A 113545-nucleotide genomic window follows, 5' to 3' on the forward strand; every position below is an offset into this window, starting at 1 on the left:
GCCGACCCCGCCCAGGCCTCCTACTGGATCACCACCGAGGCCCTCGCCGACTGGATCGCCACCCGCGGCTACGCCGCCTGATCCCACCACCACCAACGACAAGGGCCGGCCCCGAACGAGCCGGCCCTCTCGTCATGCCCGCAGCGGGCAGTCCCGGGGGCTGTCAGTCGTCAGCAGGCGCGGGACGCGTCCTCGGAGCCGCGTGGGCAGGCGAGCTGGAGGTGATGGATCATGGTGGTACCTCCTCGTCCCGAACGATGGCACGAGGTTGCGCAGTTAGCAAGACGGACGTACGGTTTTGTTGACGACGAGAATCGGCGGTAAGTGTCCCCTAACCACGGCGACACCCCGGCCGGTGCGACAGACTGCTCAGGACTACTCACGGTCGCTGGTGTGAAGGAGTACGACGTGGCGAGCCTCGACACCTTCGGTGCGAAGACCCAGCTACGCGTCGGAGACGCGAGCTACGAGATTTTCAAGATCAGCAAGGTGGAGGGCCACGATCGGCTCCCCTACAGCCTGAAGATCCTGCTGGAGAACCTGCTCCGGACCGAGGACGGCGCGAACATCACCGCCGACCACATCCGGCAGCTCGGCGGCTGGGACCCCACCGCCGACCCGAGCGTGGAGATCCAGTTCACCCCGGCGCGGGTGCTCATGCAGGACTTCACCGGCGTGCCCTGCGTGGTCGACCTGGCCACCATGCGCGAGGCCGTCCGCGACCTCGGCGGCGACGCCACCAAGGTCAACCCGCTCGCCCCGGCCGAGCTGGTCATCGACCACTCGGTCATCGCCGACCTGTTCGGCCGCGAGGACGCCTTCCAGCGCAACGTCGAGCTCGAGTACGAGCGCAACAAGGAGCGCTACCAGTTCCTGCGCTGGGGCCAGACCGCGTTCAACGAGTTCAAGGTCGTCCCGCCGGGCACCGGCATCGTGCACCAGGTCAACATCGAGTACCTGGCCCGTACGATCATGGAGCGCAACGGCCAGGCGTACCCGGACACCGTGGTCGGCACCGACTCGCACACCACGATGGTCAACGGCCTGGGCGTGCTCGGCTGGGGCGTCGGCGGCATCGAGGCCGAGGCCGCCATGCTCGGCCAGCCGGTCAGCATGCTGATCCCGCGCGTGGTGGGCTTCAAGCTCTCCGGCGAGATGCCGGCCGGCACCACCGCCACCGACCTGGTGCTCACCATCACCGAGATGCTGCGCAAGCACGGCGTGGTCGGCAAGTTCGTCGAGTTCTACGGCCCGGGCGTGAGCGCCGTGCCGCTGGCCAACCGGGCCACCATCGGCAACATGTCCCCGGAGTACGGCTCCACCGTGGCGATCTTCCCGATCGACGGCGAGACCGTCCGCTACCTGGAGCTGACCGGCCGCGACCCGCAGCAGGTCGCGCTGGTCGAGGCGTACGCCAAGGAGCAGGGCCTCTGGCACGACCCGGACGCCGAGCCGGAGTACTCGGAGCGCCTGGAGCTCGACCTGAGCACCATCGAACCGTCCCTGGCCGGTCCGAAGCGCCCGCAGGACCGGGTGCCGCTGGGCAGCGCCAAGACGCTGTTCCGCTCGGCGCTGACCGACTACGTGGCCGCCGACGAGACCGGTGGCGACCGGGGCCGCGCCGCTGGCGTGCCGCAGCAGGAGAAGCCGTTCGGGGTCGTGGGCCACGCCGACGAGGCCAGCGCCGAGTCCTTCCCGGCCAGCGACTCCCCCGCCAACGGCGTCAGCGACCCGGCCGACGCCCCGCGCGACCTGGAGACCGCGGCGGTCGGCGCCGGCGGGCGGGCCAGCAACCCGATCCGGGTCACCGGCGACGACGGCACCGAGTTCGAGCTGGACCACGGCGCCGTGGTGATCGCCGCGATCACCTCCTGCACCAACACCTCCAACCCGCAGGTCATGATCGGGGCGGCGCTGCTGGCCCGCAACGCGGTGGAGAAGGGCCTGACCCGCAAGCCGTGGGTAAAGACCACCCTGGCGCCCGGCTCCAAGGTCGTCATGGACTACTACGAGCGGGCCGGCCTCACGCCCTACCTGGAGAAGCTCGGCTTCCACCTGGTCGGCTACGGCTGCACCACCTGCATCGGCAACTCCGGCCCGCTGCCGGAGGAGATCTCCGCCGCCGTCAACGACGCCGACCTGGCCGTCGTCTCGGTGCTGTCGGGCAACCGGAACTTCGAGGGCCGGATCAACCCGGACGTCAAGATGAACTACCTGGCGTCCCCGCCGCTGGTGGTCGCGTACGCGCTGGCCGGCACGATGGACATCGACCTGGCCAACGAGCCGATCGGCGAGGACAGCCAGGGCAACCCGGTGTTCCTGCGCGACATCTGGCCGAACACCGCCGAGATCCAGGACGTCATCGCCTCGGCGATCGGCGCCACCGGCTTCAGCGCGGCGTACGCGGACGTCTTCGCCGGCGACGAGCGCTGGCAGTCGCTGCCCACCCCGACCGGCGACACCTTCGCCTGGGCCGGCGACTCGACCTACGTCCGCAAGCCCCCGTACTTCGAGGGCATGGGGCGCCTGCCGGCGCCTGTCTCCGACATCGGTCCGGCTCGCGTGCTGGCCAAGCTGGGCGACTCGGTGACGACCGACCACATCTCCCCGGCCGGTTCCATCAAGGCCGACTCCCCCGCCGGGAAGTACCTCGCCGAGCACGGCGTGCCGCGGCACGAGTTCAACTCGTACGGCTCCCGCCGGGGCAACCACGAGGTCATGATCCGGGGCACCTTCGCCAACATCCGGCTGCGCAACCAGCTGGTCCCGGGTGTCGAGGGCGGCTTCACGGTCAACCACCTGACCGGCGAGCAGACCTCGATCTACGACGCCTCGGTGGCCTACCAGGAGGCGGGCGTCCCGCTGGTCGTCCTGGCCGGCAAGGAGTACGGCTCCGGCTCGTCGCGGGACTGGGCGGCCAAGGGCACCATGCTGCTCGGCGTCAAGGCGGTCATCGCCGAGTCGTACGAGCGGATCCACCGCTCCAACCTGATCGGCATGGGCGTGCTCCCGCTGCAGTTCCCGGCCGGCGAGACCGCCGAGTCGCTGGGCCTCACCGGCACGGAGACGTTCACCATCACCGGGGTGACCGCGCTGAACGACGGGGAGACCCCGCGCACGGTCAAGGTCAGCACCGACACCGGCGTCGAGTTCGACGCGGTCGTCCGGATCGACACGCCGGGTGAGGCGGACTACTACCGGCACGGCGGCATCCTGCAGTACGTGCTGCGCCGCATGATCGCCAGCTGACGCACCATCGAACAGGGCCCCTCCCGCGCTCGCGGGAGGGGCCCTGTCGCGTACCGGCTCGGCGCTCTCCGGGCGAGGCGGCGTCGCGGCTCACCTGCCCGCGCGCCAGCCCCGCGGTGGGGTCACCCGGACCGGCGGCGAGCGTCCCGGGTCTTCATGGCGTGCTCCAGCAGCGTGATGAGCACCTCCTTGCTCGACTCCCGCTGCCGGGCGTCGCAGAGCAGCACCGGCACCCCGGGGTCGAGGTTCAGCGCCGACTGCACCTCGTCGAGCTGGTACTGCCGGGCGCCCTCGAAGCAGTTCACCGCCACCACGAACGGCGTGCCGCGCCCCTCGAAGTAGTCGATGGAGGGGAAGCAGTCCGCCAGCCGTCGGGTGTCCGCCAGCACCACCGCGCCGATCGCGCCGAGCGCCAGCTCGTCCCAGACGAACCAGAAGCGGTCCTGCCCGGGGGTGCCGAAGAGGTACAGCACCAGGTCGTCGCTGATGGTGATGCGACCGAAGTCCATCGCCACCGTGGTGGTCTTCTTGCTCTCCACCCCGGAGAGGTCGTCGATGCCGACCCCGCTCTCGGTCAGCACCTCCTCGGTGCGCAGGGGGCGTGTCTCGCTGACCGCGCCGACCATGGTGGTCTTGCCCACGCCGAAGCCACCCGCGACGAGGATCTTGATCGCGGTGGGCAGTGGCGGCGCTCCCGCCGGCCGCTCAGAGTGCCCGTAGTCCATTGATTACCGCCTCGAAAACGCTGTTGTCGGGAAGGCCGGCCGTGGTGCGCGGCTCGCGTACCTGCACCAGGCTGCGGGCCACCAGGTCGCCGAGCAGGACCCGGATGGTGCCCACCGGCAGGTCCATGTGGGCGGCGATCTCGGCGACGGACTGGATCCGCTGGCAGAGCCCGACGATCGCCAGGTGCTCCGGACCCAGTCCGACCTCCGGAGTCACGTCCGCGCGGGTCGCCGTCACCAGCGAGATCAGGTCGAACGTGCCGGTGACCGGCCGGGCCCGGCCACGGGTCACCGCGTAGGGGCGCACCACCGGGCCGGCGTGGTCGTCGACCCACTGGTGCTCGGCGGACTCCCCCTGCACCGTCATCGCGGTTACTTCTCGTCGGCCGGCTGCTCGGTCCGCGACGGCGACGCGACGTACTTGCCGACGCGGGTGACCAGCATCGCCATCTCGTAGGCGATCAGGCCGACGTCGGCGTCCTCGCTGGCGAGGACAGCCAGGCAGGCGTTGCGCCCGGCCGCCGTGACGAACAGGAACGACGACTGCATCTCGATGATGGTCTGCTGCACCTGCCCGCCACCGAAGCGCTTGCCCGCGCCCCGGGCCAGGCTCTGGATGCCGGCCGCCATCGCGGCCAGGTGCTCTCCGTCGTCCCGGCTGAGCCCTCGCGAGGCGGCCATCAACAGGCCGTCCGTCGAGAGCGCGACCGCGTGGTCGGCCTGCTTCACCCGGCCGACCAGATCATCCAGCAACCACGTCAGGTCGGCACTCGAAGCCGTCTTCTGCGCCACTCGTCGTCCTCTTCTCCCCCGGCTGTTGTCGCCGTACTCGTCTGGGCTGACCGCCACGCCGCGGGGTCACCCCGCAGTGCGGGCGGTGCCGGTCAGGTCGCCTGCTGATCGCCGACGTCGGGTCCCTCGCCGGCCCCGGCTCCCTCGCCTGTCTCGGGCCGGCCGCCGCCGGCCCCGCCGAGCAGCCGGGCGGCGTCCGTACGGCCACGCCGGGTGCCGCTCTGGTAGGAGCTCATCATCCGGCGCACCTGCTCCGGCGGGCGTACCGTGTCCTCGTCGTCGTTCCCGGCGGCGGGCTCGTCGCGCAGTTCCGGCGCGAGGCTGGCCTGCCGGACCCGGACCGGGAGCCCGGACCCGGTGCGCACCTGCTCGGGGCAGGGCACCCGTGCGGGGCCGGCGGCCGCCGTGCTCCCGACGCCCGACTCCGCCGTTCCGGCCGCCGGGACGGTCTCGTCAGGGGTGGCGGCCTGCGCCGGCGCGGACGGCTGCGGGGCGGCCACGGCCGGCCGGGCGGCGGTCACCGGCAGGCCGGTCGGGAAGGTCGGGCCGTCCAGGGCCGGCTGCATCGACGCGCCGCGCGCCCGGGTGGGGAGCCGCTCCTCCGTCGGGGTGGTCGACAGGCTCCGACCGCGCGACCGGGTGGGCAGGGCACCCCCGTCGGAGTCCCCGGCAGGGGCCTCGGACTCCAGGGCCGACCGCGGCCTCGGCGCGGCCGGCGGCTCGGCCAGCGCCACCGTGGTGGGCTGCTCGGTGGCGGGAGTGGACACGCCCGGCACCGGCGTGGTGGCCGGCACCCCGGCCGGGAAGCCGCCGGAGGTGCTCGGGTCCGCGTCGTCGGCGGTGACCAGCTCGGCCGGGATCAGCACGACTGCGGTGGTGCCGCCGTACGCCGACTCCTTGAGCTGCACCCGCACGCCGTGCCGCTCGGTCAGCCGGCTCACCACGTAGAGCCCCAGGCGGGAGGCGTTGGCCAGGTTCAGCTCGGACTGGTCGACGATCCGGTGGTTCGCGGCGGCCAGGTCCTCCTCGCTCATGCCCAGGCCGCGGTCCTCGATCTCGATGGCGAAGCCGTTGGCCACCATCTGCCCACGCACCTCGACGGTGGTGTGCGGCGGAGAGAACGACAGCCCGTTCTCGATCAGCTCGGCGAGCAGGTGGATGACGTCACCGACCGCCCGCCCGGTCAGCGAGACCGGGCCCAGGGGCAGCACGTTGACCCGGGTGTAGTCCTCGACCTCGGCGACCGCGCCCCGGACCACGTCGACCATCGGCACGTTGCGCCGCCACGCCCGGCCCGGGGTGGAGCCGGAGAGCACGATCAGGTTCTCGGCGTTGCGCCGCATCCGGGTGGCCAGGTGGTCGACCCGGAACAGGTCCTCCAGCTCCTCGGCGTCGTGCTCGCGGCGTTCCATCGCGTCGAGCAGGGTGAGCTGGCGGTGCACCAGCGCCTGGGTGCGCCGGGCCAGGCTGAGGAAGACGTCCCGGACGTTGCGCCGCAGCTCGGCCTGCTCGACGGCGGTGCGGATGGCGGTCTCCTGCACGGCGTTGAACGCCTTGCCCACCTGGCCGATCTCGTCGTCGCCGAACTCCAGCGGGGGCGCCTCCTTGGCGACGTCGACCTCCTCGCCGTGGCCGAGTCGCTCGACCACGCCGGGCAGCCGCTCGTTGGCGAGCCCGAACGCCGCGTCGCGCAGCCGCTCCAACTGCCGCACCAGGGCCCGGGCGGTGGTGACCGACATGGCAATGGAGGCGATGACGGCGAGCAGGCCCAGACCGGCGGCCAGCACCAGCCGGATGATGACGCCGGCGGCGATCGGCGTGGACCGGTCCACGAGCGCGTCACCGGCCTCGATGATGAACCGCTGCTGCTCCTCGGCCACGACGTCCGCCGCCGCGCGCCACTGGGCGGCCGTGACGGTCGGCGGGCCGGACGTCCGTCCCGCGAGGACCATCCGGTCCTCCAGGGCGCGGAACGACGTGTACGTCTCGCCGCCGAGCAGCGCCTCGTACCGTGCCCGGTCGGCGTCGGCCAGGTCGTCGCGGGTCTGGCTGTCGAGGAAGCGCTGTGCACCGACGGTGCGGGCGAAGGCGGCGGACTCCTCCGGAGTCATCCGGCCCGCGGCGAGCGCCCCGGTGACCAGCGCGTCCTCCTGGGACATGAGTTCCCGGACCCGGACGAGCTGGATCAGTGCCACGGTTTCCCGCGCGAACTGCTCGTCGTCCAGGTTGCCCAGCGACCCGTACACCTGCAGCGTCGAGTCGATGAGCCCGGTGTACGCCTCGACGGCGGCGGCCCGGTCCACCTGGCGGGTGCGAATCGACTCGCGCACGCTGCCCAGCCGGTCCAGCCCGGCGACGACCGTGTCGATCTGTTGCTTGGTGTCGTCGCTCGCCGCCAGGTCGACCCGCCAGCCGCGGACGGACTCCCGGAAGTCGTCGGCGACGGCCTGGGTCCGCTGCCACTGCGCCTCGAGCTGGGCCCGCTCGGGCTCGCCCGCCCCGCCCAGGTACGCCGCGGAGGCCCGGCGCTCCGCCTGCAGCTCCAGCACGAGCGGCTCACTCGGCTGGGCGACCCGGCTGTCGAGCGCCTGCACCCAGATGAGGTTGACGCCCTCCCGCAGCGTCACCCACGCGGCGAAAGCCCACAGCGCAACGAGCGAGGCCAACATAGCCACGACTTTCCGGCGCAGATTCGAGCTGCGGGAACCCATGCGAAACCATCCCTGGCGGGGAGCCTGATTCATCCGATCGGCGGAAGCGCGTGTCGCTTCGACCGACCCGGCGCACGGTAGCAGTGTCACGACGATCGCTCAAGCGGTGCTGATCATGACGCTGCGCAGCGGGCCGCGGCCCGCTGCGGCGGTCAGTGTCCCATGTGGCCGTTCAGCCGCGCCAGGTGCCGCGCCGCCAGCACGGCGGCCCGCACGATCAGCATCGGATGGTAGAGATCCTTGTCGTGCCACAGTGGAGCGGCGTGCCCGGTGACGTCGTCGTGGTCGTCGAGGAAGGCCAGCGCACGCCGCACGGCGGCGCCGACACCCGGCCGCGGCGGCCGTCCGTTGCCGAGCAGCACCTGCACGGCGTAGGCGGTCTCTTCCGGGGTGCCGTCCCACAGCCCCCACGAGCCGTCGGCCCGCTGGGTGTCCCGCACCCAGTCGACCGCCCGGTCGAGCGCCGCAGCGGCGGCCTCGGGCGCGTACTCGGACAGGGCGGCGGCGACCGCCGAGGTGGCGTAGTACGGCGAGGCGTGCCAGCGGTCCGTCCACCGGCCGTCGGGGAGCTGGCCGTCGATCAGCCAGCCGGCCACCCGGCGCGCCACGTCGGCGTGCGGTCGCCCCGGTTCGTGGCGGGCGTGCCAGCCCAGCGCCTCCAGCACGTGCGCGTTCGTGGTGACCGACGCGCCGTCCTCGCCCCGCCAGGTGCAGAAGTGCGCTCCGGTGTCGTACGCCAGCAGGCTGTCGGGGGCGACCGGACGGCCGAGGCGGGCCAGCGCGAAGAGGGTGGCGGCGGTGGTGTCGGCGTCCGTCGGGAGCCCCGGCGAGGTCGCCGCGCCGTCCGGGCCGACCACGGCGGCCAGGTCGGCGATCATCCGGCGGGGGACGTCCGGGGCCGCGCCGACCCGGGCGAGGCTGCTGAGCACCCACGCCCGCTCGAACACGGCGATGGGCGTCGTGCACGGGACGGGGCCGCCCCCCGGCCCGACGGCGTTCGTCAGGTAGCCCAGCGCCGCCCGGTCCACCCCTGGGCGGGAGGGGTCGCCCAGCCAGGCGGCGGTGGCGGCGGGCGAGGCGCCCACGGCGCCCAGGAGCGGCCGGACGGGCAGGTTCACCCGCGTCCGCTCGTCCAGCACCTCGAAGGCGTGCAAGAGCTTCTCCGGCACGGGCCGGCCGGCGGCGAGCAGCCGGCCGACCGCCTCGGACCGGTGCCGCGTCATGCCGTGCGGCATCGGCAGCGGTCTTGCGTGCGCCCACCGCGACGGCTCGGTGCCGCCGGCCGGGCGCAGCAGCGCGTCGATCCGGTCGAGCAGGGCGGGCACGATCAGGTCCACGCCCGGCATGTCCGGCACCGGCTCGTCGGCGGCCAGCAGCCGCCGCAGCGCCCCGACGCCGCGGTCCACCACGGACGCAGGCAGGTGCGTCGGCTCGCCCCGCCCGGCGCCGGACACGCACCTCAGCAGTGCCTCCACCGCGCTGAGGGTCGGCACCAGCCCGTACGCGCCGGGCGCCCCCCACGCGCCGTCGGGCCGCTGCGCGGTCACCAGGTAGCGCAGGCGCCCGGCGTGCCCGGGCAACCAGGGCGCGTCGCTGACCAGCCGCGCCGTCTCGTACACCGAGGGCGAAACCGTGCCGGCGGGGGTGGCGGCCATCGCCGCCACGAGCGCCCGCCCGGCGGTGGCGAGCCCCGGCCCGCCGACCTCCGCCACGGCGACCGGGGCCGCCGTCACGACATCCCCCAGAAGTCGGCCAGCTGGTAGAAGCCGCTGCTGAAGCCGATCTGCCGGGCCAGGTAGTCCGCCTCCCGCGGGCAGTCCGACCGGAGCGGGACGAGCATCCGTCGGCAGTCGTCCACCAGGGCGGCGAGCCGCTGCTCCACCTCGGCGCGGTCGTCGACCAGCAGGAGGGCGTTCAGGTCGCCCCAGCGCAGGTCCCGCTCGTACGTGCCGAGGTCGTTGGCGAGGCGCAGGGCGCGCTGCACCTCGTCGCTGACCGCGACCAGGTCGTCGAGCCGGGCGAGCGTGGCCTCGTCCCCGGTGTGGATCCAGTGCGCGACGTTGACGATCGTGCAGGCGAGGTTGTCGGCGTTGGCGAGGTACGCGTCGAGGCTCGGCAGGGCCGCCCGGTCGCCGGAGCGCCAGGCCGCCCTCCATGCCCACTCCCGGGCCATCGCCCCCACCGTCGCGCCCAGGCTGTTCCGCCACAGTGAACGGTGTGCGGCGAAGGCCGGGGTCGTCGCGAGTTCGTTCTGGAGCGCGGCCAGGTAGGCACCGAGGTGGTCGTCGGCGGCGGGCGGCTCGCCGGCGGCCACCGAGACGCAGCGGCCGACGAGCCGGTCGACCTCCTCCTGGGACTGTGCCCGGTGGTCGATCAGCCAGTCGAGGGCGAAGCCCCACAGCACGGTCCGGTTGGCGACCCGCAGCTGCTGCGGCGTGCACCACGGGGCACCGAACGCGATGGCCAGCGAGATGTTGGCGAACAGCATGGCGTCGAACGGCTCGGCGGGGAACAGCTCGGGGTACGCGGCGGCCGTCGCCCGGAGGTCGCGTTGCCCGCGGACGGCCACGCCGCAGATCCGCCCCTGTTCCCGCGCGTCGCGCAGCTCGTCCCGCCCGCCGCCTGCCGGCTCCGGTCCGGTGCCGGTGCCGTCCTGCGCGGTCGTCAGCGCCGGGATCATGCCGGCCTCTGCTCGCGAACCGGGGTCAGCGCCATGACCACCGGCCTGCCCGGGCGCAGGGCCGCCGCCAGCTGCTTGGGCGGCATCCCGGGCTCGCGCAGCCGGAAGCGGTAGCGGCTGAGGATCGTGGCCACCACGAGCGGAGCCTCCAGGTTGAACAGGTGATTGCCGAGGCACTGGTGCGGGCCACCGCCGAACGGGAAGTACGCGTACCGGTGGCTGCGGCGCGGCTGGTCGGCGCGGAACCGGTCGGGGTCGAAGGTGTCCGGGCGGTCCCAGTACCGGGCCAGCCGCTGGGTGATGTAGGAGCTGACGACGACGATGCTGCCGGCGGGGATGCGGGTGCCGCCGATGACGTCGTCCGCCAACGCCGCGCGCGGCAGCAGCCAGCCCGCGGGATACATCCGCAGCAGCTCGTCCACGACCGACCGGGTGTACGTGAGGGCGACCAACTGCTCCCGGCTGATCACCCGGTCGGTGCCCACCACCTCGTCCAGCTCCGCGTAGAGCCGTTCGGCGATCGCGGGGTGGGCGTCCAGGATCGGCCACAGCCAGGTCAGCACGGCGTAGGTGGTCTCGGTCGCGGTGGCGAACGAGGCCACCACGTCGTCGCGGACCCGCCGTTCGTCGAGCGGGCGGCCGTCGGCGTCCCGTGCGCGGGTCAGGGCGGCGAGCAGGTCGTCGCTGTCCCGCGGGTGGGCGAGCTCGGCCCGCACCAGCGGCAGCATGATGTCGTCGACGACACCGGTAGCGCGGCGCAGGGCGCGGTCTCCCGGCACCGGCACGGCGTCGGGCACGAAGGGCAGGAGCAGCCGCAGCCGCAGCGCGGTCACGATGGTGTCCTGGGCGGCGACGATCCGCAGCTGGTCGGCGAGGCTGACCCGGTCGGCGAAGAAGACACTGCTGATCGCCCGGCAGATGACCCGCCCCAGCTCCGCGCCGATGTCCAGCCACCGGCCGGTGCGGGCCGGCTCCTCAAACCCGTCCACCGCCTCGCTGACCGCGCGGCTCATGGTGTCCACGAGGGAGTCGATGCGCTTGGCCGTGAAGTGCGGCTGCATCCGCGCGCGACTGGCCTGCCACTCGGGGCCTTCGGACATGATGCCCTCCCCGGTGAACCGCCGCACCGGCCGCCAGAGCATGCTCCGCCCGCCGCGGGTGTAGTTGGCCGCGTTGTCCCGCAGGATGTGCTGCACGTGGGCCGGCTCGGTCACCAGGTACGGGCGGATGGTCCCGACGTTGAGCCGGATGACCTCGCCCTCCGCGGCGTCCGCCAGCGCGACGAGTTCGCGCAACGGGTCACGCAGGAGGCCCGGCAGCATCCTCCACAGTGGCACGCTCCGCGCCGCCCGCCCGTGCGGCCCGTCGGAACTCCGGTCAGCCATGGCACCCCTCACAGTCACGCTTCGTGGTGACAGACCGTCCTCCGGACGGCTGCCTTACGTCACGATTCGGAGAGCATGCCATCACCCGTTCGGACCCGCCAGAGCCGTACGAGAATTTTGCTCATGGGAATGCTGATCCATGAAGGAATTCGTGTCGGGTGTCACTCCTGGAGCGAGCGCAGGTAACGCCACTCGGCGGCCACCGGGCGGTAGCCGAACCACTCGTTCACCGCGCGCATGGCGTCGTTGCCGGCGTCGTTGACGGTGTACGCCCGTCGGTAGCCGGCCGACCGGGCCGACCGCAGCGACACATGCTTGACCAGCCGGGCCAGGCCCCGGCCCCGCCACTCGGCGCGGGTGCCCGTCATCCCCGACAGATAGCGGGCGCCGCCGTCGGTCAGCGCGACGCTGAACGCCACCACCACCCCGTCCGCCACGGCCACCGTGGTCAGACCCCGGTCGAGGTCCGGCCGGTCCCAGTACGCGGCCCGCCAGTCGGCATAGCTGATCGCGTCCATCCCCACGTCGCCCGGCTCGTCGGCGGCGGCGGCCAGGTCCGCCTCGTAGAGCGGGCGCGGATCGGGCAGCTCGGCGGCCGTGGTCAGCCGCACCCCGGGCGGCGGCGCGGGCGGCGCCGGCAACGTCGCCGCCAGGTCCAGGCGCAGGATCAGGTTGCGTCGGCCGGGCCGGTAGCCGCGTCCCTCGGCGAAGGAGAGAGCCGCGGGCCCGTCGGCCACCCGCGCGTACGCCCGACGCACGCCGAGCCCGGCGAGCCGCTCCTCGGCGGCGGCGAGCAGCGCCGACCCGACGCCCCGCCCCCGCCGCTCGGGGCGCACGACCAGGTTGACGAAGCCGAGCCCGGGCTCGGCGCTCTCGTGCAGCAGTCCCGTCCGGGCGACGCCGGCGATCCCGTCGCCCGTCTCGGCGACCAGCATCCCGAAGCGCTCCGCCGGCTTGCCGGTCGCCTGCCAGGCGAGCAACGCAGGCGTGACGACCAGGTGGGGCTCGGCGGCGCGGAGCAGGCCGGCCACCGGCGTCGCGTCGCGCGGCCCGGCGGCCCGGACGGTAGGGAGCATGGCTGGGGAACCTACCGCAGCGGGCGGCGCGGCGGGGGGCGGCCGGCGGTGGAATCCGGGCGCGCCCGCACGGCCTGTGCCAGGCTCAGGGCATGGACGACAAGACCATCCTGAACCGGATCTCCGAGCTGGTCGACGAGGAGCACCGGCTGCGCGCCGACGCGCAGGCCAACGAGTCGGGCACCGACGACGACGCCCGCAACCGGCTGCGCGAGCTGGAGGAGTCCCTCGACCAGTGCTGGGACCTGCTGCGCCGGCGGCGGGCCGCCCGGCAGACCCACGGCGACCCGGACGCCCAGGGGATGCGCCCCAAGCCCGAGGTCGAGCGCTACCTGCAGTGACCCGGGCCCCGGGGCGGCCGGGCGTCGGCCGCCCCGGGGCACCCGGTCAGCGGATCCCCGTCTCCCGCAGCAGCAGCGCGGTCAGCGCCGCCGGGTCGGCCTCCCCCGCCGGCAGCCCCCGGGCCGCGAACCAGGTCGCCACCACCCGGACGTCGCGGGCCAGGAACTCCGGCCCCTGCGGGTTGGCCACCACGTCGACCACCTGCGGCAGGTCGATCAGCACCAGGCGCCCCGCGTGCACCAGCAGGTTGTACGGCGACAGGTCGCCGTGCGCGAGGCCGGCGCGGGCGAGCACCACCAGGGCGTCCACCATCTGGTCCCACAGGTCGCGCAGCTCACCGGCCTCCGGCCGCAGCTGGGCCAGCCGGGGCGCGGCCAGCCCCTCGGCCGGGTCCCCGAGGAACTCCAGCATCAGCTCCGTGCCGCGCAGCTGCACCGGGTAGGGGACGGAGATCGTGCCGTACCGGGCGCCGATCTCCCAGAGCCGGGCCAGCGCGGCGAACTCGGCCGCCGCCCACTGGCCGGCGATCATCTGCCGGCCGAACGCGGTCCGCCCGGCCATCGCCCGATTCTCCCGGGACCGGCGGACCCGGCGCCCCTCCAGATAGCCGGCGTCGCGGTGGAAGAGCCGGTGTTGGGCGTCCCGGTAGCGCTTGACGGCCAGCAGGCAGGAACGGTCGGTGCCGGGCACGGCCCGGCGCACCAGGTGGACGTCCGCCTCCTTGCCGGTCTTCAGGACACCGAGCTCGGTGTCCTTCGCGGCCAGCTCGGTGACCAGCCAGTCCGGGTGGGGCTGCGGGCCGTGCACGGCGTCGTCCCAGGAGGACCAGCGCTCCCCCGTGTCGGGGTCCGGCTCGGCGTCGGGGTCGGCGGGGACGGGCTCGGCCGCCCGGCCGCGCTTCAGGAAGAGCGGTTCGTCGTCGTCGAAGCGGCGCTTGCCGCGGGTACGGCGCTCGCGCGCCGGAAGGTCGTGATCGCGCACTGCGGTGGTGATCCCTTGCTCGAGGCTGATGGAGGCAGGTGGATGTGACCTGCGAAGACGGCCATGACCGACCCCCTCTCCTCGACCGGGCGCACGCCCGGGTGCACGATGCGCCGACCATGCTCTCGGCCCGGTGGCGCCCGGTCAACCGAATTACCCGAGCCGCCCGACCCGCGCCCGGGACCGCCCAGACGGCACGGCCGGCCGGCCCGGCGGCACGGCCGGCCGGCCCGCCGCCGCGGTGCCGCAGCCCCGCCGCTCAGCCGCCGGGATGTCTCCGCCGGCCGCTCAGCCGCCGAGCACCACCGCGACGGCGGCGATCAGGCCGTCCACGGTGCGGGTCGGCGCGAAGCGGCGGTCGGCCCAGGTGCGCCTCCGGTGCAGCCAGACGCTGGGCAGGCCGACGGCGGCGGCGCCGCCGATGTCCGCCTCCGGCCCGTCGCCGACCACCCAGGCGCCGCGCAGCGGGCAGGAGCAGCGACAGCCGGGCACCCTACGGGACTCCGGTACTCGCCGACAGGCCCGAGCGGCGGCCTCCGTCAGGCCGGCAGCGACGAACGGGCGCGTCCCTGGTCGGGAAGGCGGTCCAGCAGCATGGAGTGGGCCGCCCGGGTGGCCGCGAGGGCCTCTGGCGCCAGCGCGACGACCAGCACGGCCTCGCCGGTGTCCGCGCCCCGCGCCAGCGGCCGGCCCTCCGGGTCGTAGACCGCGGCGCCACCGTTGAACCGCCACGGGTCCGCGCCGTCGACGGAGTTGGCGAACACCACGTACATCGTGTTGTCCAGCGCGCGGGCGGCGTAGTAGAGGTCGCGGCGGTGCTCGGAGCCGGCCAGGTAGCCGCTCGGGCACAGGTAGCCGTGCGCCCCGTCGGCCGCGGCGGCGCGGCCGTGCTCCGGGAAGCAGCCGTCGTAGCAGATGCCGAGCCCGAGCCGCCAGTCGTCGACGAGCAGGGTGGCGCCCCGGTCGCCGGGGCTGAACAGCTCGCGTTCGCCGCTCCAGAGCTGCTGCTTGTCGTACCCGACGCGGACCACGCCGGCCCGGTCGACCACCAGGGACGAGATGGTCCGCCGCCCGTCCGGGTGCCGGACCGCCGCGCCGACCACCACGGCGGCGCCGCCGTCGCGGGCGGCCTCGCGCAGCGGGTCCAGCCGAGGGTCGGCGACGGTCGCCGTGGCGTCGGCCGCGACGTCGGTGCCGGCCGGGTCGGCCGCGAGCGTCGGCGGGTGGTACGCGGGCAGGAAGAGCTCGGGCAGCACGGTCACCCGCGCACCCCGCTCCGTCGCCCGGCGGACCAGCCGGGCGGCGCTCGCCGCGTTGCCAGCCACGTCTCCGGGGACAGGCTCGGCCTGCACGGCGGCGACGGTCAGCGGGGCGGCGGGGACCGCGACGGCGGCGGGGAGTGGCGTCACGGGCCCGATCCTAGCGGGCGGGCGGAGGCATGATGATCATTCGTGCGCCGCAACCAAGCCGTACGTACGGTTTGCGTGACGGGGGGTGACCTGACACGATCGACCCGTGCCCAGAGTAAGTCAGGACCAGCTCGACGCCCGTCGGCAGGAGATCCTCGCCGCCGCGCGGGCGTGTTTCGCGCGGCACGGCTACGAGGGCGCCACCGTGCGTCGGCTCGAAGAGGCCACCCGGCTGTCCCGGGGCGCGATCTTCCACCACTTCCGCGACAAGGACTCGCTCTTCCTCGCGGTCGCCGAGGACGACGCCGCCGCCATGGTGGAGACGGTCGCCCGCAACGGCCTGGTCCAGGTGATGCGCGACCTGCTGGCCGGCGCGGTCTCCCCCGACACCACCGGCTGGCTCGGCAGCCAGCTGGAGGTCTCCCGGCGGCTGCGGACCGACCCGGCGTTCGCCAAGCGGTGGGCGGAACGATCGGCGGCGGTCGCCGAGGCGACCCGCGAACGGCTGGCCCGCCAGCGGGAGGCGGGCGTGCTCCGCGAGGACGTGCCGATCGACGTGCTGGCCCAGTTCCTCGAACTGGCCTACGACGGCCTGGTGCTGCACCTCGCGATGGGACGCCCCGCCGGCGACCTCGGCCCGGTGCTCGACCTGGTCGAGGAAGCGGTCCGCCGCCGCTGACCGGCCACCCCGGTCGCGGCGCCGCCCCGGGTGTGCGGAGCCGCCACCCGTTCCGTATCGGTCCGGTAACTCGCCCCTCGCGGTCGGTCCGCCCTGGCGGGACTGCTCCACAATGAGGCCGCGATCCCCTCGCACGACAGGAGCAGCAGATGTCTGTCCTCGCCGCACCGGGTGACACCTGGGGCATTCCCGGGCCCGTCTTCCTCCGGGTCTACCTCCTCGCCGCCGCCGTGGTCGTCGTCGGCGCCATCGTCCACCGTGTCCGCGTCCTCGCCGGCCCGCCGGCCGGCGACGTCGGCCAGCTCGGCCCGCAACAGGTCGCCTACCTCAACGGTGGGGAGCAGCTGGCGATCTGGGCCTCGCTCGGCGGGCTGCGGAGCAGCGGGGCGATCGGCGTACGGCCGGACCGGCGGCTGACCACCGGCGGCCCGCTGCCGGCCGGGACCACGCCGCTGGACCAGGCGATCCACCTCGCGGCCGGCCGGAACGCGACCACCCGCGCGCTGCACCGCGACGAGTGGGTACGCCGGGCGCTCGACCAGCTCCGGACCAGCCTGGAGCAGCGCGGGCTCGCGCTCACGCAGGCGCGCCGGGCGGCGCTGCGCCAGTGGGCGTTCCTGCTCACCCTCCTGCTGGCGGTCGGCGTGTTCCGGATCTTCGCGGGCCTGTCGAACGACCGCCCGGTGGGTTGGCTCGTGCTGAGCCAGATCCCGCTGATCGTGGTGGCCGTCCTGCTGCACCGGGTGCCCCGGCGGACCCGCGCCGCCACCCGCGAGCTGCGCGGCCTGCGACAGCAGCACACCTACCTCGCGCCCGCGTCCACCCCCGCCTACGCCACCTACGGCGCGGCGGGCGCCGCGATGGGGGTGGCGTTGTTCGGCACCGCGTCACTGTGGGCGATGGACCCCGGCTTCGCCGAGCAGGCCGAGATCCAGCGGCAGGCGGCGAGCGGTGGTGGCGGCTCCTCCGGCTGTGGTGGCGGCAGCTCGTGCGGCGGCGGCGGGGGCGGCGGGGGCGGCTGCGGGGGCGGTTGCGGAGGCGGGTGCGGCGGATGACCGGCCCGCGCGGGGTGGGCATCGGCTGGCGACCGGAGATCGCCGGTTTCGTCGCCGACCTGCCCGGGCTGCGCTTCGTGGAGGTGGTCGCGGAGGGCGTCACCGCGACCGGGCCGCTGCCCGCCGGGCTCGCCGAGCTGCGCGAACGCGGCGTGACCGTCGTGCCGCACGGCGTGCGGCTCTCCCTCGGCGGCGCGGAGCCGGTCGACCCGGCCCGGGTCGCCCACCTGGCCGCGGTGGCGGAACTGGTCGAGGCGCCACTGGTCAGCGAGCACATCGCGTTCGTCCGGGCCGGCGGCGTCGAGGCCGGCCACCTGCTGCCGCTGCCGCGCAGCCGGGAGGCGGTCGACGCGGTCTGCGCCAACGTCGCCCGCGCGCAGGCCGAGCTGCCGGCGCCGATCGCGCTGGAGCCGATCGCCGCCCTGTTCGACTGGCCCGACGACGAGCTCGACGAGGCCGACTTCCTGACCGAGATCCTGGACCGCACCGGCGCGTTCCTGCTGCTCGACGTCGCCAACGTGTACGCCAACGCCCGCAACCGGGGCGGCGACCCGGTCGCGCTGCTCGACCGGCTGCCGTTGGACCGGATCGCCTACCTGCACTTGGCGGGCGGCGCCGACCACGGCGGCTTCTACCACGACACCCACACCGACCCGGTTCCAGCCGCGGTGCTCGACCTGCTGCGCGAGCTGTGCGCCCGGCACCGGCCGCCGGCGCTGCTGCTGGAACGCGACGGGCACTACCCGCCCGCGGCCACGCTGCGCGCCGAGCTGGACGCCCTCGCCGCCGCCTCCGGCTTCCCGGCGGTGACGTGAACGGCGACCTGGCCGCCCGGCAGGCGGAACTGGTGGCGGCGCTGGTGGCCGGCGGCCCGCCCCCATCCGGCTTCGACCCGGCCGCGCTCGCCGCCGCCCGGGCCGCGCTGCTGCGCAAGCGGGCCGGGGACGTGGCCCGGCACTGGCCGCTGCTCGCCGCCGGCCTCGGCACGGACTGGCCGGCGACCTTCGCCCGGTGGGCGGCGGGGCGGCCGACCGCCGGCTCCCTGCGCGACGGCTGGGACCTTGCCCGCGACCTGCGCGACCGGGGCTCGCTGCCGCCGCTGGGCGCGGAGGAGCTGGCCGCCCGGGAGGCCACCGACCGCTACGACGGGCACGGGCCGCCGCGGCCCCGCCGCCTGCCGGGGTGGGGGCGCGCCGGCGGCGCCGTCGCGGTCCAGCTCGCCGGTCGGGTACGCCTGCTGCGCCGCGCGCGCCGCTGACTCGACCCACCGCCCCCGGCTGGCGCATCCGCCCGGGTACGGCAGGATCGACGGTATGGATCTCGGACTGACCGATCGGGTGTACGTACTGACCGGTGCCTCCCGCGGCCTGGGCTACGCGACCGCGGAGTGCCTCGTCGCCGACGGCGCCCGCGTGGTGCTCTCCGCCCGGGACGCCGACGCGGTGGCCGCCGCCGCGCAGCGCCTCGGCGGGCCGGACCGGGCCGTCGGGCTGACCGCCGACCTGACCGACCCGGAGACACCGGAGCGGCTGGTGGGGGCGGCCCGCGAGCACTTCGGGCGCCTCGACGGGGCGCTGGTCTCGGTGGGCGGGCCGCCGCCGGGCAGCGCCGCGTCGGTCACCGACGAGCAGTGGCGCCGGTCCTTCGAGACGGTCTTCCTGGGCACCGTCCGCACGGTGCGTACGGTCGCCGCTGCCCTGGGCGAGGGCGACGGCGGCGCGATCGGGCTGGTCCTGTCGACCTCGGCACGTTCGCCGGTGCCCGGCCTGGGCATCTCCAACGGCCTGCGGCCCGGCCTGGTCGGGATGGCCAAGGACGTCGCCGACGAGTACGGGCCCCGGGGCGTACGGATGGTCGGCCTGCTGCCCGGGCGGATCATGACCGACCGCAACGTCGAGCTGTTCGCCGCCACGGGCGACCCCGAGCGGGCCCGCGCGGAGGCCGAGGCGGGCATCCCGCTGCGCCGCATCGGCGCGCCGGCGGAGTTCGGCCGGGTGGCCGCGTTCGTGCTCTCCCCCGCCGCGAGCTACCTCACCGGGGTCACCGTGCCGGTCGACGGTGGCGCGCTGCGGAGCCTGTAGTGGTCCCGTCGCCCGGCGGACCGGTCGGGGCCCGGGGGCACCGGACGGGGTGGCCGCCCCGAACCGACACCCGGCCCCGGGGACGCCGCGCACCGGTATCCGCGACCCACGCGGGAGGAGCTCGCCGCGGCGGTGGACCGCACGATCCCCGATCTCGTCGCACCCGGGCTGGACGTGCTCTTCGTCGGGATCAACCCGGGCCTGTGGTCGGCCGCGACCGGGTGGCACTTCGCGCGGCCCGGCAACCGGTTCTGGCCGGCGCTGCACCGGGGCGGCTTCACGCCCCGGCTGCTGCACCCCGCCGAGCAGGACGAGTTGCCCGGCCTCGGGCTGGGCATCACCAACATGGTCGCGCGGGCCAGCGCCCGGGCCGACGAGCTGACCGCCGCCGAGCTGGTCGAGGGGGCGGAGATCCTCACCGGCAAGGTCGAGCGGTACCGCCCCCGGTGGGTCGCCGTGGTCGGGGTGACCGCTTACCGGATCGGGTTCGCCCGGCCGAAGGCCGCGTTCGGCCCGCAGCCGGAGCCGCTCGCCGGCGCCCGGCTCTGGGTGCTGCCCAACCCCAGCGGCCTGAACGCGCACTTCACTCCCGAGACCCTCGGCGCGGCGTTCGGCGAGCTGCGGGCGGCGGTCGTCGCCACCGGCTGAGGCGTCAGTTGGCCGCGGCCGGCGGCATCGCCTCGTCGGCGACGTAGGACCGCAGCGGCAGACTCACCGGCTCGGGGCCGGTCGCGTCCACGTACGGGGTGGGCGAGTCGGCGACCGCGAACTGGGTGCGGTAGAGCTCGGCATAGAGGCCGCCCACGGCGACCAACTCCTCGTGCCGGCCCCGCTCGACGATCCGACCGTCGTCGAGGACCAGGATCTGGTCGGCGTCGCGGACGGTGGAGAGCCGGTGCGCGATCACGAGCGCCGTACGCCCGGTCAGCGCCACCGACAGCGCCCGCTGCACCGCCGCCTCACTCTCCGAGTCGAGGTGCGCGGTCGCCTCGTCGAGGATCACGATCGACGGGGCCTTGAGCAGCAGCCGGGCGATGGCGATGCGCTGCTTCTCGCCGCCCGAGAAGCGGTAGCCGCGCTCGCCGACGGTGGTGTCCAGCCCGTCCGGCAGGGACCGCACCAGGTCGGCGACCTGCGCGCCGGCCAGCGCCGCCCAGATCTCGTCGTCGGTGGCGTCCGGCTTGGCGTAGCGCAGGTTGTCGGCGATGGTCTCGTGGAACAGGTGCGAATCCTGGGTGACCACGCCGATCTCGTCGCGCAGCGAGTCGAAGGTGGCGTCGCGGACGTCGACCCCGCCGACCAGCACCTGCCCATCGGTGACGTCGTAGACCCGGGAGATCAGCATGGACAGCGTCGACTTGCCGGCGCCGGAGGGCCCGACCAGCGCCACCATCTGCCCCGGCTCGACGGCGAACGAGACGCCCTTGAGCACCGGCTCGTTGACCGTACGGTCCAGCGCGGCGACCTCCTCCAGCGAGGCCAGCGAGATCTCCGCGGCGCTGGGGTAGCGGAACCGCACGTCGCGGAACTCGACCCGGCCGCTGCCCCGGGGCACCGCGACGGCGTCGGGCTTCTCCTCGATGGCCGGCTTCAGGTCGAGCACCTCGAAGACCCGGTCGAAGGAGACCAGCGCGCTCATCACGTCCACCCGGACGTTGGACAGCGCGGTCAGCGGGCCGTAGAGGCGGGTGAGCAGCAACGCGAGGGTGACCACGGTGCCGGCGCTGACGTTGCCGGTGACCGCGAGCCAGCCGCCGAGGCCGTAGGTGAGCGCCTGGGCCAGCGAGGCGACCAGCAGCATCGCGACGAAGAACGTCCGCGAGTACATCGCGGACTGGATGCCGATGTCGCGGACCCGCTCGGCCCGCCCGGCGAACCGGCGCGCCTCCACCTCGGGCCGCCCGAAGAGCTTCACCAGCAGCGCCCCCGAGACGCCGAAGCGCTCGGTCATCGTCGCGTTCATCTTCGCGTCGAGGTTGTAGGACTCCCGGGTGATCTCGGCGAGCCGCTTGCCGACCCGGCGGGCCGGGATGATGAAGACCGGCAGCAGCACCAGCGACAGCGCCGTGATCTGCCAGGAGAGGGTGAACATCACGGCGGCGGTGAGCACCAGCTGGATGACGTTGCTGACCACGCCGGACAGCGTCGACGTGAACGCCCGCTGGGCGCCGAGCACGTCGTTGTTGAGCCGGCTGACCAGAGCGCCGGTCTGGGTGCGGGTGAAGAACTGCAGCGGCATCCGCTGGACGTGGTCGTAGACCCGGGTGCGCAGGTCGAGGATGATGCCCTCGCCGATGCGGGCCGAATACCACCGCTGGGCCAGGGAGAGCAGCGCGTCGGCCACGGCGAGCGCGGCGATGACCAGGGCCAGCCGCACCACCAGGTTGCCGGCCCCCGAGCCGCCCCGGCTGATCGCGTCGATCACGTCGCCGGCGAGCACCGGGGTGGCGACCCCGATGATCGCGGCCAGCACCACGGTCACCAGGAAGACGACGATGTCGCGGCGGTAGGGCCGCGCGAAGGCCACGATCCGGCGGGCCACGCCGCGCTTGAGCCGGTGCGTGGAGATCTCGTCGCGGCTGCGCATCGACCGGAGCATGCTCCAACCGGCCATGCCGCCACCGGACATCGGGTTGGACACGTTCACCTCCGGGTCGTCGGGTCGACCGCACCGTCAGGTCGATTCTCCCGACGCCTCTGACAACCTCGGTCGTAACCCGGATCTTCCCGAACGGTCCTTACTATTCTCCCCGCCCGGCGAGATCGCGCAGCCGACGCGTCTGCGCCTCGCGCTCGGCCCGCTGCTGCTCGCCGGCGGACCGGCCGGCAGCCCCGGCCAGCAGCGCCTTGATCTCCACCACCGCGTCCCGGTTGTTGGCCAGCAGACCCGCCGTCAGATCGCGCACCGCGGCGTCGAGGGCGGCGTTCGGCACGACCAGGGTGGCCAGACCGATCCGGTCCGCCTCGGCGGCGTCCATCCGCCGGCCGGTGGCGCAGATCTCCAGCGCGCGGGAGTAGCCGACGAGGTCGACCAGGCGCTTGGTGCCGGCGAGATCCGGCACCAGGCCGAGCGTCACCTCGGCCATGGAGAACTTCGCGTCCTCGGCGAGCACCCGCAGGTCACAGGCGAGCGCCAGCTGGAAGCCGGCGCCGATCGCGTGGCCCTGCACGGCGGCGACGGAGACGATGTCGGGCCGGTGCAACCAGGTGAAGCCGCCCTGCAACTCCGCGATGCGGTCCGCACACTCCTGCTCGGGCAGGGTGGCGAGCTCGGCGAACGAGCCCGGCCCGGAGGCGCCGGCCACCGTCAGGTCGAGGCCGGCGGAGAACGCCCGCCCCTCGCCACGCACGACCACGACGCGGACGTCGCCGGGCAGGTCGCGCGCGAAGTCGCTCATCGCGCGCCACATCGCCGGGGTCTGGGCGTTGAGCACGTCGGGCCGACACAACGTGACCGTCGCGACCGGCCCTTCGCATTCCAGCCGAACCCCGGTCGCCTCGGCGGTCACCGGACGATCCGGGGCGCGGTGCTGGTGGACGACGTTGGGGGGCGGGTCACGCCTTCTTGCGGCGCCGGGCGCCGCCGCGCTGCCGCAGCTGCACCCCGGACTCGGTGAGCACCCGGTGGATGAACCCGTAGGAACGGCCGGTCGAGGCCGCGAGCGCGCGGATGCTCTCACCCGAGGTGTACCGCTTTACCAGGTCCTTGGCGAGCGTCTGACGCTCGGCTCCGACGATCCGGCGACCCTTCTCAGTGCTGGTGGCTGTGCCAGTGGCTGCCATGCTGTGTCCTCACGTCCCAGACTGTGCGGTTCGGATACGGTCCCACCTATTAGACCGCCTCGAACGATCATGCGCCAGATATCAACTCTTCGCCAACCGACACGCTATGCGTTGTCATCTTCCCGATAGAGTGATACTCCCGACGGGGCCGGGGTCGACGCCCCGCGCCCGCGCGGCGGCGACGGGCGCTCCGTACCCTGCCTGACGTGACGGACCTCCTCGACACGGCCGCTGGCGCGGCGGTGGTCTTCGCCGCCACCGACATCGACGACATCGTCGTCCTGACGCTGTTCTTCGTCGCCGCCCGCAGCACCGGCCGCCCCCGCACCTGGCAGATCGTGGCCGGGCAGTACCTGGGCATCGGCGCGCTGGCGCTGGCCAGCGCGGTGGTCGCGGCCGGGCTGCTGGTGGTGCCCGATCCGTGGACCGGGCTGCTCGGGCTGCTGCCGATCGCCCTCGGCGTGCGCGCGCTGCTCGACCGGGAAGCCGACGAGGCCCCGGCGGTGGTGGGCTCCACGCTCGGGGTGGCCGGGGTGACGATCGCCAACGGCGCGGACAACATCGCCGTCTACGTGCCGGTGTTCCGCGCCCTCGGGCCGGCCGACAGCGCGGTATTCCTGCTGGTCTTCGTGGTGCTCGTCGCGCTGTGGTGCGCGGCGGGCGCCTGGCTGGGCGGCCACCCGCGGGTGACCGGTGTGGTCGAACGAGCCGGCCACTGGCTCGTCCCGGCCGTGTTCATCGCCATCGGCGTGGTCATCCTGGCCACCTCGAACGTCCTCCCCCACCTCCTAACCCTCCTGCGCTGACCCCCCCCTCGCCGCGAGCCGCGAGCCGCGAGCCGCGAGCCGCGAGCCGCGAGCCGCGAGCCGCGTTGATCATGAAGTTGTTGCGCTAGGCCCGGCGTGTCGCGACAACAACTTCATGATCGACGCCGTGGGCCGGCGTCGGGCGGTGGGTCAGGCCAGCTCGACGAGTTCGAGCAGGTCGTCGCTCCAGGCGTCCTCGTCGCCGTCGGGGAGCAGGATGGCGCGGTCCGGCTTGAGCGCCATGACCGCGCCAGGGTCGTGGGTGACCAGCACGATCGCGCCCGGGTAGCGGGCGATGGCGTCGAGCACCTGCTCCCGGCTGACCGGGTCGAGGTTGTTCGTCGGCTCGTCGAGCAGCAGCACGTTCGCCCCGGAGCAGACCAGGGTGGCCAGCGCCAGCCGGGTCTTCTCGCCGCCGGAGAGCACCCCGGCCGGCTTGTCCACGTCGTCGCCGGAGAACAGGAACGCGCCGAGGATCTTCCGCAGGTCGGTGTCGGTCTGCTCGATGGCGGCGCTGCGCATGTGCTCCAGGACCGTGCGGTCCACGTCGAGCGTCTCGTGCTCCTGCGCGTAGTAGCCGAGCCGCAGGCCGTGGCCGGCGTGCACCTCGCCGGTGTCCGGCTCCAGCAGGCCGCCGAGCATCCGCAGCAGGGTGGTCTTGCCGGCGCCGTTGAGGCCGAGGATGGCCACCCGGGAGCCCCGGTCCACCGCCACGTTCACGTCGGTGAAGATCTCCAGCGAGCCGTACGACTTCGACAGGCCGGTCGCGGTGAGCGGGGTCTTGCCGCACGGGGCCGGGCTCGGGAAGCGGACCTTCGCCACCTTGTCGGCGACGCGTACCTCCTCCAGGCCGGCGATCAGCTTCTCGGCCCGCCGGGCCATGTTCTGCGCGGCGACGGTCTTGGTGGCCTTGGCCCGCATCTTGTCGGCCTGCGCCATCAGCGCGCCGGCCTTCTTCTCGGCGTTGGCCCGCTCCCGGCGGCGGCGCCGCTCGTCGGTCTCGCGGGCCTCCAGGTACGCCTTCCAGCCGAGGTTGTAGACGTCGACCACCGAGCGGGTGGCGTCGAGGAACCAGACCTTGTTGACCACCGACTCCAGCAGCGAGCCGTCGTGGGAGATCACGATCAGGCCGCCCTTGTGGTTGGCGAGGAAGTTGCGCAGCCAGGTGATCGAGTCGGCGTCGAGGTGGTTGGTCGGCTCGTCGAGCAGCAGGATGCCGCCGCCGTTCTCGCCGGCGTCCCGGAACAGGATCCGGGCCAACTCGATGCGGCGGCGCTGGCCGCCGGAGAGGGTGCCGATGGTCTGGGCGAGCGCCCGGTCCGGCAGCCCGAGGTTGGCGCAGATCCGGGCGGCCTCGGCCTCGGCGGCGTACCCGCCGAGGGAGGCGAACTGGTCCTCCAGCGCGCCGTAGCGGCGGACCAGCCGGTCGTCGGCGCCGTCGGCGAGCTTGGCCTCGATCTCCTTCATCTGGGCCATCAGCACGTCCAGGCCTCGGGCGGAGAGCACCCGGTCGCGGCCGGTGACCTCCAGGTCGCCGGTCCGCGGGTCCTGCGGGAGGTAGCCGATGGCGCTGCGCCGCTCGATCTGGCCGGCGTAGGGCTGCCCCTCGCCGGCGAGCACCTTGAGCGTGGTGGTCTTGCCGGCGCCGTTGCGGCCGACCAGGCCGATCCGGTCACCCGGCTGCACCCGCAGCGTGGTGTCGGACAGCAGGATCCGGGCGCCGGCACGAAGCTCCAGGCCGGTGGCAGTGATCATGTCGGAGGACTCGCTCTCGGGGTCTGGAAGGGCTGACTCAGGGCACGCGAAAGCGCCGGCGGGCACGAGGCCCGTCGGCGCGGGGCGGTTCAGCCTTCGCAGAGCAGCACGTGGCAAGTGTACCGGGCGTCGCCCGACCGCCCCGCCGGATTACCGACCAAGATCATCGGGTACCGAAACGCCGTCCGGACCCGGTCCGGTACCGCAACCACCAAAACGGATCAAAACGGTGATCGGGGTAGACATGGAGCTGAACGAGAACGCGCGGATCGACACCAGCCAGGTGGACGACCGGCGAGGATCCGGCGGGGGCGGCGGGCTGGGCGGCATCCCGATCCCGATCGGCGGCGGCCGGGGCGGCATCGTCGGCCTCGTCATCGCCGTGCTGGTCGCCCTCGTCGGTGGCGGCTTCGGCCTGAACGCCGCCACCAACGGCGGCGGGGACCCGCAGGGCGACAACACGTCGCTGGAGCAGAAGTGCTCGGCCGACGACGCGCTCCAGCAGCTCGACTGCCGCAACGCGCTCTACGTCAACTCCATCCAGGCGTACTGGCAGAAGGCCCTGCCCGAGGCGTTCGGCGAGCAGTACCGGCCGTCCCGGACGGTCTTCTTCAGCCAGGGCGTCAACACCGCCTGCGGGCAGGCCGACTCCGGCGTCGGCCCGTTCTACTGCCCCGCCGACGACCTGGTCTACATCGACCTCACCTTCTACCGGGTGCTCGCCCAGCAGCTCGGGGCCTCCGGCGAATTCGCCCAGCCGTACGTGCTCGCCCACGAGTACGGCCACCACGTGCAGGACCTGCTCGGCACCGAGGCCCAGATGCGTCGCCAGCAGCAGCGCGACCCGGACAGCGCCAACGCGCTCTCGGTCAAGCTGGAACTCCAGGCCGACTGCTACGCCGGCGCCTGGGCGAAGAACGCCACCGGCACCGCCGACTCCAGCGGCCAGAAGATCTTCACCAGCATCAGCGAGCAGGACATCCAGCAGGCCGTCGACAGCGCCGAGAAGATCGGCGACGACGCCATCTCCGAGCGGGCGAACCGGCCGGTGAACCCCGACGAGTTCACCCACGGCTCCTCCGAGCAGCGCAGGCAGTGGTTCACCCGCGGTTACTCCACCGGTGACCCGAAGTCGTGCGACACCTTCAGCGGGGCGCTGTGAGCCCGTCACCCGCCCCGCAACGGGGTCCCGCGTCGCCACGGCGGCAAGCGGGGCCCCGGTTCAGTTGACGGGATCGCGGACCAGGATCCGGACCGCGCGGGCCGCCACGATCGCGCCGACCAGCACGGCGTGCCGGGGCTCGGGCACGTCCAGCAGCCGCTCCGCGCGCAGCGCGGCCAGCGGGGCGAGCCGCCGGTCCGCCAGCACGGTGTCCACCGCCCGCCGGTCGCCGCCGCAGACCAGCGCGCTCAGGGACGACGCCTCCGGCAACAGCAGCCGTACGGCCAACTCGGTCGCGTCGCCCAGCGCCGCCTTCGCCTGGTTGTCGCGCCGCCGGGCGAAGCGCTGCTGGGACCACCCCCCGGCGGCGGTGCGGCCCTGCACGTACCGGGTGTCCACCTTCGACACCGTCAGCTCCTCGCCCGCCGCGACGCCCACCGCCACCGCGCCCTTGCGGGCCAGCAGCAGGCCGATCCGGCGGGGCGTGGCCGCGGCGGCCACGAAACCGGGCACGTCCGGGGCGGCCGGCGCGCCGGGCGGGGTGTGCAGCTCGGCGGTCGCGCCGTCCGGGGCGGCGAGCAGCAGCCCGTACGCCTGAATGGTGGTGGTGGGCACGCCGTGCCGGTCGGCGAAGCCCTCGACCCAGCGGGCGACCCGGCCGGGGCCGACCTCGACCCAACGGCCACCCCCGGCTGCGGGTCGGCTGCTCATGCGCCCGAACCTACGGCACCGGGCCGCCGGCGGCTCAGTCGGGCAGCAGCATCGCGACGGCCAGCGCGGCGATGATCGCGCTGGAGAGCAGCGCGGTCACCAGCCGCCCGCGCGTCCCGGCGAGTGCCCGGCCGACCAGGGTGCCACCGCCGGCGATGAGCAGTTGCCAGCTCGCCGAGGCGACGAACGCGCCGAGCACGAAGAGCGCGGCGGCCCGTGGATCCGGGTCGGCGGCGTCGGCCCGGCCCAGCACGAGCGCCGCGAAGTACACCACCGTCGCGGGGTTCAGCAGGGTCAGCGCGAGCACGCCGGCGAACGCCCGGGGCGGGGTGTCCAGGCCTCGACGGGCACCGGTCGTCCCGGTCGCGGTGCGGGGGCGTAGGGCACGCCAGGCGCCGTGGCCGGCGAGGGCGAGCAGCACGACGGCGGCGGCCAGCCGCAGCGGCCCGGCGACCGGGGCGACCAGGCCGGCGACCGCGGCCCCGCCGAGGGCCGCCACGGCGGCGTAGAGCCCGTCCGCGGCGGCCACTCCGAGCGCGGCGGCGGCGCCGACCCGGAACGACGTGCGGGCGCTGAGCCCGAGGATGAGGATCGCGATCGCACCGACCGGAACGGCGACGCCGTAGCCGGCGACCAGACCGGCCAGGAACGCGCCGGTCACGACGGCCGGCGGCGGGTCGAGGCGCGGCCGGGCACCGTCCGCTGTCGCCGCACGGCGGTGGCCGCGGCAACGGGAGGGCTCAGCACCGGGTACGTCTCGATCACGCCCCGATCCTGCTTCCCTACCCCACCCGCCGCCACCCATTTCCCGGCACCTCGCCGGCTGCGACGAACGCCGGCCGTGGGCGACACGCCAGCCGCTAACTGGCGGTCAAGCTCCTGATCAGGCCAAACGTCTCCCGCCGGGCCGGCGCCGGCAGCAGCAGACGGACAAGTCGCCTCAAAGGCACACAAGCCAGTCAGGGCATGGGTCACGTCCACTGCTGCCAGCCATCAACCCATCACGTACGGGCCGACCCGTCCAGCCTCACAGTCAGGCCAGCCGGTGCGCCGCGACGGTGTTCGAGCAGTCGGCGATGGTGGTTGGCTCCGAGACACTGAGGGCGTCCAACCGGGACCACCCGTTGACTCCGGTGGTGGTGTTACGGAGGTAGATCCAGAGCGCGTTGGTGTAGGTGGCGCAGTGGACGTCGATCCCCTGACTCGGGTAGCCGAGCCCGCGACTGCCGCAGTCGATGTGCGGATAGGCCCGGATGTTGGTCCCGTTCCCGAACGAGATGGCACCCCCGCTGTACAGATCCGGGTGGGTGCCGTGCCCGCTGCAGTGGGCACTGGCCGGGCTGGCGGGCAGCAACGCCAGCGCCGAGCCACTCGTGACGAGCGCCAGCGCGGACGCGATGGAGAGCAACCGAGATCGCATGTGCCGTCTCCTCCAGATAGATGGTGACAACTATCGATAGAGGATGTCACGCGGATCGCACCCTGGCGTCGCTCCGCCGGAACGCGGCAGGGTGGAAGAGAAGGCCGTCCCCGCACGCGCCGGGCCATCCGCGGCTGTGGGACACCCGCGCCGTCGTCGGCGAGCTGGCCGCCGTCGTCCGTCGACAGGAACGCGTCGAGCGCGCCTCCCGGGAGGGGCGGCGCGCTCGACGGGGACCGACGCTGGGCCGGGTCAGACGTTGAAGCCGAGGGAGCGGAGCTGGTCGCGCCCCTCGTCGGTGATCTTGTCCGGGCCCCACGGCGGGAGCCACACCCAGTTGATCCGAATGTCGTCGACCAAGCCGCCGCCGGGGCCGGTGGTCAGCGCCTGGCGGGCCTGGTCCTCGATCACGTCGGTCAGCGGGCAGGCCGCCGACGTCAGCGTCATGTCCAGCGTGGCGACGTTGTCGTCGCCGACGTGCACGCCGTACACCAGGCCGAGGTCGACCACGTTGATGCCCAGCTCGGGGTCGACGACGTCCTTCATCGCCTCCTCGATGTCGGCGACGGCGGCCCGGGCACCCGCGGCCTTGCCGCCGTCACCCGCAGCCGGCGCGGCGGCGTCCGTGGCCGGCGTCGCCGTGCCCTCGGTCGCCGGCGTCGCCGCGGTGGCGGTGTCCTCGCTACTCATGCCTTAACCTCCGAAGGGCTCACGCCCACGCCGGCGCGTGCCGCGGCGTCCTTGAACGCCATCCACGGCAACAGCGCGCACTTCACCCGGGCGGGGTAGCGGGCGACGCCCGCGAACGCGACCCCGTCACCGAGCACGTCCTCGTCCGGCGTGACCTGACCACGGCCGGACATCAACTCCACGAACGCCTCGTGCACCCGGAACGCCTCACCCGCGCCCCGCCCGACCAGCAGCTCGTGCAACACGCTCGCCGACGCCTGGCTGATCGAGCAGCCCATGCCGTCGTACGAGACGTCGTGCAGCACGTCGCCGTCGGTCGCCACCCGGACCGTGACCTCGTCGCCGCAGGTCGGGTTCACGTGGTGCGCCTCGGCGACCCGGTCGCCCGGGTCGTCCGCGTCACGCAGGCCACGGCCGTGCGGGTGCTTGTAGTGGTCCAGGATGATCTCCTGGTAGAGCTGGTCGAGCTGCATCAGTCGAACACCTTCCGCGCCTGCTCCAGGCCCGCCACCAGGGCGTCGATCTCCTCTGTGGTGGTGTAGAGGTAGAACGAGGCCCGCGTCATGGCCGGCACGCCGAACCGGGTGCACACCGGCCGGGCACAGTGGTGGCCCACCCGCACCTGCACGCCGAGCGAGTCGAGGACCTGCCCCACGTCGTGCGGGTGGATGTCGCCGAGGGCGAACGAGATGGTGCCGCCCCGGCCCACCGGCACGGTCGGCCCGAAGATCCGCAGGCCGCGCACCGTGGCGAGGGCATCCAGCGCGTACGCCGTCAGCTCCTTCTCGTGCCACTGGATGGCCCGCATCCCGATGCCGGTGAGGTAGTCGACGGCGGCGCCGAGCGCGACCGCCTCGGCGATCGGCGGGGTGCCCGCCTCGAACCGGGCCGGCGGCGCGGCGAACGTTGAGCGCGCCATCGACACCGTCTCGATCATCGACCCGCCGCCGAGCACCGGCGGCATCGCCGCCAGCAGCTCGGCCCGGCCCCAGAGCACCCCGATGCCGGTCGGGCCGCACATCTTGTGCCCGGTGAACACGACGAAGTCGGCGTCGTAGTCGACCACGTCCATCGGCATGTGCGGCACCGACTGGGAGCAGTCGAGCAGCAGCAGCGCCCCCACCTCGCGGACCCGCTCGGTGATCCGCGCGGTGGCGTTGACGGTGCCGAGGATGTTGGACATGTGCACCAGCGAGACGATCTTCGTCCGCTCGGTGACCAGGTCCGCCAGCCCCGACTCGTCCAGGCGCCCGTGGTCGGTGACCGGGAACCAGCGCAGCGTCGCGCCGGTCCGCTCGCAGAGCAGCTGCCACGGGACGATGTTCGAGTGGTGCTCCATCTCGGAGATCACCACCTCGTCACCGGGGCCGAGCCGGAACCGCGGGTCGGCGTCGGGCCGCAGCGAGGCGTTGGAGAAGGCGTACGCGACGATGTTGATCGCCTCGGTGGAGTTCTTGGTGAACACCACCTCGTCCGGGCTCGGCGCGTTGACGAACGCGGCGACCTTCGCCCGGGCGCCCTCGTACGCCTCGGTGGCCTCCGTGCCCAGCGTGTGCACCGAGCGGGAGACGTTGGCGTTGTGCCTCGCGTAGTGCTCGGCGAGCACGTCGAGCACCTGCCGCGGCTTGTGCGAGGTGTTGGCGCTGTCGAGATAGACCAGCCGGTGCCCGTTGACCTCCCGGTCCAGGATCGGGAAGTCGGCGCGCACCTTCGCCACGTCGAAACGCGGCACGTCGTCGTACTGCGGCATCCCCGGCGGGATCGCGATGGTAGTCATGTCGACCGGCCCACCCATTCTCCGAGAGGAATCAGGCCCGCGCCGAACCGGCCCCGGCGACGTACCGCTCGTAGCCCTCTTCCTCGAGCTTGTCGGCCAGCTCCGGGCCGCCCTGCTCGACGATCCGGCCGGCCACGAACACGTGCACGAAGTCCGGCTTGATGTAGCGCAGGATCCGGGTGTAGTGGGTGATCAGCAGCAGGCCGGTGTCGCCGGTGTCGCGGACCCGGTTCACGCCCTCGCTGACCACGCGCAGCGCGTCCACGTCGAGGCCGGAGTCGGTCTCGTCGAGGATGGCCATCTTCGGCTTGAGCAGCTCCAGCTGCACGATCTCGTGCCGCTTCTTCTCACCGCCGGAGAAGCCCTCGTTCACGTTGCGCTGGGCGAACGCCGGATCCATCTGGAGGCGCTCCATGGCCCCGCGCAGCTCGCCGCCCCAGGTGCGCAGCTTCGGCGCCTCGCCGTCGATGGCGGTCTTGGCGGTACGCAGGAAGTTCGCCACCGAGACGCCGGGCACCTCGACCGGGTACTGCATGGCCAGGAAGAGGCCGGCGCGGGCCCGCTCGTCGACGGACATGGCCAGCACGTCCTCGCCGTCGAGGGTCACCGAGCCGCCGGTGATCTCGTACTTGGGGTGGCCGGCGATCGAGTAGGCCAGGGTGGACTTGCCCGAGCCGTTCGGCCCCATGATCGCGTGGGTCTCGCCCGAGCGGACGGTCAGGTCGACACCGGCCAGGATCGGCTTGAGCTCACCCTCGGGCAGCTTGACCGACACCTTCAGGTCGCGGATCTCCAGGGTGCTCATTATCGGGTCACTCCATTGCTCGGCGTGAGGCTGACGTAGATGTCGCCGTCGCGGACTTCGACGGGATAGACGGGAACGGGTTCGGTGGCGGGCAGCCCGGTCGGCTCGCCGGTCCTCAGGTCGAAACGGGAACCGTGCAGCCAACATTCCAGCGTGCAGCCGGAGACCTCCCCCTCGGAGAGGGCGACCGCGGCGTGCGAGCACTCGTCGTAGACGGCGTAGAAGGCGTCGTCCTCGCCGTGCACGATCGCGATCTGCGTGCCGTCGACGTCCGCGGCGATCGCGGTGCCCTTCGGCACGTCCTCGGTCGAGCAGATCTTGATCATCAGGCGCCGGCCTTACTCAGCCGGGCCTCGATCGCGTCGCCGAGCCGCTCGCGCAGCTCCTCGACCGGGATCTTGTTGATCAGCTCGGCGAAGAAGCCGCGGACCACCAGGCGCCGCGCCTCGGCCTCCGGGATGCCCCGCGCCATCAGGTAGAACAGCTGCTCGTCGTCGAAGCGGCCGGTCGCGCTCGCGTGGCCGGCGCCGGCGATCTCGCCGGTCTCGATCTCCAGGTTGGGTACGGAGTCCGCCCGCGCGCCGTCGGTCAGCAGCAGGTTCCGGTTGATCTCGTACGTTTCGGTGCCGGTCGCCTCGGCGCGGATCAGCACGTCGCCCACCCAGACGGTACGCGCGCTCTCGCCCTGCAGGGCGCCCCGGTAGCCGACGTAGCTGCGGCAGTCCGGCACGCTGTGGTCGACCAGCTGGCGGTGCTCCAGGTGCTGCCCCGAGTCGGCGAAGTAGAGGCCGTACAGCTCGGCCTCGCCGCCCCGGTCGGTGTACTCCACCGAGGTGTACTGCCGGACCAGGTCGCCACCGAGGGAGACCTGGACGTGGACCACCCTGGCGTCCCGACCCAGCTTCACCTTCAGGTGCTGGGCCTGCACGGCGTCGTCGGCCCAGTCGGCGACGGTGACCAGGGTCAGCTTCGCCCCGTCGGCCACCGCCACCTCGACGTTGTCGGCCAGCGTCGCCGAACCGACGTGCTCCAGCACCAGGGTCACCTCGGCGAACCGGCCGACCTCGACGAAGGTGTGCCCGAAGGCGACCCCCTCGGCGCCGTCGCCGACCACCCGCAGGGCCACCGGGTCGGCGACCACGGCGTCGCGGGCGACCTGGACCAGCAGCGCCTGCCCGGCCCCGCCGTAGGCCAGCGCGCTGACCCGGTCGACGGGGGTGAGCACGCTGCCCACCCGGGGGTCGTCGGAGCCGATCCGCTCGACGGTCACGCCCTCGGGCAGGTCGCCGTACTCGTGGCGGACCGTGCCGGTGGCGGCCTGCGCCTCCGACGGCTCCAGCTCGGCGCGTCTGGAGCCGTCGCCCCCGACCAGCCCGCGCAGCCGCTTGAGCGGGGTGAAGCGCCACTCCTCCTCCAGGCCCGTAAGGGCCGGGAAGTCGGCGACGTCGTACGAGCGGAGCGCCTGCGACTTGGTGCTGGGCGGCGCGGAAGCCTGGGTAGTCATCTCTTCCTTGGTCTGTTTCGCGACGACGGTCTCTGGTGCGGGGGCGGCGGGCCGGCGGACCGGCCCGCCCGGGTCGGCGTCAGCCGACCGCGCCCTCCATCTGCAGCTCGATCAGGCGGTTGAGCTCCAGGGCGTACTCCATCGGGAGCTCCTTGGCGATCGGCTCGATGAAGCCGCGCACGATCATCGCCATCGCCTCGTCCTCGCTCAGGCCCCGGCTCATCAGGTAGAAGAGCTGGTCCTCGCTGACCTTGGAGACGGTGGCCTCGTGCCCCATCGACACGTCGTCCTCACGGATGTCGACGTACGGGTAGGTGTCGGAACGGGAGATGGTGTCGACGAGCAGCGCGTCGCACTTGACCGTGCTGCGGCTGTTGGTCGAGCCCTCCAGCACCTGCACCAGGCCGCGGTACGAGGTGCGGCCGCCGCCCCGGGCGATCGACTTGGAGACGATGGTGGAGGAGGTGTGCGGCGCGGCGTGCACCATCTTGGCGCCGGCGTCCTGGTGCTGGCCCTCGCCGGCCATGGCCACCGAGAGCACCTCGCCCTTGGCATGCTCGCCGGTCATGTAGACCGCCGGGTACTTCATGGTGACCTTGGAGCCGATGTTGCCGTCGATCCACTCCATGGTCGCGCCCTCGTGGCACACGGCACGCTTGGTGACCAGGTTGTAGACGTTGTTCGACCAGTTCTGGATGGTCGTGTAGCGGCACCGGGCGTTCTTCTTGACGATGATCTCCACCACGGCGCTGTGCAGCGAGTCCGAGGAGTAGATCGGCGCGGTGCAGCCCTCGACGTAGTGCACGTACGCACCCTCGTCGACGATGATCAGCGTCCGCTCGAACTGGCCCATGTTCTCCGTGTTGATCCGGAAGTAGGCCTGCAACGGGATCTCCACGTGCACGCCCTTCGGCACGTAGATGAACGAGCCGCCGGACCAGACGGAGGTGTTCAGCGCGGCGAACTTGTTGTCGCCGACCGGGATGACGGTGCCGAAGTACTCCTTGAACAGGTCCTCGTGCTCCTTGAGGGCGGTGTCGGTGTCGAGGAAGACGACGCCCTGCTCCTCCAGGTCCTCACGGATCTTGTGGTAGACGACCTCGGACTCGTACTGCGCCGCGACGCCCGCGATCAGCCGCTGCTTCTCCGCCTCGGGGATGCCCAGCTTGTCGTAGGTGTTCTTGATGTCCTCGGGCAGGTCCTCCCAGCTGGTGGCCTGCTTCTCGGTGGACCGGACGAAGTACTTGATGTTGTCGAAGTCGATCCCGGTGAGGTCGGCGCCCCAGGCCGGCATGGGCTTGCGGCCGAACAGCCGCAGGCCCTTCAGCCGCAGGTCGAGCATCCAGGCCGGCTCGTTCTTCTTGGCCGAGATGTCCCGCACCACCGCCTCGTTGAGGCCGCGCTGGGCCACCGCCCCGGCGACGTCGGGGTCGGCCCAGCCGTACTCGTAGCGGCCCAGGGCGGCGAGCTGCTCTTCCTGGGTCAGGGGCTGGACGATCTGCTCGGTCATCTATCTGTCCTCACAGTGGTGACGGTCTTACCGGACTGGGCGCGCCCCGGCTGGGCGGGAATGTGCGTCGTGCACACCCCGTCGCCGTGCGCGATGGTGGCCAGGCGCTGCACGTGGGTGCCGACCAGGCGGGAGATCACCGCGGTCTCGGCCTCGCACAGCTGGGGGAACTCGGCGGCCACGTGCGCCACCGGGCAGTGGTGCTGACAGAGCTGGCCGCCGGAGGCGATCGTGGACGCGTTGGCAGCGTAGCCCTCGGCGGTCAGCGCCCCGGCGAGCGCCTCGGCCCGCGCGAGGGGGTCGTCGCCGGCGTCCTCCATGGCGGCCCGGCAGCGGGCCTCCAGGGCGGCGACCTGGTCGGCGGCGAACGCCTCGACCGCCTCGGCGCCGCCGTTGCGCGAGATCCAGCGCAGCGCGGCGGTGGCCATGTTGTCGTAGTGGTGGGTGCCGCAGCGGACCCGGGCCGCGTCGGTCAGCAGGAACACCTTCGCCGGGCGGCCCCGGCCCCGGTGACCGCGGACCGTCTGGTCGCGGGCGACCACGTCACCGTCGGCGAGCATCGCGTCGAGGTGCCGCCGGATCGCGGCCGGGCTGAGCCCGAGCGCCGAGCCGAGCTGCGCGGCGGTGGTCGCCCCCCGCTCCAGCAGCAGGTGGGTGACCCGGTCCCGGGTGGAAAGGTCGCCGGCGGACACGGACTGACCGGCGGCCGGGGCGGCCGCCGGCTGGTGCCCGGAGAGCGCCGCCGCGTTTTTCACAACGCCCACGTTACGTAATTCGTCGGGGGGCCGCAAACCCGGGCCCCGGTGATCCGAACCACCGTGCCGGCGGAGTCGCACGAACCTCGATCACTACGGTGCGTAGGATTTGCGCCGTGACTCCATCCGTCCGGTTCCCGGTCTCCACCGCCCTGCTGCGCCGTCTCGCGCTCGCCTCGATCATCGCGAACGTGGGCATCGTCGTCACCGGCGGGGCGGTCCGGCTCACCCAGTCCGGCCTCGGCTGCCCCACCTGGCCCCGGTGCACGGACGAGTCGTACGTGGCAACCGCCGAGATGGGCATCAACGGGGCGATCGAGTTCGGCAACCGCCTGCTCACCTTCGCGGTCGGCGTCATCGCGCTGGCGGTGCTGGTGGCCGTGCTGCTGCAACGCCCCCGACGTCGGGAGCTGCTCCCCCTCGCGGTCGCCGTGCTCTTCGGCATCCCGGCCCAGGCGGTCGTCGGCGGCATCACCGTGCTCACCGACCTCAACCCGTGGGTGGTGGGCCTGCACTTCCTCGCCTCGATGCTCGTGATCGCGGCCGCGTACGCGCTGTGGCGGCGGATCGGGGACCCGGTCGGCCCGGCGGTGGCCGTGGTGCCGGCGCCGCTGCGGACCCTGGCGGTGATCACCACCGTGGTCAGCGCGGCGGTCTTGGTGATCGGCACCTGGGTGACCGGCAGCGGCCCGCACGCGGGCGACCACGGCGCGGCCCGCAACGGCCTCGACCCGGAGTCGATCGCCCAGGTGCACGCCGACAGCGTCTTCCTGCTGATCGGCCTCTCGGTGGCGCTGGTCTTCGCGTTCCGCGCGGTCGGCGCGGCACGCGCCGCACGGGCCGCCCTGGTGCTGGTCGCGGTGGAGCTGGGTCAGGGCCTGATCGGCTTCGTGCAGTACTTCACCAACCTGCCCGCGCTGCTGGTGGGCGCGCACATGCTCGGCTCCTGCCTGGTGCTGCTGGCCACCCTCTCGGTCCAGTGGGCCACCCGCGAGCGCCGTTCCGTCGCGCCGGCGCCGGACCCCTCCCCCGCCGAGGACGCCGTCCCCGTCGCCGCCTGACGGGCGCCAGGCGGCGGCGACGTCCGCCGGCCCGGGCGCCGGGCGGTCCGCACCGTGGCGACCGCCCGGCGTCGGGTCAGCGTGGTGGGCGGCCCAGGTGGGTCAGGATCGCGCCGGCCAGGCGGTCGGCGGCGCCCTCGGCGTACCCGAGGAAGAGCGACGGCTCGGTGAGCTCCAGCTCGACCAGGATCGAGGCGCCGTCCGGGCCGGGGATCAGGTCGACCCGGGCGTAGAGCAGCCGCTCCGGCCCGCCGGGCACCGCCGCGAGGGCCCGCTCCGCCACCGCCAACTGCTCCGGCGTGGCCGTCCGCGGCGTGATCTCCTCGGGCTTGTAGAGGCCCTCCACACCCAGGTCCGGCCCGGTGAGCATGGGGCCCTTGCGGATCGCGTGACTGTACGCCAAGCCGTCCGGGCCGGCCAGGAAGAGCAGCGCCGTCTCACCGGCGGTGTCGACGGCGGCCAGGTACGGCTGGACCATGGTCACGCGGCCGGCCGCCGCGAGCCGCCGCACGTGCGCGACGGCCAGTTCCCGGTGCCCCGGATCGGCCAGGTCGTACCGGCCGGTGTCCTGGCTGCCCGCGCTGATCGACGGTTTGAGCACGTACTCGCCGGATTCGGCGGGCGGCTGCCAGCTCTCCCCCGGCTCCACCCAGGTCGTGGGGACGGTCGGCACGCCCGCGGCGGAGAGCTCGGCGAGGTACCGCTTGTCGGTGTTCCAGCGGACCACGTCGGCCGGGTTGGCCAGGGCCGGGACGGCGGCCGCCCAGGCGACGAACTCGTCGCGGCGGGGCATGTAGTCCCACGGTGAGCGGAGCACGGCCAGGTCGTAGCCGGCCCAGTCGGCGGTGGGGTCGTCCCAGACCACCGGTTCGGCGGTCACGCCGCGGCGCGCGAGCGGGTCGAGCACCAGCCGGTCGTCGGCTTCGAGGGCGGGCAGTTCGGCACAGGTGACGAGAGCGACCCGAGGTTCCCCCCGGGTCGACTGGTGGTGGTTGGTCAATTTATGTCAACGGGCCATCGAGCGCCGGGCCATCGACCGCCAGAGGTCGTTGCTGGGACGCATCTGGTCCATGAGTTCACGCTCCCAGGCGTTCTCGACGGTGACGCCCGCCTTCGCGCAGGCCTCCCGCGCGACGACGGTGTCGTCCGCGAACTGGTCGCCCCACACCCCGTCCTCGCCCACGAGGACGATGCGTGCGCCGCGCTTGCCGACGTACTCGATGACCGCCTTCGCCCCGCCGTGTCCGGCGGCGAACGACTTGATGCCCGCGACCAGGCCCTGGGGGGCCTGTTCGGCGGTCTGCTCGGCCGTCAGCGTCGTATCGGAACCATCTGCCATGACGCGAAGCGTAAGCAGACTTCCATCCGGGCGGGCGAGAACCATGAAGCTTTTGTGATGCCAATTACCCGAAGGTTTAAGGAAGACCACAGGCGAATCGCCCGATTTTATCCGGACTTACCACCACAAAGCTCCGCCGCGAACCGGGGCGGTCTGGGGCATGACGAACCGTTCGGACCGATGCCCGCGTTGTCACGGATGTAACAAGAAACCCGGACAAGGCATACACGATGCTGATTTCCCGCACGATACGCCCCGCACCCCGGCCGCCGCCAGCGAGGGCACTCGCCGGCTCGGGTGCGCGGTGACCGCCCGGGGTCAGATCAGCGCGTCGAGCGCGACGGCGGCGAAGAGGATCGTCAGGTAGGTCGTTGACCAGTGGAACAGCCGCATCGGCTTGACGGCCTGGCCCCGCGAGACCCGCCGGGCCAGCCGGTGCGCCTCCACCAGGAAGATGCCGCCGACCACCAGGGTGGGCACGCCGTAGATCGCGCTCATCCCCAGCGGCCACACCGCCAGCGAGGAGGCCACGGTGAGCCACGCGAAAATGATGATCTCGGCGTTGACCCGGCGGGCGGAGGCCACCACCGGCAGCATCGGGATGCCGGCCCGGGCGTAGTCGTCCTTGTACTTCATCGCCAGCGGGTAGAAGTGCGGCATCTGCCAGAAGAAGACCACCGCGAACAGCGCCCACGCGGCGGGCCCCAGCGACCCGGTCACCGCCGCCCAGCCGATCAGCACCGGCGCCGCCCCGCAGGCGCCGCCCCAGAACGTGTTGGCCGTCGTGGTGCGCTTGAGCCAGAGGGTGTAGACGAGGTCGTAGTAGGCGATCGCGGCCAGGGTGAGACCGGCGGCCAGCAGGTTGGTGAACGCCGCCATCAGCGCGACCGACACCACCGCCAGCACCAGCCCGAAGATCAGCGCGTTGCGCGGCGACACGGTGTGCGCCGGCAGCGGGCGGCGCTTGGTGCGCCGCATCAGCTCGTCGATGTCCCGGTCGATGTAGCAGTTGATGACGCTGGCCGCGCCCGCGGCGAGCGAGCCGCCGACCAGCACCACGGCCATCAGCCAGAGCGACGGCATGCCGCCGTCCGCGAGCATCATCGCCGGCACGGTGGTGACCAGGAGCAGCTCCACGATCCGCGGCTTGGTCAGCGTCACGTACGCCGAGACCACCGCGCGGACGTCCCGGCGACCGACCCCCGGGGCCTCCGCCCCCGCGCGCACCGGCGGCTGCCCGGCAGAGTTGCTGACGGGGCGCTCGGTGATCATGCTCACGGATTGCCACCTTCCGGCGTCGGCAGGGGAGGTCGGATCGGCCGGACCCGACTCGGGCCACACACCGCACCACAGACTACGCGCTGTCGTTTTGGCTGCCCGGGCGACCCGACAACGGTGCGGGCCGTCACACCTCCGATCGAACCACCGATCCTCCCGGACGCGCCCAGACCTGCATGCAGAGATCCCCGGGCGGACGTTTAGGACCGCTCGATAGGGTCATCGGTGAGGGTTCCGCCCATCTGCCGAGGAGCACAACCATCGTGGCTGCCAACCGACCCGAGCACCCCGCACTGAACTGGTCCGACCTCGACCGCCGGGCCGTCGACACCGTCCGCGTGCTGGCCATGGACGCCGTGGAGAAATCCGGCAACGGCCACCCGGGCACCGCGATGAGCCTCGCGCCCGCTGCCTACCTGCTCTTCAACCGGGTCATGCGGCACAACCCGGCCGACCCGAACTGGCCCGGCCGGGACCGGTTCGTGCTCTCGGCGGGCCACTCCAGCCTCACCCTCTACATCCAGCTCTTCCTCGCCGGCTACCCGCTCAGCCTCGACGACCTCAAGTCGCTGCGGCAGTGGGGCTCGCTCACCCCGGGCCACCCCGAGCACGGCCACACCCCGGGCGTCGAGACCACCACCGGCCCGCTCGGCCAGGGCCTCGGCAACGCGGTCGGCATGGCGATGGCCGCCCGCCGCGAGCGTGGCCTGTTCGACCCGGAGGGCGAGCCGGGCGCGTCGGTCTTCGACCACGACATCTGGTGCATCGCCTCCGACGGCGACATCGAGGAGGGCATCAGCCACGAGGCCAGCGCGCTCGCCGGGCACCAGCAGCTCGGCAACCTCACGGTGATCTACGACGACAACGAGATCTCCATCGAGGACGACACCCGGATCGCCATGAGCGAGGACGTCGCGGCCCGCTACGAGGCGTACGGCTGGCACGTGCAGACGGTCGACTGGCGCACCGGCGACGCCGACCAGGGCGACTACCACGAGGACGTGGAGGCCCTGCACCGGGCGCTGCTGGCGGCGAAGGCCGAGACCGGCCGTCCCTCCTTCATCGCGCTGCGCACCATTATCGGCTGGCCCGCGCCCAACAAGAAGAACACCGGCAAGATCCACGGCTCCGCGCTCGGCGGCGACGAGGTGGCCGCCACCAAGCAGATCCTCGGCTTCGACCCGGCGCAGTCCTTCGAGGTCGACGAGGAGGTGCTCGCGCACGCCCGCCTGGTGATGGAGCGGGGCGCCCGCGCCCAGCAGGAGTGGACCGCGGCGTTCGACGGCTGGTCGAAGGCCAACCCGGAGCGCCGGGCGCTCTACGACCGGATGGCCGGCCGGGCGCTGCCGGACGGCTGGGCCGAGGCCCTGCCCGAGTTCCCGGCCGACGCCAAGGGCATCGCCACCCGGGCCGCCTCCGGCAAGGTCCTGGAGGCGCTCGCCCCGGTGCTGCCCGAGCTGTGGGGCGGCTCGGCCGACCTGGCCGAGAGCAACAACACCACCATGAAAGGCGAGCCGTCCTTCATCCCGGCCGCCTGGGCCACCAAGGAGTTCCCGGGCCACGAGTACGGCCGCACGCTGCACTTCGGCATCCGCGAGCACGCCATGGGCGCGATCCTCAACGGCATCGCCCTGCACGGCGGCACCCGCCCGTACGGCGGCACCTTCCTGGTGTTCAGCGACTACATGCGCCCCTCTGTCCGGCTCGCCGCGCTGATGAAGCTGCCGGTGGTCTACGTCTGGACGCACGACTCGATCGGCCTCGGCGAGGACGGCCCCACGCACCAGCCGGTGGAGCACCTGACCGCGCTGCGCGCCATTCCCGGCCTGGACGTGGTCCGCCCGGCCGACGCCAACGAGACCGCCTGGGCCTGGCGGTGCGCGCTGGAGCACACCGACCGGCCGACCGCGCTGGCGCTCAGCCGCCAGGCGCTGCCGACCTTCGACCGGTCGACGCTGGCCGGCGCCGAGGGCGTGGCGAAGGGCGGCTACGTACTCGCCGAGGCGTCCACCGGCAAGCCGCAGGTGATCCTCGTCGGCACCGGTTCCGAGGTGCAGCTCTGCCTGACCGCGCGGGAGCGGCTGGAGGCCGACGGCACCCCCACCCGGGTCGTCTCGATGCCCTGCCAGGAGTGGTTCGCCGAGCAGGACGAGGCGTACCGGGAGTCGGTGCTGCCACGCGGGGTAAAGGCACGGGTGAGCGTGGAGGCGGGCATCGCCATGTCCTGGCGGCACCTCGTCGGCGACTGCGGCGAGAGCGTCAGCCTGGAGCACTACGGCGCCAGCGCCCCGCACTCCATGCTCTTCGAGCAGTTCGGGTTCACCCCCGACCGGATCGTGGCCGCCGCGCACGCGGCGCTCACCCGGGTGGGCGAGATCACCGGTTTCACGACCGGCAACTGAGGGGAGCGTGGACGACATGACGAAGGACAGGCTGGACGAGCTCAGCACCGCGGGTGTGGCGATCTGGCTCGACGATCTTTCCCGGACGCGGCTCAGCTCCGGCGGGCTGGACCAGTTGCGCCGCGAGAAGCACCTGGTCGGGGTGACCTCCAACCCGACCATCTTCGCGAAGGCGCTGAGCGACGCGGACGAGTACGACTGGCAACTGAAGGACCTCGCCATCCGTGGGGTGGACGTCGAGGAGGCCGTCCGCCTGCTCACCACGTACGACGTGCGGTGGGCCTGTGACGTGATGCGGCCGGCGCACGACGCGACCGCAGGGGTGGACGGCCGGGTCTCCATCGAGGTGGACCCGCGGCTGGCCCACGAGACCGAGAAGACCGTCGCCGAGGCCGGGGCGCTGTGGTGGCTGATCGACCGCCCCAACCTCTTCATCAAGATCCCGGCCACCGAGGCGGGCCTGCCGGCGATCACCGCCACCCTGGCCCAGGGGATCAGCGTCAACGTCACGCTGATCTTCGGGCTGGACCGCTACTCCCAGGTGATGGACGCGTTCCTGGCCGGCCTGGAGCAGGCGAAGGCGAACGGCCACGACCTGTCCAAGATCGGGTCCGTGGCGTCGTTCTTCGTCTCCCGCGTCGACACCGAGGTCGACAAGCGGCTGGAGAAGATCGGCTCCGCCGAGGCCAAGGCGCTGCGCGGCAAGGCCGCCATCGCCAACGCCAAGCTGGCCTACGAGCGCTACGGCGCGGTCTTCTCCTCCGACCGCTGGCAGGCCCTCGCCGACGCGGGCGCACACCCGCAGCGGCCGCTGTGGGCGTCCACCTCCACCAAGAACCCGGACTACCGGGACGTCATCTACGTGGAGGAGCTGGTCGCGCCCGGCACCGTCAACACCATGCCGGAGCCGGTCATCCACGCGTACGCCGACCACGGCGAGACCCGCGGTGACACCATCACCGGCTCGTACGACGAGGCCCGCAAGGTCTTCGCGGACCTGGAGTCGGTCGGGGTCGACATGGCCGACGTGATCGCCACCCTGGAGCGCGAGGGCGTGGAGAAGTTCGAGGCCAGCTGGCTGGAGCTGCTCGACGGCGTGCGCAAGTCGCTGGCCGCCGCGGGCAAGGGCACCGGCCACCCGGGCGACGCCGCGAAGGGCAACGCGCGGGCCGCGCAGCAGGCGGGAGGCAACGCGTGAGCGAGCGAACCATCAGGTACAGCGGCGTGGCGCCTCGCGCCGCCGCCGCCGAGCGGAGCGAGGTGGCGGCGTGAGCGACCTGCTCGCCGGGCCTGTCGAGGCGGCCGCCGGGCTCGCCGTGCACGGGGCCGACACCGTCGACAAGTCGGCCCCCGCCTCCACCCGCGACGCGCTGGTCCGCGCCGGCGTGCCGGGCAGGCTGGCGGAGAAGGACCCGGCCCTGTGGGGCCCGGACGCCGAGGCCGAGGCGAAGATCCGCCTCGGCTGGGTGGACACCCACCGGCGCAGCCGCGAGCTGCTCCCCCAGCTCGCCGAGCTGAAGGCGGAGCTGGCCGACCTGGACCACGTGGTGCTCGCCGGCATGGGCGGCTCGTCGCTGGCCCCGGAGGTCATCGCGCGCACCCTCGGCAAGCAGCTGACCGTGCTCGACACCACCGACCCGGGGCAGGTCCGGGCGGCGCTGGCCGACCGGCTGGAGCGCACCGTGGTCGTGGTGGCCAGCAAGTCGGGCTCGACGGTGGAGACCGACAGCCACCGCCGGGCCTACTGGCAGGCGTTCCTGGACGCCGGGATGACCGAGGCGGAGGCCGGCCGGCACTTCGTCATCGTCACCGACCCCGGTTCGCCGCTGGAGGCCACCGCCGCCGAGATGGGCGCCTTCACCGTGCTGGCCGACCCGAACGTGGGCGGCCGCTACTCGGCGCTGACCGCGTTCGGGCTGGTCCCGTCGGCGCTGGCCGGCGTCGAGGTGGCCGAACTTCTCGACGAGGCGGACGCGCTGTCCCGGTCGCTGGGCGGCGACCGGGACAACCCGGGCCTGGCCCTGGGCGCCGCCCTCGGGGCGGCGGCCACCATGGGCCGGGACAAGATCGCCCTGATCTCCGACGGCACCGGCATCGACGGCCTCGGCGACTGGGCGGAGCAGCTGATCGCCGAGTCCACCGGCAAGTCCGGCGTCGGCATCCTCCCGGTCGTCGTGGAGTCCCCGGAGAGCCCCGGTGCCGGCGGCGCCGACGTGCTCACCGTGACCTACGGCGGCGCGCTGGCCACCGGCGCCGTCCCGGGCGGCGGCACCGGCCCGGACGTGGCGGTCAACGGCCCGCTCGGCGCGCAGTTCCTGGCCTGGGAGTACGCCACCGCGATCGCCGGCGTGGTGCTCGGCATCGACCCGTTCAACCAGCCCAACGTCACCGAGTCCAAGGAGAACACCAACAAGATCCTCGCCTCGGGTCCGCCGGCGGAGACGCCGTCGTTCACCTCGGGCGCGATCGAGGTGTACGCGCCGCAGGGCGCCCCGGGCGACCTGGCCGGCGTGCTCCGCTGGCTGGTCGACGGGCTGGGCGGCGACGGTTACCTCGCGGTGATGGCGTACCTCGACCGGTTCGCCGACGCCGACGCGGCCCGGCTGCGGCCGCTGCTGGCCGGGGCCTCCGGGCGGCCGGTCACCTTCGGCTGGGGGCCGCGGTTCCTGCACTCCACCGGCCAGTACCACAAGGGCGGCCCGCAGGTCGGCAGCTACCTCCAGCTCACCGGCGCGGTCGCCGACGACCTGCCGGTGCCCGGCAAGCCGTACACCTTCGGGGAGTTGCAGGCGGCACAGGCCGCCGGCGACCGGCAGGCCCTGGCCGGGCGGGAGCGCCCCCTGGTGCGGCTGCACCTGACCGACCGGTCCGCGGGCGTGACCCAGCTGCTCGATGCGGTCGGGGCGCTGCGGGCGTGACGATGAGGACCATGGACGATGCGGAGCGAGGAGGCGGCGTGAACCCGCTACGCGACCCGCAGGACCGCCGGCTGCCGAGGATCCCGGAGCCGTGCGCCCTGGTGATCTTCGGCGTCACCGGCGACCTCGCCCGCAAGAAGCTCCTTCCGGCGGTGTACGACCTGGCGAACCGGGGGCTGCTGCCCCCGGGCTTCGTCGTCCTGGGTTTCGCCCGTCGGGACTGGGGCGACGGCGACTTCGAGTCGCTGGCCCACGAGGCCGCCAAGAAGCACGCCCGCACCCCCTGGCGGGAGGAGGTGTGGGCGCGGCTGGTCGGCAACATCAAGTTCGTGGGCGGCGCGTTCGACGACGACGCGGCGTTCGACCACCTCGCCGCCACCCTCGACGAGCTGCGCCAGACGCACGGCATCCCGGGCAACGCCGCCTTCTACTTCTCCATCCCCCCGGCGGCGTTCCCGGTGGTGCTCAAGCAGCTGGCCCGCACGGGAATGGCCGACAACGCCAAGTCCGGCGGCTGGCGCCGGGTGGTGGTGGAGAAGCCGTTCGGGCACGACCTGCCCTCGGCGAAGGCGCTCAACGACCTGGTCGACGACGTCTTCACCCGCAAGGACGTCTTCCGCATCGACCACTACCTGGGCAAGGAGACCGTCCAGAACATCCTCGCCCTGCGGTTCGCCAACAACCTGTTCGAGCCGCTGTGGAACTCCAAGTACGTCGACTCGGTGCAGATCACCATGGCCGAGGACGTCGGCATCGGCACCCGCGCCGGCTTCTACGATTCGGCCGGCGCGGCCCGGGACGTGCTCCAGAACCACCTGCTCCAGCTGCTGGCGCTGGTGGCGATGGAGGAGCCGACGAGCTTCGACGCGGACGAGATCCGCACCGAGAAGCTCAAGGTGCTGCGGGCGATCACCCTGCCGAAGGACATCGCGGAGGGCACCGTCCGCGGCCAGTACCTGCCCGGCTGGGTGGGCGGCCAGCGCGCGGTCGGCTACCTGGACGAGGAGGGCGTCCCGGAGGACTCGACCACCGAGACGTACGTGGCGGTCCGGCTCGGCATCCAGAACCGCCGTTGGGCGGAGGTGCCGTTCTACATCCGGGCCGGCAAGCGGCTGCCGCGCCGCGTCACCGAGGTCGCCATCATGTTCAAGAAGGCGCCGCACCTGCCGTTCAACGCCGCCGACATGGAGTCGCTGGGCAACAACCAGCTCGTCATCCGGGTGCAGCCCGACGAGGGCGTGGTGCTCAAGTTCGGCTCCAAGGTGCCCGGCACCACGATGGAGGTCCGCGACATCGCGATGGACTTCCAGTACGGCGAGGCGTTCACCGAGTCCAGCCCCGAGGCGTACGAACGGCTGGTGCTGGACGTGCTCATCGGTGACCGCACCCTCTTCCCGGACGCCGCCGAGGTCGAGCAGAGCTGGCAGGTGGTGGACCCGCTGGAGCACGCGTGGGCGGGCACGAAGCCGGAGCCGTACCGGGCCGGTGAGTGGGGGCCCCGCGCCGCCGACGAGATGCTGGCCCGCGAGGGTCGGGCCTGGCGCAGAGCGTGAGCAAGCCCAGCGAGTCAACCAGGAGGCTCCAGTGATCGGCCTGTGGGACACCACCGGCAACGAGGTGGTCAAGGCGCTCGCCGCCGAACGGCGCAGCGCCGGCGGGGTGGCCAGCGGCATGGCGCTCACCCTGATCGTGGTGGTGGACGAGAAGCGGGTGCGCGAGGCGGAGGCGGCGGCCACGATAGCGGCCGCCGCCCACCCCTGCCGGCTGGTGGTGGTGGTCCGCTCCGACGTCGAGCGGGAGCGCAACCGCCTCGACGCGGAGATCGTCGTCGGCGGCCGGCTCGGCCCCTGCGAGGCGGTGGTCACCCGGATGTACGGGCGGCTCGCCCTGCACGCCGAGTCGGTGGTGATGCCGCTGCTGGTGCCGGACGTTCCGGTGGTGACGTGGTGGCACGGCGAGCCGCCGGCCGAGATCGCCACCGACTTCCTCGGCGTCGTGGCCGACCGGCGGATCACCGACGCCGCGCAGGCCGCCGACCCGGTCGAGGCGCTGCGCCAGCGGGCCCGGGACTACGCGCCGGGCGACACGGACCTGGCGTGGACCCGGATCACCCCGTGGCGCACGCTGGTGGCCGGGGCGTTCGACACCACCCAGGCGCGGGTGACCGAGGCGACCGTGGTCGCCCCGGCCTCCGACCCCACCGCCGCGCTGATGCGGGGCTGGCTGGCCGCCCGGCTCGGCATCGACCCGGTGTGGCAGCGCACCGACGAATTCCCGCGCATGCGGGAGGTGCAGCTGCGCTGCGCCAACGGCGACGAGCTGACGCTGACCCGGGAGGACAGCGTGGCGACGTTCCGGCGTACCGGCCAGGAGGACCGGCACCTGCCGCTCGTCCGCCGGCCGCTCGGCGACGAGCTGGCCGAGGAGCTGCGCCGGCTCGACGCCGACCAGGTGTACGCGGAGGCGCTGGGCACCACGGCCGGCCTGACCGGCCTGGACCAGCGCCCGGCGCAGCGGGTGCACGTCTGGAAGGACCCGGCCACCGCGCAGCGGGCCGAGGCGGGGGTGACCGCGCACGCGGGAACGAGCGCCCAGCACTGAGCGCCCGACTGCCGGGCGCACGAGGAACACCGACCGCGCGGCGGCCGGAGAAACGAAGGCACATCAGATGAGTGAGGCGAGTGTCGCCGTCCACGCCGACGCCGACCTGCTGGCCCAGGCGGTGGCCGCCCGGTTGGTGGTCAAGCTGCTCGACGCGCAGGCCGAGCGGGGCCAGGCGTCGGTGGTGCTGACCGGCGGGCGGATAGCCGCGGCGGTGCACCGGGCGGTGGCGGCGCTGCCGGCCCGCGACGCCGTGGACTGGTCCCGGGTGGACGTCTGGTGGGGCGACGAGCGGTTCCTGCCCGCCGGCGACCCGGAGCGCAACGAGACGCAGGCCCGGGCGACCCTGCTGGACGTGGTGCCGCTGGACCCGGCCCGGGTCCACCCGATGCCCGCCTCCGACGGGCCGGCCGGGCCGGATCCGGAGGAGGCGGCCGCCCGCTACGCCGAGGAGCTGGCCCGGGCGGCGCGTCCCGGCCACGCCGCGCTCCCCCACTTCGACGTGCTGATGCTGGGCGTCGGCGAGGACGGGCACGTGGCGTCGGTGTTCCCGGAGCACCCGGTGCACCACGACACCCGGCCGGTCAGCGCCGTCCGGGGCAGCCCGAAGCCCCCGCCGGTGCGGACCACCCTGACCCTCCCGGCGATCAACACCGCCGAGGAGGTCTGGTTGGTGGCCAGCGGCGCCGACAAGTCCCGGGCGGTCGGCATGGCGCTGGCCGGGGCGGGGCCGGTGCAACTGCCGGCGGCCGGCGTGCAGGGTACGGGTCGTACGCTCTGGCTGCTGGACCGGGCGGCGGCGGCCGACGTGCCGACCCGCCTGCGCAGCCTGCGCTGAGCGTGTAAGGAAGGGCCCCTTGTAACGCATAGCGTTAACAAGGGGCCCTTCCTTACAGCGCGGCGGGGCGGCCTCGGCGGCGACGCAGGTCGGCGAGGGCCTCGGCCAGGATGGCCTCCCCCTCCTCGGCGCTGCGCCGCTCCTTCACGTACGCCAGGTGGGTCTTGTAGGGCTCCGGCCGGGCCCGGCCCGGCGGGTTCTGCGCGTCCTGCCCGGCGGGGAGGCCGCACCGCGGGCAGTCCCACACCTCCGGGGCCTCGGCGTCGGCGGCGATGCGGATCTCGGTGTGGTGGTCGTTGCGGCACCAGTAGGTGACCGCCCGGCACGGGACCGGCTGGTAGCGCTCGGCGCGGCGTTCGGGGGCGGACCCGATGCGGGTGCCCCGGATGACGTTGCCACTCGGCACGGCTGCTCGCTCCTGTCGTCGGGAGGGGTACCGCCGCGGAGGGGGCGGCGGGCGACGCGGTGCAGCGGGTGAAACGGACTGCGCGCGGCCCGTCAGTGACGGACCGCGCGCAGATTGTACGACCAGACGGCGCTCAGACGACGCCGCTGGTCGTCTGGAGGCGCAGCCAGAGCCCGAGCCCGACGATGCAGGCGAACCAGACGATGCCCACCAGGACGGTGTAGCGGTCGAGGTTCTTCTCCGCCACCGACGACCCGGCGAGGCTGGAGCTGACGCCGCCACCGAACATGCTCGACAACCCGCCGCCCTTACCGCGGTGCAGCAGGATCAGCATGGTCAGCAGGATGCTCGTGATGACCAGCAACACGATCAACGTGTATGCGAACCAGATCGGCATGGCTGGGGTCAGTCCTCTCGTTACGATCCTCGCCCGGGCAGATCGGGCACGGTGGCACCGACCGACGGACGGGCGGAGTCAAGGATAGCGAGCGATCAGCGGGCGATGTGCTCCGGGAACCGGCAGATCTTCGCGAACTCCTCGGCGTCCAGGCTCGCGCCGCCCACCAGCGCCCCGTCGACGTCCGGCTTGGCCATGATCGCCGCGACGTTGGAGGACTTGACGGAGCCGCCGTAGAGGACCCGGACCTGGTCGGCGGTGTCCTGGCCGAAGGACTCGGCCAGCCGCTGGCGGACCGCCTCGCACACCTCCTGCGCGTCCTCCGGGGTGGCCGTCTTGCCCGTGCCGATCGCCCAGACCGGCTCGTACGCCACCACGACCTTCGCCACCTGCTCGGCGGTCAGCCCCTTCAGGGCCCCGTCGAGCTGGTCGCTGCAGTGCGCCACGTGGGTGCCCCGGTCCCGGACGTCGAGCCCCTCCCCCACGCAGAGGATCGGGGTGAGCCCGTGGGTCAGCGCCGCCTGCACCTTGGCGTTGACGATCGCGTCGTCCTCGTGGTGGTAGGCGCGCCGCTCCGAGTGCCCGACCACCACGTACGTGCAGCCCAGCTTGGCCAGCATCGGGCCGGAGATGTCGCCGGTGTAGGCCCCCGACGCGTGCGGCGACAGGTCCTGCGCGCCGTAGCCGAGCAGCAGCTTGTCGCCGTCGACGGCGGTCTGCACCGTACGCAGGTCGGTGAACGGCGGCAGCACCACCGTCTCCACGTCGGTGAGCTGCTTCTCGGTCAGGCTGGCCGCCAGCTTCTGCACCAGCAGGTTGGCCTCGAGGTGGTTGAGGTTCATCTTCCAGTTGCCGGCCATCAGGGGCCGGCGGGTGGCGCTCGCCATCAGTTCTCCAGAGCCGCGATGCCGGGGAGGGTCTTGCCCTCCAGGTATTCCAAAGAGGCGCCACCGCCGGTGGAGATGTGCCCGAAAGCGGACTCGTCCAGCCCCAGCGCGCGGACCGCCGCCGCCGAGTCACCGCCACCGACCACGGTGAACGCGTCGGCCTTCGCGATCGCCTCGGCGACCCCGCGCGTGCCGTGGGCGAACGCCGGCATCTCGAACACGCCCATCGGGCCGTTCCAGAAGATCGTCCGCGCGCCCTTGAGGGCGGCGGCGAACCCGGCGACCGTCTCCGGCCCGATGTCGAGACCCACCCGCTTGCTGGGAATGCCGTCGGCCGGCACGGTGTCGTGCGCGGCGTCCGGGGCGAACGCGTCCGCGGCCACCACGTCGACCGGGAGCAGGATCTTGTTCCCGGAGCGCTCCAGCAGGTTGCGGCAGGTCTCCACCATCTCCTCCTCCAGCAGCGAGGAGCCCACCTCGTGGCCCTGCGCCTTCAGGAAGGTGAAGCACATCCCGCCGCCGATGAGCAGCCGGTCGACCGTCGGCAGCAGCGCCTCGATCACGGCGAGCTTGTCGGAGACCTTGGAGCCGCCGAGCACCACCACGTACGGCCGCTCCGGCTCGCCGGTGAGCTTCGAGAGGACCTCCACCTCGCGCAGCACCAGCCGGCCGGCGACGTGTGGCAGCCGCGCCGGCACGTCGTGGACGCTGGCGTGCTTGCGGTGCACGGCGCCGAACGCGTCGTCGACGTACGCGTCGCCGAGGGCGGCGAGCTGGTCGGCGAACGCGCCCCGCTCGGCGTCGTCCTTGCTGGTCTCGCCCTTGTTGAAGCGCAGGTTCTCCAGCAGCGCCACCTCGCCGCCGGCCAGCGCCTCCACGGCGGCGCGGGCGGACTCGCCGACGGTGTCGGTGGCGAAGTGCACCCGCGACCCGAGCAGCTCGCCGAGCCGCCCGGCGACCGGACGGAGGCTGAACTGCGGGTCGGGAGCGCCCTTCGGGCGGCCCAGGTGCGAGCAGACGACCACCTTCGCGCCGGCCTCGACAAGCGCGCCCAGCGTCGGCAGGACGGCCCGGATGCGGCCGTCGTCCGTGATGTCACCGGTCTGCTTGTCGAGCGGGACGTTCAGGTCGGCGCGCACCAGCACGCGCCGACCCGACACCCCCTCGGCGAGCAGGTCGTCGAGGGTACGGATGCTCACAGCGACTGACCCACCAGCTTGACCAGGTCGACCAGGCGGTTGGAGTAGCCCCACTCGTTGTCGTACCAGCCGACGACCTTGACCTGGTTGCCGACGACCTTGGTCAGCGGCGCGTCGAAGATGCACGACGCCGGGTCGGTGACGATGTCGGCGGAGACGATCGGGTCCTCGTTGTAGACCAGGATGCCCTTGAGCGGGCCCTCGGCGGCGGCCTTCAGCGCGGCGTTGACCTCGTCCACCGTGGTCTCCCGGTTGACGTTGACCGTGAGGTCGGTGGTCGAACCGGTCGGGATCGGCACCCGCAGCGCGTAGCCGTCCAGCTTGCCCTTCAGCTCCGGCAGCACCAGGCCGATCGCCTTCGCCGCGCCGGTCGAGGTCGGCACGATGTTCAGCGCGGCGGCGCGGGCCCGGCGCAGGTCCTTGTGCGGCGCGTCCTGGAGGTTCTGGTCCTGCGTGTACGCGTGGATCGTCGTCATCAGGCCGTGCTGGATGCCGAACGTGTCGTGCAGGACCTTCGCCATGGGGGCGAGGCAGTTGGTGGTGCACGAGGCGTTGGAGATGATGGTGTGCTTGGCCGGGTCGTACTGGTCGTGGTTCACGCCCATGACGACCGTGACGTCCTCGTTCTTCGCCGGGGCGGAGATGATGACCTTCTTGGCGCCGCCGTCGACGTGTGCCTTGGCCTTGGTGGCGTCGGTGAAGAAGCCGGTGGACTCGATGACCACGTCCGCGCCGACCTCGCCCCACGGCAGCTTCGCCGGGTCCTTCTCGGCGTACGCCTTGATGGTCTTGCCGCCCACGGTGATCTCGTCGGCGGTGGCCTTCACCTCGTGCGGGAGACGGCCGAGGATGCTGTCGTACTTGAGCAGGTGGGCGAGCGTCGCGTTGTCGGTCAGGTCGTTGACCGCCACGACCTCGACGTCAGCGCCGGACGCCAGCACTGCCCGGAAGAAGTTGCGGCCGATCCGGCCGAAGCCGTTGATGCCAACCCGGATGGTCACAGGTCCCATCTCCTTGCGTTCTGGTCCGCCGGCGTCAGACCCGGGCCGGCGGAGGTGTGTGCGCCGACCGTTGGAGCCGGCCGTTGACGGTTCATCTCGGCCACCCCGCCGCGGTCTCGAAGGACCTGACCGCCCGAGGCGGTGTGCACGGCGAGGAGTGCCTGTGCCGGCCCCCTTGCCGTACGCAGCGACCCTATCCGAGCGTGCGGCGCCGTGCAGCGCCGGGTGGTGATCCCACTGGCGCCGCCGACCCTCACCGTCCTATCAGACCACGAGCATGTCGGGCGTGACGGCCGCTTCCGTATCCGGGATGCCCAGGTCCCGGGCCCGCTTGTCAGCCAGCGCCAGCAGCCGGCGGATCCGGCCGGCGATGGCGTCCTTGGTCAGCGGGGGGTCGGCCAGTGCGCCCAACTCCTCCAGCGACGCCTGCCGGTGCTCCAGGCGCAGCTGACCGGCCGAGGTCAGGTGGTTCGGGGCGTCGTCGGCGAGGATCTCCAGCGCCCGGGTGACCCGGGCGGCGGCGGCCACCGCGGCGCGCGCCGAGCGGCGCAGGTTGGCGTCGTCGAAGTTGGCCAGCCGGTTCGCCGTGGCCCGGACCTCGCGGCGGACCCGGCGCTCCTCCCAGGCCAGCACGCTGGAGTGCGCGCCGATGCGGGTGAGCAGCGCGGCGATCGCGTCGCCGTCCTTGACCACCACCCGGTCCACCCCGCGCACCTCGCGGTTCTTGGCGGTGATGCCGATCCGGCGGGCCGCGCCGACCAGGGCCAGCGCCGACTCGGGGCCGGGGCAGGTGATCTCCAGCGCGCTGGAGCGGCCGGGCTCGGTCAGCGAGCCGTGCGCCATGAACGCGCCCCGCCAGGCCGACACCGCGCAGCAGACGTTCGCGGCGACGACGTGCGGTGGCAGGCCCCGCACCGGGCGGCCCCGGACGTCGAGCAGCCCCGTCTGCCGCGCGAGGGCCTCGCCGTCCTTGACCACCCGCACGATGAAGTGGCTGCCCTTGCGCAGGCCGCCGGAGGCCAGCACGTGGATCTCGCTGGGGTAGCCGTAGACCTCGGCGATCTCCCGCCGCAGCCGGCGGGCCACCGCCCCGGTGTCGAGTTCGGCCTCCACCACCACCCGACCGGAGACGATGTGCAGCCCGCCGGCGAAGCGCAGCAGCGCCGCCATCTCCGCCCGCCGACAGCAGGGCTTGGGCACGTCGACCCGACTCAGCTCGTCCTTGACCGCAGCCGTCATCGCCATTGTGCGTCCCCTCACGGACCTGTTCCGGCGTGTCGCCGGAGATTACGTACGTGTCTAACGATCGGCGCCCAGGACAGGCACCAGTGCGGCGCCCAGGGCGGCCGGATCATGACGGGGAGTGCCGTCGGTGACCGCGACGGGAGCGAGGACCAGGCGGGCACCCAGCGATTCTGCCGCACGTTCGACCGGTTCGGGGTCACCCGCCGCCTTGGAATCGGCGACCACATGGTCGACCTTCAGCTCCGGCAGGTACCAGCGCAACGCGGCCAGGTGGTCGGCCAGGGAGAGCCCGAGCGTCTCCTTCTCCGACGCGAGGTTCAGCGTCACCAACCGCCGCGCGGGGCTGGCGACGACGGCGGCGGCCAACTCCGGCACCAGCAGGTGCGGCAGCACGCTCGTGTACCAGCTGCCGGGCCCGAAGATCAGCCAGTCCGCCGCGCCGATCGCGGCGACCGCCTGCGGGCAGGCCCGCGGGGCGCCCGGGGTCAGCCGCAGCGACTCCACCCGGCCGGTGGTCACCGCGACCTGGTGCTGGCCGGTGACCGTACGCACCTCGTCCGGCCGGGTCGGGTCGGCGCCGCGCACCCGCGCCTCGATGTCCACCGGCTCGCAGGACATCGGCAGCACCCGGCCCACCGCGCCGAGCATCGCGCCGGCGTGTTCCAGGGCGGCCACCGGGTCGCCGAGCAGCTCCATCAGCCCGCAGAGCACGAGGTTTCCCACCGCGTGCCCGGCCAGCCCGTCGCCCCGCCCAGGGGCCGGGTCCTCGGAGCCCGGCGGCGGCACCTCGGCGAAGCGGTGCTGGAACAGGCCGGCGCTGCGCCGGGTGGCGGGGTGGTCCCCGGCGAGCGCCACCAGCGCCTGCCGCAGGTCGCCCGGGGGCAGGCCGCCCCGCTCGGCGCGCAGCCGGCCGCTGGAGCCGCCGTCGTCGCCGACGGTGACCACCGCCGTGATGTCCAGGTCCAGCTCGGGGGCGCAACGGCGCAACGCGCGCAGCGAGGCGGACAGGCCGTGCCCGCCGCCGAAGGCGACCACCCGCGTCGCCGTCACTCGCGCCCCAGGTCGCGGTGCTGGGCGTTGGCGGCCAGGCCGGACTGACGCAGCCGGGCCGCCAACTCCTCGGCGATGGCCACGCTGCGGTGCTTGCCGCCGGTGCAGCCGACCGCGACGGTCAGGTAGCGCTTGCCCTCCCGCTCGAAGCCGGCGGTGGTGGCGTTGACCAGGTCGGCGTACGAGGCGACGAAGGCGTCCGCGCCCTCCTGCCCCAGCACGTACGAGCTGACCGCCTCCTCCCGGCCGGTGTGCTCGCGCAGCTCGGGCACCCAGTACGGGTTGGGTAGGAAACGGGCGTCGAGCACGAAGTCGGCGTCCGGCGGCAGGCCGTACTTGAAGCCGAAGGAGAGCACGGTGACCCGCAACCGGCGGGTGTCCTCGCCGCCGAACAACTCCTCGATGCGGCGGCGGAGCTGGTTGACGTTCAGGTGGCTGGTGTCGATGATCACGTCGGCCTGGTCGCGGGCCTCCTCCAGCAGGCCGCGCTCGACCGCGATGCCGTCGGCGAGCCGCCCGTCGCCCTGCAACGGGTGCGACCGGCGGACGCTCTCGAACCGCCGGATCAGCACCTCGTCGTCCGCGTCGACGAACACCACCCGGGGCGAGAAGCCGCGCTCCTTCAGCTCCCGGATCGCCCCCGCCAGGTCCGTGGAGAAGGCGCGGGAGCGCACGTCCAGCACCATTGCCGTGCGCCGGGCCGCCCCGCCGGCCTTGAACGCCAGCTCCGCCATGTCGAGCATGAGCGCCTGGGGCAGGTTGTCCACCACGTAGAAGCCGACGTTCTCCAGCGCCCGGGCGACCGTGCTGCGACCACCACCGGAGAGGCCGGTGACCACCACCAGGGTGGTGTCCGACTCCGTCGGTGTCGGGTCCTCGGCGACCCGAGCCTCGGGTGTCCGCGCCTCGTTCACTGCCTGCTCCCCACGGGTGGCGCGGTCGGGTGTGACCGCGACTGGTCGATCTGCGACTCTATCCCTCGTCAGCGCGCCCGTGCCGACAGCGGTCAGGCGCGTACGCGCGAAGGCACGGCCGGGCAGCCGTGCCACCACGGGCCCGGGCCCCGCCGACGGCACGGCGATCTTGCAGGTGCCGCCCCGGCATATCGGGCCTATCACGCAATCCGATGGCATAAAGTGCAAGATCGCGGCGCCGTCGGCCGGATGGCACCGCTACCCCGTGACGCCGTCGTGGCGCGGCGCGTGCGCTCGGGTGCGCCGGGTGTCGGGGGCGGTTCGTAGAATCCCCGGATGGCTTCCCCCACCGACCTGCGCACCTCCGACGCCCTGGAGACGCTGCGCCGGGTGTTCGGCTACGACGCCTTCCGCGGCTTCCAGCAGGAGGTGATCGACCACGTCGTCGCCGGTGGTGACGCGCTGGTGCTGATGCCGACCGGTGGCGGCAAGTCGCTGTGCTACCAGATCCCGGCGCTGGTGCGTGACGGCGTGGCGGTGGTGGTCTCGCCGCTGATCGCGCTGATGCAGGATCAGGTCGACGCGCTGACCGCGGTCGGCGTGCGGGCCGGCTTCCTCAACTCGACGCAGGACCTCGACGCCCGCCGCGCGGTGGAGCGGGCGTTCGTCGGCGGCGAGCTGGACCTGCTCTACCTCGCCCCGGAGGCGCTGGGCACCCGCCCGGTGCAGCAGCTGCTCGACCGGGGCCGGATCGGCCTGTTCGCCATCGACGAGGCGCACTGCGTGTCGCAGTGGGGGCACGACTTCCGCCCCGACTACCTCGCCCTGTCGATGCTGCACGAACGCTGGCCGGACGTGCCCCGGATCGCGCTCACGGCCACCGCGACCAGCGCGACCCGCGCCGAGATCGCCACCCGGCTGAAGCTCACCGACGCCCGGCACTTCGTGGCCAGCTTCGACCGGCCCAACATCCAGTACCGGATCGTGCCCAAGCGCGAGCCCCGCAAGCAGTTGCTGGGCCTGCTGCGCGACGAACACCCCGGCGACGCCGGCATCGTCTACTGCCTGTCCCGCGCCTCCGTGGACAAGACGGCGGAGTTCCTCACCGCCAACGGCATCGCCGCGCTGCCCTACCACGCCGGCCTGGACGCGGCGACCCGCGCGCGAAACCAACAGCGCTTCCTGCGCGAGGACGGCCTGGTGATGGTGGCCACCATCGCCTTCGGCATGGGCATCGACAAGCCCGACGTCCGCTTCGTCGCCCACCTCGACCTGCCCAAGTCCGTCGAGGGCTACTACCAGGAGACCGGCCGCGCCGGGCGGGACGGGCTGCCGTCGACCGCCTGGCTGGCGTACGGGCTGCAGGACGTGGTGCAGCAGCGCAAGATGATCGAGACCTCGGAGGGCGACCTCGCCCACCGGCGCAACCTCGCCGCCCACCTCGACGCGATGCTGGCGCTCTGCGAGACGGTCCGCTGCCGCCGCGCCCAACTGCTCGACTACTTCGGCGAGCAGGCCACGGCCGCCTGCGGCAACTGCGATACCTGCCTCGACCCGCCGGAGTCGTGGGACGGCACCGTCGCGGCGCAGAAGCTGCTCTCCACGGTGTTCCGGCTCGACCGGGAACGCAACCAGCGCTTCGGCGCGGGGCACTGCGTCGACATCCTGCTCGGCCGCACGACCGACAAGGTCACCCAGTACGGCCACGACTCGCTGACCGTGTTCGGCATCGGCGGCGAGCTGCGCGAGGCCGAGTGGCGCGGCGTGGTGCGCCAGCTCCTGGCCGAGGGGCTGCTGGCGGTCGAGGGCGACTACGGCACGCTGGCCCTGACCGAGGCCAGCGCGGAGGTGCTGGGCCGCCGCCGCACGGTGATGATGCGGCGCGAGCCGGAGCGGGTCGCCTCGCCCCGGGCGGCCAAGCCACGCGGGGCGGCCACCGTCGTGGCCGACCTGTCCCCGGCGGCCGCCGGGGTCTTCGAGCGGCTGCGCGCCTGGCGCGCCGCCACCGCCAAGGAGCAGGGCGTGCCGGCGTACGTGATCTTCCACGACGCCACGCTGCGACAGATCGCCACCGACGCGCCGGCGTCCCTGGCGGAGCTGTCCCAGGTCAGCGGCGTCGGCGAGAACAAGCTCGCCAAGTACGGCGAGCAGATCCTGGCCGTCCTGGCCGAGTGACCGGCGGCCGGTCGAGCCACCGGCTACTCGACCGTGGCTGCCGGCGACGGGTTCGCCGGGCGCGACGATCGGGTCGGGAAGCAGAACCTCCCGACCCGATCGCGGTTGGTCGCCGGAGCGGCCCGGCGGTCCAGATCAGCCGGCGGAGTCTGCCTCAGGGCTGAGGCGGAACACCTCGTCGGAACGGGTGTAGTACAACGTGTGCCCGTCACGGGCGAAGGTGTAGTTGGTGATCCCGTTGGCCAACCTCCGTGGCTCCAGTGTCGTCGGATCGATCTGGAAGAGGTTGCCCCGGCTCAACGCGTACAGGGTGCCGTCCTCGGCGAACTCGAGGTCCGCGCTGACCCAGACGGCGGCCCCCTGCCACAGGTACGGGGTGAGCTGGGTCTTGCGCAGCACCTGGCCGGTGGCCGGGTCCAGCTCGTACAACCGACCCATGTCGATCGCCCAGAGGTTGCCGTTCGGGGCGACCGTCAGGGCGGTCACGGCCTCGACCTCCGGGCTGAGCGTGATCTCCCACAGCTTGGCGTCGCGGGTGGTGTCCCAGGCGAAGATCTTCGCGGTCCGGTCCGTCGGCGTGGAGCCCAGCCCACCGTGGACGGAGGTGCCGGCAAAGAGCACCTGGCCCGCCGCGGCCAGCGACACGATACTGTGGCCCGGAACGACATCCCGGTGCGTGACAAGCTCCCCGGTCTGCGGGTCGTACAGGCCGAGCACCCCGCCGAGCTTGCCGTAGGAGGGGACGGTGCCGAAGGCCACCCGGTCACCCACGGACGCCCAGGCGAACGGCCGGTCCTGCTCGAGGTGCTCCAGGGCGCCGATGTGCTCGGGGTTGGTGGTGCCGTCCCACTGCCGGGTCGGGTCGTACCGGTACAGGTTGGCCCGGGTGTACGTCCCGAGGTAGAGGTCGCCGTCGTGGGCCAGCATCCCCTCGACCTGCCCGACGTGCCCGCGCGGCAGCTGCTCGGTGGTCCCCGTTGCCGGGTCGTACGCGGAGACACCCTCGTACATGTAACCGCCGGTGTAGATCCGACCGTCGGGTCCGCGGCCGATCGACTGGATCTTGATCGGTGCCGTCTCCACGTCGGCCTGGCGGATGTCGTGCTTTCCGGTCACCGGGTTGTAGAGAGCCAGCTCGCCGGTCTGGTACATGAACGCGAGCGTGTTGCCCGGGAAGTCCGCGCTGCCCAGGTGCACCCAGCCGAAGTCCCGCGCCGGTTTGAGGTTCTTCATGCCCGTCCCCCGCACCTGGCCGGATGTGAGGTTGTAGGCACGCAGTTCACCGGCCGCGTCGATGTAGTAGACGTCCCGTCGCGGCCCGGGCTCCGACACGCTGCCGAACGAGGTCGGCCCGAGATCGGTGGCCCACTCACCTCGCTTCAGGTCGTAGGCGAGCAGGTGGTTGCCCGGGGTGACCCGGGCGAACATCGTATCGTCCCGGATGTCGAGGAAGTAGACGAACTCGTTGTCGCGGTGCTCGGCGGGGAGTTCGATGGTGCGCCGGGTTCCGGTGCCGGGATCGAGCACGACGATGCGCGGCTTCGAGCTGCCGAGGCCGGCGTAGACGAGTCCGTCGGCGACGGCGACGCTGCGCACGTACGCCTCGTCCGAGACGCTGCCGTAGCTGGTGAAGTCACCGGTGGCGGGGTTGAAGCTGAACACCTCACCCTTCGGGTAGGTGCCACCCCAGACGATGCCGTTCTCGTCGACCTCCAGGTCCCACAGGTACAGGGCGTTCGGGGTGGCCCGGCCCAGCGACTCCAGCTTCGCCGTCGACGGCGACCAGCGGTAGAGCGCCCCGTCGTTGTAGGCACCGACGTAGACCGAGCCGTCGCCGCCGGTGATGACCGTCCATGATCCCTGTGCGCCAGCGGGCAGGGAGACCGCGTGCCTGAGATCGCCGGACGCTACGTCGATCACCTCGAACCGGGCGGGCGTACCCGTGGTGACGGCGTATATCTCCTCGCGACCGTCGGGCCCCACGCCGTACGCGGTGTCGAGGATGTTGGCGGCCACCACCGGGTGCCCGATGGAGGTCTCGGTCCGCGGCACAGCGCGCCGGAACGTGACGTCGTCCCAGGTGACGCTGGTGACATCGGCGGTGGACGAGTAGAGCAGGATCCGGGCGGTGGCCGTCCCCGCGGGGGTTGTCGCGGTCACCCCTTCCCAGGCCCAGGCGGTCGGGTCGCCGTAGTAGATGCGGTGCGTGCTGCTGGACAGCTGCCGCCCCGCCGCGTCGTAGTAGTAGACGACGATCGACGGAATGCCGCGCTTGACGAGCACCCAGGCCCCGAAGTCGTACCTCTGGTCAGCGATCACCGGCACCGGGTCGCTGAGCAGGCCAAACTGGCCGGTGTTGCTGGGATCCTCCATGGACAGCGCCTGCGACCCGCCGCGCGTCGGCGATGCGACAACGCTGAAGCCGCCCGTCCCGTATCTTTGGGTCCAGCCCGGAATTGCAGTGGCCGAGGCAGGATCCTCGAATCCACCATTCCGCACGACCGAGTCCACGGTCAGCGGCTGGGCCGGCGCAGCGGCGAGAGCCCCGCTACCCGTTGACGCCATGAGGACACCGGCCGCTATGGCCAGGTGCAGTTTCCGCATCGGTATGAGCAAGTCGACCTCCGTGGAGCGGTGGCGGAAGGAGGATTCGCGGCTTGTCGACGGTTTCCTGCCCACCATCAAGGGGCCGCATTACGGCCTTGACCGTATATCGAACGTGTCGGATGTCAATACCCTGGCGCAGTCGGCCGCGGCGGCGGCTCGGTGGGCGTGAGCCGGTGGCCGTACCGCCGGCAGCTCGGGGCCCGGAGGAAGGCGAGGGCCCGGAAGGGCCGGCCGGCACGGAGCAGAGGCGTCTGGACTGGCGGTCAGGACCGCGCGGGCGGCTCACCGCCGCCGAGGGCGGCGAGGATCGCCTCGGCGGTGCGCCGACCGACGCCGGGCACCTCGGTGATCTCCTCGACGGTGGCGGCGGAGAGCCGCTTGAGTGAGCCGAAGTGCCGCAGCAGCGCCTTGCGCCGCACCTCGCCCAGGCCGGGGACCCTGTCCAGCGCCGACTCGGTCATCCGCTTCGAGCGCCGCTGCCGGTGGAAGGTGATGGCGAAGCGGTGGGCCTCGTCGCGCACCCGTTGCAGCAGGTAGAGCCCCTCGGACGTGCGCGGCAGGATGACCGGGAACTCGTCGTCGGGCAGCCAGACCTCCTCCAGCCGCTTCGCCAGGCCACAGAGCGCCACGTCGTCGACGCCCAGCTCCGCGAGGGCCTGGGCCGCCGCCGCGACCTGGGGCGCGCCGCCGTCGACCACCACCAGCTGCGGCGGGTACGCGAACTTGCGCAGCCGGCCGGTGGTCGGGTCGATCAGGGTGCCGACCCGCGGCTCGTCGGGCCCGGCCTGCCCGGCCGGGGCGTCGGGGTCGTCGGCCGGCTCGACGCCCACCTCGCCGGTCTCGGCGCGGGCGTCGAGATAGCGGGCGAAGCGGCGGCGCAGCACCTCCGACATGGCGGAGAGGTCGTCGGTGGCGCCACGGATGATGAACCGTCGGTATTCGCTCTTGCGGGGCAGCCCGTCCTCGAAGACGACCATGCTGGCCACCACGTCGGTGCCCTGCATCTGTGAGATGTCGAAGCACTCGATGCGCAGCGGCGAGGTGCGCATGTCGAGCGCCTCGCTGATCTCGTCGAGGGCCTTGCTCCGGGTGGTCAGGTCGCCGGCGCGGCGCAGCTTGTGCCGCGCGAGCGCGTCCTTGGCGTTGCGCTCGACCGTCTCCAGCAGGGACCGCTTGTCGCCGCGCTGCGGCACCCGCAGCGTCACCCTGCTGCCCCGGTGGCTGGAGAGCCAGTCGGCCAGCGCGACGGCGTCGGCGGGCAGCTCCGGCACGAGCAGCTCGCGCGGCACGTCGGCCTCGCCCTGCTCGCCGCCGTAGACCTGGGTGCAGAAGTGGTGCACCAGGTCGCCCGTGGTCAGGTCCTCCGTCTTCTCCACCACCCAGCCGCGCTGGCCCCGGACCCGGCCGTCGCGGACGTGGAACACCTGGACGGCCGCCTCCAGGGGGTCGTCGGCGAACGCGACCACGTCGGCGTCGGTGCCGTCGCCGAGCACCACCGTCTGCTTCTCCATCGCCCGGCGCAACGCGGCGATGTCGTCGCGCAGCCGGGCCGCCCGCTCGAACTCCAACTGCTCGCTGGCCTCGGTCATCTCCCGTTCCAGCTTGCGGACCATCGTGTCGGTGCGGCCGGCCATGAACTCGCAGAAACCGTCGACGATCTCGCGGTGCCGCTCAGGGGTGACGCTGCCGACGCACGGCGCCGAGCACTTGCCGATGTAGCCCAGCAGGCAGGGGCGGCCGACCTGGCCGGCGCGCTTGAACACCCCGGCGGAGCAGGTGCGGGCCGGGAAGACCCGCAGCAGCAGGTCGAGCGTCTCGCGGATCGCCCACGCGTGCGAGTAGGGCCCGAAGTAGCGCACCCCCTTGCGCTTGGCGCCCCGCATCACCTGCAGACGCGGGAACTCCTCGTCGAGGGTGACCGCCAGGTAGGGGTACGACTTGTCGTCGCGGTAGCGGACGTTGAAGCGCGGGTCGTACTGCTTGATCCAGGTGTATTCGAGCTGGAGCGCCTCGACCTCGGTGCCGACCGTGACCCAGTCGACCGACTCGGCGGTGGTGACCATCTGCTGGGTGCGCTGGTGCAGGCCCCACAGGTCCGCGAAGTAGGAGTTGAGGCGGCTGCGCAGGTTCTTCGCCTTGCCGACGTAGATCACCCGGCCGGTGCCGTCGCGGAACCGGTAGACCCCCGGTGACTCCGGGATCGTGCCGGGCGCGGGACGGTAGGTCGAGGGGTCAGCCACGGCAGCAAGCCTAGTCCGCACCCCCGACAGCCCCCGTCAGGAGCGCGGCGCCGCCCTGCCCGCCCTGCCCTGGTGGACGACCCGCCGGCGGCGCGGCCGGCATCCTGGTGCTGGAGCGGTTCCTGCCGCCGGCCGCCCTCCGGGGAGCCCCGGCCAGCCGGCCGGCGGACGACGGCGACGGCGACGGCGGACGCCACGACGGGATGACGACGGCCGACGACCCGGTGGGGTCGCCGGCCGCGGTGCGTCCGGTCAGGCCAGCGAGATCTGGTCGCCCGTGACCTTGATGTTCTTCGGTGGGAGAGGCTTGGTGGCCGGGCCGCCCTTCACCGAGCCGTCCTCGATGGAGAACTTGCTGAAGTGGCAGGTGCAGTTGATGGTGCCGCCGTCGACGTTGGTCACCGGGCAGCCCTGGTGCGTGCAGATCGAGTCGAAGGCCTTGAAATCACCGGCGGTCGGCTGCGTGACCACCACGCCCTGGGCGGGGTATACGGCGCCGCCGCCGACCGGGATGTCGGCGGTGCGGGCCAACGACTGCGCACCCGCGCGGTCACCGCCGCCGGCGTCGCCGCTGCTGGGCACCGCCGGGCCGCCGCTGGTCGGAGCCGCGCCGCCGCCGGAGTCGTCGCTGCCGCAGGCAGCCAGGACCACCGCAGCGCCGACCGCGCCGGCGCCCGTGAGAAGGGCACGCCGGGTCTGCGTCGCCGGCCCGGTCAGCTCCTGCTCGTCACTCATGCCTTGCCTCTCTCTCGGCTGCCGCCGCCCAGTGATGATCCGCGGCCATGCTCGGGTACACGCAACACTGTGCCCGACGGTTCACCCGGTCGGCGAGTGCCAGGCTGGCCAGACGGGCCCGGCGGCCCGCCCGGATGGGTGCCGGCGCGCCTCAGCGGGCCCCGGCCGGGACCTTCCGCGCGCGGGACTTCGCGCCGTTGGCCTTGGCCGCCCGGGAGGTGGCCGCCGCCGCACCCTTGGCCTCGCCGTCGAGCCTGAGCACCTGCCGCAGGAACTGCCCGGTGTGGCTCTCGGGCACCTCGGCGACCTCCTCGGGGGTGCCGGTGGCGAGCACCGTGCCGCCCCGGTGACCGCCCTCGGGGCCCATGTCGATCAGCCAGTCGGCCGACTTGATCACGTCGAGGTTGTGCTCGATCGTGATCACCGTGTTGCCCTTGTCGACCAGCCCCTCCAGCACCATCAGCAGCTTGCGGATGTCCTCGAAGTGCAGGCCGGTGGTCGGCTCGTCGAGGACGTAGACCGTCCGGCCGGTGGAGCGCTTCTGCAGCTCCGAGGCGAGCTTGACCCGCTGCGCCTCGCCGCCGGACAGCGTCGGCGCGGGCTGGCCGAGCCGGACGTAGCCCAGGCCGACGTCCACCAGCGTCCTGAGGTGCCGGTGGATGGCCGGGATGGCGGAGAAGAACTCCGCCGCCTCCTCGATCGGCATCTCCAACACGTCCGAGACGGTCTTGCCCTTGTAGTGGACCTCCAGGGTCTCCCGGTTGTAGCGGGCGCCCTTGCAGACCTCGCACGGGACGTACACGTCGGGCAGGAAGTTCATCTCGATCTTGATCGTGCCGTCGCCGGAACACGCCTCACAGCGTCCGCCCTTGACGTTGAACGAGAACCGGCCCGGACCGTACCCCCGGACCTTGGCCTCGGTGGTCTCCGCGAAGAGCTTGCGGACGTGGTCCCAGACCCCGGTGTAGGTGGCCGGGTTGGACCGCGGCGTCCGCCCGATCGGCGACTGGTCGACACCGACCACCTTGTCGACGTGCTCCAGCCCGGAGACCCGGGTGTGCCGGCCGGGAACCAGCCGCGCGCCGTTGATCTGGTTGGCCAGCACCGCGTAGAGGATGTCGTTGACCAGCGTGGACTTGCCGGAGCCGCTGACCCCGGTGACCGCGATGAGCTGACCCAGCGGGAACGACACGGTCAGGTTGCGCAGGTTGTGCTCGCGCGCGCCGTGCACGACCAGCTCCCGGCCGGGGGTCTGCGGGCGACGCTGCTGCGGCGTCGGAATGGACCGGCGGCCGGACAGGTACGCCCCGGTCACCGATTCCGGGTTCTCCAGCAGCGCCGGCACCGAGCCGCTGTGCACGATCTTGCCGCCGTGCTCGCCGGCGCCCGGGCCGATGTCGACGATCCAGTCGGCGGTGCGGATGGTGTCCTCGTCGTGCTCGACCACGATCAGCGTGTTGCCCAGGCCGCGCAGCCGGACCAGGGTCTCGATGAGCCGGTGGTTGTCCCGCTGGTGCAGCCCGATCGACGGCTCGTCGAGCACGTAGAGCACCCCGACCAGGCCGGAGCCGATCTGGGTGGCCAGCCGGATGCGCTGCGCCTCGCCACCGGAGAGGGTGCCGGCCGGGCGGTCCAGGGAGAGGTAGTCCAGGCCGACGTCGAGCAGGAACTTCAGCCGGGCGTTGATCTCCTTGAGCACCCGCTCGGCGATCATCTTCTGCCGGTCGGTCAGCTCGATGCCGGCGAGCAGGTCGGCGGCCTCGCCGACCGACAGGTTGCAGACCTCGGCGATGCTCTTGCCGGCCAGGGTCACCGCGAGCACCTCGGGCTTGAGCCGGGCGCCGCCGCAGGCCGCGCACGGCACGTCCCGCATGTAGCCCTCGTACTTCTCGCGCGACCACTCCGACTCGGTGTCGGTGTGCCGGCGCTCGATCCACTGCACCACGCCCTCGAAGCCGGTGTAGTAGGAGCGCTCTCGGCCGAACTTGTTGCGGTAGCGCACGTGCACCTGGTCGTCGGAGCCGTGCAGGATCGTCTTCTGCGCCCGGGACGGCAGGGCTCGCCACGGGGTGTCGACGTCGAAGTGCTCGGCCTCGCCGAGGGCCTCCAGCAGGCGGAGGAAGTATTCCAGGTTGTGCCCGGTCGACCAGGGCTGGATGGCGCCCTCGCGCAGGCTGCGCTCGGGGTCGGGGACGAGCAGCTCCGGGTCGACCTCCTTCTTGGTGCCGATGCCGGTGCACTCGGGGCACGCGCCGTAGGGCGCGTTGAAGGAGAAGACCCGGGGCTCCAGGTCCTCGATGGCGAGCGGGTGGTCGTTGGGGCAGGCCAGGTGCTCGGAGTAGCGCCGCTCGCGCTCCGGGTCGCCCTCGGCCAGGTCGACGAAGTCGAGCAGCACGAGGCCGTTGGAGAGGCCCAGGGCGGCCTCGACCGAGTCGGTCAGCCGCTGCTTGGCGCTCGGCTTGACGGCGAGCCGGTCGATCACCACCTCGATGGTGTGCTTCTCCTGCTTCTTCAGCTTCGGCGGCTCGGTCAGCGGGTGCACCACGCCGTCGACCCGGGCCCGGGCGTAGCCCTTGGCCTGGAGCTCGGCGAAGAGGTCGACGTACTCGCCCTTGCGGCCGCGCACCACCGGCGCGAGCACCATGAACCGGGTGCCCTCGGCCATGGCGAGGACCCGGTCGACGATCTGCTGCGGGGTCTGCCGGGAGATCCGCTCGCCGCAGACCGGGCAGTGCGGCTCGCCGATGCGGGCGAACAGCAGCCGGAGGTAGTCGTAGACCTCCGTGATGGTGCCCACCGTCGAGCGCGGGTTACGCGAGGTGGACTTCTGGTCGATGGAGACGGCCGGGCTGAGGCCCTCGATGAAGTCGACGTCCGGCTTGTCCATCTGGCCGAGGAACTGCCGCGCGTACGACGACAGCGACTCGACGTAGCGGCGCTGCCCCTCGGCGAAGATCGTGTCGAAGGCCAGGCTCGACTTGCCCGACCCGGAGAGCCCGGTGAAGACGATCAGGGCATCCCGGGGCAGGTCGAGACTGACGTCACGCAGGTTGTGCTCGCGCGCGCCACGGATGATCAGTCGGTCGGCCACTGTCCGTGTACTCCCGGGTGAAGAAGATGAGGAGGAAATGTCCGCTCTGAGACTGGTCTGAGCGGTTGTCTGCGCACAGGAAAGGCGCCCCGGCAACTCTAGCCCCGAGGTACGACACTTTTCCCCGCCGGCACATTCCCCCAGCTCAGCCCGGTCGGCCGCGCCGCCGGCCACCCCCTGGCACGGGCCGAGCGCCCGCGGCCGGTCGAGCGCCACGCGCCGACCGGCCGCTGTCGCGCGACGACCCCGTCAGGGGCGGGCGGCCCGCCGGCGGGCGGAGCGCCAGCCGCCGCGCCGCTCGGCGGCCAGCCGCGCCTCGCGCCGCCGGCTCTCGTACGCCACCTCCCGCTGCAACCGGCGCCAGCTCTCCCAGCGCCGCGCCGGCAGCTCGCCGTTCTCCAGCGCCTCGCGCACCGCGCAGCCGGGCTCCCCGTCGTGCCCGCAGTCGGCGTACCGGCAGCCGGTGGCCAGCTCGGCGATGTCGGCGAACGCCCGGTCCAGCCCCGCCGAGCCATCCAGCAGGCCCACGGCCCGTACCCCCGGGGTGTCCAGCACCGCCCCGCCGCCGGGCACCGGGACCAACGCCCGCCACGTGGTGGTGTGCCGGCCCTTGCCGTCGACGCGCCGGATCGCCTGGGTGGGCATCACCACGGCCCCGGCCAGCGCGTTGACCAGGCTCGACTTGCCGGCACCGGACGGGCCGAGCAGGCCGAGCGTGCGGCCGGGCGCCACCTCGGCGCGCAGCGGCTCCAGCCCGGTGCCGCGCTCGGCGCTGACGGCCAGCACCGGCACCCCGGGGGCGACGGCGGCGAGCTGGCGTGCCACCGCCTGCGGGTCGGCCGCCAGGTCGGCCTTGGTGAGCACCACCAGCGGCCGGGCGCCCGACTCGTGCGCCAGGGACAGCAGCCGCTCGATCCGGCCGGTGTCCGGTTCCGGATGCACCGGCTCCACCACCGCGGCGGCGTCCAGGTTGGCGGCCAGCACCTGGCCGCTGGCGTCCTTGCCGGCGGTCCGCCGGACCAGGGCGGTGCGCCGCGGCAGCACCGCCTCCACGGTCACGTTGCGGTCCGGCCAGGTGCCCAGCAGCACCCAGTCGCCGGCGCAGGGCAGGCGGGTCAGGTCCCGGGCGGCGGCGGCCAGGACCGCCCCGCCCAGGGTGGCGCGGACCGGGCCGTCCGCACAGAGCACGGTGCAGACGCCCCGGTCCACCCGGGCCACCCGGCCCGGGCGGTGGTCGTTGCGCCGTCGTACGTGTGCCGCCCGGTCGGCGTCCCAGCCGAGGGCGGTGATATCGATGGTCATGGCATTCCTTGTCGGTGTCGGAGCGGGTGGTGCACGCGTGCTGCGACCGGCAACGTCACCACCTCCTCCCCGACTTCCGGTGCCGCGTCCGACGCCGACGGTAGGGCGCGCGACGACGCGCCGAAAGCGATTTCCCCGGCGACTCGGGGCGGCCCGACGGTTAGGGTCGGTACGTGACCACTGATCCACTCCTGCTGACCGGCGAGGTGGACGCGGCCACGGACCGCCTGCTGCGGACCGCGGCCACCTTCGACGGTGCGGACGTCGCCGCCGCCTCCCTGCTGCCCGGCTGGACCCGCGGGCACGTGCTGGCACACCTGGCCCGCAACGCCGACGGATTCGTCAACCTGTTCACCGCGGCCCGCACCGGCGAGCCCGTCCCGATGTACGCCTCCGCGACGGCCCGGGAGGCCGACATCGAGGCCGGCGCTCCCCGGCCGCCCGAGGCCCACCTCGACGACCTGCGCCGCTCGGCCGACCGGTTCGCCGAGGCGGTCGCGGCGATGCCCGTCGAGGCGTGGGCGGGCACGGTCCAGACCCGGCGCGGCCCGTGGCCGACGGCCATGCTGGTCTGGGGCCGGCTGCGCGAGATCGAGGTGCACCACGTGGACCTCGACGCCGGTTACCGACCGGCCGACTGGCCCGAGTCGTTCGGCCACCGGCTGCTGCACGAGGTCGCCGGCGACCTCGCCGGCCGCGCCGACGTGCCGCCGATGGTGCTGCGCTTCGACGGCAGCCGGCACGAGCTCGTCGTCGGCGACCGCTCGGCCGCGCCCACGGTTGCCGGCTCCGCCCCCGAACTCGCCGCCTGGCTGATCGGCCGCAGCCCCGGCACCGTGCTGGCCGTCACCCCCGACGGCCCCCTGCCGCAACCACCGGAATGGATATAGCCAACGATGACCTACAGCGGAGACGTCACGCCCGGCGGTGCGCCGGCCGTACGCGAGCTCGACGCGCTCACCATCACCAAGGTGTCGGTGGGCCCGATGGACAACAACGCCTATCTGCTGCGCTGCCGGGCCACCGGCGAGCAGGTGCTGATCGACGCGGCGAACGAGGCCCCGCGCCTGCTCGACCTGGTCGGCGACGCGGGGCTGGGCACCGTGGTCACCACCCACCAGCACATGGACCACTGGGTGGCGCTGGAGGAGGTGGTCGCCAAGACGGGCGCCCGCCCGCTGGTGCACGCCGACGACGCGGCGGGGCTGCCGATCGAGGCGGAGACGCTGGCCGACGGCGACACCGTGCCGGTGGGCGACTGCGCGTTGGAGGTCATCCACATCAAGGGGCACACCCCCGGCTCGATCGCGCTGCTCTACCGCGACCCGGCCGGGACGCCACACCTGTTCACCGGCGACAGCCTCTTTCCGGGCGGGGTCGGCAACACCGACAAGGACCCGGAGCGCTTCGCCGCGCTGATCGACGACGTGGAGCACAAGCTGTTCGACCGGTTGCCCGACGACACCTGGTTCTACCCCGGCCACGGCAAGGACAGCACGCTCGGCGCGGAGCGCCCGGCGCTGCCCCAGTGGCGCGCCCGGGGCTGGTGAGCACCGGCGGGGCCGGGCGCGTCGCGCGCCCGGCCCCGCTCCCCCGTTGGGCGGCGGTCAGCCCCCGGTGACCGCCCGCAGCCGGCGCCGCGTACCCATCAGCACCACCCCCGCCAGCAGCAGCCCGACCGCCATGGTGACCAGCATCGGGCTGGACTCCCCGGGCAGCAGCCCGGCCAGCGACCGCGAGGCGGTCCCCAGCACCAGGTAGAGCCCGGCCCAGGCCGCCGCGCCGACCGTCGCGCAGCCCAGGAAGCGCCGGTACGACATCCGCAGCCCGCCCGCCGCCAGCGGCAGCAGCGCGTTGAACACCGGCAGGAAGGGCGCGACCAGCACCATCCGGCCGCCCCCGCGCCGCAGGATCCCCTCCGCCGCCGCCCAGCGTTCCTCGCCGATCCACCCGCCGATCCGGCTGTGGCGCAGCCGGTCCCCGTACCGGCGGCCGGCGAGGAAGCTCAGCGACCACCCGGAGAGGCAGCCGGCCACCACGACGGCGAAGGTGGCGACGCCGGTGACCGGGCCGCCGACCCCCATGGCGGCCAGAATCGCCACGTCCCCCGGGACCAGCACGCCGAGCAGCGGTACGGCGTCGAAGAGCATCACCACCCCGAGCACCCCCATGAGCAGGGTGGTGGGAAGCTCTCCGACCTGGGCCAGCCAATCCGCCATGCCCCGTACGCTATGACCGCCCGGCCACCCCGGGCATCGGGTCCGATCCCCCACCGCCCCCTGGTATCCGGGTCGGGGTCGACCCTGAGGAGCCCGGGGTCACCGGGGGCGCAGCACCTGGACCCGCCGGACGGGCGTGTCGACGGCGGGCTCGGTGGTCGGCAGGACATAGCTCGTCACGGCCGCCAGCACGTCCGGCGGCAGGTGCCCCCGCCCGGGTTCGCCGACGAGCACGTCCGCGCCGGTCGCGGCGGCCCGGCGCAGGAAGGGCAGCACCCGCGCCGTCATCGCCTCGTCGTAGAGCACGTCCCCGGCCACCAGCAGGTCCACCTCGGACGGATCGGAGTCGAGCAGGTCGCCGCCGGTGGCCGCGACCGTCACCCGGTTGGCGCGGGCGTTGACGGTCACCGCCGCGACCGCGTACGGGTCGATGTCGTTGGCGACCACGCGGTCGGCGCCGGCGAGCGCGGCGGCGATCGCCACCAGGCCGGACCCGGCGGCCAGGTCGAGCACCCGCCGCCCGGCGGCGAGGTCGGGATGGTCGAGCAGGTGACGGGCGAGGGCCTGCCCGCCGGCCCAGACCGAGGCCCAGTACGGCGGCGGCAGGGCGTGCCCGGCGTGCGCCTCCATCCGGGCCCACCACACGATGGCGTCCTCGGCCAGGTGCAGCCGCACCTCGGGCACGAACGGCGCCCGCACCAGCCGGAGCCGGTCCAGGCCGGCGCCCGGAGCGTCGATCTCGCGCTCCAGCTCGGTCAGCGCGACGGCTGCGGCACCTCTCACCGGCGCAAGCATGCCCCAGCGAGCCGGTCGCCGCGCGGCTTTCGCCCAGTGGCCCCAAGAGTTCACCACGCCGCCTACGGCACTTCGGCCAGCAGATCGGCGTTCGGCCGGTTACTGTCGGGGAGGTACCGGGCGATCATCGGTCGAGCACCGAGGGATCACCCGCTTGGGAACAGGGAGAGATGCATGGCAACCGGCACGGTTAAGTGGTTCAACTCGGAAAAGGGCTTCGGCTTCATCGAGCAGGACGGCGGAGGGCCGGACGTCTTCGTCCACTACTCGGCCATCGCGACGAGCGGTTACCGGGAGCTGAACGAGGGCCAGAAGGTCGAGTTCGAGGTGACCCAGGGGCAGAAGGGTCCGCAGGCGGACAACGTCCGCCCGATGTAGATCCGTGCCGGTGGCGGCGGCCGGGAGCCGGCCGCCGCCGCAGCGCGTTCAGGGCACCTCCGGCGCGGCGGGCAGGTCCCGGCGCCGCCGCAGCGGCCCGACCAGCAGGATCACCGGGGTGAGCGCCAGCCAGCCGGTCATCACCGCGATCGCGGTGCCGGTCCCGTACGCCGCGCCGACCGCCCCGGCCAGCAGCGCGGCCAGCGGGATCGTGCCGTAGTTCAGCATCTGCATGCTCACCGTGACGCGGCCCAGCAGGTGGTGCGGAGTGTAGGTCTGCCGGAAGCTGCCCTTGACCACGTTACCGACCGCCACCCCGAGGCTGATCAGCACGCCGCCGACCGCCGGCAGCACCAGCGCGCCCGCGGGGCCGGCGAGCGGGATCAGCAGCGCCGGCGGCCCGCTGAGTGCCCCCGCCAGCAGCAGGGCCCGGGCGGTGCCGAGGCGCCGGCCGAGCCTGGTGGCCAGCAGCGCGCCGACGATGCCGCCGAGACTCATCACCGCGACCAGCGCGCCGACCGACGCGGGCGCGAGGCGCGCCTCCCGGACGAGGAAGAGCACCAGGACGGCCTGGTAGCCGACCAGCCCGACGTTGCTGGCCGCGCCGAAGACGGTGAGTGCCCGCAGGTAGGGGTCCCGGGCGACGAACCGGATCCCCTCCCCGATCTCGCGTCGCAGCGACCGGGACCGCCGCACGCGCCCGGGAGGCTCCTCGACGGTGCGGATGCGCAGCAGGCAGACGGCGGAGAACAGGAAGCTCAGCGCGTCGAGCAGCAGCGCCGTGACCGCGCCGGCGAGCTGCGCGACCCCGCCGGCGAGCCCGGGGCCGAGCACGTAGCTCGCGGTCTGGGTGGCCTGGAGCTTGGCGTTGCCCTCCGGCACCTGCTCGGGGCGCAGCAGCACGGGCAGGTAGACCTGGTCGGCGGTCTCGAAGAAGACCCGGGCCAGGCCGGCGCCCAGCGCGACCACCAGCAGCTGCCCGACGGTCAGCACGCCGAGCAGGGCGGCGACCGGGACGCTGAGGAACAGCGCCGCGCAGACCAGGTCGCAGGCGATCATCAGGGGCCGGCGCGGCAGCCGGTCCACCCAGGCGCCGACCGGCAGGCCGACGAGCAGCCAGGGCAGCCAGGAGGCGGCGGTGAGCACCGCGACGCCGAAGGCGCCGGCGTCGAGCACGGTGACCGCGACCAGGGGCAGCGCCACGGTGGTGACGTTGCTGCCGACGGCACTGGCCGTCTGCCCGGCCCAGAGCAGCCGGAAGTCCCGGTGCCGCAGCAGGCCGCCGCGTCGTACCCTCGGGTCGCCCGACGGGGGCGGCGCGGCCGCCGGCGGGGTCTCGCCGGCGGCAGGGGTACGGGGCGGCGCGGAGCCGGCGGCCCGCGTCACGGCGTGGCCGGAATGCCGTAGGCGAACAGGAAGACCGGCTCGCGTTTCCGCCCGTCGTCGGGCACCTCCCGGTCGGCCCACCGGGCGAGCAGGTCGTTCACCTCGCGCCCCAGCTCGGCGAGTTCCTCGTCGGTCAGGTGCAGCCAGCGGTCGGTGGAGAACGGCCCCGAAGGCCAGGCGGCCTGGCGGGCCTCGTCGGTGGCGTGCCAGGCGCGGGCGAGGGCGACGTGCCGGTCCAGGTTGAGCGAGGTGGCGGCGTCGGCGACCGCCCGGGCGGCGGGGTCGGCGTCGAAGTCCGAATGGGACCAGCGCACGCCCCGGCTGACCAGGCGCCACCAGCGTTCCCGGCGGTCGCGGGCCAGCTCGGGCGCCTCCTCGAGCAGCTCGGCGCCGGCCAGCACCCTGAGGTGGTGGCTGACGTTCGCCGGCGCCTGGTCGGTCCGCTCGGCGAGCTGGCCGACGGTCGACGGGCCGTGCACCTTGAGCACGTCCATCAACCGGCGACGCAGCGGGTGGGACAGCGCGGCAAGGACCCGCGAGTCGGTGACCTGGCGCACCTCAGGGTTCGTCATGCCGCCAGTCTGGCATCGGCAACGACGGTTGCGCAAGAATCATTGCACAATTGTCGTTGCCGGTTCCGTCCCGCCGCGCACAGCGGTTCGACACCCGCTCGCGACCGCCGACGGTCGGGGCCGCCGACGGTCGGGGCCGCCGGCGGCTCAGGCGGCCAGCCGGCGGCTCAGTTCGTCGGCGACCTGCGCGGCCATGGTGGCGGGGATCGCCGCGGCGATCTTCTCGGGGGTGAGGGTGGCGAGCACGCCCGCCACGATCGCCTGCTCGTCGGTGAAGTCCTTGCTGGACAGCGCGGTGAGCTGCGCGACGATCGTGTCGAGCCGCTGCATCGTGTAGTCCAGCTTCGCCACGATGCTGTTGCTGGCCTTCTCGGGGCCGCCCGCGTCGGGGTCGACGCTGCGCCCCATGCTCGACCCGCCGTAGAACATGCCGGTGTACATGCTGTTGATCTGACTCTCGGCCTGTGCGCTCATGTCGTCCTCCAGAAGTCCGATGGCGGTCAGGTAGCGGCGAAACAGCGGGGTCTGGTCGCGTCTCGCCTTGATCGAGTCGCGGAAGAAACTGAAGTGGGTGTGCCACAGGTGGGAGTCGTCCCCGCTCGTTCGCTTGCGCAGGCGGTCCCACCGTCGGACGACCCTGCCGTCCGGGGAGTAGATGATCTCCCTGATGTCCCGGCTGTCCGGGGTGTTGGCGACGCACTGCGCCACGCACCAGTTGGAGAAGGTGCGCAGGTCGTGCGTACGGCCGCCGGAGTCGACCGCGAAGAGGCCGACGTCGAGCGCCGCCGCGTCGAGGGTCAGGCCGGCGGAGTCGCGCGGCGACTCGACGACGGAGTAGTCGTTGGGCACCACCCGGTCGGAGCCGCAGTGGTAGCCGCCCCGGTGGGCGGGGTCGCCGACGATGCCGACCTCGTCGGGTTCGAGGTCCTGGCTGCGACTGGTGTCGGGGTCGATGTCGAGGTGGTCGAGCAGCAGACGGCGGACGGTCAACAGGTTCTCCGGTGCCCGCGTCATGGGATTCCCCCTTGCGGATGGTCAGGGGCCGGGCACGACGGTGACACCGCGTAGGCGGTGTGGGGCCGCACGCGCGAGCCCGGCCGAGTGGTGCACAGCGCCGGGCGTTGGCCCAACCATAGCGCCGCCGATGAATGAATGCCCAGCTCAGAAGGGGTTTTTTCGACTGGTAGAAAGCTGCGTGGGGGTCGCCGTGATCGGCAGGACCACTGCGGACGGTCGCTGCGGGTCGTGCAGGATTTCTCGCCATCCGGCACGGAGGGTGACGGCAGCACCGAGGGCTTCGCCGGTGCCGGGGTTGCGCGCATATCGCGGATGGGCGCCGCCGGAGACCTGGACCCGCAGCCGGTGCCCGGGCGCGAACCGGTGAGCCGTCGGCCAGAGCTCCACCGGCACGCGCACCACCCCTTCCGGGTCGGTGGGGTACCGGCCGGGCGCGACGCGGACCAGCCCGTCGCAGACGTTCCAGGACCGGCCGCGCCGGTCCACGTCGCACAGTCGCACGAAGACGTCCAGGTGGGACAGTTCGCTGCGGAGGTGGATCTCGGCGCGTACCGGGCCGACCACTTCGACGGGCGCTTCTAGCGGGGTGCTGGTGAAGGTCAGCACGTCGGGTCGGGCCTCGACCGGGCGGTTGTCCACCGGCCCGGCACGCTGGGCGACGAGCAGTGGCCCGCCGAGCGAGGGCGTCGGGTCGGCCGGGTCGTAGCGGAAGCGATCCGACGCCGACGGGACCGGCGCCGCGGTGTCCAGCCGGCCGCCCGGGTGCAGGTGCCACCGGATCGGCGCGGCTGGCGGGGGCCAGTCCGGCAGGTCGCGCCAGCCGCCACCGGCCCCGCCGACGTGCACCCGGACCGGGGCCGCCCGGCCGGCGGCGGTGCCCCGCCGCTCCGCCCGGTGCGGCGGGCGGCCGGCGAGGTGCTCGTCGAGCCAGTCCAGCCCCTCACGCAGGGCGGCGACGAACAGCCCTGGGCTGCCGTGGGTCCACGGCCCGACGGTCAGCCGGGGGTGGGCACCGGCCGCGCGCAGCGCCGCGAAGTCGCGCAGCTGCGCCGGCAGGAAGATGTCGTGCCAGCCGGTCACCATCGCCACCGGGGTACTGACCTCGGCGATCCGGTCGCCGAAGACGCGGTCGCGCCAGTAGCCGGCGTCCGGAGTGTGGTGGCGCAACCACTCCTGGAAGAACGGCACCGTCACGCCGGTGGCCACGCGGTCCGCCTCCAGCAGCGGCAGGTGCGCCAGCGCCGCGGTGAGCCGGGGCTGGCCGCGCTTGAGCTCCCACTGCCGGGCCAGCCACGGCACGGTCTGCGCCTGGAGCAGCTCCGCCCAGGTGAGGACCGTGTCCAGGGCGAAGGACTCCCCGGCGTACGTCGAGTCGCGGGTGCCCGAGGCGGTCACCACCGCGACCATCGCCCGCAGCTCCTGTCCCGCGTCGGCGGCCAGGGCCCACTGCACGAAGCCCTGGTAGCTCGCGCCGAACATGCCGAACGCGCCGGACCACCAGGGCTGGCGGCGCAGCCAGTCGAGGGTGTCCAGGCCGTCGTCGCGCTCGTGCACCAGCGGGTCGAAGGTGCCGCCCGAGCCGAACGTGCCGCGGCAGGACTGGATCACCACGTGGAAGCCTCGCTCGGCGGCCAGCCGGCCGAGCAGCCGCATCGGCCCGCCCCGCCCGTAGGGGGTACGGATCAGCACGGTGGGCGCGCCGGGGAGGTCCGGGGCGTAGTGGTCGGTGCGCAGCGGCACACCGTCGCGGACCCGCACCGCGATGCCGCGGGTGACGGTGACCCGCCGGGTGCGCGCGGGCGGCAGCCGCAGCGCGGCGGCGGCGAGCCGGACGGCCGGCCGGTCGAGCACGACGTCAGCCCTTCGCGCGCCGGGGCGGCTCGTCGCGGGCGGCCCGGACGGTGTCGCGGTGCTCCCGCATCGAGGCGGTCATCGCGGCCATGAACCGGTGCACGACCTCCAGCTCGTCGTCGCCGAAGCCGGCCATCACCTCGTCGGTGCGCCGGCCCAGCGGGCGGAAGAAGTCCGTCGCCAGCGCCGCGCCCCGCTCGGCGTAGTGCAGGAAGACCTTGCGCCGGTCGGCGGTGTCGCGGTCGCGGCGGATGTGCCCGGCGCGCTCGAGCCGGTCGATCAGCGCGGTGACGGATCCGGAGGAGAGGCTGAGCTGCTCGCCGAGGCGCCCCGGGGTGATCGGCTGGCCGGCCAGCTCGGCGTCCATCACCGCGATCAGCGCCTGCAGGTCGGTGGCGCCCAGCCCGTGCAGGTTGGCGAAGGCGTGCCCGACGTGCTGCGCGTCGACGGAGTAGCGCCGCAGCTCGGCCGCGATCTCGGCGACCAGCTTCTCGCGGCGGGTGTCGCGCCGCCGGTACATGCCGTGGCCTGTCACGTCCGCCGTTTCCTCCCGCCGCCGCTCCGGTTGCAGCATAACTCAGCAGCCTATAATCTCGATTATCGAGATACTCGACGGTCGGCATACTTCCGGTGGCGGCGAGGTCTTGCGTCGAAGCAGTCCCGCCGAGAGACCGTGAGGGCATCCGATGTCTGTGTTCACCCGCGTGGCCCGCGGACGACCGGCCGCGTGGCTCACCGTGGTCACCGCGATCGTCCTCGGCGCGGCCGTCTTCGGGCTGCCCAAGCCCGACAACCCGGCTCCCGTCTCCGCCACCGGCCTGTCCGTCGAGTGGCAGTCGACCCAGGTGGAACGCCTCCAGGACCAGTTGCCCTCCCGCGACGTCCAGCCGGCGATCGTCGTGGTCAGCCGCGTCGACGGCGGGCCGCTCACCGAGGCCGACCGCGCGGCGCTCACCGGACAGTCCGGCGACCTCGGCCGGTTCGCCGCCGACGGCCGCGTCAGCCCACCGCAGGTCTCCCCCGACGGCACCGTCGCGCTCGTCGCCGTGCCACTGTCCACCGGCGGCGGGCAGGAGGAGGTCGCCGGCCGGGTCGACGAGCTCCGCGCCTCCCTGGACGACGTACCCGAGACGCTCACCGTCGAGGTGACCGGCGGGCCCGCGTTCACCACCGACCTCACCAAGGTCTTCGACGGCGCCGACACCACGCTGCTCGTCGTCACCGCCTGCGTCGTCGCGCTGCTGCTGCTGATCACCTACCGCAGCCCGTTCCTGTGGATCGTGCCGCTCGTCGTCGTCGCGGCGACCGAGCAGCTCACGCTGCGCGCCCTCGACACGATCGTCCCGGCGGTCGGCATCAACCTGCCCGGCGGAGCCGTCACCGGCATCGCCAGCGTCCTGGTCTTCGGCGCCGCCACCGACTACGCGCTGCTGCTCATCGCCCGTTACCGGGAGGAGCTGCGCCGCGAGGAGGACCGCTTCGTGGCGATGCGCGCCGCGCTGCGCCGCACCGCCGAGCCCATCCTCGCCAGCGGCTTCACCGTCGTGCTCGGCGTGCTCACCCTGCTGCTGTCCGAGCGGGAGCTGAACCGCGCCCTCGCCGTGGCCTGCGCGACGGGCGTCGTCCTCGCCATGCTCTCCGCGCTGTTCGTCCTGCCCGCCGCACTGGTGATCTTCGGCCGCGGCCTGTTCTGGCCGTTCGTGCCCCGGGTCGGCGGCGCGGTCCGCGAGGGCCGGCTGTGGGGCCGGCTCGGCGCCGCCGTCGAACGCCGTCCGGTGCCGGTCGCCGTGCTCGCGACGCTGCTGCTCGCGGGGCTCGCCCTCGGCGGGCTCGGCATCCGCACCGGCCTGTCCGAGACCGAGCAGTTCCGGGTCAGACCCGAGGCGGTGGCCGGCGCGGAGACCCTCGCCCGCGCCTTCCCCGCCGGGACGACCCAGCCGGTCGCGGTCCTGACCACCCCCTCGGCGGCACGGGCCGTCACGGACGCCGCCGCAGCCGTGCCCGGCGTCGCCTCGGCGCGGCCCGGCGAGGCGGGCGCGCGGGTCGCCCAGGTCGACGTCGTCCTCGACGCGGAGCCCGGCACCGCCGCCTCCGACCGCACCGTCGAGGCGCTGCGCGACGCGGTCGCTGCCGTGCCCGGCTCCGCCCCGCCCGCGGTCGAGGGCGCCGCCGCGTTCGACGGGGCCGTCGTGGGCGGCCCGGTCGCCGCGACCCACGACTCGGGCGCGGCCGACGGCAGGGACCTACGGCTCATCCTGCCGGTCATCCTGCTGCTCGTCGGCGCCGTACTCGTGCTGCTCCTACGCGGCCTGATCGCACCGGCGCTGCTCGTGCTCACCGTGATCGCGTCGTTCTTCGCCAGCATCGGCGCGTCGTGGCTGATCTTCGACCACGTGCTCGGGTTCCCCGCGCTGGACAGCGGCGTGCTCCTGCTCGCCTTCGTGTTCCTGGTGGCGCTGGGCGTCGACTACAACATCTTCCTCGTCACCCGGGCCCGCGAGGACGCGCGGCGCACCGGCACCCGGGACGGCATGCTGTCGGCCCTGCGGGTCACCGGCGGCGTCATCACGAGCGCCGGCATCCTGCTCGCGGCGGTCTTCGCCGTGCTGGGCGTCCTGCCGCTGATCCTGCTGACCCAGATCGGGATCATCGTCTGCATCGGCGTCCTGCTGGACACCCTGCTCGTCCGGACGGTCCTGGTGCCGGCGCTGGCGTTCGCGCTCGGCGAGCGCTTCTGGTGGCCGGGCCGGATCGCCCCCGAGCCCGCCACGCCCCACGCCCCGACCCGCCCGGAGCCGGCGGCGGCCCGGGACTGACCGACGCGATCCGGGGCCGTGGCGGGGACCAGCGCGTGCCGGGTCACCATCGGGTGTACCTGGCCCGCCAGGTCGGGGTCGCCCACCCGGCGACGTCACGGCCCCGGCGGAGGCCGCGGACCCGGTCAGGCGTCGGCGCGCACCGCCGCCGGTTCCGGTTCCGCCGGGGCGTCGCCCACCGCCCGGTCGCGGGTGGCCCAGGCCACCACGAACAACACCGTCCACGCCACCCCGAGCAGCACCGCCGTGGCGCTGCCGCTGGCGGTGCTCCACCCCAGGTAGAGGCGGGCGCCGACGATGCCGACCATCCCGGCCGCCGCGCCGGTCCAGGCGGCCACCGCCACCGGCCAGCGCGCCCCGCGCGACAGCAGCCAGGCGAGGGTGCAGAGGCTGGCCGCCACCACGGCGTTCTGCGTCGGGAACAGGGCGGGATCCCGGCTCCCCGGGCCGCCGGTGGCCGAACCCGTCAGGTCGACCACCACGGCGAGCACCACCAGCGGCACGAACGCCCCCACCGTGCCGACCACGCTGAGCAGGTCGGCCCGCCAGGGCCGGTTGCGCCAGGCCAGCACCGCGGCCACGACGGCCACCAGCACGATCAGCGTCGACCCGCGCAGCGCCGAGACGACCACCAGCGTGACGTCGACGGCCCCCGGCGTACGCCGGTCGGCGAACCAGTCGGCGATGGCCCCGTCGATCACCGCCAGCCCGCTGTGCCGGACCACCGCCCCCAGCACCCAGGCGATGGCGAACCCCGCCACGAAGAGCAGCAGCAGCCCGCCGACCAGATTGATCAGCAGCGTCCAGGCCGGCCCCACGTGCATGGCGAGCAGGAAGAACAGCACGCCGTAGCGGCCGCTGAGCCAGCGCACCGGCCGCAGCCCGGCGGCCCGGGACGCCAGCGCCCGCGCCGGGTCCGGGTTGCGGCCCAGCCACCGTCCCGCCAGCACCACCGCGACCAGCGCGGCCACCAGCACCAGCACGGCGCCGGTGGCCCGCCCCAGCAGCCGGGAGACCGTCTCGTACGACTCGCCGGCCAGGTTGCCGGCCAGCACCGAACCGCCCACCCAGGTCACCACGCCGGCGAGGTTCCACGGCGCGAACCGCCGGTACGGCATCCCCGCCGCGCCGGCCAGCCGGGGCACCAGGGTGCGGGCGAAGGCCACCCAGCGGGCGGTCAGCACGCCACGCCCGCCCAGCCGGCCCAGCATCCCGTCCGCCCGGCCCCACCGCTCGTGGCCCACCCAGGCCCCGAGCCGGCCGGCCCGCAGCCGGGGCCCGTACCGGCGGCCGGCACGGAACGCGAGTGTGTCCCCGATCACGGCTGCAAGGATCATCACCAGCAGGGCCGGCGCGAGCCGCAGCGTCCCCGCGTACGCTAGGAAACCGACCAGCAGCAGGGTCGCCTCGCCCGGCACCAGCAGACCGAAGATCACGGCGGTCTCCCCCGCGACGATCATCGCGGCGATCACATAGATCAGCAGGGGCGGCAGGCCCTGCAGCCAGGTCAGCAGGTCGTGCATCGGGCCCCCATTCCCACGGGGGTCAGCATGCCAGGCGCTGAAACGGTCGGAACATCAGTTTCGGCAGAGATCCGGGCCATCTGGGGGGAGACCCCGACGCGTGCCCCGGCAACCGCAGACAGGAGTATGAAGCGTATGCAGCTTCGCACCGACCTCCGCAACGTCGCCATCATCGCCCACGTCGACCACGGCAAGACGACCCTGGTCGACGCCATGTTGCGGCAGGCCGGCGCCTACGGCGCCCGCGGCGAGGTAACCGAGCGGGTCATGGACTCGATGGACCTCGAACGGGAAAAGGGCATCACCATCCTGGCCAAGAACACCGGCGTGCGGTACATGCCGGCGGACGGCTCCGACCCGGTGACCATCAACATCATCGACACCCCCGGCCACGCCGACTTCGGCGGCGAGGTCGAGCGCGGCCTGACCATGGTCGACGGGGTGGTACTGCTGGTGGACGCCAGCGAGGGCCCCCTGCCGCAGACCCGGTTCGTGCTCCGCAAGGCGCTCAAGGCCCGCATGCCGATCATCCTCGTGATCAACAAGGTGGACCGTCCCGACGCCCGCATCAAGGAGGTCGTGGACGACACCTACGAACTCTTCCTCGACCTGGACGCCGACGAGGAGCAGATCGACTTCCCGATCGTCTACGCCTGCGCCCGCGACGGCATCGCCTCGCTGACCCAGCCCGCCGACGGCGCGGTCCCGGACGACAGCCACAACCTCGAGCCGCTCTTCCGCACCCTGCTCGACACCATCCCGCCGCCCGCGTACGAGGAGGACGCGCCGCTGCAGGCGCACGTCACCAACCTCGACGCGTCCCCGTTCCTCGGCCGGCTGGCGCTGTGCCGGGTGCGGCAGGGCACCATCCGCAAGGGCGAGACCGTGGCCTGGTGCCGCACCGACGGCAGCACCCAGCGGGTCCGCATCTCCGAACTGCTGATGACCGAGGGCCTGGAGCGCAAGCCCGCCGACTCGGCCGGCCCGGGCGACATCATCGCGGTCGCCGGCATCCCCGAGATCATGATCGGTGAGACCCTGGCCGACGCGGAGAACCCGCAGCCCCTGCCGCTGATCACCGTCGACGAGCCGGCCATCTCGATGACCATCGGCACCAACACCTCGCCGCTGGTCGGCCGGGTCAAGGGAGCCAAGGTCACCGCCCGCATGGTCAAGGACCGGCTCGACAAGGAGCTGATCGGCAACGTGTCGCTGCGGGTGCTGCCCACCGAGCGTCCGGACGCCTGGGAGGTGCAGGGCCGCGGCGAGCTGGCCCTGGCCATCCTGGTCGAGCAGATGCGCCGCGAGTCCTACGAGCTGACCGTGGGCAAGCCGCAGGTCGTCACCAGGGAGATCGACGGGAAGACCTGCGAGCCGGTCGAGCGGCTCACCATCGACGCCCCCGAGGAGTACCTCGGCGCGATCACCCAGCTCCTCGCGACCCGCAAGGGCCGGATGGAGCAGCTGGTCAACCACGGCACCGGCTGGATCCGGATGGAGTGGCTGGTCCCGGCCCGCGGCCTGATCGGCTTCCGCACCGAGTTCCTCACCGAGACCCGGGGCACCGGCATCCTGCACCACGTGTTCGAGTCGTACGAGCCGTGGGTCGGCGAGCTGCGCACCCGCAACAACGGCTCGCTGGTCGCCGACCGCTCGGGCGCGGTCACCGCGTTCGCGATGACCAACCTCCAGGAGCGCGGTCAGCTCTTCGTCGAGCCCGGCACCGAGGTGTACGAGGGCATGATCGTCGGGGAGAACTCCCGCTCCGACGACATGGACGTCAACATCACCAAGGAGAAGAAGCTGACCAACATGCGCTCCTCCACGGCCGACGAGACCGAGAAGCTGATCCCGCCGCGCAAGCTGTCGCTGGAGCAGGCCCTCGAGTTCTGCCGCGAGGACGAGTGCGTCGAGGTCACCCCGGCCGCCGTCCGGATCCGCAAGGTGGTGCTCGACCAGACCGCCCGCGGCCGGGCCGCCGCCCGCCGCAAGCACGCCGGCTGACGTACGACCGCAGCCTTTCCGGAGCCCGGACCGCCCCACGCGGTCCGGGCTCCGCCCGTTCACGACGCCCGGGTCAGGCGGGGCGGGTGGCGAGGAAGGCGAAGAGGTCGGGCACCGGGCCGGGGCCGGACTCGGCCGCGCGGACCAGGGTCAGGCCGGCGTCGGTGACCGCGTTGAGCAGGTCGGCCAGCGGGACGTGCCACGCACCCACCCGCACCCGCACCCCGTGCGGCGTCCAGGCCCGGAAGCTGCGCTCCCGGTCGGCGTAGCCGCCGTCGACCACGATCCGCTCCGCGTCGGACCGGTCGGCGAACGCCCCGACGAAGCACGGGTGCACTCCGACGTGGACGAACCGCCCGCCGGGCGCGAGCACCCGGGCCGCCTCGGCGAGCACCGCCGCGTAGTTCGGCACGTCGGTGTGGGCGAGCACGCACGCCACGGCCGGCACCGAGCCGTCGGCGACCGGCAGCGCCGCCGCGTCGGCGCGGGCCACCGGCAGGCGCGGCCGGGCGTGCCGCAACTGCCCGCCCGACAGGTCGACCCCCACCGGCTGCCACCCCAGCCGGCGCAGCTCCGCCGCCTGCAGGCCGGTGCCGCAGCACAGGTCGAGGCAGCGGCCGGCGCCGGCGCCGAGCAGGTCGCGCAACCGGCCGCGGACCCGGGTCATGTAGTCGCTGGACGTGTCGGTCGCGAACGCCTCGTACCAGTCGGCGTGCGCGTCGTAGGCGGCAACCGTCATCCCCGCACGGTACGGCGCTCCGCCCCGTTCCGCCGCCCCGCCGGTGGTCCGCTACGGTCAGCCGCATGACCTGGGACGAGCTCGACGCCCACCTGGACGGGGTGCCCGGCACCGTGTCGGCGTACGTGGGGCGGCCCGGCGCCGCCCCCGCCTGGACCCGGCACGCCGACGCCACCCACTACGCGGCCAGCACCATGAAGGCGGCGGTGCTCGTCGCGCTGCACCGGGCCGCCGAGGCCGGTGCCCTCGACCTGGACGCCCCGGTGCCGGTGCGCAACAAGTTCGACTCGGCGCTGCCCGGCGCGCCCCGATTCTCCTGCGCCCGCCACTACGACAACGACGAGGCCGTCTGGGACCGGGTCGGCGACAGCGCGCCGCTGCGCTGGCTCGCCCACCGGATGATCGTCCGCTCCAGCAACCTGGCCACCAACATCGTCATCGGCCACGTCGGCCTGCCGGCGGTGGCGGAGGTCTGGGCGCTCGCCGGGGCCCGGCACAGCGTCACCGGGCGGGGCATCGAGGACTTCGCCGCCCGCGAGGCGGGCATCACCAACCTGGTCACCGCCGCCGACCTGGCCGCCCTGCTCGGCGCGCTCGCCACCGGGGCGGACACCCCGGGCCCGCTCGCCTCGCCGGCCGGCTGCGCCGCCATGCTCGACGTGCTGTTCGCCCAGGAGCACCGCGAGGACCTCGCCGCCGGGCTGCCCGAGGGCACCCGCATCGCGCACAAGAACGGCTGGGTGCACGGCGTGCGGCACGGCGCCGGGGTGGTCTTCCCCGACGACGCGCCGGCGTACGCGGTGGTCGCCTGCACCACCACCGACCTCGCCGACGGCGGCCCCGACGGCGACGAGGCGGAGGACGACGCCTGCCGGCTGATCGCCGGGATCTCCGCCGCCGCCTGGGCCGCCCGACACGACCTGTGACGGCCGGTCGGCCCACCTGGGCCGGCGCCGCGCGGTGCCGTCACTCCAGCAGGTGCGCCCGCAGCGCCGCCACGACGTCGTCGGTGATCCCGAGCCCGTCGCGCAGGTACGCCCCGAACGAGCCGTGCACCCGGCGCACCTCCCCGTACGCGGCGTCGAAGTAGTCCTCGCGCGCCTCCAGCACCGGCCGCACCGCCCCGACGTCCAGCCCCGGCTGCCGCCGGCGCATCGCCTCCAGGAGGACCTCCCGCAGGCTCTCGGTCAGCGCGTTGTTCGCCAGGTAGTCCGCCCGGATCGCGGCCTCGTCCACGCCGAGCGCGCTGAGCAGCAGCACCGTCAACCAGCCGGTGCGGTCCTTGCCGGCCGAACAGTGGTAGACCAGCGGCAGGTTCCGCGCCTCCGCGGCCAGCCGCACCGCCGCGCCGAAGCTCTCCCGCGCCGACGCCCCCGTGACGAACCAGCGGTAGATCGCCGCCATCGCCGCCGGGGTGCCCTGCTCGGCCAGGGCCGCGTACGCGCCCAGGTCGTGCCCGAGCAGCACCGCCGAGACGTAGGTGAAGACGGGGTGTTCGGCGTCGTGCACCGGCAGGTGCACGACGGTGGGCTCACCCGGCAGCCGGTCCGGCGGGGCGACCACGATCTCCGAACGGTCCCGCAGGTCGACCACGCAGGCCGGGCCGAGCTTCGCCAGCACCGGCAGGTCCTCGTCGGCCAGCCGGCCCAGCGCCGGGGTGCGGATCAGCACGCCCGGCCGCACCCGCCGGCCGTCCACGCCGACCAGCCCGCCGAGGTCCCGGGCGTTCGGCGCACCCACCAGATCCCAGCCCCGCTCGCTCATGCCGGCACTCCGCTCCGCTCCGTGCCGCCACGAGGCGCCACCGCACCGCACCCCATGATTCGCTCGCTCATGCCGGCCTCCCCTTCGCTCGTGTGTGTCCGTATAGGGTGCCGGACATGACGATCGCCGCGGTGCGCACCCACCGGCTCTCCGCCCCCCTGCACACCCCGTTCGTCACCGCGCTGCGCCGCACCACCACCGTGGAGACCCTGGTGGTGGAGGTCGTCGACGCCGACGGCCGCTCCGGCTACGGCGAGGCGCCACAGGTGTGGCAGGTGACCGGGGCGTCGGTGGCCGGCTCCGAGGCGTGCGTCCGCGACCTGCTCGGCCCGGCGCTCACCGGGCGCGACGCCGACGACCTGGTGGCCCGTTGCACCGAGGTGCAGCGGGCCGTCGCCGGCAACGAGGCGGCGAAGGCGGCCGTCGACGTCGCCCTGCACGACCTGGCGGCGCGGCGGCTCGGCGTACCGCTGGTGCGGCTGCTCGGCGGCACGGCCCTGCGGGTCCCCACGGACGTCACGCTCGCCGCAGGCGACGCGGTGGATCTCGCGGCGGCGGCCCGGCAGCGGCAGGCGGAGGGCTTCGGCGTGCTCAAGATGAAGGTGGGCACCGACGCGGCCGGCGACCTGGAGCGGGTCCGCGCCGTGCGGACGGCAGTCGGCCCGGACGTACGGATCCGGCTCGACGCCAACCAGGGCTGGACCCCGCGCGAGGCGGTCCGGGTGATCCGCGGCGTCGAGGACGCGGGGCTGGACGTGGAACTGGTCGAGCAGCCGGTCCCGCGCTGGGACCTCGACGGGCTGGCCTGGGTCAGCGACCGGGTGGACGTGCCGGTCCTCGCCGACGAGGCCGTCTTCGGCGTCCGCGACCTGGTCGAGGTCATCCGCCGCCGGGCCGCCGACATGGTCAACGTCAAGCTCGCCAAGTGCGGCGGCCTGCACCCCGCCCGGACCCTGCTCGACCTGGCCGCCGCGCACGGCCTCGGCACCGTCGTCGGGTCGATGATGGAGAGCCAGGTGGGCATCGGCGCCGCCGCCAGCCTGGTCGCCGCCTACGGCACCACGGCCGTCGCCGACCTGGACGCCGCGTGGTGGCTGGCCCGGTCGCCGGTGCGGGACGGCCTCCGGTACGACGGCGCGACCGTCGTGCTGCCGGACGCGCCGGGCCTCGGCGTGACCTCCGTGACTGAAGCAAAGATGCAGACTGGCGATTGCTGACTGGCGGAAACTTTCATAGGGTCGCGGGAACGATCGAGCTGGGGGTGGACGTGGAGCTGCAACCGGGCCGGGAGGCCGTGGTCCGGGTCGCCGTCGCGACCCTCTGGGCCTCTCCCGAGGCGGTACGACCCGTCGACGGTCCCGCCCTGGCCGCGCGCACCGACATCGCGGCCTGGATCTCCGGGTTGGACACCGACCAGCAGGTCGGCGACTGCGTGCTGAGCCAACTGCTGCTCGGCGAGCGGGTGCTCGTCACCGACGTGCGCCCGGACGGCTGGGCGCACGTGGTGGCCGTCGAGCAGCCGGCCCCCGGGCTGCACCCGCGCGGCTACCCCGGCTGGCTCCCCGCCGAGCAGCTCGCCCCGGGCGCGGTCCCCGCCGACGCCGAGTCGCTCGTGGTCGACGCCACCGTCACCGCCCTGCACACCGCCCCGGGCGGGGCCGAGGTCGTGCCCGGAGTGGTCCTCGGCACCCGGCTGGCCCCGACCGGCCCGGCGGTCGACGGATGGCGCCCCGTGCACGCCCCCGGTCACGCCGACCCGCTCTGGCTGCCCGCCGCCCACGCCGTGCCGGTGCCCACCACGCCCCCGTCGGCCGGGGAGGTGCTGGACGTCGCCCAGCGGCTGGTCGACGTCGTCTACATCTGGGGCGGCGTGTCCGCGTACGGCATCGACTGCTCCGGCCTGGTCCACCTGGCCTGGCGGCGGCTCGGCGTGCTGCTGCCGCGCGACGCCGACGACCAGGCCGCGGCGACCACGCCGGTGCCGCTGGGCACGGAACGCCCCGGCGACCTCTACTTCTTCGCCCGGCCCGGCCGGAAGATCCACCACATCGGCATCGTCACCGCCGACCCGCGTCCCGGCGACGACCGGCGGATGCTGCACGCCTGCTACCTGCGGCGCCGGGTGCTGGAGGAGCGGCTGCCGGCCGAACGCACCGCCACCCTGGTCGGCGCGCACCGGGTCTGACCCGCGTACGGCACGAGGGGGCGCTCCCGGTCCGGGAGCGCCCCCTCGTCGCGTGGGTACGCCTCAGCGGCGGGCGTCGGACAGCAGGCGGCGCTGGTCGCGGGAGGACTTGACCAGGCTGGCGACGGTCGCCACGGCGAGGGTGCCGAGGATGACGGTCAGCGAGAGCCAGATCGGGATGTGCGGGGCCCAGGAGACGTGCTGCCCACCGTTGATGAACGCCAGGTTGTTGCCGGCCAGGGCCTCCAGCACCAGCTTCACGCCGATGAAGCCGAGCACCACGGCCAGGCCGTAGGTGAGGTAGATGAGCCGGTCCAACAGGCCGCCGAGCAGGAAGTAGAGCTGCCGCAGACCCATCAGCGCGAAGACGTTCGCGGTGAAGACCAGGTACGGCTCCTGCGTGATGCCGAAGATCGCCGGGATCGAGTCGAGCGCGAAGATCAGGTCGGTGGTGCCGATGGCGATCATGACGATCAGCATCGGGGTGAAGATCCGCTTGCCCTTCGGCGAGTGGGTGGTCAGCCTGGCGCCGTCGTAGTCCTTCGAGATCGGCAGCGCCTTGCGGCTCCACCGGATCATCACGTTCTCGCTGAAGTCGTCCTCGTCCGGCTCGCCCTGCCGGACGAAGTTGATCGCGGTGTAGATGAGGAACGCGCCGAAGATGTAGAACACCCAGGAGAACTGGGAGATCAGCGCGGCGCCGGCGGCGATGAACCCGCCCCGCATGACCAGCGCCAGCACGATGCCGATGAGCAGCACCTTCTGCTGGTACTTCCGGGGCACCCCGAAGCGCGCCATGATGATCACGAAGACGAAGAGATTGTCGACCGAGAGGCTGTACTCCGTCAGCCAGCCGGTGTAGAACTCCCCCGCCGCGCCCGCCCCGGAGGCGAGCCAGACGCCGGCGCCGAAGATCAGGGCCAGTGCGACATAGAAGCCGACCCACAGGCTCGACTCACGCACGCTCGGCTCGTGGGGGCGCCGACCGATGATCAGCAGATCCACGAGCAGGATCGCGGTCAGTACGACAAGGGTCGCCGCCCAGACCAGTCCGGACACGTCCAAGGCTCATTCCTCCGGCAGACACGCAACGACGGGCACACCGTACGCCCTCGGTGGGCGCGGTGTGCCGGTGACGCTGACTCTGGTGACTGTCGGAGGTCTCTTCCGTCACCGTCCTGCGGGCGGTGACCGACGGGGCCGGGTCGCGCACCGGGGACCGACGCTCGACCGTGCTGACGACTCCGTCACGGGGGAATACTCCCCTCCTCGTCCGCCATTCTTGCCCACCGGGCCCAGCCACCGCACCTCGGGCTGGCCGTGTCTTAGCCCACCGACAGCCGCCGACCCTCTCGGTGATCCTGAGCGCACTCTGCGTACGCCATCCTAGGAGGCTAGGTGCTCCCGGTTGGCGGGGTCGCGCGAGGCTAGGTGCTCCGGGGTGGCGGGGTCGCGCGGGTCCGCCGGCGACCCGCCGGGCACCAACGGGTCGGCCAGCGGCCAGCCGGCCGCGAGCAACGCGTCGCAGGCGGCCACCGCGCGGGCCAGCCGCTCCGGATGCGGGCCGGTCAGCTCGACCACCGGCACCCCGCACCCGGCCAACTCCGTCCGGAACCGCCCGGTCATCCACGCCCGCAGGTGCTCCCCGTCGCGCAGCCCGTCGTCGTCGAAGGGCACCCCGACGTGGTCGGTCAGCAGGTACAGCGCGGGCCGCCGGGCCGCCGCCCGCACCCGCGCCGACGCCGACCCGAGGTAGCGCTCCTCCCACACGGCGGTGGCCCGGGCGTCGGTGTCGCAGAACAGCAGCGGGCCGCACGACCGGGCCGCCGCGTCCTCCGCCGCCTGCTGCTCCCGGACCACCTCGGCGAAGTCGTCACGGTCCCAGGACACGTCGAAGATCGTGGCCGCCGGGTCCCGCTCGCGCAGCCGGGCCAGCTTCCGTTCGGTCAGCTCCCGGCCGTACTCGGGGACCCACCCGGTGCCGTAGTGCTCCGCGAGGGCGGCGGCCATCGTGGTGGTGCCGGTGGACTCCGCGCCGACCACCACCACCCGCCGCAGGAACCACGCCCGCACCGGCGCGCTGAGCCGGTCCCAGTGGCCCGCCGGGTCCGCACGCACCGCCGTCCCGGAGACCGGCACGCACCGCCGCCCCTGGTCCACGCACACGCCGACGGCGTCGAAGCGCCGGGCCAGTTCCTCGCCGTACGCCTCGGAGGAGAAGACGGCGTCCACCCGCCGCCCGCCCAGCGCCTCGCGGAACACCGCGCAGTGCAGGTCCCACACGGCCGGGTCGGCGTAGTCCACCGGGTGGTCGTCGTATCGGCCGACGAAGCGGACCCACGGGGTGTCCGCGTGCACCTCGCGCAGCCAGTCCAGCCGCAACCCGAGCGGGATCGACTCCCGGCGCGACGGCGCCACCACCACGGTGACGGCCGCGCAGCGGGCGGCGGCGGCCTCGATCAGCCCGTGGTGGCCGGCGTGCGGCGGATAGAACTTGCCCACCACCAGCCCGTGCCGGAACTCCGGCGCCCCCGGCCCGGCCGCGCCGCCGCCCGCCGCCGGGCGTTCGTCGGCCGGCGCCGGGCCCGTCATGCCGCCACCGGGGCCGGACCGGACGGCGCCCGGGTCGCGCCGGCGCCGCGCCGCAGGTCCGCCCGCCACTCGCGCAGCCCGAGCACACAGAGGCCGAGGAAGATCAGGTAGAGCGCCGCCGTGAGGTACAGGCCCTTGTAGGCGTAGAGCGGGATGTAAATCAGGTCGGCCGCGATCCACAGCCACCAGCTCTCCACCAGCTTGCGGGTCTGCCCGTACGTGGCCAGCAGCGACAGCGCGGTGGTCAGCGCGTCCGGCAGCGGCACCGTCGAGTCGGTGGCCCGGTCCAGCAGCACCCACAGCGCTCCGGTCAGCGCCACCCCGGCCAGCCCCAGCGCCCACCACTCCCGACGGCTCGTCCCGCGGACCGTCAGCCGGCTGCGCCGCTCGCCGCCGTAGAGCCACGCCCACCACCCGTACAGGCCCAGGACGACGTAGACGACCTGGAGGCCGGCGTCGGCGTACAGGCCGGCGGTCCAGAACAGCAGCATCAGCAGCAACACGTTGGCGATGCCGACCGGCCAGTTGGCAATCCGCTGCCGGGCCACCAGCCAGACGTTGAGCACCCCGGTGGCGAAGCCCAGCAGCTCCGCGCGGGTCGTGCCGGTGCCCGCCATGGTGAACGCCGTGCCGGTAAGCCAGTCGATCATGCCTCTCCCCTCTCCGCGCGCCCACCCTAGATCCGCCCGACCACCGGGAACAGGCCCCCGCGACGGCGGGCCGCCGGGGCGACGTGAAAGGCTGCGGCCATGGTGCTTGAGGTCGCGCTCATCGACGTACTGCCGGGACACGAGGACGAGTTCGCCGCCGCGTACGGCAAGGGACACCCGGTGCTCGCCGGGACGCCGGGCTGCCGGTCGGTGCGGATGACCCGGGGCATGGAGTCCCCGTCCCGGTTCGTGCTGCTGGTCGAGTGGGACTCGGTCGAGGCGCACAACGACAACTTCCGGGGCACCGAGCGCTTCACGCAGTGGCGGGCGCTGATCGGCCCGTACTTCGCCAACCCGCCGCTGGTCGAGCACTTCGTGGACGTGCCGGCCTGAGGCTGTCGTACCCCTGCCCTACCCTGCGCGGTGCACGCGCCGGCTGCCGGTCCCGACGGGCTCGGGGGCGCCGGGCCCGGTGGCCGCGCGGCGAAATCGGGTGGCCGGCGACCGCCCGTGCGGGTTGACTGGCGATCATGACGGACCGGGTGGCCCTGGTGACGGGCGTGAGCCGGCGGATCGGCATCGGCGCGGCGGTCGCCCGCACGCTCGCCGCGGACGGTTGGCGGCTGTTGCTCACCGGCCTGCCGGAGTTCGACGAAGCCCAGCCCTACGGCGGCGATCCCGAGGGCGTGCCGACCCTGCTGGGCGCGTTGGGCGGCGCCAGCTACGTCGCGGCCGACCTGCTCGACCCGGCCGCGCCCGCCGAGCTGGTGGCCGAGGCGGTACGCCGGCACGGTCGGCTCGACGCGGTGGTCGCCGTGCACGCCTACTGCACCGACACGCCGTTCGGCGCGTTGGACCCGGCCGAGGTCGACCGGCACCTGTTGGTCAACGTGCGGGCCACCCTCCTGCTCGCCGAGGCTTTCGCGGCGGCGTTCACCGCCGGATCGGGCGGCCGGCTGGTGCTCTTCTCCAGCGGGCAGCGCCTCGGTCCGATGCCGCATACCCTCGCCTACGCGGTGAGCAAGGCGGCGGTGGAGAACGCCACGTTCCAGCTCTCCCCGCTGCTGATGCCGCAGGGCATCACCGTCAACTGCGTCCACCCGGGCCCGACCGACACCGGATACGCCTCACCCGAGGCGCACGCCGAGATCGCCCAGCTCTTCCCGGCCGGACGCTGGGGCACCCCGCAGGACGCGGCCCGGCTGGTGCGCTTCCTCTGCTCAGCCGACGCCGACTGGATCACCGGGCAGGTGATCGACTCGGAGGGCGGGTTCCGCCGCCACCTCTGATCCGCGCGCCGACGCCACTGCTCCCCGGCTCGGCCGCGCTGCGCGCACCCGGCCGGGTCTGTCGGTGGGCGTCGCCGCCCCGGTGCGCCGGCAGGGGTCACCCGGCGGCACGACGGCTCAGCGCCGCGCTCGTCTCCTCCGGGCTGAGCGCCGCGTCCAGCAGCCAACCGGTGAGCTGGTCGTAGCGGTCGACGTCGGCCGTCGTCGCCAGGCGCACGTCGGTGGTCAGCGCCTCCAGCATCACGGTGCGGGGGTCGGCCGGGTCGGGGAACGAGTAGCAGGAGTACGGCGTGAGCGGCTGCGCCCCGCCCCGCGCGGCGACGCCCCGGGGCAGCAGCCGGATCGTCACGTGCGGCAGGCCGGCCAGGTCGACCAGGAACCGCAGCTGCTCCTGCCACACCTGCGGCGGAATGTCGCCGGCCTCGCAGGCCGCCTCGGCGAGCAGCGCCGTGTAGCGGGGCGGATCGGTGCGCCGCAGCACCTCGTGCCGCATCGCGCGGGCGCGCACGTCGGCCTCCACGTCGACGGTCGGGTCGAGCAGCCGCCCGGCGGCGATCCGCAGCCGCGCGTACGCCGGGGTCTGGAGCAGCCCCGGCACGACGGCGGGCTGCCAGTCCACGATGGTCGCCGCCCCCGCCTCCAGCTCGGCGTAGGTGCGCTGCCGCTCCCCCATCTCCCCCAATGCCTTCCACCAGCCCCGGCTGGTGGCGGCGTCGCGGGCGATGACGATGAGCGCCTCCCGCTGTGGCGGCGGCACCTCGTAGACGTCGAGCAGATCGAGGACGTCGGCGAGATCCGGCCGGCTCTGCCCCAGCTCGATGCGGGACAGCTTGGAGGTGGACGCCCAGCCGAGCCGGTCGCAGACCTGCTCCAGTGTCAGCCCCTCCCGCCTGCGCAACTGGCGCAGCTCGGCGCCCAACCGCGCGCGTCGAATGACCGGACTCGTTGGCAACGGCATCCCCGCCTCCCCACCGAGGGAGATTACGCAGCACGATCACCCAGCGCAATAGTCTGCTCGCGTACCGCAATCGAGACTAGTAGCCCCGTTGCCGACCGGGCCCCGCCGGCCGCCCGTCAGGGCCGGTACGTGCCGAACGCGCAGACGTCGCCGGCCAGGTCACGGGCGGTGCGGTACCCAGGCGCGACCGGGCCCGGCGCCCGAGGCCGCCGACGCCCGGTGGTCTTCGGCGACGGGCCGGCCTCGTGGCGGAACCGCGCGGAGCCGCCAGCCGGGCGGTTACTTCACGCCGGCGGCGTCCATGCCGCGCAGCTCCTTCTTCAGGTCGGCGACCTCGTCGCGGATCCGGGCGGCCAGCTCGAACTGCAGCTCCCGCGCCGCGGCCAGCATCTGGTCGTTGAGTTCCTGGATGAGCTGGGCCAGCTCGGCCCGGGCCATCCCCTCCCGCGCGGGCCCGGCACCGCCGGCCCGGCCGCGACTGCGGGTCTCCTTCACCGGCGCCTTGCCCCGGGACAGCTGCCGCACCGCCCCGCCGACCCGGCTGTTCTCCGTGTCCTCCGCCTCGCGGTAGATGTCGTCGAGGATGTCGTGGATCTTCTTGCGCAGCGGCTCCGGGCTGATGCCGTGCGCCTCGTTGTGCGCGATCTGCTTGGCCCGCCGCCGGTTGGTCTCGTCGATCGCGTCCGCCATCGACGGAGTGATCTTGTCCGCGTACATGTGGACCTGGCCGGAGACGTTCCGGGCCGCCCGGCCGATGGTCTGGATCAGCGACCGGCCACTGCGCAGGAAGCCCTCCTTGTCGGCGTCGAGGATGGCGACCAGCGACACCTCGGGCAGGTCGAGGCCCTCCCGGAGCAGGTTGATGCCGACCAGCACGTCGTAGTCGCCCTTACGCAGCTCGCGCAGCAGCTCCACCCGGCGCAACGTGTCGACCTCGGAGTGCAGGTAACGCACCCGGATGCCGTTCTCCAAAAGGTAGTCGGACAGGTCCTCGGCCATCTTCTTCGTCAGCGTGGTGACCAGCACCCGCTCGTCGCGCTCGGTGCGCAGCTTGATCTCGTGCATCAGGTCGTCGATCTGGCCCTTGGTGGGCTTCACGACGACCTCGGGGTCGATCAGGCCGGTCGGCCGGATCACCTGCTCGACGAACTCGCCCTGGGCCTGCTCCAGCTCCCAGGGGCCGGGCGTGGCGGACAGGAAGACCATCTGGCCCACCCGCTCCAGGAACTCGTCGAACCGCAGCGGCCGGTTGTCGGCCGCGCTGGGCAGCCGGAAGCCGTGGTCGATCAGCATTCGCTTGCGTGACGCGTCGCCCTCGTACATGCCGCCGATCTGCGGGATGGTCACGTGCGACTCGTCGACGACCGCCAGGAAGTCGTCGGGGAAGTAGTCGAGCAGGCAGTGCGGCGGGCTGCCCGGCAGCCGGCCGTCGATGTGCATCGAGTAGTTCTCGATGCCGGAGCAGAAACCGACCTGCCGCATCATCTCGATGTCGTAGGTCGTGCGCATCCGCAGCCGCTGGGCCTCCAACAGCTTGCCCTGCCGCTCCAGCTCGGCCAACCGCTCGCCCAGCTCGGCCTCGATGTCGCGGATCGCCCGCTCCATCCGCTCCGGGCCGGCCGCGTAGTGGGTGGCCGGGAAGATCAGCAGGTGGTCGACCTCGCGGACCACGTCGCCGGTGAGCGGGTTGAGATAGTAGAGCTTCTCCACCTCGTCACCGAAGAGCTCGATCCGGACGGCCAGCTCCTCGTAGGCCGGGATGATCTCCAGCGTGTCGCCCCGGACCCGGAAGGTGCCCCGGTTGAAGGCCATGTCGTTGCGCGAATACTGGATGTCGACCAGGCGGCGCAGCAGCTGGTCGCGGTCGAGCTCCTGCCCGACGGCGACGCGCACGGCCCGGTCGAGGTATTCCTCCGGGGTGCCCAGGCCGTAGATCGCCGAGACGGTGGCCACCACCACCACGTCGCGCCGGGTCAGCAGCGACATCGTCGCCGAGTGCCGCAGCCGCTCGACCTCCTCGTTGATCGAGGAGTCCTTCTCGATGTAGGTGTCGGTCTGCGGGATGTAGGCCTCGGGCTGGTAGTAGTCGTAGTAGGAGACGAAATACTCCACCGCGTTGTGCGGCAGCAGCTCGCTGAACTCCTTGGCCAGCTGGGCGCAGAGCGTCTTGTTGGGCGCGAGCACCAGCGTCGGCCGCTGCAACCGCTCGACGAGCCACGCCGTGGTGGCGCTCTTGCCGGTGCCGGTCGCGCCGAGCAGCACCGTGTTGCGGTCGCCGCGTCGGACCCGACGCTCCAGGTCGTCGATGGCCGCCGGCTGGTCGCCGGCCGGCTGGAAGTCGCTGACGACCTGGAAGCGGCCGTCGAGCCGGGGAATGTCGAGCGCCATGACCCCAACGGTACGCCGGGGGTCCGACACCCCGCTCCGACTACGGACGGTCCCTGATCGGCTTCGATATTCCCATTGTGTGGCCGATCTCACGAGACTACGCTCTCGGTGTAGGCCGCTCGCGGCGGCCGACCGGGCAGGCGGCCAGGCCCTCAGCGGCCGGCCCGCCCCCGGCACAGGGGTCGCAGCACCCGGCACGCCCGGCGTGCGCACCCGACGTGGTCGCGCCCGAGGCGCTGACCGGCCGCCGCGAGCGCCCCTGCTCGTCACCCCGCGACGGTGAATCCCGTTCAACCATCCGTGGACACCTCCGCCGCCCGGGCCACCCGTGCCGACCCTACCTCCCCGCCGCAGGACCGGCCGCCGCACGACGACGCCCACACCGGGGCCGTCCCGCGGGTGCTGACCGGCCGCCGGCGCACCACCCTCCTGGTGCTCGCGGTCGTGGCCGTGCTCTCCGCGGCGGCGCTGGTCGCGGGGCTGCTGAGCTGGTCGCCCGACCGGTCGGAGCCGTCCCGGGCGCTGACCGGTGACGAGCGCGAGCGGCTGGCCGCGATGCGGGTCACCAACCACCGTGACCTGCGGGCCGGGGTGCGGGTGACGACGGGCACCGGGTCCGACCGCATCGAACTGGTCGGCTGGGTCGACTGGTCCCGGCCGCTGGTCTACCTGGACGTCGGCGGGCCCGGCGCGGGCGCCGAACGCGGCCTGCTGCAGGCCACGCCGACCGTGGCCGTGCTGCGGCCCGACCCGTCGGCGGTGCCCACCGCCGCACCGCCTCCGCTGGTGCCGCCGGCGGACCGCTGGCGGCTGCACGACCCGTCCGGCGGGCGAGGGCTCGCCGCCGTGCTCGACCTGCTCTTCCGGCTCGGCGCGGACCGCCCCGAGCCGCCCTCGGCGGCCGCCCGCTGGGTGGGCCGCGCCACCGTCGGGGCGGAGCGGGTCGACATCCTCCAGGCGCCGTCGGCCCCGGGCACGCCACCGCCACCCGCGTCCGCGGCGACGGGCGACCACCCGCGCTACTGGCTGGACCGCGACGCCCGCCTGCACCGGCTGGAGACCGGACTGCCCGGCGTCGGGCCGGTCACCGTGCAGTTCACCCGCACCAACCGGCCGACGCTGCGGCCGGTCGACGCCCTCGGCGGCCGGCCCGGGCAGCCCCGGGCCCTGACCGCCGGGGAGCGGGACCGGCTGGACCGGCTGCCCGCCCGGCTCCGCGCCGCCGGCGGCGCCTCCGTCACCCTCACCGGGCCCCTCGCCGCCGGCACCAACCTGCGCGGCGCCGGCTGGGTGAGCTGGACCGACCGGGCCGCGTACGTGGCCGTCGCCGACCTCGGCGCACCGGAGCACCGGGCGCTGCTGCGCGTCGACGGGACGGACGTGACCCGGGCGGAGGTCCCCGCCACGACGGTTCCCGGCACGGTGGAGGCACCCGGCCGGCCCCCGCTGCCGCCGCCCGCCCAGGGCTGGCGGGCCGACCCGACGCGGGCCGGCGACCTGGGCCTGCTGCTCGGCGCGGCGCTGCGGGCCGCCCGGTCGCCCGCGCCGCGGGGCGCCACTCTCCGGGTGCGCGGAGACAGCCTGTCCGGGAGGACCGTGGACGTGGTCGAGCTGCGCACGTCCGGGGCGCTGCTGCGCTACTGGATCGACCGGTCCGGCGTGCTGCGCCGGCTGGAGCTGCGTACCCGGTCGGGTGCCTGGGCCCAGCTCGACCTGGCCCCCGGCGCGGTGCCCCGGTTGCCCGCCGCCCGGCCGGCGCCGCAGCGCCCGGAAGCGCCGGCCGGCGGGCGATGACCGATCGGGGTCAGGGTCGCCGCCGGGCGACGTCAGAGCCCCGGCGCGCCGGCGACGGCGGCCGGTGACGGGTCAGGGGCGCCAGCCGGTCTGCGCCGCCCAGTCCTCGGCGCGCAGGTGCTCCTCGTCGAACCACGGGTCCTTCGCCGTGGTGTAGGTGGCGCTGTCCGGGGCCGAGGCGGCCAGTTCCCGCTTCAGCAGCAGGTAGGCCGCCCGCTGGTCCGGGTCGGCACGCAGGTGGTCGCGCATCAGCAGCGCGTACCGCCAGCCGGGCGTGTCCACGGCGCGGACGTGCAGGTACACGAGGCGGCCCGGGTCGGCGCTGCCGTGCAGCCGCTTCTCCCACCGGCCGCTGCCGGGCAGCCGGGGGTTGTCCCACCAGTCGCCGGGCAGGCGCGGGAAGCCCGCGGCGGCGAGCCGCTCGGCCAGCGGGCCGTCCGCGTCGGCGAGGGTCGGCACGGTGAGCTGGATGTCGATCACGTCCTTGGCGGCGAGGCCGGGCACCGCGGTCGAGCCAATGTGATCGATCCGCAGGTCGGCGGGGGCGATCGCGTGCCGGATCCGGGCGGCGAGCCGCGCGTACTGCTGCGGCCAGGTCGGGTCGGCCTCGGTCAGCACGACGCGGTGCGGTCGCACCGGTCGCCGCTCGCGCAGGTTCGCCTCGTAGGGCAGCAGCCGCTCCTGCCACAGCGCGTCGACCGCCGCGTGCAGGTCGGCGAGGCTGCCGTCGTTGGTCAGCACCACGTCCGCCGCGGCACGGCGTCGGGCGTCGTCGGCCTGCGCGGCGATCCGCCGCTCGGCCTCCGCCTGGTCCATCCCGCGGTCGCGGGCCAGCCGCGCCAACCGGGTGGCCACCGCCGTCTGCACCACGACCACCAGGTGGTACGTGGGCGCAAGCCCCACCTCCACCAGCAGCGGCACGTCGTTGACCACGATCGCGTCGGGCACCGCCGCGGCGGCCAGTTCGGCCGTGCGGGCCCGTACGCGGGGATGGATGATCCCCTCCAGCCGACGCCGGGCCGCCTCGTCGGCGAAGACCACCGCGCCCAGCGCCGCCCGGTCGAGGGCCCCGCCGGCGTCGAGGACCCGGTCGGAGAAGGCCGCGACGATCTCGGCCAGTCCCTCGGTGCCCGGCGCCACCACCTCCCGGGCCACCTGGTCGGCGTCGATGACCACCGCGCCCCGCTCGGCCAGCCGGGACGCCACCGCGCTCTTGCCGGATCCGATCCCCCCGGTCAACCCCACCATCAGCACCGGACCAGTCAACCCGATCTTCCCCGCACCGCCAAACGGGGCCGGTGCCCGCGCCCGGTACGCCCGCCCCGCCGGACGGAGGCCGGCGCGGGCCATCCGGGCCACGGTCTGGCTGGCCGCCGGGTGGATGGGCCCGGCCTCCGGGCCCCACCGGCACGGACGGGCCCGGCGCCCCGCCCCACCGGAACGAACCGGCCGGTGCCGGGGCCCGCCGGAGCGGCGCCGAGCGGCCGCCCCGCGCCGGAGCGGGGGCCGGCAGGGGCGGGCAACGGCGAGGGCCCCGCCCCCGGCGATCTCGCGATCGCGGGGACGGGGCCCTCGTCCGTCGTTCAGCGGGTCACTTGCCGCCGGCGAGCTTCTCCCGCAGAGCGGCGAGCGCCTCGTCGGTGGCCAGGGTGCCGGCCGGCTCCTCGGCCTGCCGGCTCGGGGCCGCGCTGGTCGAGGTGGTGGTGCCACCGGTGACGGCCGGAGCCGGGTTGGCAGCGGCCTCGGCGTCGGCGGCGCGGGAGGTCTGCACCTGCTTGGTGTGGGCCTCCCAGCGCTGACGGGCCTCGGCGTACTGGTTCTCCCAGGTCTCGCGCTGCTTGTCGTACCCCTCGAGCCACTCGCCCGTCTCCGGGTCGAAGCCCTCCGGGTAGATGTAGTTGCCCTCGGCGTCGTAGGTCGCGGCCATGCCGTAGAGGGTCGGGTCGAAGTGCTCCTCGCCCTCGACGAAGCCCTCGTTGGCCTGCTTGAGCGACAGCGAGATCCGGCGGCGCTCCAGGTCGATGTCGATGACCTTGACCATGACCTCGGAGCCGACCTGGACGACCTGCTCCGGGATCTCCACGTGGCGCTCGGCCAGCTCGGAGATGTGGACCAGGCCCTCGATGCCGTCGTCCACCCGGACGAAGGCGCCGAACGGCACCAGCTTGGTGACCTTACCCGGCACGATCTGCTGGATCGCGTGGGTGCGGGCGAACTGCCGCCACGGGTCCTCCTGGGTCGCCTTCAGCGACAGCGAGACCCGCTCGCGGTCCAGGTCGACGTCCAGGACCTCGACCTCGACCTCCTGGCCCACCTCGACGACCTCGGACGGGTGGTCGATGTGCTTCCAGGACAGCTCGGAGACGTGCACCAGGCCGTCCACGCCGCCCAGGTCGACGAACGCGCCGAAGTTGACGATCGAGGACACGACGCCCTTGCGGACCTGGCCCTTCTGCAGCTTGTTGAGGAACTCGGTGCGCACCTCGGACTGCGTCTGCTCCAGCCAGGCCCGGCGGGACAGGACCACGTTGTTGCGGTTCTTGTCCAGCTCGATGATCTTGGCCTCGAGCTCACGGCCGACGTACGGCTGCAGGTCCCGCACCCGACGCATCTCGACCAGGGAGGCGGGCAGGAAGCCGCGCAGCCCGATGTCGAGGATGAGGCCGCCCTTGACCACCTCGATGACCGAGCCGCGGACGACGCCGTCCTCGTCCTTGATCTTCTCGATGGTGCCCCAGGCCCGCTCGTACTGCGCCCGCTTCTTGGAGAGGATCAGACGCCCCTCCTTGTCCTCCTTCTGGAGGACCAGGGCCTCGATGTGATCACCAACCGAAACGACCTCGGCCGGGTCCACGTCGTGCTTGATCGACAACTCCCGAGAGGGGATGACGCCCTCGGTCTTGTAGCCGATGTCGAGCAGGACCTCGTCCCGATCGACCTTGACGACGGTGCCTTCGACAATGTCGCCGTCGTTGAAGTACTTGATGGTCTCGTCGATCGCGGCGAGGAAAGCCTCCTCGGAACCGAGATCGTCGTGGGTGACCCGGGTGGCGCTCGAGGGGGCCTCGATGCTGCTCGTCATGTGGGCGGTTGCTCCGGTCGGATGGTGTGTCACAGCAGGCTGGTGTCGCGGTGACCTGTTCGCGCCAGCGGATCCGTCGCCGGGCACACCGAAGATCGAGTGAGATCATGGAGGTAACTCCGCCAGTGGTCCCGGAGACCGCGCACCTGCTCCCTGCCGAGGCACACGATTCGCGAGCGCATCGTCTAGCCTACCCGCTGCATTACCACAGCGTGCAAGGCCTCCCGCCCTCTCGCCGCCTCGCCACCTGCGAAAGCGGAGATTTCGGTAGGAAGCTGTCCCACCTGTCGCGTCCGTCACAACGGCACCACCGGGAACCGTAGCGCCACCCCTGTTCCGCCACGCCCGGGGGCTCGCCGCCCGCCGCCGCGCCCTGCGGGAGAGGCACTAGCGTGAGCGGGTGGACGACGACAGCAGCCGGGTGACCCGGCGCCGGGTGGGCGACGCCGAGGCCCGGCGCGCCAGCCGCCACTGGTGGGACACCGACGCCGACGACTATCAGGCCGAGCACGGCGGCTTCCTCGGCGACCTCGACTTCGTCTGGTGCCCCGAGGGGGTACGCGAGGCGGACGTACGGCTGCTGGGCGAACTGACCGGGCGGCGTGTGCTGGAGGTCGGCTGCGGCGCCGCGGCCGCCGCGCGGTGGCTCGCCACCCGGGGCGCCCGGCCGGTCGCCATGGACCTGTCCGCCGGCATGTTGCGACACGCCGCCCTCGCCGCCGCGCGCACCGGCGTACGCGTGCCGCTGGTGCAGGCCGACGCGCTGGCGCTGCCCTTCGCCGACGCGGCGTTCGACACCGCGTGCACGGCGTTCGGGGCGATCCCGTTCGTGGCCGACTCGGCGGCGGTGATGCGCGAGGTGTTCCGGGTGCTGCGCCCCGGCGGTCGCTGGGTGTTCTCGGTGACCCACCCGATGCGGTGGATCTTCCTCGACGACCCGGGCGAGGGCGGGCTGACCGCCACGCACTCGTACTTCGACCGCTCCCCCTACGTGGAGCAGGACGAGACCGGCGCGGCCACCTACGTCGAGCAGCACCGCACGCTCGGCGACCGGATCCGGGAGATCGTGGGCGCCGGGTTCGGCCTGGTCAACCTGGTCGAGCCGGAGTGGCCCGAGGGGCACGAGGGGATCTGGGGGCAGTGGAGCCCGCTGCGCGGCCGCCTCTTTCCCGGCACTGCCATCTTCGTCGCCGAGAAGCCCGCCCGAGAAGCCGGACAGCCGGTGCGGCGGCCAGGGCCGCCCGCAGGGTTACGCTGAGCCGGTGAGCGCCGAGCCGATCGCGACACCACCTGGCCCCTGGTGTCCTGACCCGATCCGGCAGCAGCGTGCGGACTACACGCTGGAGGATCTGCTCAACCTGCCGGACGACGCCCCGCGCGTCGAACTCGTCGACGGAGTCATCCAGGTGACACCCTCCCCCACCCTGGGCCACCAGGACATCTCCAGCCTGCTCTGGCTGTGGCTGCGGACCCACGCCCCCGCCCACCTCCGCGCCGCTCAGGCCGTCGGCGTGGCCCTCAACGCGAACACCAGTCGACAGCCGGACGTGCTGCTGCGCCGGGCCGAGGTGACCCCCGACCGGTCACTGCTCGTGCCTGACGACGTCATCCTCGCCGTGGAGGTGGTGTCCCCGGGTACGCGGCGCACCGACAGGTTCGCCAAGCCGGGTGAGTACGCCGCCGCGGGCATCCCGTTCTACTGGCGCATCGAACAGGACCCCGTGCACCTGTACGCCTACCGCCGGGGCGAGCGGCTCGGGCCGGGCGGAGAGCGGCAGTACGAACTGATCACCGACAGCGCCGAGCTGGTCGAACTCAGCGAGCCGTTCGAGATCAAGCTGCCGATCGCCGAGATCACCCCCTAGCCGGTCCCCCCGTTTCCTGGCATCGACGCCGGGTACCCACCCGGCATGGCCGAGCAGAACGAGTTCCGCAAGGGTGACCACGTCTCCTGGGCCAGTCACAGCGGCCGGGCGTACGGCGTGGTCAAGGAGAAGCTGATCGACCGGACGCACGTGCGCGGGCACGCCGTGAACGCGTCCCCGGAGCACCCGCAGTACCGGATCCGCAACGACGACTCGGGCCGGGACGTCGCCCACCGACCGGAGGTGCTGCGCCATGAGCGGGGGTGACGAGGGTCGGGACGTCTATCGGGAGTTCACCGAGGCGGTGAACATGAAGCCCGGCGAGCTGTCGACGTGGCTGGAGACCGACGAGTCGAAGCATGTCGGCTGGCGGAAGGGCACCAAGGGCGGCGAGTCGGTGGGGCACGAGTCCGGCCGCAGGATCATCAGCCTGCTGCGCCGCAAGCGCGACCAGCTCTCCGAGGACGACTACCGGCACATGCGCAAGGTCGTCGGGTACGTCCGGCGGCACATGGCGCAGCGACCGAGCGGCGACGTGCGCCAGACCCGGTGGCGGTACTCCCTGATGAACTGGGGTCACGATCCCGTCAAGGCCCCGCTCCCGCCGCCCGGCGGACCGTCCCGGAAGGCCCTGGAGCGGCACGGCGCCCCGCCGAAGTCCCGCCGGGGACCGGGACGGTGAACCGGACCCGGCCACGACGTCCGGCAGGGGTGGTACGCCGGAACGGGCCGACACGACGCCGACCCGCGACGGGTTGCGGGGCAGCCCGACCAGCGCAGGGATCACGCCTGACCGCCCGGAGCGGGTCGGGCCGCCCCGCAACCCACCACGAAGACACTCAGTGGTCGGCGCTGTTCCAGTCCCGCCCCTCGCCGACCGACACCTCCAGCGGCACCGACAGCGGGTACGCCCCGCCCATCTCCCGCCGCACCAGCGCCTCGAGGGCCTCCCGCTCGCCGGGCGCAACCTCGAACACCAGCTCGTCGTGCACCTGGAGCAGCATCCGCGAGCGCAGGCCAGCCTCGCGCAGCGCGGTGTCGACGTGCAGCATGGCCACCTTGATGATGTCGGCGGCCGAGCCCTGGATCGGCGCGTTGAGCGCCATCCGCTCGGCCATCTCCCGGCGCTGCCGGTTGTCGCTCACCAGGTCGGGCAGGTAGCGCCGGCGCCCCAGGATCGTCGAGGTGTAGCCGTCGTGCCGGGCCCGGGAGACGATCTCCTGGAGGTAGTCGCGCACCCCGCCGAAGCCGGCGAAGTAGTCCTCCATCAGCCCGCGCGCCTCCTCGGCGGTGATGCCGAGCTGCTGGGAGAGGCCGAACGCGCTCAGCCCGTACGCCAGGCCGTAGTTCATCGCCTTGATCTTGCGCCGCTGGTCCGCGGTGACCTCGTCGAGGGGCACCCCGAAGACGGACGAGGCGGTGGCGGCGTGGAAGTCGGCGCCGGAGTTGAACGCCTCGATGAGCGCGTCGTCCGACGACAGGTGCGCCATGATGCGCATCTCGATCTGGCTGTAGTCGGCGGTGAGCAGGCACTCGTAGCCCTCCCCGACGACGAAGGCGCGGCGGATCCGCCGCCCCTCCTCGGTGCGGATCGGGATGTTCTGCAGGTTGGGCTCGGTAGAGGAAAGCCGGCCGGTGGCCGCCACCGTCTGGTTGAACGTCGTGTGGATGCGCCCGTCGTCGGAGACCGACTTGAGCAGCCCGTCGACGGTGGTCTTGAGCTTGGCCACGTCCCGGTGGCGCAGCAGGTGGGCCAGCACCGGGTGCGGGTTCTGCGCGTGGAGCCACTGCAGGGCGTCGGCGTCGGTGGTGTAGCCGGTCTTGATCTTCTTGGTCTTGGGCAGGCCCAGCTCGCCGAAGAGGATCTCCTGCAACTGCTTCGGCGAGCCGAGGTTGAACTCGCGCCCCACCGCCGCGTACGCCCCCTGGGCGGCGGCCTTCACCTCGGCGGCGAAGTGCGCCTCCAGCTCGGAGAGGTAGTGCGTGTCGGCGGCGATGCCGGTGCGCTCCATGCCGGCGAGCACCCGCATCAGCGGCAGCTCCACCCCGGCCATCAGCCGGGCGGACTGCTCGCCGTCGCGGGAGAGCTCGGCGTCGATGGCGTCGGCGAGGTCGAGGGTGGCCCGGGCCTGGAGCATGAGGTTCTGCTCCGCCTCGCCGTCGTTGCCGAGGCCGTCGAGGGTGAGCTGACCGGTCTCCGGCGCGTCGACCCGCAGCTCGCGGTGCAGGTAGCGCAGGGCCAGGTCGGTCAGGTCGTAGGAGCGCTGGTCGGGGCGGGCCAGGTAGGCGGCGATCTGGGTGTCGCGGAGGATGCCGTCCAGGCGCCAGCCGTGCGCGGCGAACGCGAGCACGGCCGGCTTGCTGTCGTGCAGCACCTTGGGCCGCGCCTCGTCGGCCAGCCAGGCCGCCAGGGCCGCCTCGTCGGCCGGCTCCAGGGTGGCGGGGTCGAGCCAGGCCGCCGCGCCGCCGGCGGTCGCCAGGGCCAGGCCGGTCACGGAGGCGGTGTGCCGGCGGTTGGGCCCGGTGTCGAGCTTCGCCGCCACGCCCACCGGGGTGCCGGCCGGCGCGTGCGTCTCCAGCCACCCGGCCACCGCCCCGGGCGCGGTGAGCACCTCGCCGGTCAGGTCGAAGCCGGCCTCGGCCTCCGGCTCGACGGCCTCCAGGTACTGGTAGAGCCGGTCGCGCAGGATGCGGAACTCGAGGGTGTCGAAGACCTGGTGGACGGCCTCGCGGTCCCACCCCTGCCAGCGGGCGTCCTCGGGGCGCAGCGGCAGCTCCAGGTCGGAGACGAGGCAGTTGATCTCGTAGTTGCGGATCACGTCGGCGAGCCGCTCGCGCAGGCTGTCGCCGGCCTTGCCCTTGATCTCGTCGGCCCGCGCGACGACGCCGTCGACCCCGCCGTACAGGTTGATCCACTTCGCGGCCGTCTTCGGGCCGACGCCCGGGACGCCGGGCAGGTTGTCGCTGGTCTCGCCGACCAGGGCGGCCAGGTCGCGGTAGCGCTGCGGGGCGACGCCGTACTTCGCCTCGATCGCCGCCGGATCCATCCGGGCCAGGTCGGAGACGCCCTTGCGCGGATAGAGCACGGTGATGTTCTCACCGACGAGCTGGAAGGCGTCCCGGTCGCCGGTGCTGATCAGCACCGACATGCCCTGGTCGCGGGCCTGGCAGGCGAGGGTGGCGATGATGTCGTCGGCCTCGTAGCCCTCCTTCTCCACCACCGGGACGCGCAGCGCCGCCAGGACCTCCTTGACCAGGCTGACCTGGCCCTTGAAGTCGGTCGGGGTCTCGCTGCGGCCGGCCTTGTACTCCGCGTACTTCTCGGTGCGGAACGAGCGGCGGGAGACGTCGAAGGCGACGACGATGTGCGTGGGCTGCTCGTCGCGCAGCACGTTGATCAGCATGGACGTGAAGCCGTAGACGGCGTTGGTCGGCTGCCCCGTCGTGGTGGAGAAGTTTTCCACGGGCAGGGCAAAGAAGGCCCGGTATGCCATGGAATGTCCGTCGACGAGGAGCAGGCGCGGCGTCGTAGCTGTCACGGCAGCGACTCTAGCCGCCCGCCCCGACAGTTCGGGACACCGGCACGGCCGCCATCGGCCCGGCGCGGACGCCGGCGCGGCCCGTACGGCCGCGCCGGCGTCCCCGTCACAGCACCTTGGCCAGGAACGCCTTCGTCCGGTCGTGCCGGGGGTTGGCGATCACCTCGCGCGGGTTGCCCGACTCGACCACGACGCCGCCGTCCATGAAGACCAGCGAGTCGCCGACCTCGCGGGCGAAGCCGATCTCGTGGGTCACCACGATCATCGTCATGCCGTCGCGGGCCAGGTCCTTCATCACGTCGAGCACCTCGCCGACCAACTCCGGGTCGAGCGCGCTGGTGGGCTCGTCGAAGAGCATCAGCTTCGGCCGCATCGCCAGCGCCCGGGCGATCGCCACCCGCTGCTGCTGGCCGCCGGAGAGCTGACCGGGATAGTTGCCGAGCTTGTCGCCCAGCCCCACCCGCTCCAACAGGGCGGCGGCCCGTTCGCGGGCGGCGGCCTTCTTCTCCCGACCCAGCAGCACCGGCGCCTCGGCGACGTTCTGCAGGGCGGTCATGTGCGGGAAGAGGTTGAACCGCTGGAACACCATGCCGATCGCACGGCGCTGGGCGGCCACCTCCTTCTCCCGCATCTCGTGCAGCTTCCCACCGCGCTCGCGGTAGCCGATCAGCTCGCCGTCCACCCAGATCCGACCGGCGTTGATCTTCTCCAGGTGGTTGATGCAGCGCAGGAACGTCGACTTGCCGGAGCCGGAGGGGCCCAGCAGGCAGCAGACCTCGCCGCTGCGGACCTCCAGGTCGATTCCCTTGAGCACCTCGACCGACCCGAACGACTTGTGCACCTGCTCGGCCCGGACCATCGGCCCGAACTCCGCCGTCGGTGCGCCGGCCTGGGCCGGCACCGTCACCTTGGTCATCCGCCGTCCACCTTCCCGGTCGCGCCGCCCGCCTCCGCGGTGATCCCGCGCAGCTTGGTCTTCGCCCGCCCGCTGCGCCCGACGCCCCTGGAGAAGTGCCGCTCCAGGTAGTACTGCCCGACCAGCAGCACACTGGTCAGCAGCAGGTACCAGATGGTCGCCGCGACCAACATCGGGACGACCTGGTAGGTACGGCTACTCACGGCCCTGAGCTGGAAGAACAGCTCGGCCGAGACCGGCACGAAGGCCACCAGCGAGGTGTCCTTGAGCATGGCGATGGTCTCGTTGCCGGTCGGCGGGACGATCACCCGCATGGCCTGCGGCAGCACGATCCGGCGCAGGATCTGGGCGCGGGTCATACCCAGCGCCTGGGCGGCCTCCGTCTGCCCCTCGTCGACCGACTGGATGCCGGCCCGGACGATCTCCGCCATGTAGGCGGCCTCGGAGAGGCCCAGCGCCAGCATGCCGGCGACGAACCCGGTGAGGATGTCCACCGCCGAGAAGCCGAACAGCCGCGCCTCGAAGTCGTCGACCCCGAACAGGGCGCCGATCTGCCGGTCGAAGGGCAGGCCGAACTCGATCCGCGCCCAGAGGATGCCCAGGTTGCCGAAGAGGATCGCCAGCACCAGCCGGGGCACCGCCCGGAAGAACCAGGTGTACGCCCAGGCGACGCCGCGCAGGATCGGGTTCTCCGACAGCCGCATGATGGCGATGACGACGCCCAGCACGATGCCGATCAGCATGGCGGTCAGCAGCAGCGCGATGCTGCCGCGCACCCCCTCGATGATCGGCGGGCGGAACATCTCGTCGACCATGAACGACCAGTTGAACGCCTTGTTCGTCACCAGCAGGTGGACGAACATGGCCACCAGCACCCCGATCACGGCGACGGCGACCCACCGCCCGGGATGCCGCACGGGCACGGCCTGGATGGGTTCCGGCCGTGCCCGCTCGGGTGTGTCTGTTTCGACCGACATGGGTCAGCTGGTCGGGTTCAGCGCCGGGGTCGTGATGGCGCCGCCCTCGACGCCCCACTTCTTCAGCGCGGTCTCGTAGCTGCCGTCGGCGATGACCGCCTGCACGGCCTCCTTCAGCACCTCGGCGAACGCGGCCTGGTCCTTCTTCACCGCGTAGCCGTACGGGGCGGACTCGTAGATGTCGCCGAGCAGCTCCAGCTGGCCGTTGCTCTGCTTCACCGCGTACGCGCCGACCGGCGAGTCGGCCAGCATGGCGTCGTCCTTGCCGCTGACCACGGCGGCGGTGGCGTCGCTCTGCGCCTGGTACTGGTCGATGGTGATCGCCGGCTTGCCGGCGTCGGTGCACTTCTTCGACCGGGCGGTGATGTCGTCGAGCTGTACGGTGCCGACCTGCACGGCGATCTTCTTGCCGCAGGCGTCGTTCGGGTCGATCTTGGCCGGGTTGCCCGACTTCGTCGCCCACTGGGTGCCGGCGGAGAAGTAGCTGACCATGTTGACGGTCTTCATCCGCTCGGCGTTGATGGTGAACGAGGAGACGCCGATCTCGTACTTGCCGGAGTCCACGCCGGGCAGGATCGAGTCGAACGGCGCCGACTCGTACTCGGCCTTCAGGCCGAGCTTCTGCGCGACGGCGTTGAAGAGCTCGACGTCGAAGCCGACGACCGTCTTGCCGTCGGCGTCGAGGAACTCCGCCGGGGCGTACGTCGAGTCGGTGCCGACCTTGATCACGCCGTCGGCCTTGATGGCGTCGGGCACCTTCGCCGCCAGCGCCGAGTCGGCGGCGGCGGTGACGCTGGGTCCGGCGCCGGGCTGCTCGGTGCTCTCCTTCTCGCCGCAACCGGCGAGCGAGAGGGCGAGCAGCGCGGCACTCGTGGCGCCGAGCACGGCCCGGCGGCCACCAGAGATGTGGAACATGTCGTTCTCCTTGCGGTGAGGGGTGGCGGCCGGTCAGGCCACGCCGAGGTAGGCCTCTTTGACCGCCGGGTCGTGCAGCAGGTCCGCGCCGGTCCCGCTCTTGACGATCCGGCCGGTCTCCAGCACGTACGCCCGGTGCGCCCGGGCCAGGGCCTGCTGGGCGTTCTGCTCGACCAGCAGGATGGTGGTGCCCTGTTCGTTGATCTCGGTGATGATGTCGAAGATCTGCTGGATCAGCATCGGCGCCAGACCCATCGAGGGCTCGTCGAGCAGCAGCAGCTTCGGTCGGCTCATCAGTGCCCGGCCGACGGCCAGCATCTGCTGCTCGCCGCCGGAAAGGGTACCCCCGGCCTGCTTGCGCCGCTCTGCCAGGCGCGGGAACAGGTTCAGCACCCGGTCGAGGTCCTGGGCGATGCCCGCCCGGTCCCGCCGGGTGTAGGCGCCCATGTCCAGGTTCTCCAGCACCGTCATGCCCGGGAAGATGCCCCGACCCTCCGGCGCCTGGCACAGCCCTCGCCTGACCCGCAGGTCGGCCCGGAGCTTGGTGATGTCCTCACCGTTGAACCGGATGCTCCCGCTGGCAACCGGGCGGATCCCGGAGATGGCCCGCATCGTGGTCGACTTGCCGGCGCCGTTGGCGCCGATCAGGGCGACGATCTCGCCCTCGTCCACCGTCAGGCTGATGCCGTGCAGCGCCTGGATCCGCCCGTACAGCAGGCTCACGTCGTCGATCTCAAGCAGCATCGTCCGGCACCCCCAGGTACGCCGCGATCACCTTCGGGTTCTCCCGCACCTCGGCGGGCAGCCCCTCGGCGATCTTCTTTCCGAACTCCAGCACCACGATCCGGTCGGTGACCCCCATGACCAGACGCATGTCGTGCTCGATGAGCAGCACGGTCACGCCGGTGTCCCGGATCTGCCGGATGAGCTGGAGCAGTTCCTCCTTCTCCGCCGGGTTGAAGCCGGCGGCCGGCTCGTCGAGGCAGAGCAGCACCGGGTCGGTGGCCAGCGCGCGGGCGATCTCCAGCCGCCGCTGCTCGCCATAGGAGAGGTTGCGGGCGAACTCGTGCATCCGCTTGCGGATGCCGACGAACTCCAGCAGGCGCTCGGCCTTCTCCCGGCCCTCGCGCTCCTCCTTCCAGTACCGCGGCAGGCGGAACAGCGCGGAGATGACGCTGGTCTTGTGGTGCGCGTCCGCGCCGACCAGGACGTTCTCCATAGCGGTCATCTCGGGGAAGAGGCGGATGTTCTGGAACGTCCGCGCCATGCCCATCTTGGTGATCTGGTGCCGCTTCTTGCCGCTGATCTTCTGGCCACGGAACCGGATCTGCCCCTCGGTGGGCTGGTAGATGCCGGTCATCGCGTTGAAGCAGGTGGTCTTGCCGGCGCCGTTCGGCCCGATCAGACCGAGGATCTCCCCCTTGTACAGGGTGAAGTCCACCTCGTTCAGCGCCACCACGCCGCCGAAGCGCAGCGTGACGTTGTCGACCTCCAGCAGCGGCTCCCGGGTGGGCACCGCCTCCACGGCCGGCGCGCCGGCCTGCGCCGGAACGGCCGGCGTCTGCTCGGTGTCACTCACCGACGGTCACCTCCTTGCGGCGGTCCTTGAACTCCGCCGCACGTCGTCGGTTCGGGATCAGGCCCTCGGGCCGGAAGATCATCATGATCACCAGCACCAGGCCGAAGAACAGGAACCGGTACTCGTACAGCTCGATGCCGAGCAGCTCGATGCCGCGGAACCGCTCGATCATGTACGCCACCAGGCCACCACCGACGATCGCGCCGACGATGTTGCCGGAGCCGCCGAAGATGACCGCGGCCAGGATGATGATCGAGTTCAGCAGCTCGAAGTTCTGCGAGTTGACGAAGTTCTGCTTGCCCGCGAAGAGCGCGCCGGCCAGACCGGCGATCGCCGCGCCCGCCGCGAACGCCCACAGCTTGAACTTGAAGGTCGGCACGCCCATCAGCTGCGCCGCGTCCTCGTCCTCCCGGATCGAGATCCAGGCGCGACCGACCCGGCTGTGGGTCAGGTTCCGCACCCCGATCACCACCAGGATGATCAGCGTGAGCACCAGCCAGTAGTAGGGCCGGGCGTCGAGCACGCCGAAGATCGGCTTGCCGTCGGCGTACTGGCCCGGCGGGTGCGGGATCTGGTTGAAGCCCCGCTGGCCCTTCAGGAACTCGGAGCTGACCGCCCCGATTCGGATCATCTCGGCGAAGCCGAGCGTCACCAGCGCCAGGTAGTCGCCGCGCAGCCGCAGGGTCGGCGTGCCGAGCATCACGCCGGAGACCATGGTCAGGGCGATTGCCACCGGCACCGCCAGCAGCCACGGCCACAGCGTCTTGATGTCGCTGCTCGGCGAGGTCAGCACCGCGACGGTGTACGCGCCGACGGCGAAGAAGCCGAAGTAGCCCAGGTCGAGCAGGCCGGCGAAACCGACCACGATGTTCAGGCCGACGGCCAGCAGCACGTAGATCGAGACGGTGAACATCACCTGCGTGAAGTTCGCACCGGGGGTCGGGATCGGCCCGAGGTACTGGTAGAACTCCTTGTTCGGCAGTGCGTAGAAGAACACGATCACCGCGGCGAGCAGCGCCCAGCGCACCCAGCGCGGCGCGCCGCGCCACCGTTCCCCGGCCGCCTCTCGGCCGGAGCGCACCTTCTCCAGGACGGTCGTCATGCCCGTGCCCTCCCCAGCGACTCACCCAGCAGACCGGTCGGCCGGAACATCAGCAGCACCACCAGCACCGCGAACGCGGCGAAGTCCTTCCACTCGCTGCCGAACAGGCCGGAGGCGTAGTTCTCCACGACGCCCAGCAGCAGGCCGCCGAGCAGCGCGCCGCGCAGGTTGCCGATGCCGCCCAGCACCGCGGCCGTGAACGCCTTGAGGCCGAGCATGAAGCCGACGCTGTAGGTGAGGGTCTGGATCCGCACGTCGTAGAGCAGGCCCGCGACGCCGGCCATCGCGCCGCCGGCGATGAAGACCATCAGGATGATCCGGTCCTTGTTCACGCCCATCAGCGCGGCGGTGTTGGCGTCCTGCGCCACCGCCCGGATGCCGCGGCCGACCCGGCTGCGGTTGATGAACATGTCCAGCGCGATCATCATCACCAGCGCGGACCCGAGGGTCAGCAACTGGATGGCGTCGATCGGCACCCCGGCGATGTGGAACAACGGCTTGGAGCTGACCAGGGCCGGTGCGCCCTGCGGCAACCGGCGGGTCCAGATGCCGAACGCCTCGGCGATGGCGATGGACGCGCCGATCGCGGTGATCAGGAACGCCAGCGGCGGCGCGTTGCGCTTACGCAGCGGCCGGTAGGCCACCCGCTCGATGACCGTCGCGGTGCCCGCCGAGGCGATCGCCGCCGCGAGCGCCGCGACCAACAGGTAGAAAATGATCGTGCCGACGCCGCTGACCTGCGAGTTCTGGTCCAGGCCGAACCATCTCCAGGAGACCAGCGCAGCGAACGCGCCGGCGATGAAGACCTCGGAGTGGGCGAAGTTGATGAGTCTCAGCACGCCGTAGACCAGCGTGTAGCCCAGCGCGACCAGGGCGTAGATCGCGCCCTGCGTCAGGCCGGTCGTGGTGAGTTCTCCGAAGTTGGAGAACAGTCCGTCGAAGTTCAAGGGAGGGACGCTCCATCAGGGTCTGGAGAGAAAAAGGGGGTGCGGCCGGGAGCGAGCTCCCGGCCGCACCCGCGATCACAACTCAATCGCTGTAGCAGCGACCGGCGTCAGGACTTCGGGATCTCCTGGTCCGGGACGACCTTGCCGCCCTGGACCTTGAAGGCCCAGACCTTGACCTGCGCCGGGTCGAGCTCGCCGCCCTCGACGAACTTGTAGCTCGCCGCGACGCCCTCGCCGCTGTAGCCCTTCACGAACTCCAGCAGGCCCGCACGGGTGGTCTTGCCCGCCTTGATGCCGGCGAGCAGGATGTTCGCCGCGTCGTAGGCCGTGTCGCTGTAGGTGCCCGGGTCGGTGCCGTTGAGGGCCTTGTACTCCTGGGCGAAGGTGCCCCGCGCCTCGGTGGCCGGCTGGCACGGGCAGGTGAGGATGGTGCCCTCGGCCGCCGCCGCACCCGCGGAGGTGATGTACGCGCCGTCGTTGACGCCGTCACCGGCGATCAGCGGAGCGGTGACCCCGGCAGCGCTGAGCTGCTTGCGGATCAGGCCCGCCTCCTGGTAGTAGCCGCCGTAGAAGATGGCCTTCACGTTCGCGGCCTTGACCTTGGTGACCACGGCGGAGAACTCGGTCTGCTTGCCCTCGCCCTGGACCTTGTCCGAGCCGACGACCGCCGGGCCGAGCAGCTTCTTGACCTCGTCGGCCAGGCCGGCGCCGTACGCGGACTGGTCGTCGATGACGTAGACCTTGTCGGCCTTCAGCACGTTCTTGATGTAGTTGCCGGCCGCCGGGCCCTGGCTGAAGTCGTTGCCGACCGCGCGGAAGAAGGTCTTCCAGCCCTGCTCCGCAAGGCTCGGGCGGGTCGCGGAGGGGGTGATGGTGACCAGACCGGCCTCGTTGAACAGCGGACCGGCGGCCTCCGACTCACCCGAGTAGGCCGGGCCGACGATGCCGAGGATCTTCGTGTCGTCGATGGCCTTCTGGGCCAGACCCGGGGCCTGGTCCGGGCTGCCCTGCGAGTCCAGGGAGACCAGCTCGACCTTGCAGTCGGCGTTTTCCTTGTTGTACTTGTCGACGGCCAGCTTGACGCCGTTGTTCTCGTTGATGCCGAGCGCCGCCGAGCTGCCGGTCAACGCGCCGAAGAACGCGATCTTGTTGCCACAGGCTTCCCCACCGGACGCCGTGTCGTCTCCACCGCTGGAGCATGCGGTGCCGCCGGCGACGAGCGCCAGCATGGCCACCCCACCGATAACGCGCGCGAGCTTCTGCCTCAAGGCCCGAACCCTCCTCCGTCCCATGGTCCGAACCACCCGCTGCCTATTGGCCCTTGCGGGGGCGGACGAACCAGACCGTCGTCGCCGGTCTGGGGCCGGACGCTATCCCACCTTTCAGCTGTGACGAAAGCCCCAGCGGAGCGGGTTGACCGAACCGTTACACGCCGTGGCGGATTGGAAACGATCGCTGTAAGAACCGTCGGTCATGAATGGCCCTCGCCTTCGTTTCGTCGGTAACGGGCAGGTCAGCGCCCACTCCCTACCGATCAATGACCGGCAACCCGGTCCACCAGGCACGGGACGTTTGGCCGTCATCGGCGACCAACACCAGTCGATCCCCCTGGGCCGCCGCGGCCACCGCCGTGTTGCCGCCGTCGGGCACCACGGCAGGCATCGCCATCGTCCGCCACGAATCCCCCGAATCGACCGAGAGCCACAGTCCGCGACCGCCGCCGTCCCCGGTCACCGCCACCAGAGCACGCCCGGCCGGCACCAGACCGTCGACCGACGACACCCCCGGCCCCGGCACGCCGAACCCGCCGACCCGCCGCCACTCGTCCCCGGCCAGCCGCCAGGCCGCGAACCCCTCGCGCACCGGACCGACCGTCACCAGCCCGCCGTCGCCCACCGACGCCACCCGCTGCGCCTGGCCGCGCCCGTCCGCCGCCGGCAACGCCACCCGCCGCCAGGCACGGCCGTCCGCCGAGGCCCACGCCAGGGGCGCCAGCGCGGTCGCGCCCGGCGGCAGCACCGCCCCCACCACCCACCAGCCCGACGGCACGGCCACCGCGTCGTACGCCACCGTCCGGCCGCGCCCGTCACCGGCGAGCTCCGGCACACCCTCCCGGATGGTGAACCGCGCGCCGTCGGGGGACGTCCAGACCGCCGCGCCGTCGACCCGGGCCC

At 73.1% G+C, this 113545-nt stretch carries 102 protein-coding genes and 2 pseudogenes (1 of these 104 cut by a window edge); 35 read left to right on the top strand and 69 right to left on the bottom strand.

Annotated features, from left to right (window positions below; all coding sequences use genetic code 11):
- Together ACGF5G_RS29810 and ACGF5G_RS29815 are read left to right on the top strand one after the other, a co-directional pair.
- Positions 1–81, top strand: a pseudogene (locus ACGF5G_RS29810) (phytochelatin synthase); the annotation flags it as partial.
- A 312-nt stretch (positions 82–393) separates the two neighbouring features.
- Complete coding sequence (locus ACGF5G_RS29815; RefSeq protein WP_393268830.1) at positions 394–3249, top strand: aconitate hydratase; 2856 nt, start codon at positions 394–396, stop codon at positions 3247–3249.
- Positions 3250–3371: 122 nt separating this feature from the next.
- On the opposite strand, the gene ACGF5G_RS29820 is transcribed toward ACGF5G_RS29815, so the two are convergent.
- The 8 genes from ACGF5G_RS29820 to ACGF5G_RS29855 all read right to left on the bottom strand — a co-directional run bounded on the left by ACGF5G_RS29820 (position 3372) and on the right by ACGF5G_RS29855 (position 12618).
- Positions 3372–3974, bottom strand: coding sequence for an ATP/GTP-binding protein (locus ACGF5G_RS29820; RefSeq protein WP_393268832.1), 603 nt, complete (start codon positions 3972–3974; stop codon positions 3372–3374).
- Positions 3955–4341: a DUF742 domain-containing protein gene (locus ACGF5G_RS29825; protein WP_350686947.1), complete on the bottom strand. Its 387-nt coding sequence runs from the start codon at positions 4339–4341 to the stop codon at positions 3955–3957. The genes ACGF5G_RS29820 and ACGF5G_RS29825 overlap by 20 nt, the downstream gene beginning before the upstream one ends.
- Before the next feature lie 5 nt (positions 4342–4346).
- Positions 4347–4766 (bottom strand): roadblock/LC7 domain-containing protein, encoded by a 420-nt coding sequence (locus tag ACGF5G_RS29830; RefSeq protein ID WP_350686945.1) that lies wholly within the window; start codon positions 4764–4766, stop codon positions 4347–4349.
- Positions 4767–4858: 92 nt separating this feature from the next.
- Entirely contained in the window at positions 4859–7477 is a 2619-nt protein-coding gene (locus tag ACGF5G_RS29835; protein ID WP_393268835.1) for a nitrate- and nitrite sensing domain-containing protein, read from the bottom strand.
- A gap of 152 nt (positions 7478–7629) precedes the next feature.
- Positions 7630–9210, bottom strand: a complete 1581-nt coding sequence (locus ACGF5G_RS29840) for a prenyltransferase/squalene oxidase repeat-containing protein (RefSeq protein WP_393268838.1) — start codon at positions 9208–9210, stop codon at positions 7630–7632.
- On the bottom strand, positions 9207–10157 hold the full coding sequence (locus tag ACGF5G_RS29845) for a terpene synthase family protein (protein WP_393268840.1): 951 nt from the start codon (positions 10155–10157) through the stop codon (positions 9207–9209). The genes ACGF5G_RS29840 and ACGF5G_RS29845 overlap by 4 nt, the downstream gene beginning before the upstream one ends.
- On the bottom strand, positions 10154–11494 hold the full coding sequence (locus tag ACGF5G_RS29850; protein WP_393269044.1) for a cytochrome P450: 1341 nt from the start codon (positions 11492–11494) through the stop codon (positions 10154–10156). Before ACGF5G_RS29850 ends, ACGF5G_RS29845 begins: the two co-directional genes overlap by 4 nt.
- 209 nt (positions 11495–11703) lie before the next feature.
- Complete coding sequence (locus tag ACGF5G_RS29855; protein ID WP_393268842.1) at positions 11704–12618, bottom strand: GNAT family N-acetyltransferase; 915 nt, start codon at positions 12616–12618, stop codon at positions 11704–11706.
- Between the two features lie 92 nt (positions 12619–12710).
- On the opposite strand from ACGF5G_RS29855, the gene ACGF5G_RS29860 reads away from it, so the two are divergent.
- Positions 12711–12959, top strand: a complete 249-nt coding sequence (locus tag ACGF5G_RS29860; RefSeq protein ID WP_393268845.1) for a DUF2630 family protein — start codon at positions 12711–12713, stop codon at positions 12957–12959.
- Between the two features lie 46 nt (positions 12960–13005).
- Here ACGF5G_RS29860 and ACGF5G_RS29865 read toward each other — a convergent pair whose 3' ends face one another.
- The 3 genes and pseudogenes from ACGF5G_RS29865 to ACGF5G_RS29875 form a co-directional block, all read right to left on the bottom strand.
- Positions 13006–13941, bottom strand: a complete 936-nt coding sequence (locus ACGF5G_RS29865) for a serine protein kinase RIO (protein ID WP_393268847.1) — start codon at positions 13939–13941, stop codon at positions 13006–13008.
- Positions 13942–14229: 288 nt separating this feature from the next.
- Positions 14230–14415 (bottom strand): annotated as a pseudogene (locus tag ACGF5G_RS29870) (HAD hydrolase-like protein); the annotation flags it as partial.
- 65 nt (positions 14416–14480) lie between these two features.
- Positions 14481–15350, bottom strand: coding sequence for a carbon-nitrogen hydrolase family protein (locus tag ACGF5G_RS29875; protein WP_393268850.1), 870 nt, complete (start codon positions 15348–15350; stop codon positions 14481–14483).
- A gap of 106 nt (positions 15351–15456) precedes the next feature.
- Between ACGF5G_RS29875 and ACGF5G_RS29880 the strand changes: the two genes are divergently transcribed.
- The 6 genes from ACGF5G_RS29880 (at position 15457) to mug (ending at position 19813) form a co-directional block, all read left to right on the top strand.
- Complete coding sequence (locus ACGF5G_RS29880) at positions 15457–16029, top strand: helix-turn-helix domain-containing protein (RefSeq protein WP_350685345.1); 573 nt, start codon at positions 15457–15459, stop codon at positions 16027–16029.
- Positions 16030–16178: 149 nt separating this feature from the next.
- Positions 16179–17084, top strand: coding sequence for a TIGR04222 domain-containing membrane protein (locus ACGF5G_RS29885; RefSeq protein WP_393268853.1), 906 nt, complete (start codon positions 16179–16181; stop codon positions 17082–17084).
- A complete protein-coding gene (locus ACGF5G_RS29890; RefSeq protein ID WP_393268855.1) occupies positions 17081–17899 on the top strand; it encodes a DUF692 domain-containing protein in 819 nt (272 codons plus the stop codon). Before ACGF5G_RS29885 ends, ACGF5G_RS29890 begins: the two co-directional genes overlap by 4 nt.
- Entirely contained in the window at positions 17896–18342 is a 447-nt protein-coding gene (locus tag ACGF5G_RS29895) for a hypothetical protein (protein ID WP_393268856.1), read from the top strand. Before ACGF5G_RS29890 ends, ACGF5G_RS29895 begins: the two co-directional genes overlap by 4 nt.
- Positions 18343–18397: 55 nt before the next feature.
- Entirely contained in the window at positions 18398–19165 is a 768-nt protein-coding gene (locus ACGF5G_RS29900; protein ID WP_393268859.1) for an SDR family oxidoreductase, read from the top strand.
- A gap of 132 nt (positions 19166–19297) precedes the next feature.
- Positions 19298–19813 (top strand): G/U mismatch-specific DNA glycosylase, encoded by a 516-nt coding sequence (gene mug / locus ACGF5G_RS29905; protein ID WP_393268860.1) that lies wholly within the window; start codon positions 19298–19300, stop codon positions 19811–19813.
- A gap of 4 nt (positions 19814–19817) precedes the next feature.
- Here the strand turns inward: mug and ACGF5G_RS29910 are convergent, their stop codons facing one another.
- The 3 genes from ACGF5G_RS29910 to ACGF5G_RS29920 form a co-directional block, all read right to left on the bottom strand.
- The gene (locus ACGF5G_RS29910; protein ID WP_393269046.1) at positions 19818–21794 is read right to left on the bottom strand and encodes an ABC transporter ATP-binding protein; all 1977 of its coding nucleotides are present in this window, start codon (positions 21792–21794) and stop codon (positions 19818–19820) included.
- Positions 21795–21906: 112 nt separating this feature from the next.
- Positions 21907–22674: an enoyl-CoA hydratase/isomerase family protein gene (locus tag ACGF5G_RS29915; protein WP_393268863.1), complete on the bottom strand. Its 768-nt coding sequence runs from the start codon at positions 22672–22674 to the stop codon at positions 21907–21909.
- Positions 22675–22720: 46 nt separating this feature from the next.
- Positions 22721–22948: a helix-turn-helix domain-containing protein gene (locus ACGF5G_RS29920; RefSeq protein WP_007462679.1), complete on the bottom strand. Its 228-nt coding sequence runs from the start codon at positions 22946–22948 to the stop codon at positions 22721–22723.
- Positions 22949–23154: 206 nt separating this feature from the next.
- Between ACGF5G_RS29920 and ACGF5G_RS29925 the strand changes: the two genes are divergently transcribed.
- Entirely contained in the window at positions 23155–23754 is a 600-nt protein-coding gene (locus tag ACGF5G_RS29925; protein WP_393268866.1) for a cadmium resistance transporter, read from the top strand.
- A gap of 150 nt (positions 23755–23904) precedes the next feature.
- On the opposite strand, the gene ACGF5G_RS29930 is transcribed toward ACGF5G_RS29925, so the two are convergent.
- A complete protein-coding gene (locus tag ACGF5G_RS29930; RefSeq protein WP_393268868.1) occupies positions 23905–25509 on the bottom strand; it encodes an ABC-F family ATP-binding cassette domain-containing protein in 1605 nt (534 codons plus the stop codon).
- A 244-nt stretch (positions 25510–25753) separates the two neighbouring features.
- On the opposite strand from ACGF5G_RS29930, the gene ACGF5G_RS29935 reads away from it, so the two are divergent.
- Complete coding sequence (locus ACGF5G_RS29935; protein ID WP_393269048.1) at positions 25754–26671, top strand: neutral zinc metallopeptidase; 918 nt, start codon at positions 25754–25756, stop codon at positions 26669–26671.
- A gap of 60 nt (positions 26672–26731) precedes the next feature.
- Here the strand turns inward: ACGF5G_RS29935 and ACGF5G_RS29940 are convergent, their stop codons facing one another.
- The 11 genes from ACGF5G_RS29940 to ACGF5G_RS29990 form a co-directional block, all read right to left on the bottom strand.
- Positions 26732–27382, bottom strand: a complete 651-nt coding sequence (locus tag ACGF5G_RS29940; protein ID WP_393268869.1) for an acVLRF1 family peptidyl-tRNA hydrolase — start codon at positions 27380–27382, stop codon at positions 26732–26734.
- A 34-nt stretch (positions 27383–27416) separates the two neighbouring features.
- Entirely contained in the window at positions 27417–28043 is a 627-nt protein-coding gene (locus tag ACGF5G_RS29945) for a LysE family transporter (protein ID WP_393268872.1), read from the bottom strand.
- Between the two features lie 372 nt (positions 28044–28415).
- A complete protein-coding gene (locus tag ACGF5G_RS29950) occupies positions 28416–28802 on the bottom strand; it encodes a hypothetical protein (RefSeq protein WP_393268874.1) in 387 nt (128 codons plus the stop codon).
- A gap of 252 nt (positions 28803–29054) precedes the next feature.
- Positions 29055–29492, bottom strand: coding sequence for a metal-sulfur cluster assembly factor (locus ACGF5G_RS29955; RefSeq protein ID WP_357701739.1), 438 nt, complete (start codon positions 29490–29492; stop codon positions 29055–29057).
- Positions 29489–29965 carry a Fe-S cluster assembly sulfur transfer protein SufU gene (gene sufU, locus ACGF5G_RS29960; RefSeq protein ID WP_393268877.1) on the bottom strand — a complete coding sequence of 159 codons (477 nt, stop codon included), beginning with the start codon at positions 29963–29965 and terminating at the stop codon, positions 29489–29491. Before sufU ends, ACGF5G_RS29955 begins: the two co-directional genes overlap by 4 nt.
- Positions 29965–31269 (bottom strand): cysteine desulfurase, encoded by a 1305-nt coding sequence (locus ACGF5G_RS29965; RefSeq protein WP_393268880.1) that lies wholly within the window; start codon positions 31267–31269, stop codon positions 29965–29967. Before ACGF5G_RS29965 ends, sufU begins: the two co-directional genes overlap by 1 nt.
- 31 nt (positions 31270–31300) lie before the next feature.
- Positions 31301–32074 carry a Fe-S cluster assembly ATPase SufC gene (gene sufC, locus ACGF5G_RS29970; protein WP_350686401.1) on the bottom strand — a complete coding sequence of 258 codons (774 nt, stop codon included), beginning with the start codon at positions 32072–32074 and terminating at the stop codon, positions 31301–31303.
- Positions 32074–32400, bottom strand: a complete 327-nt coding sequence (locus tag ACGF5G_RS29975) for a non-heme iron oxygenase ferredoxin subunit (RefSeq protein ID WP_350686402.1) — start codon at positions 32398–32400, stop codon at positions 32074–32076. Before ACGF5G_RS29975 ends, sufC begins: the two co-directional genes overlap by 1 nt.
- Positions 32400–33578, bottom strand: coding sequence for a Fe-S cluster assembly protein SufD (sufD, locus tag ACGF5G_RS29980; RefSeq protein WP_393268883.1), 1179 nt, complete (start codon positions 33576–33578; stop codon positions 32400–32402). The genes ACGF5G_RS29975 and sufD overlap by 1 nt, the downstream gene beginning before the upstream one ends.
- 79 nt (positions 33579–33657) lie before the next feature.
- Positions 33658–35088, bottom strand: a complete 1431-nt coding sequence (gene sufB / locus ACGF5G_RS29985) for a Fe-S cluster assembly protein SufB (RefSeq protein WP_357465121.1) — start codon at positions 35086–35088, stop codon at positions 33658–33660.
- Positions 35085–35843 (bottom strand): helix-turn-helix transcriptional regulator, encoded by a 759-nt coding sequence (locus tag ACGF5G_RS29990; RefSeq protein ID WP_393268886.1) that lies wholly within the window; start codon positions 35841–35843, stop codon positions 35085–35087. The genes sufB and ACGF5G_RS29990 overlap by 4 nt, the downstream gene beginning before the upstream one ends.
- A gap of 98 nt (positions 35844–35941) precedes the next feature.
- Here ACGF5G_RS29990 and ACGF5G_RS29995 point away from each other — a divergent pair, with 98 nt between their 5' ends.
- A complete protein-coding gene (locus ACGF5G_RS29995; protein WP_393268888.1) occupies positions 35942–36904 on the top strand; it encodes a heme A synthase in 963 nt (320 codons plus the stop codon).
- A gap of 76 nt (positions 36905–36980) precedes the next feature.
- Here ACGF5G_RS29995 and ACGF5G_RS30000 read toward each other — a convergent pair whose 3' ends face one another.
- From ACGF5G_RS30000 to ACGF5G_RS30010, 3 genes are all read right to left on the bottom strand, one after another.
- On the bottom strand, positions 36981–37904 hold the full coding sequence (locus tag ACGF5G_RS30000) for a RimK family alpha-L-glutamate ligase (protein WP_393268891.1): 924 nt from the start codon (positions 37902–37904) through the stop codon (positions 36981–36983).
- Positions 37905–37910: 6 nt separating this feature from the next.
- Positions 37911–38243 carry a hypothetical protein gene (locus tag ACGF5G_RS30005; protein WP_393268893.1) on the bottom strand — a complete coding sequence of 111 codons (333 nt, stop codon included), beginning with the start codon at positions 38241–38243 and terminating at the stop codon, positions 37911–37913.
- A gap of 318 nt (positions 38244–38561) precedes the next feature.
- On the bottom strand, positions 38562–39521 hold the full coding sequence (locus ACGF5G_RS30010; RefSeq protein WP_393268896.1) for a heme o synthase: 960 nt from the start codon (positions 39519–39521) through the stop codon (positions 38562–38564).
- A gap of 263 nt (positions 39522–39784) precedes the next feature.
- On the opposite strand from ACGF5G_RS30010, the gene tkt reads away from it, so the two are divergent.
- The 6 genes from tkt to pgl all read left to right on the top strand — a co-directional run bounded on the left by tkt (position 39785) and on the right by pgl (position 48280).
- A complete protein-coding gene (tkt, locus tag ACGF5G_RS30015) occupies positions 39785–41923 on the top strand; it encodes a transketolase (RefSeq protein WP_393268899.1) in 2139 nt (712 codons plus the stop codon).
- 16 nt (positions 41924–41939) lie between these two features.
- Entirely contained in the window at positions 41940–43121 is a 1182-nt protein-coding gene (gene tal / locus ACGF5G_RS30020; protein WP_393268902.1) for a transaldolase, read from the top strand.
- Between the two features lie 70 nt (positions 43122–43191).
- Positions 43192–44841: a glucose-6-phosphate isomerase gene (locus ACGF5G_RS30025; protein WP_393268904.1), complete on the top strand. Its 1650-nt coding sequence runs from the start codon at positions 43192–43194 to the stop codon at positions 44839–44841.
- A gap of 11 nt (positions 44842–44852) precedes the next feature.
- On the top strand, positions 44853–46394 hold the full coding sequence (gene zwf, locus ACGF5G_RS30030) for a glucose-6-phosphate dehydrogenase (protein WP_393268907.1): 1542 nt from the start codon (positions 44853–44855) through the stop codon (positions 46392–46394).
- Positions 46395–46425: 31 nt separating this feature from the next.
- Complete coding sequence (locus ACGF5G_RS30035; RefSeq protein WP_350709148.1) at positions 46426–47442, top strand: glucose-6-phosphate dehydrogenase assembly protein OpcA; 1017 nt, start codon at positions 46426–46428, stop codon at positions 47440–47442.
- Positions 47443–47509: 67 nt separating this feature from the next.
- Positions 47510–48280, top strand: coding sequence for a 6-phosphogluconolactonase (pgl, locus tag ACGF5G_RS30040; protein ID WP_393268910.1), 771 nt, complete (start codon positions 47510–47512; stop codon positions 48278–48280).
- Positions 48281–48332: 52 nt separating this feature from the next.
- Here the strand turns inward: pgl and ACGF5G_RS30045 are convergent, their stop codons facing one another.
- From ACGF5G_RS30045 to rapZ, 8 genes are all read right to left on the bottom strand, one after another.
- On the bottom strand, positions 48333–48686 hold the full coding sequence (locus ACGF5G_RS30045) for an RNA polymerase-binding protein RbpA (RefSeq protein WP_393268912.1): 354 nt from the start codon (positions 48684–48686) through the stop codon (positions 48333–48335).
- Between the two features lie 133 nt (positions 48687–48819).
- The gene (gene secG / locus ACGF5G_RS30050; protein ID WP_393268914.1) at positions 48820–49083 is read right to left on the bottom strand and encodes a preprotein translocase subunit SecG; all 264 of its coding nucleotides are present in this window, start codon (positions 49081–49083) and stop codon (positions 48820–48822) included.
- A 95-nt stretch (positions 49084–49178) separates the two neighbouring features.
- Positions 49179–49970, bottom strand: a complete 792-nt coding sequence (gene tpiA, locus ACGF5G_RS30055; RefSeq protein ID WP_357456816.1) for a triose-phosphate isomerase — start codon at positions 49968–49970, stop codon at positions 49179–49181.
- On the bottom strand, positions 49970–51169 hold the full coding sequence (locus ACGF5G_RS30060) for a phosphoglycerate kinase (protein ID WP_393268917.1): 1200 nt from the start codon (positions 51167–51169) through the stop codon (positions 49970–49972). Before ACGF5G_RS30060 ends, tpiA begins: the two co-directional genes overlap by 1 nt.
- Positions 51166–52170 carry a type I glyceraldehyde-3-phosphate dehydrogenase gene (gap, locus tag ACGF5G_RS30065; protein ID WP_393268919.1) on the bottom strand — a complete coding sequence of 335 codons (1005 nt, stop codon included), beginning with the start codon at positions 52168–52170 and terminating at the stop codon, positions 51166–51168. The genes ACGF5G_RS30060 and gap overlap by 4 nt, the downstream gene beginning before the upstream one ends.
- A gap of 264 nt (positions 52171–52434) precedes the next feature.
- Positions 52435–53415, bottom strand: a complete 981-nt coding sequence (whiA, locus tag ACGF5G_RS30070; protein WP_067304387.1) for a DNA-binding protein WhiA — start codon at positions 53413–53415, stop codon at positions 52435–52437.
- Positions 53416–53469: 54 nt separating this feature from the next.
- Positions 53470–54465 carry a uridine diphosphate-N-acetylglucosamine-binding protein YvcK gene (gene yvcK, locus ACGF5G_RS30075; RefSeq protein WP_393268922.1) on the bottom strand — a complete coding sequence of 332 codons (996 nt, stop codon included), beginning with the start codon at positions 54463–54465 and terminating at the stop codon, positions 53470–53472.
- Positions 54462–55379: an RNase adapter RapZ gene (rapZ, locus tag ACGF5G_RS30080; RefSeq protein ID WP_393268925.1), complete on the bottom strand. Its 918-nt coding sequence runs from the start codon at positions 55377–55379 to the stop codon at positions 54462–54464. Before rapZ ends, yvcK begins: the two co-directional genes overlap by 4 nt.
- 336 nt (positions 55380–55715) lie before the next feature.
- Between rapZ and recQ the strand changes: the two genes are divergently transcribed.
- A complete protein-coding gene (gene recQ / locus ACGF5G_RS30085; protein WP_393268928.1) occupies positions 55716–57554 on the top strand; it encodes a DNA helicase RecQ in 1839 nt (612 codons plus the stop codon).
- Positions 57555–57689: 135 nt separating this feature from the next.
- Here the strand turns inward: recQ and ACGF5G_RS30090 are convergent, their stop codons facing one another.
- Positions 57690–59927 (bottom strand): hypothetical protein, encoded by a 2238-nt coding sequence (locus ACGF5G_RS30090; RefSeq protein WP_393268931.1) that lies wholly within the window; start codon positions 59925–59927, stop codon positions 57690–57692.
- Between the two features lie 235 nt (positions 59928–60162).
- On the opposite strand from ACGF5G_RS30090, the gene ACGF5G_RS30095 reads away from it, so the two are divergent.
- A complete protein-coding gene (locus ACGF5G_RS30095) occupies positions 60163–60330 on the top strand; it encodes a hypothetical protein (protein WP_393268933.1) in 168 nt (55 codons plus the stop codon).
- A gap of 94 nt (positions 60331–60424) precedes the next feature.
- Here the strand turns inward: ACGF5G_RS30095 and uvrC are convergent, their stop codons facing one another.
- From uvrC to rsgA, 4 genes are all read right to left on the bottom strand, one after another.
- Positions 60425–62401 (bottom strand): excinuclease ABC subunit UvrC, encoded by a 1977-nt coding sequence (gene uvrC / locus ACGF5G_RS30100; RefSeq protein ID WP_393268934.1) that lies wholly within the window; start codon positions 62399–62401, stop codon positions 60425–60427.
- 252 nt (positions 62402–62653) lie between these two features.
- Positions 62654–63136, bottom strand: coding sequence for a Rieske (2Fe-2S) protein (locus ACGF5G_RS30105; protein ID WP_393268937.1), 483 nt, complete (start codon positions 63134–63136; stop codon positions 62654–62656).
- A 151-nt stretch (positions 63137–63287) separates the two neighbouring features.
- A complete protein-coding gene (uvrA, locus tag ACGF5G_RS30110; protein WP_393268939.1) occupies positions 63288–66227 on the bottom strand; it encodes an excinuclease ABC subunit UvrA in 2940 nt (979 codons plus the stop codon).
- Between the two features lie 249 nt (positions 66228–66476).
- Positions 66477–67529, bottom strand: a complete 1053-nt coding sequence (gene rsgA / locus ACGF5G_RS30115; RefSeq protein ID WP_393268941.1) for a ribosome small subunit-dependent GTPase A — start codon at positions 67527–67529, stop codon at positions 66477–66479.
- Positions 67530–67702: 173 nt separating this feature from the next.
- On the opposite strand from rsgA, the gene ACGF5G_RS30120 reads away from it, so the two are divergent.
- Positions 67703–68419, top strand: coding sequence for a maleylpyruvate isomerase family mycothiol-dependent enzyme (locus ACGF5G_RS30120; protein ID WP_393268943.1), 717 nt, complete (start codon positions 67703–67705; stop codon positions 68417–68419).
- Positions 68420–68425: 6 nt separating this feature from the next.
- A complete protein-coding gene (locus ACGF5G_RS30125) occupies positions 68426–69079 on the top strand; it encodes an MBL fold metallo-hydrolase (protein WP_350709178.1) in 654 nt (217 codons plus the stop codon).
- 57 nt (positions 69080–69136) lie between these two features.
- Here the strand turns inward: ACGF5G_RS30125 and ACGF5G_RS30130 are convergent, their stop codons facing one another.
- Complete coding sequence (locus ACGF5G_RS30130) at positions 69137–69748, bottom strand: DedA family protein (RefSeq protein WP_393268945.1); 612 nt, start codon at positions 69746–69748, stop codon at positions 69137–69139.
- 99 nt (positions 69749–69847) lie between these two features.
- On the bottom strand, positions 69848–70543 hold the full coding sequence (locus ACGF5G_RS30135) for a class I SAM-dependent methyltransferase (RefSeq protein WP_393268948.1): 696 nt from the start codon (positions 70541–70543) through the stop codon (positions 69848–69850).
- A gap of 174 nt (positions 70544–70717) precedes the next feature.
- On the opposite strand from ACGF5G_RS30135, the gene ACGF5G_RS30140 reads away from it, so the two are divergent.
- Positions 70718–70921, top strand: a complete 204-nt coding sequence (locus ACGF5G_RS30140; RefSeq protein ID WP_007072071.1) for a cold-shock protein — start codon at positions 70718–70720, stop codon at positions 70919–70921.
- Between the two features lie 48 nt (positions 70922–70969).
- Here the strand turns inward: ACGF5G_RS30140 and ACGF5G_RS30145 are convergent, their stop codons facing one another.
- The 5 genes from ACGF5G_RS30145 to ACGF5G_RS30165 form a co-directional block, all read right to left on the bottom strand.
- Entirely contained in the window at positions 70970–72307 is a 1338-nt protein-coding gene (locus ACGF5G_RS30145) for an MFS transporter (RefSeq protein WP_393268951.1), read from the bottom strand.
- Positions 72304–72879, bottom strand: a complete 576-nt coding sequence (locus tag ACGF5G_RS30150) for an ArsR/SmtB family transcription factor (protein WP_393268953.1) — start codon at positions 72877–72879, stop codon at positions 72304–72306. The genes ACGF5G_RS30145 and ACGF5G_RS30150 overlap by 4 nt, the downstream gene beginning before the upstream one ends.
- Before the next feature lie 147 nt (positions 72880–73026).
- Positions 73027–73893: a hypothetical protein gene (locus ACGF5G_RS30155; RefSeq protein ID WP_393268956.1), complete on the bottom strand. Its 867-nt coding sequence runs from the start codon at positions 73891–73893 to the stop codon at positions 73027–73029.
- Between the two features lie 147 nt (positions 73894–74040).
- Positions 74041–75747: a CocE/NonD family hydrolase gene (locus ACGF5G_RS30160; RefSeq protein ID WP_393268958.1), complete on the bottom strand. Its 1707-nt coding sequence runs from the start codon at positions 75745–75747 to the stop codon at positions 74041–74043.
- 4 nt (positions 75748–75751) lie between these two features.
- The gene (locus tag ACGF5G_RS30165) at positions 75752–76267 is read right to left on the bottom strand and encodes a MarR family transcriptional regulator (protein ID WP_350709378.1); all 516 of its coding nucleotides are present in this window, start codon (positions 76265–76267) and stop codon (positions 75752–75754) included.
- A gap of 166 nt (positions 76268–76433) precedes the next feature.
- Between ACGF5G_RS30165 and ACGF5G_RS30170 the strand changes: the two genes are divergently transcribed.
- Complete coding sequence (locus ACGF5G_RS30170) at positions 76434–78563, top strand: MMPL family transporter (RefSeq protein ID WP_393268961.1); 2130 nt, start codon at positions 76434–76436, stop codon at positions 78561–78563.
- Between the two features lie 125 nt (positions 78564–78688).
- Here the strand turns inward: ACGF5G_RS30170 and ACGF5G_RS30175 are convergent, their stop codons facing one another.
- On the bottom strand, positions 78689–80086 hold the full coding sequence (locus ACGF5G_RS30175; RefSeq protein ID WP_393268962.1) for a DedA family protein: 1398 nt from the start codon (positions 80084–80086) through the stop codon (positions 78689–78691).
- Positions 80087–80221: 135 nt separating this feature from the next.
- Between ACGF5G_RS30175 and typA the strand changes: the two genes are divergently transcribed.
- Entirely contained in the window at positions 80222–82090 is a 1869-nt protein-coding gene (gene typA / locus ACGF5G_RS30180) for a translational GTPase TypA (RefSeq protein ID WP_393268965.1), read from the top strand.
- A gap of 73 nt (positions 82091–82163) precedes the next feature.
- Here typA and ACGF5G_RS30185 read toward each other — a convergent pair whose 3' ends face one another.
- Positions 82164–82829, bottom strand: a complete 666-nt coding sequence (locus ACGF5G_RS30185; protein ID WP_393268968.1) for a class I SAM-dependent methyltransferase — start codon at positions 82827–82829, stop codon at positions 82164–82166.
- Positions 82830–82894: 65 nt separating this feature from the next.
- Between ACGF5G_RS30185 and ACGF5G_RS30190 the strand changes: the two genes are divergently transcribed.
- Complete coding sequence (locus ACGF5G_RS30190) at positions 82895–83755, top strand: serine hydrolase (RefSeq protein WP_393268970.1); 861 nt, start codon at positions 82895–82897, stop codon at positions 83753–83755.
- A gap of 40 nt (positions 83756–83795) precedes the next feature.
- On the opposite strand, the gene ACGF5G_RS30195 is transcribed toward ACGF5G_RS30190, so the two are convergent.
- On the bottom strand, positions 83796–84593 hold the full coding sequence (locus tag ACGF5G_RS30195) for a tyrosine-protein phosphatase (RefSeq protein ID WP_393268973.1): 798 nt from the start codon (positions 84591–84593) through the stop codon (positions 83796–83798).
- Positions 84594–84709: 116 nt separating this feature from the next.
- Between ACGF5G_RS30195 and ACGF5G_RS30200 the strand changes: the two genes are divergently transcribed.
- Together ACGF5G_RS30200 and ACGF5G_RS30205 are read left to right on the top strand one after the other, a co-directional pair.
- Positions 84710–85810: a mandelate racemase/muconate lactonizing enzyme family protein gene (locus ACGF5G_RS30200; RefSeq protein WP_393268976.1), complete on the top strand. Its 1101-nt coding sequence runs from the start codon at positions 84710–84712 to the stop codon at positions 85808–85810.
- Between the two features lie 50 nt (positions 85811–85860).
- On the top strand, positions 85861–86778 hold the full coding sequence (locus ACGF5G_RS30205; protein ID WP_393268978.1) for an NlpC/P60 family protein: 918 nt from the start codon (positions 85861–85863) through the stop codon (positions 86776–86778).
- Positions 86779–86841: 63 nt separating this feature from the next.
- Here ACGF5G_RS30205 and ACGF5G_RS30210 read toward each other — a convergent pair whose 3' ends face one another.
- The 3 genes from ACGF5G_RS30210 to pnuC form a co-directional block, all read right to left on the bottom strand.
- Positions 86842–87843: a TerC family protein gene (locus tag ACGF5G_RS30210; RefSeq protein ID WP_393268981.1), complete on the bottom strand. Its 1002-nt coding sequence runs from the start codon at positions 87841–87843 to the stop codon at positions 86842–86844.
- Between the two features lie 321 nt (positions 87844–88164).
- Positions 88165–89370 carry an AAA family ATPase gene (locus ACGF5G_RS30215; RefSeq protein WP_393268983.1) on the bottom strand — a complete coding sequence of 402 codons (1206 nt, stop codon included), beginning with the start codon at positions 89368–89370 and terminating at the stop codon, positions 88165–88167.
- Positions 89367–90020: a nicotinamide riboside transporter PnuC gene (gene pnuC / locus ACGF5G_RS30220; protein WP_393268985.1), complete on the bottom strand. Its 654-nt coding sequence runs from the start codon at positions 90018–90020 to the stop codon at positions 89367–89369. Before pnuC ends, ACGF5G_RS30215 begins: the two co-directional genes overlap by 4 nt.
- 99 nt (positions 90021–90119) lie before the next feature.
- Here pnuC and ACGF5G_RS30225 point away from each other — a divergent pair, with 99 nt between their 5' ends.
- Both ACGF5G_RS30225 and ACGF5G_RS30230 read left to right on the top strand, forming a co-directional pair.
- On the top strand, positions 90120–90413 hold the full coding sequence (locus ACGF5G_RS30225) for an antibiotic biosynthesis monooxygenase family protein (protein ID WP_393268988.1): 294 nt from the start codon (positions 90120–90122) through the stop codon (positions 90411–90413).
- Between the two features lie 137 nt (positions 90414–90550).
- Positions 90551–91309 carry an SDR family oxidoreductase gene (locus tag ACGF5G_RS30230; RefSeq protein ID WP_393268990.1) on the top strand — a complete coding sequence of 253 codons (759 nt, stop codon included), beginning with the start codon at positions 90551–90553 and terminating at the stop codon, positions 91307–91309.
- 97 nt (positions 91310–91406) lie between these two features.
- Here the strand turns inward: ACGF5G_RS30230 and ACGF5G_RS30235 are convergent, their stop codons facing one another.
- Positions 91407–92267 carry a helix-turn-helix domain-containing protein gene (locus ACGF5G_RS30235; protein WP_393268993.1) on the bottom strand — a complete coding sequence of 287 codons (861 nt, stop codon included), beginning with the start codon at positions 92265–92267 and terminating at the stop codon, positions 91407–91409.
- A gap of 279 nt (positions 92268–92546) precedes the next feature.
- Positions 92547–94655 (bottom strand): excinuclease ABC subunit UvrB, encoded by a 2109-nt coding sequence (gene uvrB, locus ACGF5G_RS30240; protein WP_393268995.1) that lies wholly within the window; start codon positions 94653–94655, stop codon positions 92547–92549.
- A gap of 300 nt (positions 94656–94955) precedes the next feature.
- On the opposite strand from uvrB, the gene ACGF5G_RS30245 reads away from it, so the two are divergent.
- Positions 94956–96449, top strand: coding sequence for a hypothetical protein (locus ACGF5G_RS30245; protein ID WP_393268998.1), 1494 nt, complete (start codon positions 94956–94958; stop codon positions 96447–96449).
- Positions 96450–96521: 72 nt separating this feature from the next.
- Here ACGF5G_RS30245 and coaE read toward each other — a convergent pair whose 3' ends face one another.
- Together coaE and rpsA are read right to left on the bottom strand one after the other, a co-directional pair.
- Positions 96522–97703, bottom strand: coding sequence for a dephospho-CoA kinase (gene coaE, locus ACGF5G_RS30250; protein ID WP_393269051.1), 1182 nt, complete (start codon positions 97701–97703; stop codon positions 96522–96524).
- A 337-nt stretch (positions 97704–98040) separates the two neighbouring features.
- Positions 98041–99531: a 30S ribosomal protein S1 gene (gene rpsA, locus ACGF5G_RS30255; protein WP_357700111.1), complete on the bottom strand. Its 1491-nt coding sequence runs from the start codon at positions 99529–99531 to the stop codon at positions 98041–98043.
- 400 nt (positions 99532–99931) lie between these two features.
- Between rpsA and ACGF5G_RS30260 the strand changes: the two genes are divergently transcribed.
- The 4 genes from ACGF5G_RS30260 to ACGF5G_RS30275 are packed head-to-tail and all read left to right on the top strand — an operon-like array spanning position 99932 to position 102078.
- Entirely contained in the window at positions 99932–100789 is an 858-nt protein-coding gene (locus ACGF5G_RS30260) for a class I SAM-dependent methyltransferase (protein WP_393269001.1), read from the top strand.
- A 4-nt stretch (positions 100790–100793) separates the two neighbouring features.
- Positions 100794–101396, top strand: coding sequence for a Uma2 family endonuclease (locus ACGF5G_RS30265; RefSeq protein WP_393269004.1), 603 nt, complete (start codon positions 100794–100796; stop codon positions 101394–101396).
- 45 nt (positions 101397–101441) lie between these two features.
- Positions 101442–101663, top strand: a complete 222-nt coding sequence (locus ACGF5G_RS30270) for a DUF2945 domain-containing protein (RefSeq protein WP_393269006.1) — start codon at positions 101442–101444, stop codon at positions 101661–101663.
- Positions 101650–102078 carry a DUF3140 domain-containing protein gene (locus ACGF5G_RS30275; protein WP_393269009.1) on the top strand — a complete coding sequence of 143 codons (429 nt, stop codon included), beginning with the start codon at positions 101650–101652 and terminating at the stop codon, positions 102076–102078. Before ACGF5G_RS30270 ends, ACGF5G_RS30275 begins: the two co-directional genes overlap by 14 nt.
- A 157-nt stretch (positions 102079–102235) precedes the next feature.
- Here the strand turns inward: ACGF5G_RS30275 and polA are convergent, their stop codons facing one another.
- From polA to ACGF5G_RS30325, 10 genes are all read right to left on the bottom strand, one after another.
- Positions 102236–104935 (bottom strand): DNA polymerase I, encoded by a 2700-nt coding sequence (gene polA, locus ACGF5G_RS30280; protein WP_393269011.1) that lies wholly within the window; start codon positions 104933–104935, stop codon positions 102236–102238.
- A 106-nt stretch (positions 104936–105041) separates the two neighbouring features.
- Entirely contained in the window at positions 105042–105794 is a 753-nt protein-coding gene (locus tag ACGF5G_RS30285; protein WP_393269053.1) for an amino acid ABC transporter ATP-binding protein, read from the bottom strand.
- Between the two features lie 53 nt (positions 105795–105847).
- Positions 105848–106828: an amino acid ABC transporter permease gene (locus ACGF5G_RS30290; RefSeq protein WP_393269012.1), complete on the bottom strand. Its 981-nt coding sequence runs from the start codon at positions 106826–106828 to the stop codon at positions 105848–105850.
- Positions 106829–106831: 3 nt separating this feature from the next.
- Positions 106832–107743, bottom strand: coding sequence for an ABC transporter substrate-binding protein (locus tag ACGF5G_RS30295; RefSeq protein WP_393269015.1), 912 nt, complete (start codon positions 107741–107743; stop codon positions 106832–106834).
- Between the two features lie 33 nt (positions 107744–107776).
- The gene (locus ACGF5G_RS30300) at positions 107777–108487 is read right to left on the bottom strand and encodes an ABC transporter ATP-binding protein (RefSeq protein WP_350709235.1); all 711 of its coding nucleotides are present in this window, start codon (positions 108485–108487) and stop codon (positions 107777–107779) included.
- Positions 108477–109322, bottom strand: coding sequence for an ABC transporter ATP-binding protein (locus ACGF5G_RS30305; protein ID WP_393269017.1), 846 nt, complete (start codon positions 109320–109322; stop codon positions 108477–108479). Before ACGF5G_RS30305 ends, ACGF5G_RS30300 begins: the two co-directional genes overlap by 11 nt.
- Entirely contained in the window at positions 109315–110424 is a 1110-nt protein-coding gene (locus ACGF5G_RS30310) for a branched-chain amino acid ABC transporter permease (RefSeq protein WP_393269020.1), read from the bottom strand. Before ACGF5G_RS30310 ends, ACGF5G_RS30305 begins: the two co-directional genes overlap by 8 nt.
- The gene (locus tag ACGF5G_RS30315) at positions 110421–111371 is read right to left on the bottom strand and encodes a branched-chain amino acid ABC transporter permease (protein ID WP_393269022.1); all 951 of its coding nucleotides are present in this window, start codon (positions 111369–111371) and stop codon (positions 110421–110423) included. Before ACGF5G_RS30315 ends, ACGF5G_RS30310 begins: the two co-directional genes overlap by 4 nt.
- Before the next feature lie 107 nt (positions 111372–111478).
- Positions 111479–112639 carry a branched-chain amino acid ABC transporter substrate-binding protein gene (locus tag ACGF5G_RS30320; RefSeq protein ID WP_393269024.1) on the bottom strand — a complete coding sequence of 387 codons (1161 nt, stop codon included), beginning with the start codon at positions 112637–112639 and terminating at the stop codon, positions 111479–111481.
- Positions 112640–112898: 259 nt separating this feature from the next.
- Positions 112899–113545: the 3' portion of a hypothetical protein gene (locus tag ACGF5G_RS30325; protein WP_393269025.1), read on the bottom strand. Its footprint extends 523 nt past the window's final position; the window shows 647 of its 1170 coding nt (coding positions 524–1170); its start codon lies beyond the right edge, outside the window — the gene reads right to left on this strand; its stop codon occupies positions 112899–112901.

The organism is Micromonospora sp. NPDC047730, from assembly GCF_043204765.1.
Taxonomy (GTDB): Bacteria; Actinomycetota; Actinomycetes; order Mycobacteriales; family Micromonosporaceae; genus Micromonospora.

Coding starts and splice junctions, on each gene's coding strand:
- ACGF5G_RS30130 (WP_393268945.1), bottom strand. CDS start 69,748: ATGGCGGATTGGCTGGCCCAGGTCGGAGAGCTTCCCACCACCCTGCTC.
- ACGF5G_RS29965 (WP_393268880.1), bottom strand. CDS start 31,269: ATGACTACCATCGCGATCCCGCCGGGGATGCCGCAGTACGACGACGTG.
- ACGF5G_RS30300 (WP_350709235.1), bottom strand. CDS start 108,487: ATGCTGCTTGAGATCGACGACGTGAGCCTGCTGTACGGGCGGATCCAG.
- tpiA (WP_357456816.1), bottom strand. CDS start 49,970: ATGGCGAGCGCCACCCGCCGGCCCCTGATGGCCGGCAACTGGAAGATG.
- ACGF5G_RS29935 (WP_393269048.1), top strand. CDS start 25,754: ATGGAGCTGAACGAGAACGCGCGGATCGACACCAGCCAGGTGGACGAC.
- ACGF5G_RS30195 (WP_393268973.1), bottom strand. CDS start 84,593: ATGAGCGAGCGGGGCTGGGATCTGGTGGGTGCGCCGAACGCCCGGGAC.
- ACGF5G_RS29910 (WP_393269046.1), bottom strand. CDS start 21,794: ATGTCCGGTGGCGGCATGGCCGGTTGGAGCATGCTCCGGTCGATGCGC.
- secG (WP_393268914.1), bottom strand. CDS start 49,083: ATGCCGATCTGGTTCGCATACACGTTGATCGTGTTGCTGGTCATCACG.
- ACGF5G_RS29940 (WP_393268869.1), bottom strand. CDS start 27,382: ATGAGCAGCCGACCCGCAGCCGGGGGTGGCCGTTGGGTCGAGGTCGGC.
- ACGF5G_RS30225 (WP_393268988.1), top strand. CDS start 90,120: ATGGTGCTTGAGGTCGCGCTCATCGACGTACTGCCGGGACACGAGGAC.
- ACGF5G_RS30135 (WP_393268948.1), bottom strand. CDS start 70,543: ATGCTTGCGCCGGTGAGAGGTGCCGCAGCCGTCGCGCTGACCGAGCTG.
- ACGF5G_RS30165 (WP_350709378.1), bottom strand. CDS start 76,267: ATGTACCGGCGGCGCGACACCCGCCGCGAGAAGCTGGTCGCCGAGATC.
- ACGF5G_RS30125 (WP_350709178.1), top strand. CDS start 68,426: ATGACCTACAGCGGAGACGTCACGCCCGGCGGTGCGCCGGCCGTACGC.
- zwf (WP_393268907.1), top strand. CDS start 44,853: ATGGACGATGCGGAGCGAGGAGGCGGCGTGAACCCGCTACGCGACCCG.
- ACGF5G_RS29955 (WP_357701739.1), bottom strand. CDS start 29,492: ATGAGTAGCGAGGACACCGCCACCGCGGCGACGCCGGCGACCGAGGGC.
- ACGF5G_RS29975 (WP_350686402.1), bottom strand. CDS start 32,400: ATGATCAAGATCTGCTCGACCGAGGACGTGCCGAAGGGCACCGCGATC.
- ACGF5G_RS30185 (WP_393268968.1), bottom strand. CDS start 82,829: ATGACGGTTGCCGCCTACGACGCGCACGCCGACTGGTACGAGGCGTTC.
- recQ (WP_393268928.1), top strand. CDS start 55,716: ATGGCTTCCCCCACCGACCTGCGCACCTCCGACGCCCTGGAGACGCTG.
- ACGF5G_RS30140 (WP_007072071.1), top strand. CDS start 70,718: ATGGCAACCGGCACGGTTAAGTGGTTCAACTCGGAAAAGGGCTTCGGC.
- ACGF5G_RS30200 (WP_393268976.1), top strand. CDS start 84,710: ATGACGATCGCCGCGGTGCGCACCCACCGGCTCTCCGCCCCCCTGCAC.
- ACGF5G_RS30270 (WP_393269006.1), top strand. CDS start 101,442: ATGGCCGAGCAGAACGAGTTCCGCAAGGGTGACCACGTCTCCTGGGCC.
- ACGF5G_RS29845 (WP_393268840.1), bottom strand. CDS start 10,157: ATGATCCCGGCGCTGACGACCGCGCAGGACGGCACCGGCACCGGACCG.
- ACGF5G_RS29885 (WP_393268853.1), top strand. CDS start 16,179: ATGTCTGTCCTCGCCGCACCGGGTGACACCTGGGGCATTCCCGGGCCC.
- sufU (WP_393268877.1), bottom strand. CDS start 29,965: ATGCAGCTCGACCAGCTCTACCAGGAGATCATCCTGGACCACTACAAG.
- sufB (WP_357465121.1), bottom strand. CDS start 35,088: ATGACCGAGCAGATCGTCCAGCCCCTGACCCAGGAAGAGCAGCTCGCC.
- ACGF5G_RS30155 (WP_393268956.1), bottom strand. CDS start 73,893: ATGACGCGGGCACCGGAGAACCTGTTGACCGTCCGCCGTCTGCTGCTC.
- ACGF5G_RS30095 (WP_393268933.1), top strand. CDS start 60,163: ATGAGCAAGTCGACCTCCGTGGAGCGGTGGCGGAAGGAGGATTCGCGG.
- ACGF5G_RS29890 (WP_393268855.1), top strand. CDS start 17,081: ATGACCGGCCCGCGCGGGGTGGGCATCGGCTGGCGACCGGAGATCGCC.
- ACGF5G_RS29825 (WP_350686947.1), bottom strand. CDS start 4,341: ATGACGGTGCAGGGGGAGTCCGCCGAGCACCAGTGGGTCGACGACCAC.
- ACGF5G_RS30005 (WP_393268893.1), bottom strand. CDS start 38,243: ATGGCAGATGGTTCCGATACGACGCTGACGGCCGAGCAGACCGCCGAA.
- ACGF5G_RS29820 (WP_393268832.1), bottom strand. CDS start 3,974: ATGGACTACGGGCACTCTGAGCGGCCGGCGGGAGCGCCGCCACTGCCC.
- pgl (WP_393268910.1), top strand. CDS start 47,510: ATGAGTGAGGCGAGTGTCGCCGTCCACGCCGACGCCGACCTGCTGGCC.
- ACGF5G_RS30105 (WP_393268937.1), bottom strand. CDS start 63,136: ATGAGTGACGAGCAGGAGCTGACCGGGCCGGCGACGCAGACCCGGCGT.
- ACGF5G_RS29950 (WP_393268874.1), bottom strand. CDS start 28,802: ATGCGATCTCGGTTGCTCTCCATCGCGTCCGCGCTGGCGCTCGTCACG.
- rpsA (WP_357700111.1), bottom strand. CDS start 99,531: ATGACGAGCAGCATCGAGGCCCCCTCGAGCGCCACCCGGGTCACCCAC.
- ACGF5G_RS30290 (WP_393269012.1), bottom strand. CDS start 106,828: ATGTCGGTCGAAACAGACACACCCGAGCGGGCACGGCCGGAACCCATC.
- ACGF5G_RS29930 (WP_393268868.1), bottom strand. CDS start 25,509: ATGATCACTGCCACCGGCCTGGAGCTTCGTGCCGGCGCCCGGATCCTG.
- ACGF5G_RS30090 (WP_393268931.1), bottom strand. CDS start 59,927: ATGGAGGATCCCAGCAACACCGGCCAGTTTGGCCTGCTCAGCGACCCG.
- pnuC (WP_393268985.1), bottom strand. CDS start 90,020: ATGATCGACTGGCTTACCGGCACGGCGTTCACCATGGCGGGCACCGGC.
- ACGF5G_RS29900 (WP_393268859.1), top strand. CDS start 18,398: ATGGATCTCGGACTGACCGATCGGGTGTACGTACTGACCGGTGCCTCC.
- ACGF5G_RS30285 (WP_393269053.1), bottom strand. CDS start 105,794: ATGGTCCGGGCCGAGCAGGTGCACAAGTCGTTCGGGTCGGTCGAGGTG.
- ACGF5G_RS29920 (WP_007462679.1), bottom strand. CDS start 22,948: ATGGCAGCCACTGGCACAGCCACCAGCACTGAGAAGGGTCGCCGGATC.
- sufD (WP_393268883.1), bottom strand. CDS start 33,578: ATGACTACCCAGGCTTCCGCGCCGCCCAGCACCAAGTCGCAGGCGCTC.
- ACGF5G_RS30275 (WP_393269009.1), top strand. CDS start 101,650: ATGAGCGGGGGTGACGAGGGTCGGGACGTCTATCGGGAGTTCACCGAG.
- ACGF5G_RS30150 (WP_393268953.1), bottom strand. CDS start 72,879: ATGACGAACCCTGAGGTGCGCCAGGTCACCGACTCGCGGGTCCTTGCC.
- tal (WP_393268902.1), top strand. CDS start 41,940: ATGACGAAGGACAGGCTGGACGAGCTCAGCACCGCGGGTGTGGCGATC.
- rsgA (WP_393268941.1), bottom strand. CDS start 67,529: ATGACCATCGATATCACCGCCCTCGGCTGGGACGCCGACCGGGCGGCA.
- ACGF5G_RS30310 (WP_393269020.1), bottom strand. CDS start 110,424: ATGACGACCGTCCTGGAGAAGGTGCGCTCCGGCCGAGAGGCGGCCGGG.
- uvrB (WP_393268995.1), bottom strand. CDS start 94,655: ATGGCGCTCGACATTCCCCGGCTCGACGGCCGCTTCCAGGTCGTCAGC.
- whiA (WP_067304387.1), bottom strand. CDS start 53,415: ATGGCGATGACGGCTGCGGTCAAGGACGAGCTGAGTCGGGTCGACGTG.
- sufC (WP_350686401.1), bottom strand. CDS start 32,074: ATGAGCACCCTGGAGATCCGCGACCTGAAGGTGTCGGTCAAGCTGCCC.
- ACGF5G_RS30175 (WP_393268962.1), bottom strand. CDS start 80,086: ATGCACGACCTGCTGACCTGGCTGCAGGGCCTGCCGCCCCTGCTGATC.
- ACGF5G_RS30170 (WP_393268961.1), top strand. CDS start 76,434: ATGTCTGTGTTCACCCGCGTGGCCCGCGGACGACCGGCCGCGTGGCTC.
- ACGF5G_RS30235 (WP_393268993.1), bottom strand. CDS start 92,267: ATGCCGTTGCCAACGAGTCCGGTCATTCGACGCGCGCGGTTGGGCGCC.
- ACGF5G_RS30295 (WP_393269015.1), bottom strand. CDS start 107,743: ATGTTCCACATCTCTGGTGGCCGCCGGGCCGTGCTCGGCGCCACGAGT.
- ACGF5G_RS30230 (WP_393268990.1), top strand. CDS start 90,551: ATGACGGACCGGGTGGCCCTGGTGACGGGCGTGAGCCGGCGGATCGGC.
- ACGF5G_RS29855 (WP_393268842.1), bottom strand. CDS start 12,618: ATGCTCCCTACCGTCCGGGCCGCCGGGCCGCGCGACGCGACGCCGGTG.
- ACGF5G_RS30190 (WP_393268970.1), top strand. CDS start 82,895: ATGACCTGGGACGAGCTCGACGCCCACCTGGACGGGGTGCCCGGCACC.
- ACGF5G_RS29860 (WP_393268845.1), top strand. CDS start 12,711: ATGGACGACAAGACCATCCTGAACCGGATCTCCGAGCTGGTCGACGAG.
- ACGF5G_RS30215 (WP_393268983.1), bottom strand. CDS start 89,370: ATGACGGGCCCGGCGCCGGCCGACGAACGCCCGGCGGCGGGCGGCGGC.
- ACGF5G_RS29835 (WP_393268835.1), bottom strand. CDS start 7,477: ATGGGTTCCCGCAGCTCGAATCTGCGCCGGAAAGTCGTGGCTATGTTG.
- typA (WP_393268965.1), top strand. CDS start 80,222: ATGCAGCTTCGCACCGACCTCCGCAACGTCGCCATCATCGCCCACGTC.